Origin of the sequence: Streptomyces sp. NPDC051183 (assembly GCF_040682455.1) — a bacterium.
Lineage (GTDB): Bacteria > Actinomycetota > Actinomycetes > Streptomycetales > Streptomycetaceae > Streptomyces.
In genome coordinates this window covers 166601-279034 of record NZ_JBFBBA010000001.1, presented here as the reverse complement: position 1 = coordinate 279034, position 112434 = coordinate 166601, and the positions used below count along the sequence as shown (strand labels likewise).

At 73.4% G+C, this 112434-nt stretch carries 100 protein-coding genes and 3 pseudogenes (2 of these 103 only partly in view); 65 read left to right on the top strand and 38 right to left on the bottom strand.

The genetic code is table 11. The features are described 5' to 3' along the window. The 4 genes in view from AB0M99_RS01300 to AB0M99_RS01285 are tightly spaced (at most 49 nt apart) and all read left to right on the top strand, a layout consistent with a single transcriptional unit that may run on beyond the window. Positions 1-212: the 3' end of a sugar ABC transporter permease gene (locus AB0M99_RS01300; RefSeq protein WP_365916524.1), read on the top strand. Its footprint begins 604 nt before the window's first position; only the last 212 of its 816 coding nucleotides appear in the window; its start codon lies beyond the left edge, outside the window; the stop codon is at positions 210-212. Continuing rightward, positions 209-1069, top strand: a complete 861-nt coding sequence (locus AB0M99_RS01295; RefSeq protein WP_365916247.1) for a carbohydrate ABC transporter permease — start codon at positions 209-211, stop codon at positions 1067-1069. Before AB0M99_RS01300 ends, AB0M99_RS01295 begins: the two co-directional genes overlap by 4 nt. A 49-nt stretch (positions 1070-1118) precedes the next feature. Next, positions 1119-2000, top strand: a complete 882-nt coding sequence (locus tag AB0M99_RS01290; RefSeq protein WP_365916245.1) for an alkaline phosphatase family protein — start codon at positions 1119-1121, stop codon at positions 1998-2000. Position 2001: 1 nt separating this feature from the next. After that, positions 2002-2649 carry an HAD family phosphatase gene (locus AB0M99_RS01285; RefSeq protein ID WP_365916243.1) on the top strand — a complete coding sequence of 216 codons (648 nt, stop codon included), beginning with the start codon at positions 2002-2004 and terminating at the stop codon, positions 2647-2649. Between the two features lie 15 nt (positions 2650-2664). Here AB0M99_RS01285 and AB0M99_RS01280 read toward each other — a convergent pair whose 3' ends face one another. Together AB0M99_RS01280 and AB0M99_RS01275 are read right to left on the bottom strand one after the other, a co-directional pair. Continuing rightward, complete coding sequence (locus tag AB0M99_RS01280) at positions 2665-5061, bottom strand: polysaccharide lyase 8 family protein (protein ID WP_365916241.1); 2397 nt, start codon at positions 5059-5061, stop codon at positions 2665-2667. A gap of 115 nt (positions 5062-5176) precedes the next feature. Next, complete coding sequence (locus AB0M99_RS01275) at positions 5177-6427, bottom strand: Gfo/Idh/MocA family oxidoreductase (protein WP_365916239.1); 1251 nt, start codon at positions 6425-6427, stop codon at positions 5177-5179. A 240-nt stretch (positions 6428-6667) separates the two neighbouring features. Here AB0M99_RS01275 and AB0M99_RS01270 point away from each other — a divergent pair, with 240 nt between their 5' ends. The 3 genes and pseudogenes from AB0M99_RS01270 to AB0M99_RS01260 all read left to right on the top strand — a co-directional run bounded on the left by AB0M99_RS01270 (position 6668) and on the right by AB0M99_RS01260 (position 8570). Beyond that, the gene (locus AB0M99_RS01270) at positions 6668-7120 is read left to right on the top strand and encodes a DUF1801 domain-containing protein (RefSeq protein WP_365916237.1); all 453 of its coding nucleotides are present in this window, start codon (positions 6668-6670) and stop codon (positions 7118-7120) included. Positions 7121-7328: 208 nt separating this feature from the next. Next, positions 7329-7559 (top strand): annotated as a pseudogene (locus tag AB0M99_RS01265) (FAD-dependent monooxygenase); the annotation flags it as partial. 378 nt (positions 7560-7937) lie between these two features. Then, a complete protein-coding gene (locus AB0M99_RS01260; RefSeq protein ID WP_365916235.1) occupies positions 7938-8570 on the top strand; it encodes an alpha-ketoglutarate-dependent dioxygenase AlkB in 633 nt (210 codons plus the stop codon). A 25-nt stretch (positions 8571-8595) separates the two neighbouring features. Here the strand turns inward: AB0M99_RS01260 and AB0M99_RS01255 are convergent, their stop codons facing one another. After that, positions 8596-8880, bottom strand: a complete 285-nt coding sequence (locus tag AB0M99_RS01255) for a YkvA family protein (protein WP_365916233.1) — start codon at positions 8878-8880, stop codon at positions 8596-8598. Between the two features lie 35 nt (positions 8881-8915). Beyond that, on the bottom strand, positions 8916-9380 hold the full coding sequence (locus AB0M99_RS01250) for a MarR family transcriptional regulator (RefSeq protein WP_365916231.1): 465 nt from the start codon (positions 9378-9380) through the stop codon (positions 8916-8918). Positions 9381-9498: 118 nt separating this feature from the next. Here AB0M99_RS01250 and AB0M99_RS01245 point away from each other — a divergent pair, with 118 nt between their 5' ends. Then, positions 9499-10065: a DoxX family protein gene (locus tag AB0M99_RS01245; protein ID WP_365916229.1), complete on the top strand. Its 567-nt coding sequence runs from the start codon at positions 9499-9501 to the stop codon at positions 10063-10065. Between the two features lie 101 nt (positions 10066-10166). After that, positions 10167-11951 carry a glycoside hydrolase family 15 protein gene (locus AB0M99_RS01240; protein WP_365916227.1) on the top strand — a complete coding sequence of 595 codons (1785 nt, stop codon included), beginning with the start codon at positions 10167-10169 and terminating at the stop codon, positions 11949-11951. A gap of 67 nt (positions 11952-12018) precedes the next feature. Here AB0M99_RS01240 and AB0M99_RS01235 read toward each other — a convergent pair whose 3' ends face one another. Next, the gene (locus AB0M99_RS01235) at positions 12019-13470 is read right to left on the bottom strand and encodes an APC family permease (protein WP_365916225.1); all 1452 of its coding nucleotides are present in this window, start codon (positions 13468-13470) and stop codon (positions 12019-12021) included. A 499-nt stretch (positions 13471-13969) separates the two neighbouring features. On the opposite strand from AB0M99_RS01235, the gene AB0M99_RS01230 reads away from it, so the two are divergent. Further along, positions 13970-15331, top strand: a complete 1362-nt coding sequence (locus AB0M99_RS01230) for a serine hydrolase domain-containing protein (RefSeq protein ID WP_365916223.1) — start codon at positions 13970-13972, stop codon at positions 15329-15331. Here the strand turns inward: AB0M99_RS01230 and AB0M99_RS01225 are convergent. The 3 genes and pseudogenes from AB0M99_RS01225 to dhaK form a co-directional block, all read right to left on the bottom strand. Then, positions 15316-15705, bottom strand: a complete 390-nt coding sequence (locus tag AB0M99_RS01225) for a PTS fructose transporter subunit IIA (protein WP_365916522.1) — start codon at positions 15703-15705, stop codon at positions 15316-15318. The two genes, AB0M99_RS01230 and AB0M99_RS01225, sit on opposite strands and share 16 nt — an antisense overlap. A gap of 111 nt (positions 15706-15816) precedes the next feature. Next, positions 15817-16425, bottom strand: a pseudogene (gene dhaL, locus AB0M99_RS01220) (dihydroxyacetone kinase subunit DhaL); the annotation flags it as partial. A gap of 103 nt (positions 16426-16528) precedes the next feature. Further along, positions 16529-17527, bottom strand: a complete 999-nt coding sequence (dhaK, locus tag AB0M99_RS01215) for a dihydroxyacetone kinase subunit DhaK (protein ID WP_365916221.1) — start codon at positions 17525-17527, stop codon at positions 16529-16531. Positions 17528-17810: 283 nt separating this feature from the next. Between dhaK and AB0M99_RS01210 the strand changes: the two genes are divergently transcribed. Next, positions 17811-18938, top strand: a complete 1128-nt coding sequence (locus tag AB0M99_RS01210) for a glycerol dehydrogenase (RefSeq protein ID WP_365916219.1) — start codon at positions 17811-17813, stop codon at positions 18936-18938. Between the two features lie 50 nt (positions 18939-18988). Then, complete coding sequence (locus AB0M99_RS01205) at positions 18989-19492, top strand: GNAT family N-acetyltransferase (protein ID WP_365916217.1); 504 nt, start codon at positions 18989-18991, stop codon at positions 19490-19492. Between the two features lie 7 nt (positions 19493-19499). Here the strand turns inward: AB0M99_RS01205 and AB0M99_RS01200 are convergent, their stop codons facing one another. Together AB0M99_RS01200 and AB0M99_RS01195 are read right to left on the bottom strand one after the other, a co-directional pair. Then, positions 19500-21608 (bottom strand): SpoIIE family protein phosphatase, encoded by a 2109-nt coding sequence (locus AB0M99_RS01200; protein WP_365916520.1) that lies wholly within the window; start codon positions 21606-21608, stop codon positions 19500-19502. Positions 21609-21654: 46 nt separating this feature from the next. After that, positions 21655-23082, bottom strand: coding sequence for an MFS transporter (locus AB0M99_RS01195; protein WP_365916518.1), 1428 nt, complete (start codon positions 23080-23082; stop codon positions 21655-21657). A gap of 185 nt (positions 23083-23267) precedes the next feature. Between AB0M99_RS01195 and AB0M99_RS01190 the strand changes: the two genes are divergently transcribed. From AB0M99_RS01190 to AB0M99_RS01170, 5 genes are all read left to right on the top strand, one after another. After that, positions 23268-24209 (top strand): LysR family transcriptional regulator, encoded by a 942-nt coding sequence (locus AB0M99_RS01190; RefSeq protein WP_365916215.1) that lies wholly within the window; start codon positions 23268-23270, stop codon positions 24207-24209. A gap of 191 nt (positions 24210-24400) precedes the next feature. After that, entirely contained in the window at positions 24401-24634 is a 234-nt protein-coding gene (locus AB0M99_RS01185) for a FeoA family protein (RefSeq protein WP_365916213.1), read from the top strand. Beyond that, positions 24631-26796 (top strand): ferrous iron transport protein B, encoded by a 2166-nt coding sequence (gene feoB, locus AB0M99_RS01180; protein WP_365916211.1) that lies wholly within the window; start codon positions 24631-24633, stop codon positions 26794-26796. The genes AB0M99_RS01185 and feoB overlap by 4 nt, the downstream gene beginning before the upstream one ends. Then, positions 26793-27131, top strand: coding sequence for a FeoC-like transcriptional regulator (locus tag AB0M99_RS01175; protein WP_365916209.1), 339 nt, complete (start codon positions 26793-26795; stop codon positions 27129-27131). The genes feoB and AB0M99_RS01175 overlap by 4 nt, the downstream gene beginning before the upstream one ends. A gap of 78 nt (positions 27132-27209) precedes the next feature. Beyond that, on the top strand, positions 27210-27926 hold the full coding sequence (locus AB0M99_RS01170; RefSeq protein ID WP_365916207.1) for a class I SAM-dependent methyltransferase: 717 nt from the start codon (positions 27210-27212) through the stop codon (positions 27924-27926). Between the two features lie 21 nt (positions 27927-27947). Here AB0M99_RS01170 and AB0M99_RS01165 read toward each other — a convergent pair whose 3' ends face one another. Beyond that, positions 27948-28697, bottom strand: a complete 750-nt coding sequence (locus AB0M99_RS01165; RefSeq protein WP_365916205.1) for an alpha/beta hydrolase — start codon at positions 28695-28697, stop codon at positions 27948-27950. Positions 28698-29065: 368 nt separating this feature from the next. Here AB0M99_RS01165 and tdh point away from each other — a divergent pair, with 368 nt between their 5' ends. From tdh to AB0M99_RS01150, 3 genes are all read left to right on the top strand, one after another. Continuing rightward, positions 29066-30094, top strand: a complete 1029-nt coding sequence (tdh, locus tag AB0M99_RS01160; protein WP_365916203.1) for an L-threonine 3-dehydrogenase — start codon at positions 29066-29068, stop codon at positions 30092-30094. Positions 30095-30631: 537 nt separating this feature from the next. After that, the gene (locus AB0M99_RS01155; RefSeq protein ID WP_365916201.1) at positions 30632-31840 is read left to right on the top strand and encodes a glycine C-acetyltransferase; all 1209 of its coding nucleotides are present in this window, start codon (positions 30632-30634) and stop codon (positions 31838-31840) included. Positions 31841-31852: 12 nt separating this feature from the next. Further along, positions 31853-32767, top strand: a complete 915-nt coding sequence (locus AB0M99_RS01150; protein ID WP_365916199.1) for a LysR substrate-binding domain-containing protein — start codon at positions 31853-31855, stop codon at positions 32765-32767. Positions 32768-32807: 40 nt separating this feature from the next. On the opposite strand, the gene AB0M99_RS01145 is transcribed toward AB0M99_RS01150, so the two are convergent. Next, complete coding sequence (locus AB0M99_RS01145; protein ID WP_365916196.1) at positions 32808-33587, bottom strand: DeoR/GlpR family DNA-binding transcription regulator; 780 nt, start codon at positions 33585-33587, stop codon at positions 32808-32810. A gap of 169 nt (positions 33588-33756) precedes the next feature. Between AB0M99_RS01145 and AB0M99_RS01140 the strand changes: the two genes are divergently transcribed. From AB0M99_RS01140 to AB0M99_RS01130, 3 genes are all read left to right on the top strand, one after another. After that, on the top strand, positions 33757-34659 hold the full coding sequence (locus tag AB0M99_RS01140; RefSeq protein WP_365916194.1) for an SIS domain-containing protein: 903 nt from the start codon (positions 33757-33759) through the stop codon (positions 34657-34659). After that, positions 34656-35492, top strand: coding sequence for a class II fructose-bisphosphate aldolase (locus AB0M99_RS01135; RefSeq protein ID WP_365916192.1), 837 nt, complete (start codon positions 34656-34658; stop codon positions 35490-35492). The genes AB0M99_RS01140 and AB0M99_RS01135 overlap by 4 nt, the downstream gene beginning before the upstream one ends. Before the next feature lie 245 nt (positions 35493-35737). Continuing rightward, on the top strand, positions 35738-36928 hold the full coding sequence (locus AB0M99_RS01130; RefSeq protein ID WP_365916190.1) for an acyl-CoA dehydrogenase family protein: 1191 nt from the start codon (positions 35738-35740) through the stop codon (positions 36926-36928). Positions 36929-36940: 12 nt separating this feature from the next. Here AB0M99_RS01130 and AB0M99_RS01125 read toward each other — a convergent pair whose 3' ends face one another. Beyond that, positions 36941-38134, bottom strand: coding sequence for an MFS transporter (locus AB0M99_RS01125; protein WP_365916188.1), 1194 nt, complete (start codon positions 38132-38134; stop codon positions 36941-36943). 104 nt (positions 38135-38238) lie between these two features. On the opposite strand from AB0M99_RS01125, the gene AB0M99_RS01120 reads away from it, so the two are divergent. Continuing rightward, complete coding sequence (locus AB0M99_RS01120) at positions 38239-39576, top strand: hypothetical protein (protein ID WP_365916186.1); 1338 nt, start codon at positions 38239-38241, stop codon at positions 39574-39576. A 15-nt stretch (positions 39577-39591) separates the two neighbouring features. Here the strand turns inward: AB0M99_RS01120 and sbnB are convergent, their stop codons facing one another. Then, positions 39592-40704, bottom strand: a complete 1113-nt coding sequence (sbnB, locus tag AB0M99_RS01115; RefSeq protein WP_365916184.1) for a 2,3-diaminopropionate biosynthesis protein SbnB — start codon at positions 40702-40704, stop codon at positions 39592-39594. A 21-nt stretch (positions 40705-40725) separates the two neighbouring features. Here sbnB and AB0M99_RS01110 point away from each other — a divergent pair, with 21 nt between their 5' ends. From AB0M99_RS01110 to AB0M99_RS01095, 4 genes are read left to right on the top strand one after another with little or no spacing between them, the layout of a single operon-like run. Continuing rightward, positions 40726-41280, top strand: a complete 555-nt coding sequence (locus tag AB0M99_RS01110; RefSeq protein WP_365916182.1) for a GNAT family protein — start codon at positions 40726-40728, stop codon at positions 41278-41280. Then, entirely contained in the window at positions 41277-42242 is a 966-nt protein-coding gene (locus tag AB0M99_RS01105; RefSeq protein ID WP_365916180.1) for an oxygenase MpaB family protein, read from the top strand. Before AB0M99_RS01110 ends, AB0M99_RS01105 begins: the two co-directional genes overlap by 4 nt. Before the next feature lie 27 nt (positions 42243-42269). Beyond that, positions 42270-44399 carry a serine/threonine-protein kinase gene (locus tag AB0M99_RS01100; RefSeq protein ID WP_365916179.1) on the top strand — a complete coding sequence of 710 codons (2130 nt, stop codon included), beginning with the start codon at positions 42270-42272 and terminating at the stop codon, positions 44397-44399. After that, positions 44396-45967 carry an NAD(P)/FAD-dependent oxidoreductase gene (locus tag AB0M99_RS01095; RefSeq protein WP_365916177.1) on the top strand — a complete coding sequence of 524 codons (1572 nt, stop codon included), beginning with the start codon at positions 44396-44398 and terminating at the stop codon, positions 45965-45967. Before AB0M99_RS01100 ends, AB0M99_RS01095 begins: the two co-directional genes overlap by 4 nt. A 29-nt stretch (positions 45968-45996) precedes the next feature. Here the strand turns inward: AB0M99_RS01095 and AB0M99_RS01090 are convergent, their stop codons facing one another. Both AB0M99_RS01090 and AB0M99_RS01085 read right to left on the bottom strand, forming a co-directional pair. Next, complete coding sequence (locus AB0M99_RS01090; protein ID WP_365916175.1) at positions 45997-46443, bottom strand: nitroreductase family deazaflavin-dependent oxidoreductase; 447 nt, start codon at positions 46441-46443, stop codon at positions 45997-45999. A gap of 92 nt (positions 46444-46535) precedes the next feature. After that, the gene (locus AB0M99_RS01085) at positions 46536-48518 is read right to left on the bottom strand and encodes a serine hydrolase (protein WP_365916173.1); all 1983 of its coding nucleotides are present in this window, start codon (positions 48516-48518) and stop codon (positions 46536-46538) included. Between the two features lie 251 nt (positions 48519-48769). Between AB0M99_RS01085 and AB0M99_RS01080 the strand changes: the two genes are divergently transcribed. The 3 genes from AB0M99_RS01080 (at position 48770) to AB0M99_RS01070 (ending at position 52723) form a co-directional block, all read left to right on the top strand. After that, positions 48770-49876 carry a nitronate monooxygenase family protein gene (locus tag AB0M99_RS01080; protein ID WP_365916171.1) on the top strand — a complete coding sequence of 369 codons (1107 nt, stop codon included), beginning with the start codon at positions 48770-48772 and terminating at the stop codon, positions 49874-49876. A 14-nt stretch (positions 49877-49890) separates the two neighbouring features. Next, entirely contained in the window at positions 49891-51441 is a 1551-nt protein-coding gene (locus tag AB0M99_RS01075) for an acyl-CoA synthetase (protein ID WP_365916169.1), read from the top strand. 142 nt (positions 51442-51583) lie between these two features. Continuing rightward, positions 51584-52723 (top strand): ionic transporter y4hA, encoded by a 1140-nt coding sequence (locus AB0M99_RS01070; protein WP_365916167.1) that lies wholly within the window; start codon positions 51584-51586, stop codon positions 52721-52723. Positions 52724-52789: 66 nt separating this feature from the next. Here the strand turns inward: AB0M99_RS01070 and AB0M99_RS01065 are convergent, their stop codons facing one another. The 3 genes from AB0M99_RS01065 to paaK form a co-directional block, all read right to left on the bottom strand. After that, entirely contained in the window at positions 52790-55219 is a 2430-nt protein-coding gene (locus tag AB0M99_RS01065) for a penicillin acylase family protein (protein WP_365916165.1), read from the bottom strand. A gap of 327 nt (positions 55220-55546) precedes the next feature. Beyond that, entirely contained in the window at positions 55547-56383 is an 837-nt protein-coding gene (locus AB0M99_RS01060) for a YhjD/YihY/BrkB family envelope integrity protein (protein ID WP_365916163.1), read from the bottom strand. Positions 56384-56454: 71 nt separating this feature from the next. Continuing rightward, positions 56455-57753 carry a phenylacetate--CoA ligase PaaK gene (paaK, locus tag AB0M99_RS01055; RefSeq protein ID WP_365916161.1) on the bottom strand — a complete coding sequence of 433 codons (1299 nt, stop codon included), beginning with the start codon at positions 57751-57753 and terminating at the stop codon, positions 56455-56457. A gap of 105 nt (positions 57754-57858) precedes the next feature. On the opposite strand from paaK, the pseudogene AB0M99_RS01050 reads away from it, so the two are divergent. Beyond that, a pseudogene (locus AB0M99_RS01050) lies at positions 57859-57957 on the top strand (alpha/beta hydrolase); the annotation flags it as partial. A gap of 96 nt (positions 57958-58053) precedes the next feature. Here the strand turns inward: AB0M99_RS01050 and AB0M99_RS01045 are convergent. Further along, positions 58054-59697, bottom strand: coding sequence for an acyl-CoA synthetase (locus AB0M99_RS01045; RefSeq protein WP_365916159.1), 1644 nt, complete (start codon positions 59695-59697; stop codon positions 58054-58056). Between the two features lie 187 nt (positions 59698-59884). Between AB0M99_RS01045 and AB0M99_RS01040 the strand changes: the two genes are divergently transcribed. The 10 genes from AB0M99_RS01040 (at position 59885) to AB0M99_RS00995 (ending at position 70010) form a co-directional block, all read left to right on the top strand. Further along, positions 59885-60685, top strand: a complete 801-nt coding sequence (locus tag AB0M99_RS01040; RefSeq protein WP_365916157.1) for a crotonase/enoyl-CoA hydratase family protein — start codon at positions 59885-59887, stop codon at positions 60683-60685. Between the two features lie 242 nt (positions 60686-60927). Beyond that, entirely contained in the window at positions 60928-61887 is a 960-nt protein-coding gene (locus tag AB0M99_RS01035; protein WP_365916155.1) for an OB-fold domain-containing protein, read from the top strand. Further along, positions 61887-62963, top strand: coding sequence for a thiolase domain-containing protein (locus AB0M99_RS01030; RefSeq protein WP_365916153.1), 1077 nt, complete (start codon positions 61887-61889; stop codon positions 62961-62963). Before AB0M99_RS01035 ends, AB0M99_RS01030 begins: the two co-directional genes overlap by 1 nt. Next, on the top strand, positions 62960-64135 hold the full coding sequence (locus AB0M99_RS01025) for a thiolase domain-containing protein (protein ID WP_365916151.1): 1176 nt from the start codon (positions 62960-62962) through the stop codon (positions 64133-64135). Before AB0M99_RS01030 ends, AB0M99_RS01025 begins: the two co-directional genes overlap by 4 nt. 121 nt (positions 64136-64256) lie before the next feature. Continuing rightward, positions 64257-64496 (top strand): DUF397 domain-containing protein, encoded by a 240-nt coding sequence (locus AB0M99_RS01020; protein ID WP_365916149.1) that lies wholly within the window; start codon positions 64257-64259, stop codon positions 64494-64496. A gap of 123 nt (positions 64497-64619) precedes the next feature. Beyond that, positions 64620-65153: a hypothetical protein gene (locus tag AB0M99_RS01015; protein ID WP_365916147.1), complete on the top strand. Its 534-nt coding sequence runs from the start codon at positions 64620-64622 to the stop codon at positions 65151-65153. Between the two features lie 9 nt (positions 65154-65162). Next, positions 65163-65579, top strand: coding sequence for an ACT domain-containing protein (locus AB0M99_RS01010; RefSeq protein WP_365916145.1), 417 nt, complete (start codon positions 65163-65165; stop codon positions 65577-65579). Positions 65580-65717: 138 nt separating this feature from the next. Then, the gene (locus AB0M99_RS01005; RefSeq protein ID WP_365916143.1) at positions 65718-68579 is read left to right on the top strand and encodes an AAA family ATPase; all 2862 of its coding nucleotides are present in this window, start codon (positions 65718-65720) and stop codon (positions 68577-68579) included. Positions 68580-68605: 26 nt separating this feature from the next. Further along, the gene (locus AB0M99_RS01000; RefSeq protein ID WP_365916141.1) at positions 68606-69439 is read left to right on the top strand and encodes a maleylpyruvate isomerase family mycothiol-dependent enzyme; all 834 of its coding nucleotides are present in this window, start codon (positions 68606-68608) and stop codon (positions 69437-69439) included. A gap of 70 nt (positions 69440-69509) precedes the next feature. Then, a complete protein-coding gene (locus AB0M99_RS00995; protein ID WP_150520950.1) occupies positions 69510-70010 on the top strand; it encodes a hypothetical protein in 501 nt (166 codons plus the stop codon). Between the two features lie 17 nt (positions 70011-70027). Here the strand turns inward: AB0M99_RS00995 and kstD are convergent, their stop codons facing one another. Together kstD and AB0M99_RS00985 are read right to left on the bottom strand one after the other, a co-directional pair. Continuing rightward, positions 70028-71863 (bottom strand): 3-oxosteroid 1-dehydrogenase, encoded by a 1836-nt coding sequence (gene kstD / locus AB0M99_RS00990; protein WP_365916138.1) that lies wholly within the window; start codon positions 71861-71863, stop codon positions 70028-70030. Between the two features lie 194 nt (positions 71864-72057). Next, positions 72058-73182: an aminoglycoside phosphotransferase family protein gene (locus tag AB0M99_RS00985; RefSeq protein ID WP_365916136.1), complete on the bottom strand. Its 1125-nt coding sequence runs from the start codon at positions 73180-73182 to the stop codon at positions 72058-72060. 231 nt (positions 73183-73413) lie between these two features. Between AB0M99_RS00985 and AB0M99_RS00980 the strand changes: the two genes are divergently transcribed. Continuing rightward, a complete protein-coding gene (locus AB0M99_RS00980) occupies positions 73414-74904 on the top strand; it encodes a hypothetical protein (protein ID WP_365916134.1) in 1491 nt (496 codons plus the stop codon). Positions 74905-75019: 115 nt separating this feature from the next. Here the strand turns inward: AB0M99_RS00980 and AB0M99_RS00975 are convergent, their stop codons facing one another. Beyond that, positions 75020-76444, bottom strand: a complete 1425-nt coding sequence (locus AB0M99_RS00975; protein WP_365916132.1) for a SpoIIE family protein phosphatase — start codon at positions 76442-76444, stop codon at positions 75020-75022. A gap of 524 nt (positions 76445-76968) precedes the next feature. Here AB0M99_RS00975 and AB0M99_RS00970 point away from each other — a divergent pair. The 4 genes from AB0M99_RS00970 to AB0M99_RS00955 all read left to right on the top strand — a co-directional run bounded on the left by AB0M99_RS00970 (position 76969) and on the right by AB0M99_RS00955 (position 83381). Next, on the top strand, positions 76969-79179 hold the full coding sequence (locus AB0M99_RS00970) for a molybdopterin cofactor-binding domain-containing protein (RefSeq protein ID WP_365916130.1): 2211 nt from the start codon (positions 76969-76971) through the stop codon (positions 79177-79179). A 15-nt stretch (positions 79180-79194) separates the two neighbouring features. Then, positions 79195-79650, top strand: a complete 456-nt coding sequence (locus AB0M99_RS00965; protein WP_365916128.1) for a (2Fe-2S)-binding protein — start codon at positions 79195-79197, stop codon at positions 79648-79650. Positions 79651-79820: 170 nt separating this feature from the next. Continuing rightward, on the top strand, positions 79821-81374 hold the full coding sequence (locus AB0M99_RS00960) for a helix-turn-helix domain-containing protein (protein WP_365916126.1): 1554 nt from the start codon (positions 79821-79823) through the stop codon (positions 81372-81374). A gap of 51 nt (positions 81375-81425) precedes the next feature. Further along, the gene (locus AB0M99_RS00955; protein WP_365916124.1) at positions 81426-83381 is read left to right on the top strand and encodes an APC family permease; all 1956 of its coding nucleotides are present in this window, start codon (positions 81426-81428) and stop codon (positions 83379-83381) included. Here AB0M99_RS00955 and AB0M99_RS00950 read toward each other — a convergent pair. Next, a complete protein-coding gene (locus tag AB0M99_RS00950) occupies positions 83284-84555 on the bottom strand; it encodes a helix-turn-helix domain-containing protein (protein ID WP_365916122.1) in 1272 nt (423 codons plus the stop codon). The genes AB0M99_RS00955 and AB0M99_RS00950 overlap by 98 nt on opposite strands. Positions 84556-84685: 130 nt before the next feature. Between AB0M99_RS00950 and AB0M99_RS00945 the strand changes: the two genes are divergently transcribed. The 9 genes from AB0M99_RS00945 to AB0M99_RS00905 all read left to right on the top strand — a co-directional run bounded on the left by AB0M99_RS00945 (position 84686) and on the right by AB0M99_RS00905 (position 93003). Continuing rightward, positions 84686-85249 carry a TetR family transcriptional regulator gene (locus AB0M99_RS00945; RefSeq protein WP_365916120.1) on the top strand — a complete coding sequence of 188 codons (564 nt, stop codon included), beginning with the start codon at positions 84686-84688 and terminating at the stop codon, positions 85247-85249. A gap of 5 nt (positions 85250-85254) precedes the next feature. Further along, on the top strand, positions 85255-85917 hold the full coding sequence (locus tag AB0M99_RS00940) for a DUF6461 domain-containing protein (RefSeq protein ID WP_365916118.1): 663 nt from the start codon (positions 85255-85257) through the stop codon (positions 85915-85917). Positions 85918-86033: 116 nt separating this feature from the next. Then, positions 86034-86294: a helix-turn-helix domain-containing protein gene (locus AB0M99_RS00935; protein ID WP_365916116.1), complete on the top strand. Its 261-nt coding sequence runs from the start codon at positions 86034-86036 to the stop codon at positions 86292-86294. 160 nt (positions 86295-86454) lie between these two features. Continuing rightward, positions 86455-86868 carry a hypothetical protein gene (locus AB0M99_RS00930; protein WP_365916114.1) on the top strand — a complete coding sequence of 138 codons (414 nt, stop codon included), beginning with the start codon at positions 86455-86457 and terminating at the stop codon, positions 86866-86868. Beyond that, on the top strand, positions 86865-87665 hold the full coding sequence (locus AB0M99_RS00925) for a transcriptional regulator (protein ID WP_365916112.1): 801 nt from the start codon (positions 86865-86867) through the stop codon (positions 87663-87665). The genes AB0M99_RS00930 and AB0M99_RS00925 overlap by 4 nt, the downstream gene beginning before the upstream one ends. 71 nt (positions 87666-87736) lie before the next feature. Then, positions 87737-88156, top strand: coding sequence for a roadblock/LC7 domain-containing protein (locus AB0M99_RS00920; RefSeq protein ID WP_365916110.1), 420 nt, complete (start codon positions 87737-87739; stop codon positions 88154-88156). 78 nt (positions 88157-88234) lie between these two features. Next, positions 88235-88609 carry a hypothetical protein gene (locus AB0M99_RS00915; protein ID WP_365916108.1) on the top strand — a complete coding sequence of 125 codons (375 nt, stop codon included), beginning with the start codon at positions 88235-88237 and terminating at the stop codon, positions 88607-88609. A 218-nt stretch (positions 88610-88827) separates the two neighbouring features. Continuing rightward, positions 88828-92403 (top strand): bifunctional glycosyltransferase family 2 protein/CDP-glycerol:glycerophosphate glycerophosphotransferase, encoded by a 3576-nt coding sequence (locus AB0M99_RS00910; protein ID WP_365916106.1) that lies wholly within the window; start codon positions 88828-88830, stop codon positions 92401-92403. Between the two features lie 117 nt (positions 92404-92520). After that, the gene (locus AB0M99_RS00905) at positions 92521-93003 is read left to right on the top strand and encodes a VOC family protein (protein WP_365916104.1); all 483 of its coding nucleotides are present in this window, start codon (positions 92521-92523) and stop codon (positions 93001-93003) included. A 165-nt stretch (positions 93004-93168) separates the two neighbouring features. On the opposite strand, the gene AB0M99_RS00900 is transcribed toward AB0M99_RS00905, so the two are convergent. Continuing rightward, positions 93169-93915 (bottom strand): Sir2 family NAD-dependent protein deacetylase, encoded by a 747-nt coding sequence (locus AB0M99_RS00900; RefSeq protein WP_365916102.1) that lies wholly within the window; start codon positions 93913-93915, stop codon positions 93169-93171. Between the two features lie 198 nt (positions 93916-94113). Here AB0M99_RS00900 and AB0M99_RS00895 point away from each other — a divergent pair, with 198 nt between their 5' ends. Then, the gene (locus AB0M99_RS00895; RefSeq protein WP_365916100.1) at positions 94114-94533 is read left to right on the top strand and encodes a hypothetical protein; all 420 of its coding nucleotides are present in this window, start codon (positions 94114-94116) and stop codon (positions 94531-94533) included. A gap of 80 nt (positions 94534-94613) precedes the next feature. Continuing rightward, positions 94614-95486: a GNAT family N-acetyltransferase gene (locus tag AB0M99_RS00890; RefSeq protein ID WP_365916098.1), complete on the top strand. Its 873-nt coding sequence runs from the start codon at positions 94614-94616 to the stop codon at positions 95484-95486. Positions 95487-95568: 82 nt separating this feature from the next. On the opposite strand, the gene AB0M99_RS00885 is transcribed toward AB0M99_RS00890, so the two are convergent. From AB0M99_RS00885 to AB0M99_RS00865, 5 genes are all read right to left on the bottom strand, one after another. Beyond that, positions 95569-96012 carry a subtilase-type protease inhibitor gene (locus AB0M99_RS00885; protein ID WP_365916096.1) on the bottom strand — a complete coding sequence of 148 codons (444 nt, stop codon included), beginning with the start codon at positions 96010-96012 and terminating at the stop codon, positions 95569-95571. A 211-nt stretch (positions 96013-96223) separates the two neighbouring features. Further along, positions 96224-96622, bottom strand: a complete 399-nt coding sequence (locus AB0M99_RS00880) for a cyclic nucleotide-binding domain-containing protein (protein WP_365916094.1) — start codon at positions 96620-96622, stop codon at positions 96224-96226. A gap of 146 nt (positions 96623-96768) precedes the next feature. Beyond that, entirely contained in the window at positions 96769-97071 is a 303-nt protein-coding gene (locus AB0M99_RS00875) for a hypothetical protein (RefSeq protein WP_365916092.1), read from the bottom strand. A 162-nt stretch (positions 97072-97233) separates the two neighbouring features. After that, the gene (locus AB0M99_RS00870) at positions 97234-97632 is read right to left on the bottom strand and encodes a hypothetical protein (RefSeq protein ID WP_365916090.1); all 399 of its coding nucleotides are present in this window, start codon (positions 97630-97632) and stop codon (positions 97234-97236) included. After that, complete coding sequence (locus AB0M99_RS00865; protein ID WP_365916088.1) at positions 97629-98054, bottom strand: hypothetical protein; 426 nt, start codon at positions 98052-98054, stop codon at positions 97629-97631. The genes AB0M99_RS00870 and AB0M99_RS00865 overlap by 4 nt, the downstream gene beginning before the upstream one ends. 254 nt (positions 98055-98308) lie before the next feature. Here AB0M99_RS00865 and AB0M99_RS00860 point away from each other — a divergent pair, with 254 nt between their 5' ends. After that, on the top strand, positions 98309-101047 hold the full coding sequence (locus AB0M99_RS00860) for a DNRLRE domain-containing protein (protein WP_365916086.1): 2739 nt from the start codon (positions 98309-98311) through the stop codon (positions 101045-101047). A gap of 88 nt (positions 101048-101135) precedes the next feature. On the opposite strand, the gene AB0M99_RS00855 is transcribed toward AB0M99_RS00860, so the two are convergent. Further along, on the bottom strand, positions 101136-101462 hold the full coding sequence (locus AB0M99_RS00855; RefSeq protein ID WP_365916084.1) for a metalloregulator ArsR/SmtB family transcription factor: 327 nt from the start codon (positions 101460-101462) through the stop codon (positions 101136-101138). 73 nt (positions 101463-101535) lie between these two features. Between AB0M99_RS00855 and AB0M99_RS00850 the strand changes: the two genes are divergently transcribed. Continuing rightward, positions 101536-103506 carry a heavy metal translocating P-type ATPase gene (locus tag AB0M99_RS00850; protein ID WP_365916081.1) on the top strand — a complete coding sequence of 657 codons (1971 nt, stop codon included), beginning with the start codon at positions 101536-101538 and terminating at the stop codon, positions 103504-103506. A 10-nt stretch (positions 103507-103516) separates the two neighbouring features. Here the strand turns inward: AB0M99_RS00850 and AB0M99_RS00845 are convergent, their stop codons facing one another. After that, positions 103517-103930, bottom strand: a complete 414-nt coding sequence (locus tag AB0M99_RS00845; protein ID WP_365916079.1) for a DUF3224 domain-containing protein — start codon at positions 103928-103930, stop codon at positions 103517-103519. A 114-nt stretch (positions 103931-104044) separates the two neighbouring features. On the opposite strand from AB0M99_RS00845, the gene AB0M99_RS00840 reads away from it, so the two are divergent. Then, positions 104045-105028 carry a transcriptional regulator gene (locus tag AB0M99_RS00840; protein WP_365916077.1) on the top strand — a complete coding sequence of 328 codons (984 nt, stop codon included), beginning with the start codon at positions 104045-104047 and terminating at the stop codon, positions 105026-105028. On the opposite strand, the gene AB0M99_RS00835 is transcribed toward AB0M99_RS00840, so the two are convergent. Then, a complete protein-coding gene (locus AB0M99_RS00835; RefSeq protein ID WP_365916075.1) occupies positions 105025-105390 on the bottom strand; it encodes a S26 family signal peptidase in 366 nt (121 codons plus the stop codon). The genes AB0M99_RS00840 and AB0M99_RS00835 overlap by 4 nt on opposite strands. Positions 105391-105461: 71 nt before the next feature. Beyond that, the gene (locus AB0M99_RS00830) at positions 105462-105920 is read right to left on the bottom strand and encodes a hypothetical protein (protein WP_365916073.1); all 459 of its coding nucleotides are present in this window, start codon (positions 105918-105920) and stop codon (positions 105462-105464) included. Positions 105921-106050: 130 nt separating this feature from the next. On the opposite strand from AB0M99_RS00830, the gene AB0M99_RS00825 reads away from it, so the two are divergent. After that, positions 106051-106359 carry a hypothetical protein gene (locus AB0M99_RS00825; RefSeq protein ID WP_365916071.1) on the top strand — a complete coding sequence of 103 codons (309 nt, stop codon included), beginning with the start codon at positions 106051-106053 and terminating at the stop codon, positions 106357-106359. On the opposite strand, the gene AB0M99_RS00820 is transcribed toward AB0M99_RS00825, so the two are convergent. The 3 genes from AB0M99_RS00820 to AB0M99_RS00810 form a co-directional block, all read right to left on the bottom strand. Further along, positions 106326-106871 (bottom strand): adenylate kinase, encoded by a 546-nt coding sequence (locus tag AB0M99_RS00820; protein ID WP_365916069.1) that lies wholly within the window; start codon positions 106869-106871, stop codon positions 106326-106328. The genes AB0M99_RS00825 and AB0M99_RS00820 overlap by 34 nt on opposite strands. A gap of 56 nt (positions 106872-106927) precedes the next feature. Beyond that, on the bottom strand, positions 106928-107761 hold the full coding sequence (locus tag AB0M99_RS00815; RefSeq protein ID WP_365916067.1) for a MerR family transcriptional regulator: 834 nt from the start codon (positions 107759-107761) through the stop codon (positions 106928-106930). A gap of 74 nt (positions 107762-107835) precedes the next feature. Then, positions 107836-108273 carry a hypothetical protein gene (locus tag AB0M99_RS00810; protein WP_365916065.1) on the bottom strand — a complete coding sequence of 146 codons (438 nt, stop codon included), beginning with the start codon at positions 108271-108273 and terminating at the stop codon, positions 107836-107838. 357 nt (positions 108274-108630) lie between these two features. Between AB0M99_RS00810 and AB0M99_RS00805 the strand changes: the two genes are divergently transcribed. From AB0M99_RS00805 to AB0M99_RS00795, 3 genes are all read left to right on the top strand, one after another. Then, complete coding sequence (locus AB0M99_RS00805; protein WP_365916063.1) at positions 108631-109866, top strand: MFS transporter; 1236 nt, start codon at positions 108631-108633, stop codon at positions 109864-109866. 155 nt (positions 109867-110021) lie between these two features. Further along, positions 110022-111335: a choice-of-anchor A family protein gene (locus AB0M99_RS00800; protein ID WP_365916061.1), complete on the top strand. Its 1314-nt coding sequence runs from the start codon at positions 110022-110024 to the stop codon at positions 111333-111335. 63 nt (positions 111336-111398) lie between these two features. Beyond that, complete coding sequence (locus AB0M99_RS00795) at positions 111399-112196, top strand: peptidoglycan-binding protein (protein ID WP_365916059.1); 798 nt, start codon at positions 111399-111401, stop codon at positions 112194-112196. 60 nt (positions 112197-112256) lie between these two features. On the opposite strand, the gene AB0M99_RS00790 is transcribed toward AB0M99_RS00795, so the two are convergent. Further along, positions 112257-112434: the 3' portion of an SDR family oxidoreductase gene (locus AB0M99_RS00790; RefSeq protein WP_365916057.1), read on the bottom strand. Its footprint extends 566 nt past the window's final position; only the last 178 of its 744 coding nucleotides appear in the window; its start codon lies off the right edge, out of view — the gene reads right to left on this strand; it ends in the stop codon at positions 112257-112259.

The following is a 112434-nucleotide window of genomic DNA, read 5'->3' as shown; positions in this document are numbered from 1 at the left end:
GAGCGGTCCAGCTCTTCACCGAGCCCCGGCTGCTGTCCGACAAGGCGCAGGCCCTCGGAAACGACTGGTCGCCCACGATGTACATCGTCAGCAAGGCGTTCGTCGACCAGGACTACGCGAGCGCGGCCGCCGCGTCGCTGCTGCTGGCCCTCGTGGCCGGGGCGCTGTCCTTCGTCGTCACCCGGATCGGGAAGCGGTGGCAGGCAGCATGAGCACACGGACCGTCACCCGCCCGCGCGCCTGGGCCTCCAAGGCCGCCGTCAACTCCGTACTGGTCATGCTCGCGCTCTACACGCTGATGCCGATCAGCTGGCTCCTGGTCGCGGCCACCAAGAACCGCCGCGACCTCTTCGCCACCGACGGATTCAGCTTCGGGGAGTTCAACCTCTTCTCCAACATCCACGACGTCTTCACCCACAACGACGGCATCTACGGACGCTGGCTGCTCAATACGGTCCTGTACGCGGTGGTCGGCTCGGCCCTCTCCTCCCTCATCTCGGTGGCGGCGGGATACGCCTTCGACAAGTACGGCTTCACGGGCAAGGAGAAGCTCTTCGGGGTGGTCCTCGCGGGCGTGCTCGTACCCGGAGCGGTCCTCACCCTGCCGATGTACCTGCTCGCCTCCAAGGCCGGGATCACCAACACCTACTGGGCGCTGCTGATCCCCTCCCTGGTCAACCCGTTCGGCGTGTACCTCGCCCGGGTCTTCTCCGAGGGCTACGTCCCGTACGAGGTCATCGAGGCCGCCAGGATGGACGGCGCGGGCGAGGTGCGAACCTTCCGCACCATTGCGCTGCCGATGCTCGCCCCGGGGTTCATGACGCTGTTCCTCTTCTCCTTCACCGCGAGCTGGAACAACTTCTACGGCGCCCTCGTCATGCTCAACGACAAGGACCTCTACCCCGTCAACCTCGGCCTCCACATGTGGAACGTCTCCACCACGGAGAGCCCCGAGATGTACTCGCTGGCCATCACCGGCTCGCTCATCGCCGTGATCCCGCTGGTCGTCGCCTTCCTCTGCCTGCAGCGTTTCTGGCGCTCCGGACTGACCGCGGGGGCGGTGAAGTAGTTCCGCGCCCGACTCGCCGCCACCACCCACCGAAGACGGGATCCGACCGTTGCCCACCCCATCCGGCACCCGCCGCCGCGTCCTGGTCGTCGGCATCGACGGCGTCCGCCTCGACCTGCTCCGGACCGTGCCGACACCCCATCTGGACGCCGTCGCCGCCGCCGGGTTCCTCGGCCCGATCGAGATCGACGAAGCCACGCCCACCATGTCGGGCCCCTGCTGGGCCACGATCGCCACCGGGGTCGGGGTCGCCAAGCACGGCGTGTACGGCAACCACTTCGCGGGCCACCGCCTGGACGTCTTCCCCGACTTCGCCACCCGCCTCGCACGGCAGGACGGACGCAGGACCTTCGTGGCCGGCGGCTGGGAGCCGCTGCTACTGGCCCGCGACGGCGGACCGCTGTTCGCCGCGCCCGCCCGGCTGTCGTACATCGCGCCGGGCGCGGACACCTGTGAGGCCTGGGAAGCCTGCGACGACCAGGTCACCGCGGAAGCCGTCCACGTCCTGGAGGCCGACGACCCCGAGGTCTCCTTCGTCTACCTCGGCGCGGTGGACGAGACGGGCCACCTGCGCGGCTGCGGCGACGCCTACCTGCGGGCGATCGGGAGCGCCGACGCACGCCTCGGCCGCCTGCTCGGCGCCGTCCGCGCGCGGCCCGCCTACGAGGACGAGTCCTGGACGGTGATCGTGGTCACCGACCACGGCCACCGCGACGACGGCGGGCACGGCGGCCGCACCGTGCCGGAACGTACCGCCTGGGTGGCCTGCTGCGGCCCGGACATCGGCGCCGGACCGCCCGCCCGGAGGCTGCGCTTCGAGGACGTCGCCGCCCAGGTGTACGCGGCCCTCGGCCGCCGGGCCGACTCGCACTGGACGCTCGACGGCCTCCCCTTCTCCGCCCCCTGCGGTCCCGTCCCGGCGGGAGCCTGAGGTGCGGGCGGTCTTCTTCGACATGGACGGAACGCTGGTCGACTCCGAGCCGTTGTGGTGGCAGGCGACCGAAGCCGTGGCCGCGTCCCTCGGATGCGCCCTGACCGAGGCCGACGTACCCGCGGTGGTCGGACGCTCCATCGCCGACACGGCCGGGCACCTGCACGCGACCGCCGGCGCCGGGGCGGGCACGGTCCGGGACATCGCCCGCGAGCTGCTCGCGGGGTTCCAGGAGCTGGTCGCCCGCGGACCGCGGCCGCTGCCGGGTGCGCTGGAGCTGCTCGACGCGCTGGCCGCGGCCGGTGTCCCGCTCGGGCTCGTCTCCGCGTCGCCCCGCCCGATCGTGGACCTGGTCCTCGCGGGACTCGGCGCGGACCGCTTCGCCGTCACCGTGGCGGACGGCGAGACCCCGAGGACCAAGCCGCACCCCGACCCGTACCTCGCCGCGGCCAGGGCCCTGGGCGTCGATCCGCGGTCCTGCGTGGCCGTGGAGGACAGCCCGGCCGGCACGGCCTCCGCCGGGGCGGCGGGCTGCTTCGTACTGGCCGTTCCCTCCACGGTGCCGATACCGCCGGCGCACGGGCGGCTGGTCCTGAACCGCTTGACCGAGGCGGATCCGGAGCTGCTCCGCTCCCTGGTGGCGGGCTGACCGCCCCGGGGGCGGTCAGCCCAGCGCCACCCTGATCCGCTGGGTGGCGCCGGCCTGTCCGGTGAGGTCGCCGAAGGCGAGCGTGAGCGCGGATCCGGTGGCGGCCGAGGTGACGGTGCCCGGCTTCGAGAGCACGGCGGCGACGGGCCGGTGCCACGTCACGGTGAGGCCGGTCTGCATGCGCATCGGGTCCGAGACGCACAGCGTGGCCGTGCCGTCGCCGTGCTCCCGTACCAGGACGCAGGCCGGCTTGTCGGCGGTGAGGGCGCCGACCGTGCCCGCGAACCAGAAGTTGACGGCGGTCACCCCGAGGGAGGGGACCACGATGCCCTGTCGGCTGTTGTCGTTGGCCAGGACGGTGAGCCAGCCGGTGGCGGCGGCCCGGGCGGCGGTCGCGGCGGTGGTGGCGCCGGGCATCAGGATGTAGGAGCAGGCGGCGTCGACGGGGTCCACGCCGTGGTCGAACCAGAGGGTCAGATAGCGGCGGGTGATCGGGTCGCTGGTGCCACCGGTGTTGATGTCGCGCCAGGAGCCCGTCCGCGCCTCGCGCAGCGCCTTGACGGTGGCCCCGCCGGGGAACACGTACCCGCCGTGGCCCGCGATCTGCGCCCAGTTCGCCCCGGTGAGGGTGGCGGACCAGCCGAGGGCGGTGGACCGGGGGACGCCGTTGACGGTGAGGGCGTGGGTGCCGGCGGCGCCGAGGTTGCGGTTCTCGACCACGGTTTCGACGGCGGTGCCGTCGGCGCCCCGGATGGAGCCCGCCAGGCAGACGACGGAGTCGGCCAGGCAGAACCAGGACTTCTTCGCGTAGAGCGTGCTGGACAGCCCTCGGACGTACTGGCCGATGGCGGCGTACTCCCCGTCCGTGGCGCCGCCGACCCAGTTGACGTCCGGCCTCGGCAGGCCCCAGGCGCCGCCCTCCGCATCGGCGAGGGGCTTCTTGGAGACGGTGATCCCCGGGAGCCGGTACGGGTCGACGGTGGGCCAGAACGCGTCGGTGTACTGGCCGTTGCCGTGGGTGGCACCCCACCACTGGAGCATGCCGGCCCCGGTGTGCCAGCCGCGGAGGTTCTCCCCGTTGCCCGTCTCGTAGAGGCCCATCCGCTTGGAGGCCATGCTGATCGAGGCCGCCCAGCCGGGCCTGCGGTGAACGGCCCGGTCCATGCTCGGGAACAGCCGGTGCCCGGTCGGCTCGGCGGCCGGGGTGACGGCGCCGTCGTCCTGTACGGCCTTGAGCCGGGCCAGTGCCGCGACGCTCAGGTCGGTGTCGGTGAGGACGGGGCTGTAGTAGTCGCGCTGCATCGAGCCCTTGACCAGGGCGCGCCAGCGCTGGTTCTCCGGGCTGCTCGCGGCGGTGCCGAGCAGGGCGATGGCGGCGAGGGTGGCGTGGCCCCGGCCGTGGTCGCCGCCCTGGAAGCCGTACGAGTTGGTCCGCGGGTTGCCCCGGCTGGTGGAGCGGCCGGAGACGGCGTCCATCATCAGGCCGTTGTAGAGGAACGGGGCGAAGGACCCCTGCACCGAGTCGAGGATGATCTGCCGGTTGGGGTCGGTGACCGCCCAGGTGGAACCGGCCAGCAGGGAGAAGAGGCCGGCCAGGCCGCCGAGCAGAACGAGGCCGTAGGAGCCGGTGTAGGGCAGGTAGGTGTGCTGGACGAAGGAACCGTCGGCGTAGAAGCCGTCCCCGCTGGTGACGAAGGGGAAGACGGGGGAGAGGGCGTCGCGGGCGAGGGCGATCTTGGCCGGGTTCTTGCCGAGTACGCCGCGCAGGGCGAGCGAGCGGCAGAGGTCCACCCGGTTGGCGCCGGTGCTGGTGCCGGTGTAGTTGCCGACCGAGGAGTCGGGGACGAACCGGTCGACGGCCGCGAGGTGGTTGGCGAGCTGGCCCGCGGAGAGCTGGTCGTAGAGGATCGTGCAGCTGTCCAGAAGGGCCTGCGGAGAGCCGATCTGGAAGTCCCACCAGTTGCCGAACTGGCTCTTCGCCGGGTTGTAGACCTGGTCGTGGAGGTGGTCGAGCCCGGCCTTGGTCTCGGCGGCGAGGGTGGCTTCGCCGGTGAGGCCGGTACCGGGCTGGGCGTACGCCTGGGCCATGGTGGCAAGGCGCGTGTAGCTGGCGGTGATCGAGCTGGAGAGCGTCAGGGGCAGGTCCGGCCAGAGCGACCCGCCGGCGGCGGCCATCGTCGAGCGGTGCTCGGCGGCCTGGGTGCCCAGCAGCGCCAGCTTCTCGGCGAACGGCGCGGCCGCGGGGTCGAAGCCGCTGCCCAGCAGCACCGTGCGCCACTTGGCGCGCAGGGTGTCGTACTCGTCGCCGGCGGCGAACGCGGAGGTCGACGGGAGCATGGCGGACCCTCCGGCGAACAGGGCGGCGCTGCCGGAGAATTGGAGGAAGGAGCGGCGGGACCATGGCGTGGACATGGAGCCTCCAGAGCTGGGGCCGCGGGGGAGGGGGGTGTCCCCGCTGAGCGTTTCTAGCACGCGCTCGAAACCACGCTCAAGAGGCGCGTATGGATCGATCGAAACGCTCAAGTCGTCATATGATCACGACCGTGTTGTCGCGCCGGGCTCGCTCCGCGGCCAGCACCGTCAGGTGGCTGATGAGGGATTCGTGCGGGCCGGATTTCACCAGGCCGGGGTCTCCGGTGGCGACGGCGCCGACGAACGCGTCCATCAGGCCCGCGTCGCCGCCCCCGTGACCCCCGGCGGCGTCCATCGCGCCCTCCGCACCGATGCCGAGGACCTCCTCGGTGCGGGTCAGGAAGTCGTAGACCCGCAACTCCATTCCGTCGCCCCTCAGTTCGCCGCGGGTGCCGAAGATGCGGGTCTGGCGGTCCGCCTGCTCGGTGAAGGCGGTCATGGTGAAGGTGGCGGTGGCCCCCGAGTCGAACTCCATGGCCACCACCTGGTGGTCGACCACGTCGTTGTCGCAGGCGTACACGCAGCGTCCGTACGGACCCTCCCGCAGCGCCGTCTCCAGGGCCCGTGGCGTGAACTCGTCGACCAGCACGCTGAGCGGCCAGCCGTGCCGGCCCTCGGCGAGCCGGTCGCCGTAGTCGCGCTTGGCGGAGTAGGGGCACGCGGTCTCCACCGTGCAGTCCAGACAGCGGTCCGCGGCGCCCGCGGGCCTGTTCTCGGGCCGGAAGTGCGAGAGGCGCCCGAAGCTGGAGACGCGTACCGGCGGCCGGCCGAGCACGTACTGGAGCCAGTCCAGGTCGTGGCAGGACTTCGCCATCAGCATGGACGTCGCCTCGTCCTCGCGGCGCCAGTTGCCGCGTACGAAGGAGTGGGCCTGGTGCCAGAAGCCGACCGGTTCCAGGTGCTGGACGCTGACGACGTCCCCGATCCTGCCGGAGTCCAGGACGCGCTTGAGGGCCTGCGTGTAGGGGGTGTAGCGCAGGACGTGACCGACGGAGAGGATCACGCCCGCCTCCTCCACCGCGGCCACGATGCGCCGGCACTCCTCCTCGGTCAGAGCCATCGGCTTCTCCAGCATGATGTGGTAGCCGAGCGCCGCGAACGCCAGTACCGGCTCCAGGTGTTCGCGGTCCAGCGTGCAGATCAGCACCGCGTCCGCGATGCGGCCCCGGGCCGCCAGCTCCCGCCAGTCGTCCACCACGGACCCGGCGTCCAGGCCGTGAGCGGTCGCGAGCCGGTCCCGCCTGACCTTCCGCGGCTCGGCCACCGCGACGACCGTGGCCCGGTCCGGGTGGGCGAGCGCCCAGCGGGCGTGACCGGTCCCGCGGTCCCCGGCGCCGACGACGGCAAGAGTGATTCCGGAAGGCATCGGTCCCGCTTCCTGTAGCACCGTGAACGCGCAACGCGCGGGGAAGGCGCTCCCCGGCGTGAGGCTAGCGATCTCCGGTATGCGGTACAACCGGTTCGCCCGATGCCGCCCGATGCCGCCCGTTCCGTATGCCGGACACTCCCGGCGCGTCAACTGCCGTTGAGGGCACGGGTGTCGGTGGTCCGGGTTATGGTCCCTCTCAGGGTCCGGAGTTCGACTTCGTCAAGGGGGAAATCCGCCATGAGCAACACCGACAGCGCCAAGCACGAGGGATTCACGGCCGAGGAGCGGGCCGCGATGAAGGACCACGCCAAGGAACTGAAGGCGGCCGCGCGCCGCAGCTCGCACGCCGACAAGGCGGCGGAGGCGGAGCGGGACGTGCTGGCGAAGATCGCCGAAATGCAGGACTCGGACCGGATCATGGCCGAGCGCGTCCACGCCGTCATCACCGCCAACGCCCCGGGCCTCGCGCCGAAGCTCTGGTACGGGATGCCCTCCTACGCGCTGGACGGGAAGGTCGTCTGCTTCTTCCAGAGCGCGGAGAAGTTCAAGGCGCGCTACGCGACGCTCGGATTCAGCGACCTGGCCAAGCTGGACGAGGGCACGATGTGGGCGGCCGGTTTCGCCCTCACCGAGGTGACGGCCGAGGTGGAGGCGCGCATCGCCGCGCTCGTGAAGCAGGCGGTCAGCTGAGCGGTGGCGGGCCGCGCCGCCCCGGGCCGCGCCGCCCCGACGTCGCGCAGGGCCGGTTCCACCGCCACCGGGAAATGAGAAAGGCAAGGAGGTCGGAGCGCTCCTTGCCACTCTCAACTTGTAGCGCACCGGGGGGCTTGCGGCAAGGCCCCGGTCGTCCCGCAGAATCGCTGGCCGAAGGCGAAACCTGCGGAAACGGCGGTTGTGAATGATTGACGTGATCGTGGTCGGCGGCGGACCGACCGGCCTGATGCTGGCCGGCGAATTGCGGCTGCACGGCGTGCATGTGGTCGTGCTGGAGAAGCTGGCCGAGGCGACCGAGCAGTCCCGCGGACAGGGCCTGCACACCCGCAGCGTCGAGTTGATGGATCAGCGCGGGCTGCTGGACCGGTTCCTCGCGGTCAGCGAGAAGTTCCAGGCCGGCGGTCTCTTCGGCGGCAGCTCGGCGTTCGCCTTGGCGCACACCTCCCGCTTGATCTCTTTGCACCTGGTCAGGATCTCGTTAGTGAAGACACCCGCCGGTACTTCGGGACGAAGACCAGATGTGCGTGCAAGGTGTAGACGCCGCACCGGCCCCTGCGGATATCAGGGTTTGATTCCCACCTCGGTGACATAGACACGACGCTACGGTGATCCGCATGAAGGTCGTCGTCCAGGTCAAGCTGCCGAAGTGGTTCGGTGCCGCCACCGGCTGAGTGAGTCCGTGTCCAGCCGCCCGCGGACGGCTGGACCGGCTGCTCGCCCTCCCGGGCGCCGACTCCCTGGTGCAGCGGCACTAAATCGAGCAGGTGTTCGGGTCGCGAGGTACGCTGGCGGCATGCACGCACTCCAGGGGTCCCTCTTCGACCAGACCGACGAGATCCGGCTCGGGCCGCTCTCCGGCCTGCGGCGTACGGAACTGGGGTTCGGGGCCGGGGCCTGGGTCGACCACCTGCCCGGCTGGCTGTCCGGGGCGGACGCGCTGTTCGAGCGGCTGGCCGCGGAGGTCCCGTGGCGGGCCGAGCGGCGGCAGATGTACGAGCGCGAGGTCGACGTGCCCCGGCTGCTCGCCTTCTACGCGGAGGGCGAGCGGCTTCCGCACCCCGTGCTCACCGAGGCGCGGGAGGCCCTGACCCGGCACTACGCCGCCGAGCTGGGCGAACCCTTCGCCACCGCGGGGCTCTGCCTCTACCGCGACGGCCGGGACAGCGTCGCCTGGCACGGCGACCGGACCGGCCGCTCCTCGACCGAGGACACGATGGTCGCGATCGTCTCCGTCGGGGACCCGCGCGACCTGGCCTTCCGTCCCCGCGACGGCGGCCCCACCCTGCTCCGGCTGCCCCTGGGCCACGGCGACCTCGTGGTGATGGGGGGCTCCTGCCAGCGCACGATGGAGCATGCGGTCCCCAAATCCGCGCGCGCCGTCGGCCCCCGCGTCAGCATCCAGTTCCGCCCGCGCGGTGTGCTGTGAGGCGCGTCCGCCCGGAGGCCGTGGATCAGGGCGCGTCCGCCGGCCGGGCCGCCGCCGCGGCCGCGTGGAGCGAGCGCAGCGCCAGCAGCAGGACCCCGATGTCGTCGAGGTACACGGGGTCCGGGATCAGGTCCACCGGCGAAACGGTGTAGGCGACGGCGACCCAGAACAGCGCCTTGTCCCGCAGCGGGACCCCCGCGTCGAGCAGCAGCCGCCGCGCCCTGAAGACCCGTACGAGCAGCACGGCGGCGGCCGCGGCCAGCCCGAGGGCGACGACCGCGGCGACGGTCAGCCAGAACGTTCCGTCCATGCCACCTCTATACCCCCTCCGCGCGCCCGGCCCCGTCAGGCGCCCTGGGCGCGCAGCCGGCGGCTCACCTCGCCGAGCCCGTCGGCGAGCGCGTCGAGCTGCTCGGGGGTGAGTACGTCGACGAGGACCTCGCGCACCGTGGCCACATGGCCGGGGGCGGCCTCCTCCAGGCGGGCGCGGCCGGTTTCGGTGAGGACCGCGAAGACCCCGCGGACGTCGGAGGGGCAGCTGCGGCGCCGGACCAGTCCGGCCTTCTCCATCTGGGTGACCTGGTAGGTCAGCCCGCTCTTGGAATTGATCAGGCCATTGGCGAGTTCCGTCATCCGCAGCTCGCCGTCCGGGGCCGCGGCGAGCCGCACGAGGATCTCGTACTGCGGGTGCGAGAGACCGGAGTCGTCCTTGAGCTGCTGGTCGAGATGGCGGTTCACCAGGGCGGACGCGGCCAGGAAGCCGCTCCAGGCCCGCATCTCGCGATCGTTGAGCCATCTCGTTTCAGCCATGCCTTCACCCTACACGGGTTGTTCCAATTTGAATCAGTGGTTAAGGTCGACAATGACGGTTCGAATTTGAACGACCCATCCCCTCGGACCGAACCGTCCGACCGGAAGGATTCCCCCCATGACCAGCCCCTCCGTCACCTCGACGAAGCCGCAGGCCGCCGCACCGGCCGTACCCAGCGCCACCGCCCTCGCCCTCTCGACCCCCGGCCACGACGTCGGCCTCCTGCTCCTGCGCCTTGTCCTCGGTCTGACCATGGCCGCCCACGGCAGCCAGAAGCTCTTCGGCTGGTTCGGCGGCGGCGGCATCAGCGGCACCGGCCAGTTCTTCACCGCCAGCGGCTACCCCGCCGGTGACGCCATGGCCGTCCTCGCCGGCCTGACCGAGACCCTCGGCGGCCTCGGCCTCGCCGTCGGGCTGCTCACCCCGCTCGCCGGAGCCGCCGTCGTCGGCACCATGATCAATGCCATCGCCGTGCACGGCGCCGGATCGTTCTTCGCCCCCACGGGCATCGAGTACGAGCTGCTGCTGACCGTCGGCGCGGCCGCCCTCGCGCTCACCGGCCCCGGCCGGTACGCCGCCGACCGCTTCCTGCCCGTCCTGCGCTCCCACCGCCTGGCCCACGGCGCCCTCGCGCTCGTCCTCGCCGTGGTCCTCGCGGGCGGCCTGCTCCTCGTACGCAACTAGTGCCGCGACGGGCGAACGTTGCCCGACGCGGCACTAGCGCGCCCGGGGGTGTCCGGGGCCGGAGTTGATTGGCCCCGGGCATTCGGGGGAAGAGCGCACAAATGACACAACCCATCGAAGACTACGCACTCATCGGCGACCTGATGACGAGCGCACTGGTCGGCCGCGACGGGTCCATCGACTGGCTGTGCCTGCCCCGCTTCGACTCGGCGGCCTGTTTCGCCAAACTCCTCGGCGACGAGGAGAACGGCCACTGGCGCATCGCGCCCGTCGACGCCGCCGTCGGCGAGCCGTGCACCCGCCGCGCCTACATCGACGGCTCGCTCGTCCTGGAGTCGTACTGGGTGACCGACACCGGCACCGTCAGGGTCATCGACTTCATGCCGCAGCGCGACGTCGCCCCCGACGTGGTCCGCATCGTCGAGGGCGTCAGCGGCACCGTGCGGATGCACAGCACCCTGCGCCTGCGCTTCGACTACGGCCACGTCGTGCCCTGGGTCCGCCGCATCGAGGACGACCGGGTCGCCGTAGCCGGGCCCGACGCCGCCTGGTTCCGCAGCGAACCCCCGGTCCGCACCTGGGGAGAGGCCAACAGCACCCGCTCCCAGTTCCCGGTCACCCCCGGCCGCCGCGTCGCCTTCGTACTCACCTGGCACCCCTCGCACGAGCCGCGCCCCGACCCCACCGACCCCTTCGAAGCTCTGGAACAGGGCCTCGCCGACTGGCGCGAGTGGACCGCGCAGTGCCGCTACGACGGCCCCTACCGGGAAGCGGTCACCCGCTCCCTGATCACCCTCAAGGCCCTCACCTACGCACCCACCGGCGGCATCGTCGCCGCCGCCACGACCTCCCTCCCCGAGGAGCTCGGCGGCGTCCGGAACTGGGACTACCGGTACTGCTGGCTGCGCGACTCCACCCTCACCCTCGACTCGCTCCTCGCCACCGGCTTCCTCGACGAGGCCCGCGCCTGGCGGGCCTGGCTGCTGCGGGCCGTCGCGGGCGACCCCGCCGACCTCCAGATCATGTACGGCATCGCGGGCGAGCGGCGGATCCCCGAAACCGGCCTGCCCTGGCTGCGCGGCTACGCCGCCTCCGCCCCCGTCCGCGTCGGCAACGCGGCCGTGGACCAGCTCCAGCTCGACGTGTACGGCGAGGTCATCGACTCCCTGCACCTGGCCCGGACCTCGGGGCTGCCCTCGGAGATGCACGCCTGGAAGATCCAGCTCGCGCTGCTCGACTTCCTGGAACGCAACTGGCACCGGCCCGACGAGGGGCTCTGGGAAGTACGCGGCCCGCGCCGCCACTTCACCCACTCCAAGGTGATGGCCTGGGTCGCCGCCGACCGGGCCGTACGCACCCTGGAGCGCGACCCCTCGATGCCCGGAGAGGTGGAGCGCTGGCGGGCCATGCGGGACGAGGTGCACCGCGACGTGTGCGAGAAGGGCTACGACCCGCAACGCAACACCTTCACCCAGTACTACGGCTCCAGCGAGCTCGACGCGGCGACCCTGCTCATCCCGCGGGTCGGCTTCCTGCCGCCCGAGGACCCCCGGGTGGTCGGCACGGTCGACGCAGTCCGCGCCGAACTCGGCAGCAGCGGCCTGGTCCGCCGCTACAGCACCGAGGGCCCGTCGGTGGACGGCCTGCCCGGCGACGAAGGGGCCTTCCTGGCCTGCTCGTTCTGGCTGGCCGACGCCCTGCACATGACGGGCCGGGAGAAGGAGGCCCGCGCCCTCTTCGAGCGTCTGCTGGCGGTGCGCAACGACGTGGGGCTGCTCGCCGAGGAGTACGACCCCGTCGCCGGACGCCAACTGGGGAACTTCCCGCAGGCGTTCAGCCACGTCGGGCTGGTCAACACCGCCCTCACCCTCGGCGGCTCCGGCTGACCGGGAGCCCTCCGGGCCGCCGACGCCCGGGAGCACCACCCGGGGGCCGACGGCCCGCGATCGTCCGCTATGCCGCGGCGTTCCCGGCCTTCTCGCCCTTCTCGGCGTCCTCGCCGCCCTCGCCGTCCTCGCTGTCCTCCGGAATGCTGACCAGCCAGCGGGTGTCCCTGCGCGGCCGCAGGTACAGCGCCCAGTACAGCGTGGCGACGGCGGTGATGCCGCCCGTCCACAGCAGGTACTGGGTCTCCTGCTGGGTCAGGATGTACGCCAGTACGACGATCAGCACCACCGGCACCGCGGGCCACAGCGGCATCCGCCAGGCGCTCGTCCCGCGGTGCGCCCCGCTGCGGCTGAACAGCGTGGCCACGGCGACGAGCAGGTACATGCCGGTCACCGAGACGCCGGTGACCCCGTACAGGGTGTCGAGGTTGACGAAGCACATCGCCGCACCCGGAACGCCGACCAGCAGCGTGGCCACCCACGGGGAGCCGAAGCGGCCGAGCTTGGACAGCGCCCGGTTGACCGGCGCGGGCCAGGCCTTGTCGCGGGCGGAGGCGAACAGCACCCGGGAGTTCTGGATGACCATGACGATGCCCGCGTTGACGATGGCGAGGGCGACGCAGAGGCTCACGAAGGTGCCGACGGCCGAGTTGGACCAGGCGGTGACCATGCCGCCGAGGTTGCCCGCGGTCAGCGCGTCCAGGTCGGGGGCGCCCATGGTGATGGCGATGACGGGGACCAGGATGACGGCGGTGGAGATGGCGAGGGTGGCGAGCACGGTCCGCGGGACGTTGCGCCGCGGCTTCTCCAGCTCCTCGGAGAGGTAGACGGCGGTCGAGAACCCCTGGGTGATGAACAGGGCGATGGCGAGCCCGGAGACGACCATCATCGCGGTGACGGTGGAGGTGCCGCCGCCCTCGACGGCCACGGAGCCCTGTACCAGGGCGCCCGCGCCCCGCTCGCCGTGGGCGAAGCCGAGTACGGCGACGAGCGCGGCGGCCACCACCTCCAGGACGAGGAAGACGCCGGTGATCCACGCGTTGGCCCGCAGGTCGAGGAGACCGGCGAGGGTGGCGAGCAGCATCACGGCGCCGCCGGCCACCGGGGCCGGTATGTCGACCACGGGGGAGAGGTAGTCGGCGGTGCCCATGGCGATCACGGGCGGCACGATCATCACGACCAGCAGGGACAGCACGAACACCAGCCACCCGGCGAGCCGTCCGGCCAGGGTGGACACCATCGCGTACTCACCGCCGGCGCTGGGGATGAGGGTGCCCAGCTCCGAGTAGCAGAACGCGACGCCGACGCAGAGCAGCGACCCGATGGCGATGGTGAGGGCGGTCCACGTGCCGAGGCTGGAGAACAGGTCGGGCACGACGACGAAGAGCGTCGAGGCGGGCGTCACGCAGGAGAGCGTCAGCAGGGTTCCGCCGACGACGCCGATGGAGCGCTTGAGCTTCTGCGGGATGGGCCCCGTCGCGGGGGCGAGGGCCTGAGGGGCGCTGATCGTGTCAGTCATCGTGCGGGGTTCCGATCGACAGATGCGGTGAATGAGCGCGGGAGCGGTATCGCCTCCGAGGCGGTGGTGAGCAAGTTGTGCCGTGACTCCCGGGCCGTCATGGAAGCCCCACCGGATCCGCAGGTCAAGAGCTGCTGACGTGCGGATTCCATCGTCTGCCACCCACTACGGGGCCGTCCGGAGCGTTAAGGCCGCGTAAATGCTGCGGAATCCGTGGGTGCGGTAACCGCAGGTAGCGGCCCGCGAATTTCCTTCCGCTTTGCCGACGCCGAGGGCGGACGGGCCGTATCGCCGCACACGCCTCGTTACTGCAGGTAAGCGAGAGCGGCCCGGTGCCGAGCGACCCCTATGGGGGAGACGGGCCTGCAACCAATGGCCGACACCGCGCGCGCCGGGATCGTCCCCGGGGGCGATGGGAGCGCCCCCGGCCCTCGGAAGAATCGTGGGCAGACAAGATCGCCGACGGCCCCACGGGCCACGCACACACGAGGAGACTCCGGTGCAGCACACACGCGTTGACCGACGACGCCGGGTCCGGAACACGGCGGCCGCGGCCGCCGTCGTACTGGCCCTCTTAGCCGCGGCCGCCCCGGCCGCCACCGCCGCCGCGACCCCTGACCGGCAGGGCGCCGAGGCGTCGGCCGCGGCACCCGCCTCGGACCTCGACCGCAAGGCCCTCGCCCAGCGGCTGGACGCCGTGCGCGACGCGGGCATGTACGGCGCCTACGGCTCCGTCCGCGACGGCCGCGCACGCTGGAGCGGCGCCACCGGCGTGGCCGACACCGACACCGGCCGGCCCACCCGCCCCGACATGCTCCACCGGGTCGGCAGCATCACCAAGTCCTTCACCTCCGTCGCGGTGCTGCAGCAGAGCGCCCGCGGCCGGATCGACCTCGACGCGCCGGTCGGCGACTACCTCCCCGAACTCCTGCCGGGCGAGCGAGGCCGCAAGGTCACCGTGCGCATGCTGATGAACCACACCAGCGGCATCGCCGACTACATCGCCGAGGCCTTCCCCTCCCTGAAGGAGAACTCCCCCAGGAGCCTGGACGACTTCCGCCACCGCACGCTGCGCCCCGCGCAGCTCATCGGGTACGGGGTGAGCCGCCCGCAGCTCTTCGAACCCGGCACGGACTGGTCGTACTCGAACACCAACTACCTGCTGCTCGGCGAACTGCTGCGCAAGGCCACCGGCGAGGACCCCGAACGGGTCATCACCAGGAACGTGATCCGCAGGGCCGGGCTGAAGGACACCTACTTCCCCGGCACCGACCCGCGGATCAAGGGCCCCCACTCCAAGATGTACGAGAACCTCGGCGGGCTGATCGACCCGCCGCGGGACTACTCCGAGTACGACATGACCATGGCCGGTACGGCCGGGGCGCTGGTCTCGACCGCGCAGGACCTGAACGCCTTCTACCGGGCCCTGTTCCAGGGCGACCTGCTGCCCGCCGACCTGCTCGGCGAGATGCGCACCACGGTCCCCGTCAAGGACGGGAACGGGACCGTGGTGATCCGCTACGGACTCGGCATCTACACCATGGACACGCCGTGCGGCCCGGTCTGGGGCCACGACGGCGCGGTCTGGGGCGCGGGCACCCACGCGATGTCCAGCGCGGACGGCCGGCGGCAGTTCGCCGTCGGGTTCAACCTGATGGGCTACCAGCGCCAGGACGCCAACGGCCGCCCGGTGCCGCATCCCGTCGACGCGGCCCTCGGGGCCCTGCGCGACCAGGCGCTCTGCGGCAGCGCCGCCCCGGCGGGCCGCTCTGCCGCCGCCCCGCAGGCGCTCCCGGAACCGCTGGACTCCCTGCCGCTCAAGGGCGCCCGGCCGGCCGCCTCCGGTCAGCGCTTGCGGTAGCCGCGCGCGTCCTCGGCGGCGGCCAGTACGGCATCGAGGTCGCCGCCGATCGCCGAGGTCAGCGTGATGGCCACGGCGCCCTCCAGGAACGGCGCGTCCACGATCCGGGTACCGGCGGGCAGTTCGGAGGGCTCCTCGCCCAGTAGGGCCTTCACCGTCAGTACGGCACTGCCCATGTCGCACAGCACCGCCACGCCCTGGCCCTCGTCCACCGTCCGCGCGGCGGCCGTGATCAGCTCCGCGCTGGTGCCGATCCCGCCGTCCGGGGTGCCGCCCGCCACCGCCACCGGGGCGGGCTCGACCGAGCCGAGCAGGGCGCGCGAGAGGCCGGCCACGGATTCCGCCACCGCCCTGCTGTGCGAGACCAGGACCACGCCGACGCGGCCGGTACGGGTCTTCGGCGCGGGCCGTTCCGCCGCCTCGGGGGCGACGGCGGGCCCGACGGGGGCCGGTGCCACCGAGTCGGGGGCGTCCACCGCGGTACGCAGGGCCTCCACCAGCAGCGCCACGGAGTTGGCCCCGGCGTCCTGGTGGCCGACGCTGCGCCCGCCGAGGTAGCTGGCCCGGCCCTTGCGGGCTTCGAGCCCCTCGGTGGCGTCGGCCCCGGCGCGGGCCGCGCGGCCCGCCTCCGCCAGGGCCTCGCGCAGCGGCAGCTCTGCCTCGGCGGCGGCGGTCAGCGCCGCCACCGCCGGGGCGAGCGCGTCCACGAGCGTGGCGTCGCCGACCTCGGCCCCGCCCAGCTTCTGCACGGAGCGCAGCCCCCCGTCCAGCGCGGCGCCCAGCTCGGCCGCGGTCGGCGCGGGGGTGTCGCCCAGCAGCTTGCCCGTGCGGCGCAGGGCGGTGCCGAACAGCGGTCCGGAGGCCCCGCCGACGGTGTTGGTGAGCGTGGTGCCGGCCAGGGTCAGCAGCGCGCCCGGGGTGGCGGGCCGCGCCTCCTCGACGGCCGCGCCGACGGCGCCGAAGCCCCGTACCAGATTGGCCCCGTGGTCCCCGTCGCCGATGACCGCGTCCAGCTCGGTGAGGCGCTCGCTGTCGCGGTTCACGAGACGGCTGCTCTCGGCGAGCCAGCGGCGGAAGTAGGCGGTGTCGAGCACCGGGACGGTCTCGGGCTGCGTGGTCGTCATGGGTGGTGGCTCCTCAGGCGGGTCGAGCGGTCGAGCGGGTCGGGGTGGTCGGGTGGCCGGGGTGACGGGCGGTTCAGCAGCCCCAGCGCAGGGACGGTGTGTGCACCGGCGCGTCCCACAGCCGCAGCAGCTCGTCGTCGGCGCGGCACAGAGTGAGGGTGCAGCCGGCCATGTCCAGGCTCGTGACGTAGTTGCCGACGAGCGAGCGGGCGACCGTGATCCCGCGCCCGACGAGCACCCGCTCGACTTCCGCGCGCATGACGTACAGCTCGATCGGCGGGGTCCCGCCGAGGCCGTTGACGAGCAGGATCACCGGGGCTCCGGCGGCCTCCGGGAGGTCCGCGAGGATCGCGTCGAGCATCGCCTCGGCGGTCCGGGCGGCGGTCATGAGGGTGCGGCGCTCCCGGCCGGGCTCGCCGTGGATGCCGATGCCGAGCTCGATCTCGTTCTCGCCGAGCGTGAAGTTGGGGCTGCCCTTGGCGGGGGTGGTGCAGGAGGACAGCGCCACGCCGTAGCTGCGGGAGTTCGCGTTGACCTTGCGGGCCACGGCCGCGACCTCGGCCAGCGGTGCACCCTCCTCGGCGAGCGCGCCCGCGATCTTCTCCACGAACAGGGTCGCGCCCGTGCCGCGGCGGCCCGGCCCGGCGGCGTCTCTGGCCACGGCTACGTCGTCGTCCACGACGACCTGCTCGACCTCGACGCCCTCGTCCTCGCAGTCCTCGGCGGCCATCGTGAAGTTGAGGATGTCTCCGGTGTAGTTCTTCACGACGTGCAGGACGCCCGCGCCCGCGTCGACGGCGCACGTGGCGCGCGCGATGTTGTCGGGCACCGGAGAGGTGAACACGGGCCCGGCCACGGCGGCCGACAGCATGCCGCGTCCCACGAACCCGGCGTGCAGCGGCTCGTGCCCGCTGCCGCCCCCGGACAGCAGCGCGACCTTCCCGGCCGCCGGGGCGCCGGTCCGTGTGACGATGCCCCGCTCCGCCTCCACGGAGAGCTCCGGGTGCGCGGCCGCCATTCCGTGCAGGGCGTCGGTGACGACACTCTCCGGGGAATTGATGAGCTTCTTCACGAGGGCCTCTCTCCTGAAATACGAAACGTGGTCCGGAAAGCGAAAAGTGGAATGGGGGGACGGTATTAACCTGCCGCCGCCGCCCGGTCCACCCTCGCTCCCGGGGCGCCTACCGGGAACGTTACCCCTGGTCGCATCGAGTGTCGTACGGGTCGTTGGTCCCTGATGGGACCGCGGAAAGGCCCGTCCGCGAGGAGTCTGTGAATTGTGCGGACGCCCCCGGGATCCGTGATAGAGATGAATGAGCAAAGCGGAAATGAATTCGCATTCAGGAGGATTCGCTGTGAAGACCGTCGGTACGCGCATGATGATCAGCCCGCCGAAGTACGTCCAGGGCGCCGGGGCGATGCACGAGCTGGGCGAGCACACCGCGCGGCTCGGGGAGAACGCCGTCGTACTCGCCGACAAGGGGGTCTGGGGCTTCGTCGACACGGCGGTCACCCAGTCCCTCGCCGCCGCCGGGGTCAAGCTGACCAAGGAGGTCTTCGGCGGGCTGTGCACCCAGAAGGAGATCGACCGGGTCGCGGCCGTCGCCGAGGCGGCCGGCGCCGACGTGGTCATAGGCATCGGCGGCGGCACCGCCATCGACACCGCCAAGGCCGTCGGCCACGCACGCGGAGACATCGCCGTCGTCAGCGCCCCCACTGTCGCCTCCACGGACGCGCCGACCAGCGCGCTGGCCGTCATCTACACCGAGGACGGCGCCTTCGAGCGCTACTCGTTCTTCCAGCGCAACCCGAACCTCGTCCTCGTCGACACCGCGCTCGTCGCGGGCGCGCCCAGCCGCTTCATCGTGTCCGGCATGGGCGACGCGCTCGCCACCTGGTACGAGGCCCGCGTCTGCGTCGCCGCCCACCGCACCGCCATGGCCGGCGGCCTCGCCACCGAGGCCTCGCTCAGCCTCGCCCGGCTGTGCTGGGAGACCCTGATGGGGTACGGACAGCAGGCCCGGCTCGCCGCCGAGCAGCACGTGGTCACCCCGGCCCTGGAGAAGGTCACCGAGGCCAACACGCTGCTCTCCGGGCTCGGTTTCGAGTCCTGCGGCCTCGCCGCCGCCCACGGCATCCACAACGGCCTGACCGTCTCACACCGCACGCACGGCATGATGCACGGCGAGAAGGTCAACATCGGCACCCTGGCCCAACTGGTCCTGGAGGGCGCCCCCACCGACGAACTGGACACCTGCCTGAGGTTCAGCCGGTCCGTGGGCCTCCCGACCACCCTCGCCGAAGTGGGCCTCGGCGACCCCGGCCGCGAGGAGCTCCTCGCCATCGGCCGCGCGGCCACCGCAGAGGGCGAGACCACGCACAACATGCCCTTCCCGGTGACCCCCGACATGGTTGCCGACGCGCTGCTCGCCGGTGACGCGTACGCCCGCGCGACCGCCGGCAAGGCCTGCAAGAACTGCTGACGCGGGGTGCAGGTCGTGGCGCGTGATGACCGGTGGGGCAGAGTGGGCGCATGTCGACCTACGAGACGATGTCGTACCACCTCGAAACCGAGCGGCTGATACTGCGCCCCTGGGCGGAGTCGGACGCCGCCGAGTTCTGCACCCTCCTCTCCGAACGCGGCAAGGGGACGCCCCCGGTCGAGCGCATCCGCAAGGCCATCGCGGAAATGCTGGCCGCGACGGAGGAGACGGGGTTCGCCCTGCTGCCCGTCCAGCGCCGCGACGAAGGCGACTTCATCGGCTACTGCGGGCTGATCGTCGGCCGCGCCAGCGTGGAGGAGCCCGAGATCGCGTACGAGCTGTTCCAGCACGCGCACGGGCGCGGCTACGCCACCGAGGCGGCCGCCGCGGTGCTCGATGCCGCCATCGCGACCGGGCGCAAACGGCTCTGGTCGACCGTCGGCACGTGGAACACCCCGTCGCTCCGCGTCCTTGAAAAGCTCGGGTTCGAGCGGGATCACCTCTCCATGGAGGAGAACGGCGAAGTGGTGTGGCTCACGCGCACGTTGCCGTGACGCGGGTTCACGCCCCGGCCTCCCCGCGCGGGCCGTCCGTGAGGGCGGCCAGCAGCAGCGCGATGTCGTCCGGCCGGTCGGCGGCGTGCCCCGCCTCGCTCACCAGCCGGTCGGCGGTCTCCGTCAGCGGGGCCGGGCTGGCTTCGGCCAGCACGGCCCGCAGCCGTTCCACACCCTCGTCGATGTCCACCCCCGGGGCCTCCACCAGCCCGTCGGTGTACAGGGCGAGCACCGCCCCGCGCGCCAGGTGCAACTCCGTCACGGGGTAGGTGGCTTCGGGATCGATGCCGAGCACCACCCCGCCCGACAGGTCCAGGACCTCGGTCCGGCCGTCGGGATGGCGCAGCAGCGGCTGGGGGTGCCCGGCCCGCACGGCTCGCGCCAGGCCCGTCTCCGGGTCGAGCAACACGTAGCAGCAACTGGCGAACTGTCCCGGGTCCAGGTCGATCAGCAGCCGGTTGGTGCCCCGCACCACCTCTTCCGGGTCGTGCCCGCTGAACACGAAGGCCCGTACGGCGCTGCGCAGTTGACCCATGGTCGCGGCGGCCGCCACCCCGTGGCCCTGTACGTCCCCGATGACCAGGGCGAGGCGCCCGCCGCCCGCGTCGAGCACGTCGTACCAGTCGCCGCCCACGTCCATGCCCGCAGTGCCCGGCAGGTACCGGCCGACCGTCACCACGTGGTCGAGCACGGGCAGCCGGTGCGGCAGCAGCGCGGCCTGCAGTCCACGGGCCAGCGCCGCCTCGTTGTCGTAGCGCTGCGCCCGCTCCAGGGCCTGCGCGATCAGGCCGGCCAGGGCGGTCAGGACCGTACGCTCCTCCGGGCTGAACCCGCGCGGGGTGTCGAAGCCGAGAATGCACGAGCCCACCGGCCGACCGGAGGCGATCAGCGGCAGGAAGGCGCGGGCCCCGACGTGGGCGTCCAGCGAGATCCCCGGATAGGCCGCGGCCAGGTGCTCCATCGACTCGAAGAACATCGGCCGGCCCGAAGTGAGGGTCTCCACGCCGGGCAGCCGCACGTCGAGCGCCACCCCGTCGAAGCGGCTCAGGAAGCCCTGGGGGAATCCGGTCTCCCAAGCCAGGTGCAAGTGACGCTCGTTGAGCAGGTAGATGGCCAACTGGCGGCCGCCGAAAGCGGGCAGTAGCTCCTCGGTGACCACGGCCGATACCTGACGTGCCGTCACTGCCTCGGTCAGCGCGATGGCGAGGGCCACCGGGCGGTACAGCGCCGAGGCGCGGTCGGCGGGCGATCCGAGTCCGGCTCCCGGCCGGACCACCGACTCGGGGGCGTACGCGGGCTGTTCGGCCGGGCCGACGGTGACGGTCACCCCGTCCGGCCCGGGGTACAGCCCCACCGACAGCCAGTCCCCGGACGCCGGCCCGCCGCGCCGCGCCGGGAAGTGCACCGGCTCCGGAGCCAGGAACACGGCCCGGAAGTGGTCCTCGTACGCCGGATGGCCGAGCCAGGGCAGTGCCTCCCACAGAACCCGCCCGCGCAGCTCGGCGGCTTCCGCTCCGAGCAACTGCCGGGCGGGGGCGCTGACGAAGCCGATCCGGCCTTCCCGGTCCACGGACAGTACGGCCTGCGCCAGCCGGTCCACCGCCTGACGGGCACCCCGGGCCGTGGCGGGCGCGGGCGCGCTCACCGGGTCGCCGTCCCAGAACACCGGGATCCCGTCCGCGTCCAGTGCGGCCAGGGCCCTGGCCAGGTGGTGCGCCGCCGCGCGCATCCGCTCCCGGTCGGCGGCCGCCACCGGCACCCCGGAGGCCGCCTCGCGCAGTACGAGCAGTACCCCGAACCGTTCCGGCCCGGCGGTCACCGGCTCGTACAGCGACCCGAAGGGGAACGGCAGCCCGGCCATCAGCTGGGGGAACCGCTGCATGGCCGTCTCGGCGTCGGGCAGGTGCACGGACTGCCCGGAGCGGTAGGCCTCGGCGACCGGGTACGGGCGGTTCACGTGCATCCGCCACCACGGCCGGAACAGCGGTCCGGGCAGCCCGGTCAGCGCCGCCATGCGCAGCAGCCCGGCGGTGCCGGAGCGCAGGTAGACCCCGCCCGCGTACCCGCCGACGGCCTGCACCGCATCGACGGTGGCCCGCGCGAGGACCCGGGCCATGGCGTCCGCGGCGGGGCCGCCGCTGTCCGGTCTCGCCGTCACTCCCTCAGGATGCCTCCCGGGTCGCCCGCCCGCACACCCCATCCCCGGATTTCCGCCCGCGGTACCCCGCCACCACCGCGACCGAGGCGAGCAGCAGCAGCCCGGCCACCGTGCGCAGCGCCGACCCCATGGCGTCGGTGAAGGCTGCGGTCTCCGCCGGGCCCCGCGGGATCCCGTGGAAGCGGGAGGCCAGCACCGTGCCGACCACCGCGACCCCGAGGGCCGCGCCGATCTCGCGGGCGGCGGTGTTCAGCCCGGAGCCCAGCCCGGCCTGGTGCGCGGGCAGCTCGGCGACCACGGTCAGGGTGAGCGGGGGCGCGCACAGCCCGGCCCCGGCCGACAGTACGAGCAGGTATCCGGCGTACAGGGGGTAGGGAGTGCCCGCGTCCGCGGTGGACACCAGCAGCAGCCCCAGCCCGATCAGACCCAGCCCGCCGCCCACGGGCAGCCGGGCCCCGGTCCGCTCCTGGAGCCGGGCGCCGAAGCGGGGCAGCAGGGCCATCCCGACGGTGAGCGGGACGATCGCGAAGCCGGTCAGGGCGGGGGAGAAGCCCTTCGCGTACTGGAGGTACTGGGCGTTGACGAAGAACAGCGAGAACAGTCCGAAGAAGGCGGCGCCGATCCCGAGGGCCCCGGCCCGCAGCTTCCGCGAGGCGAAGATCCGCGGATCCAGGAGCGGCCGGGCGGCGCGCAGCGCGTATCCGGTGAAGGCCGCCAGCAGCACCGCGCCCGCGCCGAAGGAGCACAGCACGCGCGCCGAGCCCCAGCCGTACGGGGGCCCCTCGATGACGGCGCGGACCACCGCGAGCAGCGCCGCGGCGAGAAGCGCCGCCCCGAGCGGGTCGACGGAGGCGTCGGGCCGGGCGGGCGTGCGGGGCACGGTGCGGGCGACGGCGAGCACGAGCAGGGCGCCGAGCGGCACCACTGCCCAGAACAGCGCCCGCCAGCCCAGGTACTCGGCGGCCAGCCCGCCCCCGACGTTGCCCGCCAGGCCCCCGAGGCCCACGGCCAGCGTCCAGGTGGCCAGCGCCCGGCCGCGCTGCTCCGGAGGCGACAGGTGGACCAGGACGGACATGGTGGCGGGCATGATCAGGGCGGCTCCGGCCCCGCACACCCCGCGCCCGGCGATCAGCACGGCCGGGTCCCCCGCGAGCGCGCTCAGCGCCCCGCCGGCGGCGAACAGCCCGAGCCCGGCGAGCAGGGCACCCTTGCGGCCGTAGCGGTCGCCGAGCGCCCCGGCCGGGATCAGCAGCGCGGCGAAGACGACGACGTACGCGTCGACCGCCCACAGCAGCTGGCCCGGGCTCGGGTGCAGGGAGGACGCGGCGAGCTGCGGGATCAGCAGGTTGACGGCGGCGACCATCCCCTGGGCGACGAGGACGCAGGCGCACAGGGCGAGCAGGGCGGGCCGGGACAGCGCGGGTGCCGGCAGGGCCGAAGCCTCTGCGGAGCCTTCCGAATCTGCGGATCCGGCTGGTTTCCGGGCGTGGTGGAGCACGGCTCCTCCTGGGAGTCGGCGGTGGAAGGGGGGAGGGGAGGCGCGGCGCGCGCCGTCCCCGGTTTCCCACCGTAGGGTTGGCCCGACCTGCTTTCCAGTGCAAGTTGTGCATGGGGTGAATGCGTGTGACGCAATCCGGAACGCCCTCGGGCTCCGGCCTGGACCTGAACCTGCTGCTGGCCCTCGACGTCCTCCTGGAGGAGTCCAGCGTGTCCCGGGCGGCGGCCCGCCTGCACCTGTCCGAACCCGCCATGAGCCGGACCCTGGGCCGCATCCGCAAGGCCCTCGGCGACCCCGTCCTGGTGCGGGCCGGCCGGCACATGGTGCCCACTCCGCACGCCCTCGCCGTGCAGGGCGAGGTACGGGCCGTCGTGGAGCGGGCCCGTGCGCTCTTCCTCGCCGGCGGCCGGGTCGACCTGCCCACGCTGACCCGTACCTTCACCGTGCTGGCCAACGAGTCGTTCACCGCCGTCCACGGGGCCGCGCTGTTCGGCCGGGTCGCTGCCGAGGCGCCGGGCGTACGGCTGCGCTTCCTGGCGGAGAGCCACGTGGACGTCCCGGCGCTGCGCGAGGGCGTGGCCGATCTGGAGCTCGGTGTCATCGACACCCGCTCGCCCGAGGTGCGGGTCGAACACCTCGCCGACGAGATGATGCTGGCCGTCGCCCGCTCCGGCCATCCGCTGCTGCGCGGCGGCGACGGGCCCACCGCGCGCCGGTTCGCCTCCGCCGAGCACCTCATCGTCTCGCGGCGCGGCCGCCTGGAGGGTCCGGTGGATGCGGCCCTCGCCGAACAGGGCCTGACCCGGCGGGTGGTGGGCAGCGTCGGCACCTTCCCCGCCTCCCTCTTCGTACTGCGCGACACCGACCTCGTGGGCCTGATCACCAGTCAGGCCGCGTCGCTCGCCACCGCCCTGGGGCTGCGGACCTTCGAGATCCCGCTCGAACTGCCCTCCCTGCCCTTCGGCATGGCCTGGCACCCCCGCCACGACGCCGACCCGGCGCACGCCTGGCTGCGCCGCTGCGCCCGCGGACTGCTGCGGCCGGAGCGGGCCCCGGGCTGACGGTCCCCGGGCCGGCGTCGCCCCTGCGCCGGCTTCGCCGCTCGCGCCGGACTCGGCCGAACGGCCGACGCGGGGTCGGGACCGTAGGGCTGAAAGGCCGTTCCGGTCAGGGACTTTGAGCGCCTCCCGGGCACCCCGGCGGCTGCTTAGCCTTGCCTAAGTAGATCCGCCTCGCCGAAGAAGGTGTGCTCGTGCCGTCGCTCAACGACAGCCGTCCCGGGACGACCGTACGCATCACCGGGATCGCCCCCGGTGCCGGCCCGGGCGGGGGCGGCCGCAGACGGCTGCTCGAATTCGGCTTCGTTCCGGGCGCCGACGTCACCGTGATCGCCCGCGGCGCCACCGGCGGGCTGCTCGTCGGCCTCGGCGAGACCCGGGTGGCGCTGGACTCCCGAACCGCCGGCCGGCTCAGGTGCGCCCGATGAGCTGTCACGCCCCCGACGGCGGCGGCACGACGACGGCGGTGCGGGAGGCGGGCACCCCGCTCATCGCCCTCACCGGGAACCCCAATGTCGGCAAGTCGACCCTCTTCAACGCCCTCACCGGAGCCCACCAGCGCGTCGGCAACTGGCCCGGCAAGACGGTCTCCGTGGCCCGCGGCGAGTGGCGCACCCTCGGCGGGGCCCGGCTGCGCCTCGCCGACCTGCCCGGCTCCTACAGCCTGCTGCCCGACTCCCCGGACGAGGAACTGGTGCGCGACGTGCTCACCGCACCGGCCGGGGAGCGGCCCGACGCGGTGGTCTTCGCCCTCGACGCGGCCAACCCGGCGCGCAACCTCTACCTGCTCTCGCAGATCCTCGACACCGGCATCCCGGTCGTCGCCGCCCTGACCATGACCGACGTCGCCGCCCGGCGCGGTGCGGCCCTCGACCCCGGCGCGCTGGCCCGGGAACTCGGGCTGCCCGTCGTACCGGTGGAGGGTCGCACCGGGACCGGGCTCGACCTGCTCGCCGACACTGTGGCCGACGCGCTGCCCGGGCCCCCGCCGCACCGGGCAGCCTCGTACGCGGCGGCCTCGTCGCCCGCCTCGTACCCGCCCGGCGCCCGCGCGCCCGGGGCCTGGTCGGCCGGCTCGCCCGTCGACGCCGAGCTCGACGCCCTCGTACGGGAGGCCGCGCACGCCCCGCACCCGTACCCGCCGTGCTGGCTGGCGGTGAGCCTGCTCTGCGGCGAGGAGCCGGCCGCCGCCGTGCCCGCCGGGCTCGTCGACCGCGCACGCCTCGCCGCCGCCCGGCTCGCGGCCACCGCCGAGTACGCCGACGCGGAAGTCCTCGTCGCCGAAGCCCGCTACGCCTGGGCCCACGCCGTCATCGAGCGCGCCGCACCCCGCCCCGCGCAGGCCCGGCCCACCCTCACCGACCGCGTGGACCGGCTGCTGCTCTCCCGCTCCTTCGGCATCCCGTTCTTCCTAGCCGTCATGTGGGGCGTGTTCCAGGCCACCACCACCCTCGCCAAACCCCTCCAGGACGGCCTCGGCGCCTTCGTCTCCGGACCGGTCAGCGGCGGCGCCGAGCGGCTGCTGGAGGCCGTGCACGCCCCCGGCCGGCTCACCGGACTGCTGGTGGAGGGCCTGATCAGCGGGGTGGGCCAGCTGCTCACCTTCGTCCCGCTGATGATCATCATGTTCGCGCTGCTGGCCCTGCTGGAGGACTCCGGGTACTTCGCCCGCGCCGCCTTCGTCGCCGACCGCCTGATGCGCACCCTGCGGCTGCCCGGCCGCGCCTTCCTCCCGCTCGTCGTCGGCTTCGGCTGCAACGTCCCCGCCTTCGCGAGCACCCGGATCCTCAGCCGCCGCTCGCACCGGCTCCTGGTCGGCATGCTCATCCCGTACATGAGCTGCACCGCCCGCCTCGCCGTCTACGTGATGATCGCGGGCATCTTCTTCGGCTCGAACTCCGGCACCGTCGTCTTCCTCCTGTACGTCGCCTCCGTGCTGCTGGTGGTCTCCATGGGCCTGCTCCTGCGCCCCCTGCTCTTCAAGGACATGGAGGAGGAGCCTCTCGTCCTGGAACTGCCGCCCTACCGGCTGCCCACCTTGCGCGTCACCGGCGCCCAGGTCCTGCAGAAGCTCGGCGCCTTCCTGCGCACCGCGGGCGGGATCATCGTGGCCACCGCGGCGGCGGTCTGGCTGCTGATGGCCGTCCCCGCCGGAGCGGGCGCGGGCGGCTTCGGCAAGCCGGAGGTCGAGCAGAGCGTCTTCGGCACCGTCACCCGCGCCGTCGCCCCGGTGATGGCACCGGCCGGCTTCGGCGACTTGCACGCGACGGCGGCGCTCGGCACCGGACTCATCGCCAAGGAGGGCGTCATCTCCACCCTCGCCCAGACCTACTCGGCCGAGGAGGACGGCGGCCCCGAACTCGGCGACCGCCTGCACGCCACCTTCGCGGAGTCCTCCGGCGGACACCCCGAGGCCGCGGCCCTCGCCTTCCTCGTCTTCGTCCTGGCCTACACGCCGTGCATGGCCACCGTCGCCGCCCAACGCGCCGAGATCGGCACCCGGCTGACCCTCATCGGGCTCGGACTGCAACTGGCCGCGGCCTGGCTGCTGGCCACCGGCGTCTTCCAGATCGCGCGGGTGCTGTGGTGAGCGCCGCACAGGGGCCCGGGATGCTGCGCAGGCTGCTGCGCGAGTTCGAGGAGGCCGCGCCGGGCGAGGGGCTGGGGCAGATCGCGGCCCGGCTGGGCATCAGCCGGGCCGAAGCCGCCGACCTCGCCGACTACTGGGTGCGCAAGGGCCGCCTCAGGCGGGAGGAGCTCGGCGCCCCGGACTGCGCCGGGTGCTTCTTCGCCTCGCGCGCCTGCCCGGCCTCCGGACCCGCCGCGCCCGCCGCGGGCTCCTCGGCCCCGGCCTGCCACAGCGGGCCCGCGCGGCCGGCGCTCGTCGCGCTGAGCCCCGTACGCCCCGCACGCCGTACGGACTGACCCGAACGCCTCCCCCGTCCGGGGGACGGTCGGGCGCCGGGGACCCTCTGGCGGCCGCGTGCGGGCAGGCTTGCGAACATGCGACAGCAGTACGACACGTCAGCGCCCCCGGTGGCCTTCTCGATGGCCGACGCCTTCATGCTCCGTACGGCCCTGGACGCCCTCGGCGGGGTCCGCGGTCTCGACACCCTCGACCTGGCCTGCGGACACGGCTCCACCGCACGGCTGCTGGCGAGCGGCGGTGCCCGCCGGACCGTGGGCGTCGACAGCTGCCCCGAACGCATCAGCCGGGCCCGGGCGCACGGGGCGGGGGAGCCCGGCACCGTCGTCGAGTACCACGTCGCCGACGCGGCCGGCCTGCCCCAGCTCGGGCCGTTCGACCTGGCCACCGCCGTGTACCTGTTCAACCAGGCGCACGACCGGGCCGCCCTGCACGCGATGTTCCGGGCCGTCCGCGCCAACCTCCGCCCGGGGGCACGACTGCTGGCGATCGTGCCGAACCCGGGCGCCTTCCCGCACGTGGACTGGTCCCCGTACGGGATCCGCATCGTCGAGCGCACCCCGGGCGGCGACGCCCCGCTGCTCCGGGCGCGGCTGGAGACCGACCCGCCGGTCGCGTTCGAGTGCCGCGAGTGGGCGCACGCCGACTTCGCCGAGGCCGCCGTCGACGCGGGCTTCGCCACGGTCGCCTGGCAGCCCACCCGTACCCCGCCGGCCTGCGAGGTCCGCGACGAGACGTACTGGGCCCGCTACCGCAGTGCGCCGGTCAGCTCGCTGATGAACTGCGTGGCCTGACGCGAACGCCCGTCGGGCCCGTCAGGCTTCCGCCGCCGCCCGGACCAGCGCCACGATGCGCTCGCGTGCCGCCCGTCCCTCCGGCACCGGCAGCAGCGGGTACACATGCGGAAGCCCCGGCTCCTCGTGGAAATCCACCTCGGCCCCGGCCGCGCGGGCCCGACGCAGCAGCTCCCGGCTGTCGGTGACCAGGACGTCCCGGCTGCCCGCGAACACCGTCAGCGGGGCCAGGCCCGCGAAGGACCCGTGCAACGGGCTCACCTGCGGGTCGTCGGCCGCCAGGTTCCCCGCGTACAGCCGGCCGGCCTCGCGCAGCCCGGGCCGGGCCAGCACCGGGTCGACCGGTTCGATCGCCGCCTGGTCGGGATGGCTCATGGTCACGTCCAGCCACGGCGAGATCAGGACGATCCGGGTGGGCTGCGCCCCTGTACGGTCGCGCAGCCGCTGCGCCGCGGCCAGGGCCAGTCCGGCTCCGGCGGAGTCCCCGATGAGCACCGTGCCGCCCGCGCCGCCGCTCGCGATCAGGCCGCTGAGCAGGTCGGCGGCGACCGGGACCGTACGGTCGGCGGTACCGCGCGGGGCGAGTATGTACGCCGGTACGACGACCCGGGCGCGGGCCTCGGACACCAGGGTCCGGATCATCGACCAGTGCGGCCGGACGAGTTCGTTGATGTACCCGCCGCCGTGCACGTACAGCACCTGGGCCGTCGGCTCGGCGCCGCGCGGCGAGGCGTCGTACACGGGCCAGGCGCCGACGAAGGTCCGCGACACCTCCGCCACCCGTCCCAGCGAGCGCGGAGGCAGATGGGACGCCGGCCGGCGGGACGATTCGGCCACTCGGGTCCTTACCGCCTCGGCGCTCGCGAGCCGTCTTCGTCGGCCCGCCGCGATCAGCGCGACCGAAAACGCCCTGCTGCGCAGACTCGGCACGCCCCTCACCTCCCCAGTTCCGGCCCTGGCCCCTGCCCCGGCCACCTGCCCGTCACCTGAGGAGCATAGGCGTGAAGCTGGCCTGTGGACCCGCTTAAGAAATCCTCGATGGACTGATCACCCGCAGGTGGGCAGATTGGTGCTTGTCCGCACGTCACCGCGGCAGTCGTGCCCGCGGTGCTCCCTTCCGCATGCCTGGAGCCACCCCCATGAAGGCACTCGTCAAGCACAAGGCAGAGCCCGGCCTGTGGCTCATGGACGTTCCGGAGCCCGAGTACGGCGCCGGCGACGTGCTGATCAAGGTGCTGCGCACCGGAATCTGCGGAACGGACCTGCACATCCGTGCCTGGGACGGCTGGGCGCAGGGTGCGGTCAAGACCCCGCTCGTGCTCGGCCACGAGTTCGTCGGCGAGGTCGCGGCGCTCGGCGCGGACGTCCGCGGCATCGAGGTCGGCGCGCTGGTCAGCGGTGAGGGCCACCTGGTGTGCGGGACCTGCCGCAACTGCCTGGCCGGCCGCCGCCACCTGTGCCGCAGCACGGTCGGGCTCGGCGTCGGGCGCGACGGTGCGTTCGCCGAGTACGTCGTCCTGCCCGCGCAGAACGTCTGGGTGCACCGAACCGCGGTCGACCTGGACGTCGCGGCGATCTTCGACCCGTTCGGCAACGCCGTGCACACCGCGCTGTCGTTCCCGCTCGTCAACGAGGACGTGCTGATCACCGGCGCGGGCCCGATCGGCATCATGGCGGCGGCCGTGGCCAGGCACGCGGGTGCGCGCAACGTCGTCATCACCGACGTCAGCCCGGAGCGGCTGGAGATCGCCCGCAAGGCGGGCGCGACCCTCGCGGTGAACGTCGCCGAGTCCTCCATCGCCGAGGCGCAGGCGAAGCTGGGCCTGCGCGAGGGCTTCGACATCGGCCTGGAGATGTCCGGCCGCGCCGAGGCCATGCGCGACATGATCGACAACATGACGCACGGCGGCCGGATCGCGATGCTTGGCCTGCCGGCCCAGGAGTTCCCGGTCGACTGGGCGAAGGTCGTCACCTCGATGATCACCATCAAGGGCATCTACGGCCGCGAGATGTTCGAGACCTGGTACGCGATGACGGTCCTGCTGGAGGGCGGGCTCGACCTCAGCCCGGTCATCACCGGCCGCTACTCGCACCGCGACTTCGAGGCCGCCTTCGACGAGGCCGCGACCGCCCGCAGCGGCAAGATCATCCTGGACTGGACGACCTGACCCGAGCCGGCCCCTCCCGCCCGCGCGGCGGCCCTGCCCGTCGTGCCCGGGCCTCCGGCGGCCGGGGTTCCTGGCCTCCGGCTGGGGTTCCTGGCCTCCGGGCACAGGGCTCCTGGCTTCCGCCGGGGGCGTGCGGCTCCGCCGAGGGTTTCCGACCTCCGGCCGGGGCTTGCGGCTCCGCCGAGGGTTTCCGACCTCCGGCCGGGGCGTGCGACTCCGCCGAGGGTCTCCGACCTCCGGCCGGGGCGTGCGACTCCGCCGAGGGTCTCCGACCACTGGCCGGGGCTTGCGGCTCCGCCAAGAGTTTCCGACCTCCGCCCGGGGCTCGCGCCCCGCGGCACACAGACCATCTCCCTACGGCCGGGCCCCGCTCACCCTCCCCCCTCCGCGGGGCCCGGCCCCCTTACCGACCACCCTGCTCCGCCGGACGGCACTCCGCGGGGCACGGCACCCGTACCGACCAGCCCGCTCCGCCGGACGGCACCCGGCAGGGCACGGCATCCTTCGTTCGTCTTCCTCCGCCGCACTAGGAGAACCATGTTCGAGACCGTCCGCGAGGACCTCCGCACCACCCTCGACGAGATCCGCGCCGCAGGCCTGCACAAGCCCGAGCGCGTCATCGGCACCCCGCAGAACGCCGCCGTCGCCGTCACCGCGGGCGGCGCCCCCGGCGAGGTCCTCAACTTCTGCGCGAACAACTACCTCGGGCTCGCCGACCACCCCGAGGTCGTCGCGGCCGCCAAGGACGCCCTGGACCGCTGGGGCTACGGCATGGCCTCGGTCCGCTTCATCTGCGGCACCCAGGAGGTGCACAAGGAGCTGGAGGCGCGCCTGTCGGCCTTCCTCGGCCAGGAGGACACGATCCTCTACTCCTCCTGCTTCGACGCCAACGGCGGAGTCTTCGAGACCCTGCTCGGCGCCGAGGACGCGGTGATCTCCGACGCCCTCAACCACGCCTCGATCATCGACGGCATCCGCCTCTCCAAGGCTCGCCGCTTCCGCTACGCCAACCGCGACATGGCCGAGCTGGAGGCGCGCCTGAAGGAGGCCACCGAGGGCGGTGCCCGCCGCAAGCTGATCGTCACCGACGGCGTCTTCTCCATGGACGGCTACGTGGCCCCGCTCGCCGAGATCTGCGACCTGGCCGAGCGCTACGACGCCATGGTCATGGTCGACGACTCGCACGCCGTCGGCTTCGTCGGCCCCGGCGGCCGCGGCACCCCCGAGCTGCACGGGGTCATGGACCGGGTCGACATCATCACCGGCACCCTCGGCAAGGCCCTGGGCGGCGCCTCCGGCGGCTACGTCGCGGCGCGCACCGAGATCGTGGAACTGCTGCGCCAGCGCTCGCGCCCGTACCTCTTCTCGAACTCCCTCGCCCCGGTGATCGCCGCCGCCTCACTGAAGGTCCTCGACCTGCTGGAGTCGGCCGGTGACCTGCGCGAGCAGCTCGCCGCCAACACCTCGCTCTTCCGTACGAAGATGACCGAGGCCGGCTTCGAGATCCTGCCCGGCGACCACGCCATCGCCCCCGTGATGATCGGCGACGCGGCCGAAGCGGCCAGGATGGCCGAGCTGCTCCTGGAACGCGGGGTCTACGTGATCGGCTTCTCCTACCCGGTGGTGCCGATGGGCGCGGCCCGGATCCGCGTACAGCTCTCCGCGGCGCACTCGACGGCGGACGTCGAGCGCGCGGTGGCCGCCTTCGTGGACGCCCGCGCGGCTCTCGTCGCTGCTCAGGGCTGACATCATGGGGGTGTGATCGACCCCCGCCGGCTGCGCATCCTGCGGGCCGTGGCGGACCACCGTACGGTGACCGCCGCGGCCGCAGCCCTGTACCTGACCCCCTCCGCCGTCTCCCAGCAGCTCGCGGCGCTGGAACAGGAGACGGGGCACGCGCTCTTGACCCGCAGCGGCCGCGGCGTACGGCTCACGGCGGCCGGGGAGATCCTCCTCGGCCACGCCCACGAGGTGCTGGCCCAGCTGGAGCGCGCCGAGGCGGAGCTCGCCGCCTACGCGGGCGGTACGGCGGGCGAGGTGACGGTGGCGGCCTTCGCCACCGGCATCGCGGAGGTGCTGGCGCCGGCCATCGCCCGGCTCGCCCACGACCACCCCGGGATCCGGCTGCGCGTACGGGACGCGGAGGGCGACCAGAGCCTGCCGCTGCTGCTGGACGGGGAGGCGGACCTCGCGCTGGCGGTGGAGTACCGGGGCGCGCCGGGCGCGGACGACGGACGGCTGTCGGTGCTCCCGCTGTACGCGGAGCCCTTCGACGCGGTGCTGCCCGTGAACCACCCGTTGGCGAGCCTGCCCGCCATCGAGCTGGCGGACCTCGCGGACGCCGAATGGGTGGGGCAGTACCCCGGGAACCCGTGCCACGACGTGATGCTGCTGGCCTGCGAACTGGCAGGGTTCCAGCCCCGGTTGGTGCACTCCTCCGATGACTTCCGGGCGGTCGTGGCGCTGGTCGGCGCGGGCGCCGGAGTCGCGCTCGTGCCCCGCTCGGCGCTGCGCGGCATGGACCTCAAGGAGGCCCTGGCCAGGCCGGTGACCGGCCCGGCGGCGACCCGGAGGGTCTTCGCGGCGACCCGCCGCGGCGCCGAATCGCACCCGCTGATCGCCCCGGTCCTGGCGGCGCTGGCCCGCGAGGCGGACCGCCTCCCGACGTACTGACGCCGCGGGCCCGGTCGGACGGGCCGGTCGGACGGCCCGGTCACACCCGCAGGACCTCCACGCCGGACTTTTCGAAGGCTTCGGCGACCTCCGCCGACAGGCCGGTGTCGGTCACCAGCACGTCCACCGCCGAGGTGTCGCAGATCCGGGCGAAGGCGCGTACGCCGAGCTTGCTGGAGTCGGCCGCGATCACCACGCGGCGGGCCCGCTCGCACAGCAGGCGGTTCATCGCCGCCTCGTCCTCGTGGCGGGTGGCCGCCCCGTCGACCGGGTCGAAGGCGTCCACACCGACGATCGACGTGTCCACCGTGAGCTGGCCGAGCACCCCCTGGGCCAGCGGGCCGGTCAGTTCGTAGGACTGGGGCCGGGCCACACCGCCGGTCAGCACGATCTTGAACTGCGGTCTGATCACCAGCTCGCCCGCGATGTTGAGCGCGTTCGTCACCACCGTCAGGGCGGGCGAACCCGTACTGAGGTCCGCCCGGGCGGCGAGGGCGCGGGCCACCTCGGTGGTCGTCGTGCCGCCGGTCAGGCCGATCACCTCGCCCGGTGTCACCAGGGCGGCCACCGCCTCGCTGATGCGCCGCTTCTCGGCCGCCCGCCGGGAGGTGCGGTAGCGCAGGGGGAGTTCGTACGAGACCCCGTGCAGCACCGCCCCGCCGCGGGTGCGGACCAGCAGCTGCTGTTCGGCGAGCTGGTCGAGGTCGCGGCGGATCGTCGCCGCGGACACCCCGAGTGCCTCCGCGGCCGGCTCCACCTCCAGCTCGCCCCGCTCCACCAGCAGGTCCAGCAGTGTCTGCCAGCGCTCCTTGCGGGTCATCGGGCCGCCCCCTCCGGTCTTCCGCCGCTCTTCCGAGTGTTCGGTTCCGCCTGTCCTCCGAAGAGATTAACTCAGGCGATCAACCCGTGGATGCTTGAAGTTGCGTGAAACTGCCCGCTATCTTGCAGGAAAACGCACACAGAACTCACGCACCGCGCTAGGAGCCGCCATGAGCCACGTCGCGTACGAGTTGGGCACGCAGCCCGAATGCTGGGAGCGGGCCGCCGAACTGGCCCCGGCCCGGCGGGCGGTGCTCCCGCAGCCGGGGGAGCGTACCGCGATCGTCGGGTGCGGGACCTCGTACTACATGGCCCAGGCGGCCGCCGTGTTGCGGGAGGAGGCCGGACAGGGCGACACCGACGCCTTCCCCGCCTCGGAGTTCCCCCGGCACCGGCGCTACGACCGGGTCGTCGCCCTGACCCGGTCCGGCACGACCACCGAGGTGCTGGACCTGCTCGCCGCCCTGCGCGACGCGGGCGTGCCCACCACCGCCGTCATCGGCGACCCCGCGACCCCGGTGATGACCCTGGCGGACGAGCTCGTCGTACTGGACTTCGCCGACGAGCAGTCCGTCGTCCAGACCCGCTTCGCGACCACCGCCCTGACCCTGCTGCGCGCGCACGTCGGCCTGCACGGTGCGGGGGTCGTCGCCGACGCACGGACCGCGCTGGCCGAGCCGCTGCCCGAAGGGCTGGAGAGCCGCGGTCAGTTCACCTTCCTCGGGCGGGGCTGGAGCGTCGGGCTCGCGAACGAGGCCGCGCTGAAGATGCGCGAGGCCTCCCTCTCCTGGGCCGAGTCGTACCCAGCCATGGAGTACCGGCACGGGCCGATCAGCGTCTCCGCCCCCGGAACGGCGACGTGGTCGCTCGGCGAGGCCCCCGAGGGGCTGGCCGAGCAGGTGCGGGGCACCGGGGCCCAGTGGGTGGCCGGGCGGCTCGACCCCCTCGCGGAGCTGGTACGGGTGCACCGGCTGGCCGTCGCCGTCGCCGCCCACCAGGGGCTGGACCCGGACGCGCCGCGCAACCTCACCCGCTCGGTGATCCTCACCGCCGGTGAGGAGGCGGTCCGATGAGCCTCGTCGGCGCGGGCGCGCTCGTCCTGGAGGCCGCCACCGCGGGCCGGGCCGTCGCCGCCTTCAACATCATCACCCTGGAGCACGCCGAAGCGGTCATCGCGGGCGCCGAGTCGGTCGGCCTGCCGGTGATCCTCCAACTCAGCGAGAACGCGGTGAAGTTCAGGGACGGGCGACTGCTGCCCATCTCCCGGGCCGCCGTCGCCTGCGCCGAAGCCGCGGCGGTGCCGGTCGGCCTGCACCTCGACCACGTCAAGAGCCCCGAACTCCTGAGGCAGGCCGTGGACGCGGGGTTCGGCTCGGTGATGTACGACGCCGCGCACCTCCCGTACGCCGAGAACCTGGAGGCCACGCGTTCCGCCGCCGACTGGGCCCACATCAACGGGCTGTGGATCGAGGCCGAGTTGGGGGAGGTGGGCGGCAAGAACGGCGCGGCCCCGCTCGACCCGCACGCGCCCGGCGCCCGTACCGACCCGGACGAGGCGCGGCGGTTCGTCGCCGACTCGGGGGTCGACGCCCTCGCCGTGGCGATCGGCAGCAGCCACGCCATGACCAGCCGGACCGCCGCCCTGGACCACGTGCTGCTCGCCCGGCTCGCCAAGACGGTGGACGTACCGCTCGTCCTGCACGGCTCCTCGGGCCTGCCGGACGCCGAGCTCGCGGCGGCCGTCGCGGGCGGCATCCGCAAGGTCAACATCGGCACCGCGCTGAACGTGGCCATGACCGGGGCCATCCGCGAGCACCTCACCCCGGCGGATCCGAGGCCCTACCTGACGGCCGCCCGTACGGCGATGGCGGCCACGGCCGCGGCTATGATCAGCGCCTTGAACTGACGGCACCGGCGGCGATCGTGGACATGCGGCGGGGGCGTACGAACCGGCGGCGGTTCCTGCTGACCGCCGGACTCCCGCTGCTGGCCGTGGGCGGCGGTTTCACGTACCTCCTGTGACCGGAGCCTCCTCTCCACCTGAAACCACCCCCTTGAACGCCGCCGACCCTTCCAGATTCTTGTAACAGGTTCTACTCTGCCCTCCGCAACCACAGTCACCGGCTGGACCGCGAGACTCCCGGAGGGGCCGTGCACCTCGAATACACGCCTGAGCAGCAGCAGTTGCGCACCGAGCTGCGCGCCTACTTCGCCGAGCTGGTGCCCGCGGACGTCTACGCCCGGTACGAGGACCCGGCCGCGCAGAAGCGCTTCTACCGGGAGACCATCCGCCGGCTCGGCGCCGACGGCTGGCTCGGGGTCGGCTGGCCGAAGGAGTACGGCGGGCGCGGTATGTCGCCCATGGACCAGTTCATCTTCTTCGACGAGGCTGCGCAGGCCGTCGTACCGCTTCCGCTGATGGCGCTCAACACCGTCGGGCCGACCATCATGCAGTTCGGCACCGACGAGCAGAAGGCCTACTTCCTCCCCAAGATCCTCGCCGGGGAGATCGACTTCGCCATCGGGTACAGCGAGCCCGACGCGGGCACCGACCTCGCCGCCCTCAAGTGCAAGGCGGTGCGCGAGGGCGACGAGGAGAGCGGCACCTACGTCGTCAACGGACAGAAGATCTGGACGACCAACGGCGACACCGCCGACTGGGTCTGGCTCGCCGTCCGCACCGACCCGGACGCGCCCGCGCACAAGGGCATCACCATGCTCCTCGTGCCGACCAGCGACCCCGGCTACTCCTGCACCCTCATCAACACCCTCGCCTCGCACGACACGACGGCCAGCTACTACGAGAACATCCGAGTCCCCGCGAGCCGCCGCGTCGGCCAGGAGAACAAGGGCTGGCGCCTGATCACCAACCAGCTCAACCACGAGCGCGTCACCCTCGCGGCCCACGGCACCATGGCCATCCGCGCCCTGCACGACGTCCAGCGCTGGGCCGCCGAGACCAAGCTCGCCGACGGCCGGCGCGTCATCGACCTCTCCTGGGTCCGCGCCCGCCTCGCACGCACGCACGCCCGGCTCGACGCCATGAAGCTGCTCAACTGGCAGATGGTCAACGCCGTCCAGGACGGCACCCTCACCCCGCAGGACGCCTCCGCGGTCAAGGTCTACGGCTCCGAGGCGCGCCGGGACGCGTACGCCTGGCTGATGGAGGTGGTCGGCGCGGCCGGCTCCCTCAAGGACGGCTCCGCCGGCGCGGTCCTGCACGGCGAGCTGGAGCGCGGCTACCGCAGCGCGGTCATCTTCACCTTCGGCGGCGGCAACAACGAGATCCAGCGGGAGATCATCTCCTGGATCGGCCTGGGCATGCCCCGCGTCCGCCGCTGAACCGCCGCGCCTTCAGGATGCGGGCCGTACGGTCCGCATCTTGGCGTAGGCGTACACGCATCCGGCGAGCGCGAGGTCCGACAGCAGCATGAAGCCGATCGAGTACGAGTCCTTCGCGCTGTAGATCGCACCCATCACCAGCGGGGGCACGAAGCCGCCGAGGCCGCCCATCGCTCCGACGATGCCCGTCACACTGCCCACCTGCGGCTGTGGCGTCACCTGCGAGACCAGGGCGAAGACGCTGCCGCTGGCGGTGCCGAGCCCGGCCGCCATCAGCAGCAGGGCGAGCGTGCCGACCGGGTTCATCGCCGGATCGAATGCCTGCACGATCGCGAGGAGGGCCACCAGGCCCAGTGCCCCGGCCGTGACCAGCGCCGGGTGGATCCGGTCCGACAGCCAGCCGCCGACCGGCCGGAAGACCACCGTGACCAGGGCGAAGCCCGCCGCCTTGGTACCGGCGTCGGTCGCCGACAGGCCGTACCAGGTCTTCAGGTACGTCGGCAGGTACACCCCGAACGCGACGATCCCGCCGAAGCCGATCGCGTACAGCGCGGCCAGCTCCCACGTCACCCGCAGGCGCCCCGCCCCGCGCAGCCGCGAGGCGAGCGAGGCCGTCGGCACGGGCCTGTCGGGCCGGTCCCTGAGCAGCAGGGCCGCCAGGACGGCGTACCCGGCGAGCGCCAGCGCCACCACGAGGAAGGGCAGGTCGGGGTCGTGCTCGGCGATGCGCGGCGTGACGTACCCGGACAGGGCGACACCGCCCATGCCCATGCCGAAGACACCGAGCGCGAATCCCCGCCGGTCGGGCGGGAACCAGGAGTTGACCAGCGGGATCCCGATCGCGAACGTCGTGCCGCCCAGGCCCAGCAGGAAGCCGACCGCGAGCGTCAGACCGTAGCTGTCGCGCGCGGGGATCAGCAGCAGCACGGGCACGACGGTGAGCGCGGACACCACCGGGAACATCAGCCTCGCCCCGTAGCGGTCCGTCAGCGCACCCACCGGGATCCGCCCCAGCGACCCGACCAGCACCGGCACCGCGACGAGCAGCGACTGCTGGAACGAGCTGAGGCGCAGCCGGTCCTTGTAGTCACCGGCGAGCGGCGCGATCAGGTCCCACGCCCAGAAGGTCAGCGTGAACCCGAGCGTCGCCAGGAGCAGATTGCGGTACGCGGCGGATGGGGGCCGTGACGTAGACGTGGCGTCCATCCCGCCAGTCAAGACGCCCCCGGCCGTCCGGTCGCGCAGGGCTGCGCCGAATGGAGGGCGGGCGGAGTTCTTCGAGTGCTGCCTGTTGTGAGTACGGTCTGCTCATGCAGAACATTGGGCTGGAGCAGCAGCGCGGGCACGTGCTCCTCATAGCGGGGGACGCCGCCGTGCGGCGCCGCACGGTGCAGGTGGCGCCGAGCGCCAACTTGGCGGCGCTGGGGGTGGTGCCGGTCCCGGCGCTCCTGAACTGCGAGATCCCGTGCGACACGACGTACCTCGACGGCGCGCGGGACCCGAACCTCGTGCTGATGCGGCTGCGTACCGCCGCCGCCACGCCGGGTCCGCTGCTCGTGTACCTGTCGGGCCGGCTCACGGTGGACCGCCGCAACGGCAAGCTCCACCTCGCGCTGGCCGGGACGACGGCCGGCTCGGTCCGCTACACCGCGCTCCCGTGGGAGTGGCTCGGTACCGAACTGCGCGGAAGGCCCGCGGGGCTGACCACCGTGCTGCTCGACCTGGCCGCGGACAAGGCGGCGTGGCCGCTGCTGCAGGAGTACGGCAGCCTGCCCGCTTCTCCCTCCGCCGAGGTCTACGGAGTGGTCTGCCCGCCCGGCTTCGAAGGCAGCGGCAACGTCGTCAGCAGGTACACCCGCCACTGGATCGACCAGCTCCGCAGCAGCCCCGCCCGGCCGGCCAACCTCCAGCTGCACGCCCTGGCGGCGGGAGCCGCGTCGCTGCCGCCGGGCACTCTCGTCCTGCCGACGGCACGCGAACTCGGGGCCCCGGCCGCTCCGTGGCAGGCCGCGCCGCCCGTACCCGGTCGGGCGGGCCCGCAGGACGACGGCTACCGCCTGCCGCCGCCCGCACCCGCGGACCCGGCCCGCCCGCGCGAACCCGTACGAGGGGCCCACCCGGTCCCGGCGGTTCCCGCGGCCGTGGCCGGGCCCGTGGCCGGGCCCGCGATCCCGTCGGCCCGGCCGGACGCCGGCGCCGTCCCCGCCGCGCGGGACCCGCGTCCCCACATCCACGGCCTGGCCAGCTCCGGCCGGCACGCCGAGGCCGCCGACCTCGCCGAGGCGTGGGAGCAGTACGTGCTGCAGACCCACGGGTACGCCTCGCCGGAAGCGGTGGACTGGCTGGAGATCCGCGCCGACCTCGCCCGGATGGCGGGCGACTTCCGGCTCGCGACCCAGCTGTGGACCCGCGTCGGCCAGATCAGGCTGGCCGACCGGTCGCCGGACGCCGCGGACACGCCCGAGGTGCGCGCGGCGGCGGCGGGCGCCCTCTACTGCTGGACCCAGCTCAAGGAACCCACCGCGGCCATCGAGGCCGGACCCGTACTCATCGGGCTCCTGCGGGAGCTCCCGTCGCTTGAGCCCGGGCACCTCCAACTGGCCGAGCACCGGCTGGAACTCCTGCACGGCACGTCGAGCCGCCACTGACGGGGCGACGGGGGCCTACCAGCGCGTGGTCTCCCCGATGAAGTCGGGGATGTCGACGGCGGTGCCGCGGTGGCGGGCCTCGGCCAGGATGTGGTGGCCCACGGCCAGGTCGAGGATGCCGAGTCCGAAGGGGGAGAAGACGGTCGCCCGGGCCGGGTCCAGGGCGACCTCGCCCTGGAGGAGGGCGCCCAGCGTCCCGTTGATGAAGTCACGTCCACCGGTGAGCTGTTCGGTCAGGTGGGGCGAGGTCTGGGCCTTGAGGCAGTGGTCGATGTCGTCCACCACGTTGTTCGTCTTCAGGAGCAGTTCGGGGGCCAGGTCCCGCAGCGAGACGTTCAGGATCACCTGCCCGGCGCGCAGCGGGGTGTCGCCGCTCACGTAGGGCGTGGCGGCCGTCGTGGCGAAGACGACCAGGTCCCGGGTGAGCGCCTCGTCCAGGCTTCCCGAGGTGACCGGAACGCCGAGGCGCCCGGTGGCGTGCGCGCCGAGGTGGCCCGCGCTGACGGCGTCCAGGTCGTGGACCAGGACCTCGGCGATCCGGATGCCGTGGGCGGCGAGGTAGTCGAGGATGGTCCGGGCGATCACGCCGGCGCCGATGAAGGAGACCCGTACGGGCTCCTCGGAGCCGAGCAGTTCGGCGGCCGCGACGGCCGCGGAGGCCGCCGTACGGGCGGCGCTGATGCTCGCGGCCTCCAGGCAGGCCAGCGGGTAGCCGGTGGCGTAGTCGTTCAGGAGCAGGGTGGCGGAGGCGCGCGGCAGGCCGTGGCGGATGTTGTCGGGGAAGCTGGCGATCCACTTCATGCCGATGGTGTCGACGTTGCCCCCGAGGTAGGAGGGCAGCGCGATGACCCGCGCGTTGGGCTTGTCGGGGAAGCGCAGGAAGTAGCTGTCGGGGTTCACCGACTGCCCCTGCTCGTGGGCCACATAGGTCTCGGCAATGATGCGGAGCACGTCCTTGTGCGAGTCGCTGAGGATCTCGGACACCGCCGCGCCGGGAACGACGCTGAAGTTCGCCATGGTTGTGGTTCCTGATTCCTGTTCGAGGGTGACGGAGACGTGCGGGGCTCCGGTGCAACGGCCGTCGCCCCACGAGCCGGAGTAGATCCGGCCGATGTATGCGGCTCCCATATCCGGGGATACTCCAGCCCTATGGAAGACCTCGTCACCGCCCGGCTCGTGCTCCACCCGATGAGCGCCCGCGAAGCGGCGGCCCTGACGCGGGGCACGCCGGGCGCGAACCCAGGCTGGGCCCCGGGATACCCCACGCGGGCCGACACCACCGGGGCGCTGCGCCATCTGGAGACCTGCGAGGCCCACGGCGACCCGGCGCCGTTCGGGGCGTACGAGATCCGCCGCCGCGAGGACGGCCGGGCCATCGGCGGCCTGGGCTTCCACGGCCCCCCGGACCAGGACGGCACGCTCACCGTCGGGTACGGGCTGGTCCCGGAGGTGCGGGGCCTCGGGTACGCCACGGAAGCGCTGCGCGCCCTGCTGTTCCTCGCCCGCGCGTACGGGGTCACCCGGGTCGAGGGGGACACGGACCACGGCAACACCGCCTCGCAGCGCGTGATGACGGCGGCCGGGATGAGACTGGTGGGAGAGGACGAGCGCCTGAAGTACTACGCGGTGGACTGGCCGGACCAGGCCGTCGACGCAGGGGAAGCAGAAGACGCTGGGGAAGCAAGGGAAGCAGGGGGATCATGAGCGCGACAGAGCCGAGGACGAAGCCCGACAGCGATCCCGACGGCCCGGACGGGCCCGGCGGCCCCGACGCGCCCGACCCCGGGCTCTACGGCCCCGCCTCCGTCACCTGGCAGTGCCACGGGGACCCGATGATGTGGATCGCCGGAGTCCGTGCGCTCTACCTCCAGGCCCTGCACCCCCGCGCCGTCCGCGGAGTCATGGAGAACTCCACTGCTTTCGAAAAAAAGAGTGGCCGCAGCGACGCCTGGGGCCGGCTGCTGCGGACCGCCGACTTCGTCGGCACCATCACCTACGGCACCACCGAGGCCGCCGAACGCGCCGGAGCCCGGGTCCGCAAGATCCACCGGATGCTGTCTGCGACCGACCCCGCGACCGGTGAGCGCTTCCCCGTGGACGACCCCGAACTGCTGCTCTGGATCCACTGCGCCCAGATCGACAGCTTCCTGCACGTCCTGCGCCGCTCCGGCGTCCGCCTCACCCCCGCCCAGGCCGACCGCTACGTCGCCGAGAACCGGACCAACGCGCGCCTCGTCGGACTCGACCCCTCCGGGGTGCCCGCCGACACCGCGCAGCTCGCCGCGTACTTCGCCGAGGTGCGGCCCCTGCTCGCCGCCGGCGCCGATGCCCGGGCCGTGGACGACTTCCTGCGCAGCCCGCCCACCCACGCCCTGCTCGTCCCTGGCCGAAACCTGCTGTGGCGTCCCCTCGCCGACCTCGCGTACGGATCACTCCCGGCGTACGCGCACCAGCTGTACGGGCGACCCGCACCGGCCCCGCGCAGCGTCACGCGGCGCCTGCGTCTCACCGGACACCTGTTGCGCGCCATTCCCGCAGGTCTGCGCTGGCAGCTGCCTCCAGGTCACATCTTGAAAGCGATGCGTCGCATGGGCCCCGCCAGCCGCCCCTCGCCGTACACACTGCGTACATCAGCGGCCATACTGGACGGGCCGGGGAGGGCTTAGGGCGACACACGGGGGCGACTTCAAGACATGGCGGAGTCCAGACTGATCCAGGGCCGGTACCGGTCCCTCGATCTGATCGGTCGCGGCGGCATGGGCGAGGTGTGGCGGGCCCGGGACGAGTCGCTGGGCCGGCAGGTCGCGGTCAAATGCCTCAAGCCCGTCGGGCACGATCAGGACGCCCACTTCACCCAGGTGCTGCGCGAACGCTTCCGCCGCGAGGCCCGCGTCGCGGCCTCCCTCCAGCACCGCGGTGTCACCGTCGTCCACGACTTCGGCGACGACAGCGCCTCCGGAGGACCCCTCTACCTCGTCATGGAGCTCCTGGAGGGCCGCAACCTCAGCCAGCTCCTGGAGGACAACGAAACGCGCCCGCTCCCCGTGGACGTGGTCGTCGACATCGCCGAGCAGATGGCCGCCGCCCTCGGCTACACGCACGACCAGGGCGTGGTCCACCGTGACCTGAAACCGGCCAACATCATGCGGCTCACCGACGGCACGGTGAAGATCTGCGACTTCGGCATCGCCCGCCTCGCCCACGACATCGGCTTCACCGCCAAGCTCACCGGCGGCGGCATGGCCATGGGCACCCCGCACTACATGTCGCCGGAGCAGATCGCGGGCGGCGAGGTCGACCACCGCAGCGACCTCTACTCTCTCGGCTGCGTGCTGTACGAGATCGCCACCGGCGCCCCGCCCTTCGACCTCGGGGACTCCTGGTCGGTGCTCGTCGGCCACCGGGACACCGCGCCCGTGCCGCCGCGCGAGCACCGCTCGGAGCTGCCCGGCTACTTCGACGAGATGGTCCTGGAACTGCTCGCCAAGCGCCCCGAGGACCGCCCCGGCGACGCCCGCCACCTGCACCGGAGGCTCGTCGAGGCCAGGCTCGGCCCGGGCGGGATGCCCGGCGCCCAGGCCCCGCTGCCCGAGTGGGCCCGCGGAATGACCGCGGGGCGCAAGGCCGGCATCGACGCCCGCCCCGCGAGCGGGGAGTGGGCCGTGCTCACCGGCTCCTGGACCGCGGCCCGGCCCGGCGGGGCGCAGCGCGTCGCGCAGCCGGCCCCCGCCGAGGACCCGCGCCTGACCACCGCGTACGGGGTCCCGCGCGGGTCGGGCGCAGGGGCGCCCGCCGCCGCGTCCGGTGCGGGTGCGCCCGCCGCGTCCGGTGCGGGCGGGTCCGGCGCCGATCCGACCGGCCCCGCCGCCGCGCTCGCCGCCGGCCACACGCAGGCCTTCGCCCTCAGCCGCGCCGGCCGCCCCGAGGAGGCGCTGGCCGCGTACACGGCCGTGGCCGAGGGACGCGCCCGGGTGCTCGGCCCGGACCACGCCGACACCCTGGCCGCGCGCCAGGAGGCGGCGTACGAGACGGCCAGGCTCGGCCGCCACCAGGAGGCGTACCAGACCTACCGCGCGGTGCTCGCAGCCCGGGAGCGCACCGCGGGCCCGCGCCACCCCGACACACTGCGCTGCCGCCACAACGTGGCTTGCGCGCTCGGCGCCCTCGGCCGGTTCGGCGAGGCGCACCGCACCGCCGCCGAGGTCGCCGCCGACCGGGCGGCCGTCCTGGGCGGGGAGCACCCGGACACCCTGCTGACCCGGTACGAAGTGGCGTACGCCCTCGGCCGGTTGGAGCGCTGGGAGGAGGCCCTCGACGGCTTCCGGGACGTCGCCGCCATCCGCGAGCGGGTGCTCGGCCGCGACCACCCGGACACCCTGGCCGCGCGGTACGAGGTCGGCATCGCCCTCGGCCGCACCGGGCGCAGCGCGCAGGCCCTCGACCTGTTCCGGGCCCTGGTCCGCGACCGCACCCGGGCCTACGGGGCCGCCGACCCGGAGACGCTGCGCGCCCGGCACGTCCTCGGCGTCAACCTGGGCCGGCTGGAGCGCTGGGAGGAAGCGGTCGCCGAAGCCCGGGAGGTCGGCGCGGCGCGCGCCGAGGTGCTCGGCGCCGAACACGCCGACACGCTGGCCAGCCGCCGCGAACTCGCCGTCGGACTCGGCCGGCTGGGGCGCTGGGAGGAGGCGCTGCGGGTCTACCGGGAGCTCTCCGGCATCCGCGAGAGGGCCCTCGGCGACGAGCACCCCGACACGGCGCTGGCCCACGCCGACGAGGCGTACTGTCTGGAACGGCTGGGGCAGGTGTGTTACCAAGAGCCATGACGACCTCGCGGGGCTTCGGACGGGACGTGTACGACGACGTGATCGTGGGGGGCGGACACAACGGCCTGGTCGCCGCCGCCTACCTGGCCCGGGCGGGCCGCTCGGTCCTGGTCCTCGAACGGCTCGGGCACACCGGCGGGGCCGCGGTCTCCACCCGCCCCTTCGCGGGCGTCGACGCCCGGCTCTCGCGCTACTCCTACCTCGTCTCGCTGCTCCCGGCGAAGATCGTGCGCGACCTCGGGCTCGAATTCGCCGTGCGGGCCCGCACGGTCTCCTCGTACACCCCCGTGGAACGCGGCGGCCGGGCCGGCGGACTGCTCGTCGGCGGGGGCGAGGCGCGCACCAGGGAGTCCTTCGCCCGGCTCACCGGCTCGGACCGGGAGTACGCGAGCTGGCGCGCCTTCTACGGGACGACCGGCCGGGTCGCGCGCAACGTCTTCCCCACCCTGACCGAGCCGCTGCCCACCCGGGAGGAGCTACGGGCCCGGGTCGACGACGAGGCGGCGTGGCGGATGCTCTTCGAGGAGCCGCTGGGGCAGGCGGTGGAGCGGACCTTCGCCGACGACCTGGTCCGGGGCGTCGTCCTCACCGACGGGCTGATCGGCACCTTCGCCGACGCGCACGATCCCGGACTCGCACAGAACCGGTGCTTCCTCTACCACGTCATCGGCGGCGGGACCGGGGACTGGAACGTCCCGGTCGGCGGCATGGGCGCGCTGACGGACGCCCTGGCGGCCGCCGCGCGGGCCGCCGGGGCGGAGATCGCCACCGGGCACGAGGCGCTGCGGATCGACACGGACGGCACCACCCCGGCCGAGGTGACCTTCCGTACGGCGACGGGGGAGGGGCGGGTGGTCGGGCGTACGGTGCTGGTCAACGCCTCGCCGCGGGCGCTGGCCGAACTCCTCGGGGAGGAGGCGGCGAAGTCCCCGGCCGAAGGGGCCCAGCTGAAGGTCAACATGCTGCTGCGGCGGCTGCCCCGGCTGCGGGACTCGGCGGTGGACCCGCGCGAGGCCTTCGGCGGCACCTTCCACATCGCGGAGGGCTACGAGCAGCTCGCGCGGGCCTACGCGGAGGCCGCCACCGGCGAACTCCCCTCCGTACCGCCCTCGGAGATCTACTGCCACTCGCTGACCGACCCCACGATCCTCGGCCCCGAACTGGCGGAGCAGGGCTACCAGACGCTCACGCTCTTCGGACTGCACACGCCGGCCCGGCTGTTCGCGCACGACAACCAGGGGGCGAGGGAGGTGCTGCTGACCGCCACCCTCGCCCAGCTCGACGCGCACCTGGCCGAGCCGATCACCGACTGCCTGGCCTTCGACGCGGACGGCCGCCCCTGCATCGAGGCGAAGACCCCGCTCGACCTGGAGCGCGAGCTGCGCCTGCCCGGCGGGCACATCTTCCACCGGGACCTGTCCTGGCCCTACGGGGACCAGGACACGGGCCGGTGGGGCGTGGAGACCGCGCACCGCAACGTTCTGCTGTGCGGAGCGGGCGCGGTGCGCGGCGGCGGCGTCAGCGGGGTCCCCGGGCACAACGCGGCGATGGCGGTGCTGGGGCACTGACCGCCGATCTGTTCGTCCGCCGGTCCCGGCTACGCGTGGGGCTCGATGACCACGATCGGGATCTCGCGGTCGGTCTTGGTCTGGTACTCGTCGTACGCGGGCCAGTGGCCGACCATCAGCGGCCAGTACTCGGCGCGTTCGGCGGACGTCGCCGTGCGGGCCGTGGCCCGGAGGATCTCGGGGCCGACCTGGATGCGGACCTCGGGGTGCGCGCTCAGGTTGCGGTACCAGAGCGGGTCCTCGGGGGCGCCGCCCTTGGAGGCGACGATGAAGTAGCGCCCCTTGTCCTCACCGTAGATGAGCGGGGTCCGGACGGGCTTTCCGGAGACGCGCCCCAGGGTGGTCAGGAGCAGGGTCTGGGTGTCCCGCCAGAACTGCCCTTCGGTACCGCCCGAGTTGACGTAGAGCTCGACGTGGTCGAGAGTCCAGCCCGGCTTCGGGTCGATCGGGTTGTCCCAGTCGATTTCGGTGGTCATGTGGCCGTACCCGCCTTCGGTGTGTTGAACGGTAAACGAACCTCAACAACGATCGACAACATCCCGGGACACGCTTTTATGCCGCCGCCGCACTAGTCGGCCGAGCGGGTCCAGCCCGTGGCCTCGATGCGGGCGGCGTCGGCCGGACGGTCCTCGGCGAACAGGAGGCGGGCCGGTTCCGCGACGCGTACGACGTCGACGTAGCTTCCCCGCCCCACGTAGCGGCCCTGCGAGGAGTGGCGGAAGCGGAGGCGGACCTCGCGGCCGGCCCAGCCGGCGAGCGGGGCCTCCAGGCGGTGCCAGATGCGGCCGGACCAGCCGGAGACGGAGCCGAGCGGCCACTGCTCCGCGGCGCCGCCGGTGGTGCGCACGGTGCTGAACGGCAGCGGCTGCCAGGTCTCCCCGTCGGGGGACGCCTCCAGGTGGAGTGCGCCCTCGCCGGGCACCGTGTCCCACCACACCGCGCAGCGCAGCCGGGCGGCGGGCCCGGCCGGGGTCAGCGGGGGCAGGGTGAGGGTGCCGCTGCCGCCGGGCTCCATGCCGGAGTACCAGGCGGGGCCGCCGTGCTTCGTACGGACCGGGACGGCCCGGGCGAAGCGGTTGCCGACGGCGACGCGGGGGGCGCTGCCGGCGCGCCAGGTCCGTACGGGGTGGACGGAGTTCCCGAGCAGGATCAGGAAGGAGTCGGTGGAGGGGTCCAGCACGAGCGAGGTGCCGGTGAAGCCGGTGTGGCCGGCGGAGTGCGGGGTGGCCATCGCGCCCATGTACCAGTGCTGGTAGAGCTCGAAGCCGAGGCCGTGGTCGTCGCCGGGGAACGCGGTGTTGTAGTCGGTGAAGAGCAGTTCCACGGAGGCGGGGCGCAGGATGCGCTTGCCGGCGTAGACGCCGCCGTCGAGGAGGGCGCGGGCGAGGACGGCCAGGTCCCAGGCGGTGCCGAAGACGCCGGCGTGGCCGGCGACCCCGCCGAGGGCGTAGGCGTTCTCGTCGTGGACCTCGCCCCAGACCAGTCCGCGGTCCAGGCCGGACCAGGGCGGTCGCTGTACCTCGGTGGCGGCGGTGACGCGGCGCCACGAGAGCGGTGGGTTGTAACGAGTGCGGTGCATCCCGAGCGGAGCGGTGATCTCGTCGTGGAGCAGGACATCCAAAGTGCGGCCGGTGATCCGTTCCAGGAGCAGCTGGAGCGCGATGAGGTTGAGGTCGGAGTACCGGTACACGGTCCCGGGAACCTCCTGAGGTTTCACCGACCACAGCAGCCTCAACCGGCCCTCGCGGGTGGGCTCCTGGTAGAAGGGCGCCCAGGAGCGCAGTCCCGAGGTGTGCGTGAGCAGCTGCCGGACCGTGACGGCCTCCTTGCCGCCTCCGACGAACTCCGGCAGGTAGCGGCACACCGGAGCCTCCAGCTCCAGCCGGCCCCGCTCCATCTGCTGCACCGCCAGCAGGGAGGTGAACAGCTTGGTCAGCGAGGCCAGGTCGAAGACCGTGTCCTCGGCCATCGCGATCCGCTCCGCCGACGGGAACTCCCGGACCCGGTCGGTCCGCCCGTCGTAGTCCGCGTACCGCACGGCTTCGCCCATGGCGCGGTGCAGGGCGACCGTCCGGCCCCGCCCGGCGAGGACCACGGCGCCCGCGTAGTAGGGGTGTTCGGGGGAGGGGCCGAGGAACCGCCGGGCCTCGTCCGCCACGCCCTCCAGGTGCTTCTCCAGCAGCCCGGCCCGGCGCGCGGACCCGTACCGCAGGCGCAGCCCCTGGAGCGCGCGCCGTTCGGCCGGGTTGCCCGCCGCCCCGGCGCTGCCGGGCAGCGCGGTGTGCAGCACGAGCACGCCGCCGAGCGCGAGCAGCCGCGCGCCGAGCCGCCGCCTGCTCAGCCCGCCGGTCGCCCGCGCGCCCGCACGCTGGTCAGCCCGCGCGTCCGTACTCGCGCCCGCGTCCGTACTCGGGCCCGTACTTGCGTCTGCGCTCGCACCCGGGTCCGCACCTTCGCCCTCGCCCGGGTCCGTACCCGCGCCCGCACCGGTACCCACCCTCGCGTCAGCGCCCGCACCCGCCGATCCTTCGGCCCCCGTACCTGCTTCCATCTCCGGCCCTCCTGTCCGAGTCGGCCCGCGGCGCCACTTCCCGGTGCTCCGCCCTGACGCCGTTCCTCACGTACCGGCGGGGCCGGCATGCGCCCGGGCGCCGGCATGCGCCCGGGCGTCGACTGCGCCGCACGTCAGTGGGTATCTGCCCGCCCGGGAGGCGGGCCCCGCACCGACCGGCCCGTAAAGAATCTGACACTGCATCAGAAAATCTCTTCCCTCGAATGCCGGGCTGCGGCATCCTGCCGCCCATGGAGACGGAGCTGAGCAAGAAACTGGGAGTCGAGCACGCCATCTTCGGCTTCACGCCCTTCCCGGCGGTCGCCGCTGCCATCACCCGCGCGGGCGGTTTCGGCGTACTGGGCGCGGTGCGCTACACCGCCCCCGACGACCTCAAGCGTGACCTCGACTGGATGCAGGAGCACACCGACGGCAAGCCCTACGGCCTCGACGTCGTCATGCCCGCCAAGAAGGCCGTCGACGGCATCAGCGAGGCCGACATCGAGGCGATGATCCCGGCCGCGCACCGCGAATTCGTCCGCGACACCCTCGCCAAGCACCACGTGCCCGAGCTCGCCGAGGGCGAGGCCTCCGGCTGGCGGATCACCGGCTGGATGGAGCAGGTCGCCCGCAACCAGCTCGACGTCGCCTTCGACTACCCCATCAAACTCCTGGCGAACGCCCTCGGTTCCCCGCCCGCCGACGTCATCGCGCGCGCCCACGACCACGGCGTCCTCGTCGCCGCCCTCGCCGGCAGCGCCAAGCACGCCCGCCGCCACGCCGAGGCGGGCATCGACATCGTCGTCGCCCAGGGCTACGAGGCCGGCGGCCACACCGGCGACATCGCCACCATGGTCCTGGTCCCCGAGATCGCCGAGGCCGTCGCCCCGCTCCCCGTCCTCGCTGCCGGCGGCATCGGCAGCGGCGAGCAGATCGCCGCCGGACTCGCCCTCGGAGCCCAGGGCGCCTGGCTCGGATCCCTCTGGCTCACCACCGCCGAGGCCGACCTCCACTCCCGCGCCCTCACCGAGAAGCTCCTCGCCGCCGGCTCCGGCGACACCGTCCGCTCCCGCGCCCTCACCGGCAAGCCCGCCCGCCAACTGCGCACCGAGTGGACCGACGCCTGGGACGACGCGGAGGGGCCCGGCGCCCTCCCCATGCCCCTGCAGGGCCTGCTCGTCGCCGAGGCCGTCTCCCGGATCCAGAAGTACGAGGTCCAGCCGCTGCTCGGCACGCCCGTCGGCCAGATCGTCGGCCGGATGAACACCGAACGCAGCGTCCAGGCCGTCTTCGACGACCTCACCAGCGGCTTCGAGCGAGCCATCGACCGCATCACCCGTATCGCCGGCCGGGCCTGAGAGGCGTGAACACGATGACCGAACGACCCAACGGATTCTGGGCGCAGGCCGCCGCCGACCCCGGGCGCACCGTCATGGTCACACCCGAGGGCGAGGAGTGGAGCGCGGGCCGCCTCCACGCCGACGTCAACCGCCTCGTCCACGGCCTGCGCGCCGCCGGACTGGAGCGGGGCGACGTCTTCGCCGTCGTCCTCCCCAACGGCGTCGAGTTCTTCACGGCCTACCTCGCCGCCGCGCAGGCGGGCTTCTACCTCGTCCCCGTCAACCACCACCTCGTCGGCCCAGAGATCGCCTGGATCGTCTCCGACTCCGGAGCCAAGGTCCTCATCGCCCACGAGCGGTTCGGCGACGCGGCCGCCGCCGCGGCCGACGAGGCCGGCCTGCCCGCGAGCCACCGCTACGCCGTCGGCGCCGTCGCGGGCTTCCGCGCGTACGGCGAACTCCTCGACGGGCAGCCCGGGACGCCCCCCGAGGGGCGCACCCTCGGCTGGGTCATGAACTACACCTCCGGCACCACCGGCCGGCCGCGCGGCATCCGCCGCCCGCTGCCCGGCAAGCTCCCGGAGGAGACGTACCTCGGCGGCTTCCTCGGCATCTTCGGCATCCGCCCCTTCGACGACAACGTCCACCTGGTCTGCTCGCCGCTGTACCACACGGCCGTCCTGCAGTTCGCGGGCGCCGCCCTGCACATCGGCCACCCGCTGGTGCTGATGGACAAGTGGACCCCGCAGGAGATGCTGCGCCTGATCGACCATCACGCGTGCACCCACACCCACATGGTGCCGACGCAGTTCCACCGGCTGCTCGCCCTCCCGCAGGAGACCAAGGACGCGTACGACGTCTCCTCCATGCGGCACGCCATCCACGGCGCCGCGCCCTGCCCCGACCACGTCAAGCGGGCGATGATCGACTGGTGGGGCGGCTGCGTGGAGGAGTACTACGCGGCGAGCGAGGGCGGCGGTGCCTTCGCGACGGCCGAGGACTGGCTGAAGAAGCCGGGAACCGTCGGCAAGGCCTGGCCGATCAGCGAGCTGGCCGTCTTCGACGACGACGGCACCCGGCTGCCGCCAGGTGAACTCGGCACCGTCTACATCAAGATGAACACCGGCGGCTTCAGCTACCACAAGGACGAGGGCAAGACGAAGAAGAACCGCATCGGCGACTTCTTCACCGTCGGCGACCTCGGACTGATGGACGAGGACGGGTACCTCTTCCTGCGCGACCGCAAGATCGACATGATCATCTCGGGTGGGGTCAACATCTACCCGGCCGAGATCGAGTCGGCCCTGCTCAGCCATCCGGCCGTCGCCGACGCCGCCGCCTTCGGCATCCCGCACCCCTCCTGGGGCGAGGAGGTCAAGGCGGTCATCGAGCCCGCGGAGGGCTTCGAGGCGGGTGACGCGCTCGCCGCGGAGATCCTCCACCACTGCGAGCGGCAGCTGGCCGGCTACAAGCGGCCCAAGACGGTGGACTTCATCGAGACGATGCCGCGCGATCCCAACGGCAAGCTGTACAAGCGCAGGCTCCGCGACCCGTACTGGGAGGGCCACGAGCGCGCCATGTGACGTACGGGCGGACGTACGGACGTACGGGGCATCGCCGCGGCGTCCCCGCCACGCCCGGGGGAATCGTGAGAAGCGCCACGTCAGAGCCACGGAAGCGCGCCGTATGCCGCACATACGGAACAGTTCTGGCAAGTTGGCTGATATGAGTACGGCAACGAGCAGATCACCCCTGACTGACTGGACCCTGGTGGTCCCCGTGGTGGCGCTCGCCGCGCTCGCCTTCAGCTGGGGACGCGATCTGCCCTCGTTCGCGGTCGGCCTGGTGGCCCTCTGTCTGGCGGGGGCGGTCCTGGCCGCCGTCCATCACGCCGAGGTCGTCGCGCACCGGGTCGGGGAACCCTTCGGCTCCCTCGTGCTCGCCGTCGCCGTCACCGTCATCGAAGTGGCCCTCATCGTCACTCTGATGGCCGACGGCGGCGACAAGACCTCCTCCCTGGCCCGCGACACCGTCTTCGCCGCCGTGATGATCACCTGCAACGGCATCGTGGGCCTGTCACTGCTCGTCGGGGCCCTGCGCAACCGCGTCGCCGTCTTCAACGCCGAGGGCTCCGGGGCGGCCCTCGCCACCGTCGCGACCCTCGCCGTACTCAGCCTGGTGCTGCCCACGTTCACCACGACGAAGCCCGGCCCCGAGTTCTCCACCGCCCAGCTCGCCTTCGCGGCGACCGCCTCGCTCGCCCTCTACGGGCTGTTCATCGCCGTGCAGACCGTGCGCCACCGGGACTACTTCCTGCCCGTGGACACCTCGCGGCGCCGCGAGGAGGCCGCCAGGGCCGCCGCTGCCGCCGCCGCGGGCGAGGAGGACGAACACGCCGCACCGCCCACCGCCCGGGCCGCACTCGTCAGCCTCGGACTGCTGCTCGTCGCGCTGGTGGCGGTCGTCGGCAACGCCAAGGCCGTCTCCCCGACCATCGAGCGGGGCGTCGCCAACGCGGGCCTGCCCAACGCCGTCGTCGGTGTGATCATCGCCCTGCTCGTGCTGGCCCCCGAGACCCTCGCCGCCGTCCGGGCCGCCCGCCGCGACCGCGTCCAGACCAGCCTCAACCTGGCCTACGGCTCCGCCATCGCGAGCATCGGCCTGACCATTCCGGCCATCGCGCTGGCCTCGGTCTGGCTCTCCGGCCCGCTGCTCCTCGGTCTCGGCCCGATCCACATGGTGCTGCTCGCCCTGACCGTGGTCGTCAGCGCCCTCACCATCGTCCCGGGCCGCGCCACGCTGCTCCAGGGCGGCGTGCACATCGTCCTGCTGGCCGCGTACCTCTTCCTGGCGGTGAGCCCCTGAGAGGCACGGGGCCTCCGAGGCCCCGGGCCCCCGCCGCGGCTCATGGCGGGGGCCCGGGGGACCGGGTCAGCGCCGCTCGCGCGGCCAGACCACCTTCAGCTGCGGCGAGGTGAGGATGTCCCGCTCGCAGAACCGCGCCGTGACCCAGCGCTCCTGCGAGAACAGCCGGGTCTGGTCGGCGTAGTGGGGCGAGTTCGGGTTCGAGGACTGGCTGTACGTCAGCAGCGTGCGCGCCACCGGACAGCGGCCGCCGTCCCAGCCGACCGCCTGGACGTGGCTGGAGCCGTGCACGACCTCCGGGTAGCCGCCGGCCGCCGCGTTCCACGGCGCCTCGATCTTGTTCCAGACGCCCAGCGCCTCCGTCCCGCCGCCCACCGGCAGCCGCTGCCCGCCGCGCACCACGAACTGGTGCTCGCCGAGCGGGGCGTCCAGCGCGATCCCGGCCGCCCTGAGTTCCAGGACCGCGTCCGCGAGGGCCCGGCCGATACCCGGGGCCGCCTGGTTGAGCGTACGGGGAGTGCGTACCGGATCGGCCGCCGAGAACGGCACCAGCCACAGGTCCTTGGCCGCCGTGCCGGAGGTCAGCCTGCGCCAGAACCGGTCGAAGAGCAGCGCGCCGCGGCTGGCGCTGTCCGTCGTACGGTCCCAGCCCGCCAGCACTCCGCAGGCCGCGGAGACGTCCACCGTGCTCGCGTCGCTCGCCGTCGCCGTGCCGCCCGGCAGGGCCGCACAGGCCCGGGCCGCGTCGGCCGCCGCCAGGTCACCGGCCGGGGCGCGGTTCGCGAACTGCTGCTTCTGCAGGTCCGCCACGGTCAGCCGGCCCTTCGCGGCCATCGCCGACACGTCTTCGAGCGCTCCCCTGGTCCGCAGCGAGCGCGGGGCGCCGGCATTGCCCCAGATCCGCTCGTAGCCCGTCAGCGGCCGGTCGGCATTGGCCAGCCAGGCACTGTCGTTGGAGTTCTCGGCGTACGGGGCGTCCCGCAGGGTCGGAGCCTTCCCCGGGCCGAACACGCCCGGCTGTACGGCATCCGGGTCCGAGCCCGGCGCGCAGTCCCCGCGCGAACCGTCGAGGACCGCGAGTCCCGAGGACGGGTACGTCGCCCTGCCGACCGGGGTCGAGCAGCGGGCGACGAGCTCGTCGGTGATCCGGGGGAGCACCTGGGACTGGGTGAAGAGGGTGCCGCCGGCCGAGTCCGCGGCGACCGTGTTGACCCAGGGCAGCCCCTGCGTGCGCTTGAGGGCGTCCTGGATCCCCGCGACCGACCGGGCCTTGCCCATGGCGAGCGCGGTGTCGGAGCCGCGCAGGTTCAGCGCGTTGGGGTCGTTCAGCGCGTACGCCGTGTTCGCCGTCCAGGGCAGCGGCAGGCTCGGACCGAGGCCCGTGATGACGGGCCCGAAGCGGGTCCACCACTGGCTGCGGATGACGGGGGCGCCGCCCGCCACCTGGACGCTGACCTTCCGTTCGGTCATCCGTTCGGCCTTGCCGTCCACCAGGTAGGCCGTCGGATCGGCCGGGTCGAGGGTCAGCTGGTGCAGGTTGACGGGGGTGCCGGTGGCGACCGTGTGGCTCCAGGCGACCTTGTCGTTGAAGCCGATGTTGACCACGGTCGTGCCCAGCAGGGAGCCGCCCGAGACGTTCAGCTCGCCTGGGATGGTCTGCTGGGACTGCCAGAACCGGCGCCCGCCCTGCCAGGGGTAGTGCGGGTTGCCGAGCAGCAGCCCGCTGCCGCTCGCGGTCGTGGAGCCGCCGAAGGCGACCGCGTTGGACCCCATGTCGTAGCGGGTGGTGTCGAAGAACTCCCTGGCCGCCTCGGCCGCCGCGGCGGGGTCGACGTCCTTGCCGCCCGGGGCGAGGGCCGCCGTGCCGGGCGGCTGCGCCGCGGTGATGCCGTCGATGCCGCGGCCCTGGCCGCCGAGCACCGAGACGGCGAACCCGCGGGCCGCCACGTCGGTGGCGGTGACCGGACGGACCCACTTGGCGCCCTTGCAGGCCGGGTCGGTGATCTTGTTCTGGGCGAGCCAGGCGTTGTAGCCGGCGGCCCAGCCGCGCATCAGCTCCTTGAGGTCCCCGCTCGGGCCGGCCGGTGCGGGCGTGGCGAGGAGGCTCTCGACGGCTCCGGACTCGCGGACGCCCTTGAAGTACAGGTCGCTGGAGAGGTTCCGGGCGGCGGAGGAGAGCGAACCGTCGGGCGCCGCGTCGGGCCCGAACCAGCGTGAGCGCTCCCCGGAGACGGTCACGAACCCGTCGGCGAGCACGCAGACCTGATCGGCGGCCTGGGCCCAGCCGGTGCCGAAGCCGAGCCGGGCGTAGTCCCGGGCCAGGATGTGGGGGATGCCGTTCTCGGTGTAGCGGATGACGGCGGACAGTCCGCCGCCGGACGGGCCGCGGTCCCCGTCTGAAGCGGCCTCGGCCTGGGGTATCGCCGCGGTGGCGGCGAGCAGCACGGCCCCGGTGAGGGCGGCGCGACGGAGGGCCGGGCGGGTGCGGAAATGCAACGTGCCTCCCAAGTGGCCTGCGGGCAGGGCTGGTTGCCCGTGAGGCAGGCGGTTCGACCATGCCCCCACACTCACGCAGGCCATCGGAGGATCTGTCAACATCCCGTTAGGTATCCACGGCATCCGGTCGGCCGGCCGCCTGCCCACGCTGCCCATCTGCACCACGGCGCGGGTGAGGGCGGCCGGATCGTCAGCAGGGCAGGGCAGGGCAGGGCAGGGCACGGCAGGGCGGCGCGCCGCCGCGGCTACGGCGTCGGCGTCCGCCCGAAGCCGGACGAGGCGCCGGCGGTCAGCCGGCCCGGCCCGGGCCGGTCGACCCGGCCCGGATCACGAGAGCCGGCCTTCGGCGGGCAGGAGGCCGTCCCGGTGGAGGCGGCGCAGGGTGAGGTGCTCGTGCACCAGACGGCCGACCAGCGCCCCGCCGTAGACCACGAAGCCGACTCCGACCAGCCAGGACTGGACGACCAGGAGAGTGCCGAAGGGGCCGTAGGTCACCGCGTTGGAGGCGATCAGCGGGGAGAACACCAGCTGCGAGAAGATCCGCAGGCCCAGGAGGCCGAGGCTCGTCGCCGCCGCCCCCGGGAGCAGGGCGCGCCAGCGTACCCGGCCGCCGAGGAGCAGGCGCTGGGAGCCCCAGAAGAACAGGCACGTGCCGATGATGTCGCCGGTGGTGCCGAGGACCGTGCCGATCGCATCGTTCGAGGGGGCGGGGATGACGACGAGCAGCGCGAGGTAGCAGACGAGCAGGGCGAGCCAGACGACGTGGCGCCACATGGTGTGCCAGCGGGCCGTCGGGAGGTCCCAGACCTTCTCGTACCCCGTCTGCACCGCGGAACCGAAGGTCAGGCCGAAGACGGCCAGCGCGGCCAGTCCGAAGGCCGTGGTCCGTTCGAGCGCGAGATCGGCGGCGCCGAACAGCATCTCGACGCGCTCCCGGGAGGCCTGCGTCACCCCGAGCGCCTGGCCGAGCCACCGGCCGAAGCCGGAACCGCTGCCGGGCGCGGCGGCCGCCACGACCACGAGCAGGGGCACCAGGGTGAGGAAGCCGAGGGCCGCGAAGCCCATCGCCCGGTGCATCAGTTCCATCTCCCGGCCACGGCTCCAGGCCAGCCCGGCCGGGGAGGCCTGGAGCCGGTCGTGGGCGCGCCGGAAGATCGAGGTCACGCCACATCACCTACCCGGACGCGCCCGCCGGCTCCCGGGAGGCACCCCGAAGTGGGCCCGAAGGGGTGGTTTCAGCTCGTCCGGAGGTCAACCAGCCGCTTGATCTTGCCCACCGAGCGCTCCAGCGTCTCCGGGTCCACCACCTCCACCCGGACGGACACCCCGATCCCCTCCTTGACGGCCCGGACCACGGCTGCCGCCGCGGTCTCCCGCCGGGCCGCCTTGCACTCCCGGCGCGCCTCCACCCGGACCGTCAGGGCGTCCATCCGGCCTTCCCTGGTCAGCCGCAGCTGGAAGTGGGGGGCAAGCCCGGGGGTCCGCAGGAGCACTTCCTCGATCTGGGTGGGGTAGACGTTCACCCCTCGCAGGATGATCATGTCGTCGCTACGGCCGGTGATCTTCTCCATCCGGCGGAAGGCCGGCCGGGCAGTACCGGGCAGCAGCCGGGTCAGGTCCCGGGTGCGGTAGCGGATGACGGGCATGGCCTCCTTGGTCAGCGAGGTGAACACCAGCTCCCCGGGCTCGCCCTCCGGCAGCACCGCGCCGGTCAGCGGGTCCACCACCTCGGGCAGGAAATGGTCCTCCCAGATGTGCAGCCCGTCCTTGGTCGCGGCGAATTCCTGCGCCACGCCGGGTCCGATGACCTCGGACAGGCCGTATATGTCCACCGCGTCGATGCCGAGCCGCTCCTCGATCTCCCGGCGCATCTCCTCGGTCCACGGCTCCGCGCCGAAGATCCCCGTGCGCAGCGAGGTGGAACGGGGGTCGATGCCCTGGCGCTCCATCTCGTCCAGCAGGGTCAGCATGTAGGAGGGGGTCACCATGATCACCTCCGGCCGGAAGTCCTGGATCAGCCGGACCTGGCGGTCGGTCATCCCGCCCGAGGCGGGCACGACCGTGCAGCCGAGGCGCTCCGCGCCGTAGTGCGCGCCCAGGCCGCCGGTGAACAGGCCGTACCCGTAGGCGATGTGTACGATCTGGCCGGGTCTGCCGCCGGCCGCGCGGATCGACCGGGCGACGACATCGGCCCACATGGCCAGGTCGGCCTCGGAGTACCCGACGACGGTGGGTCTGCCGGTGGTGCCGCTGGAGGCGTGGATCCGGCGCACCTCGGAGCGGGGGACGGCGAACATCCCGAAGGGGTACTGGTCGCGCAGGTCGGCCTTGGTCGTGAAGGGGAACAGGGCGAGATCGGCGAGGGAGCGGCAGTCGTCGGGATGCAGGCCGGCCTTGTCGAACGCCTGCCGGTAGAAGGGCACCCGGTCGTACGCGCGGTGCAGGGTGGCGCGCAGCCGCGTCAGCTGGAGCGCCGCGAGCTCGTCGGCGCTCAGCCGCTCGCCCTCGTCGTGGAGATCCGCGTAGCCCGTCATGCCGTCACCTCACCATGAGCAACCCGACCGATCATTCGGTAGATTGCCCCACCCCGGCGGCTAAATCAATGACTCGAACGAGTGATCGCCTGATGTGCTGGCCCGATGCCGATCTTCGGCGCACCCGACGGGACCGAACTCGCCTACCGCGTCCTCGGGGAGGGCGAGCCGCCGCTCTGCGTCCCGGGCGGTGCCATGCGCGCCGGTCCGAACCCCGGCGCGGGCCGACCCTGCGGACGGACGCACACAGCAGCCGCGGCCGGAGGCACCTCCGGCCGCGGCTGCTCCTGTCCGTCGGCGTCAGTGGCCCGCGTCCGCGTCCGCGTCGGCCTCCGCCGCCACGTCCTTCGCCCAGCGGTAGTCCGCCTTGCCGCTCGGGGAGCGCTGGATGGCGGGGGTGATGACCAGCTGACGCGGGATCTTGTAGCCCGCGAGCTTGGTACGGCAGTGGGTCTGGATCTCGTCCAGGGTCGGTTCCGGGGCGCCCGCGCGGATCTGGACCACCGCGGCCACGTGATTGCCCCAGGTGGCGTCGGGCACACCGGCGACCAGGGCGTCGTACACGTCCGGGTGGGACTTCAGCGCCTGCTCGACCTCCTCCGGATAGACCTTCTCGCCGCCCGTGTTGATGCACTGCGATCCGCGCCCCAGCACCGTCACGATGCCCTGTTCGTCGACGGTGGCCATGTCGCCGAGCAGGACCCAGCGCTCCGTGCCCTTCTGGAAGAAGGTCTCGGCGGTCTTGGCCGGGTCGTTGTAGTAGCCGAGCGGGACGTGGCCGCGCTGCGCGAGCCGTCCCGGTTCGCCCACCGGCACCGGCTCGTGCGTCACCGGGTCGACCACCTGCGTACGGTCGTTGACCTCCAGCCGGAAGCCCTTCTCCGGCCCGGAATCGTTGGTCGCCCTGCCGTTGGACCCGGATTCGGAGGATCCGAAGTTGTTCAGGAGCATCACGTTCGGCACGAGCCGCTGGAACTCGGCCCGCACCGTCTCCGACATGATCGCCCCGGACGAGGAGACGCTGAACAGGGACGACAGGTCCGTCCCCTTGAGCGGGCCGTTCAGGGCGTCGATGAGCGGGCGCAGCATCGCGTCGCCGACCAGCGACACGCTGGAGACCTTCTCCTTCTCGATCGTGCGGAGCACCTCTTCGGGCGCGTACTTGCGGTGGATGACCACGCGCTGCCCGTAGTTGAAGGCGATGAACGAGGTCAGCGTGGACGTGCCGTGCATCAGCGGGGGAGCGGGGAAGAAGGTGAGCCCGGCGCCGCGCGCGGCGACCCGCTCCGCCAGCTCCTCGGGCCGTTTCACCGGCTCGCCCGACGGTTCGCCGCCGAAGAGCCCCGCGAAGAAGAGGTCCTCGGCGCGCCACATCACGCCCTTGGGCATGCCGGTGGTGCCGCCGGTGTAGATGATGAACAGATCGTCGGGAGACCGGGGCGGGAAGCCCCGCTCCGGAGATCCGGACGCCTCCGCGTCCGTGTACGCGACCGGCGCGATCGACGGCTCCGGGGCGCCCTCGGGGGCGGCCCCGACCCGGATCAGGTGCCGCAGCCGGCTCGTCTGGGGCAGCGCGGCGGCCACCCGCTCCGTGAACTCCCCCTCGAAGACCAGCGCCGCGAGGTCGGCGTCGTTGTAGAGGTAGACCAGCTCCTCCTCCACGTACCGGTAGTTCACGTTCACCGGCACCAGGCGGGCCTTCAGGCAGGCCAGCACCGTCTGCAGGTACTCGACGCCGTTGTAGAGGTGCAGGCCCAGGTGCTCGCCGGCCTTCAGGCCGCTGTCCAGCAGGTGGTGCGCGATGCGGTTCGCCGCCGCGTCCAGCTCCGCGTAGGTGAGCCGGCTCTCGGCGCCCGTCCCGGGGTGGTCCACGTACACGAGGGCCTCACGGTCCGGAACCACGTCCACGACCGACTCGAACAGGTCGGCAAGGTTGTACTCCACCGGTCCTCCTGACCCTGGAAGCTCCCATGGCTGGGCCCATGGCTGGTCTGCTCGGCGGTCATTAGAGCGCCGCCGATCCCAAGTGGGAAGGGCTCCGTCCAATAAATCTGACTGGGTGTCAGAAAGCTATTGAACTGCACCCGCACCTACTGCAACCTGTTCTAGGTCTTGAGACGGGAGGACGGCAATGGGTGGGACGGAACACCTGACCGTGGAACGCCACGGCGCCACGCTGGTGCTGACCATGAACAGGCCCGAGGCGAAGAACGCGCTCTCGCTGCCGCTGCTGGTGGGTCTGTACGACGGATGGCTGGAGGCGGACGCCGACGACGCGATCCGCTCGGTGATCCTGACCGGCGCGGGCGGGGACTTCTGCGCCGGAATGGACCTGAAGGCGCTGGCCGGCAAGGGCATGGCGGGCGACCAGTACCGGGACCGGCTCAAGGCCGACCCCGACCTGCACTGGAAGGCCATGCTCCGCCACCACCGGCCGCGCAAGCCGGTGATCGCGGCGGTCGAGGGCTACTGCGTGGCCGGCGGGACGGAGATCCTCCAGGGCACGGACATCCGGGTGGCGGGGGAGGGAGCCACCTTCGGGCTGTTCGAGGTCAAGCGGGGCCTGTTCCCCATCGGCGGCTCCACGGTGCGCCTCCCGCGGCAGATCCCGCGCACGCACGCGCTGGAGATGCTGCTGACCGGGCGCCCGTACTCGGCCGAGGAGGCGGCGCGGATCGGCCTCGTGGGGCGGGTGGTGCCCAAGGGCACCGCCCTGGAGGCCGCGCTGGAGATCGCCGAGCAGATCAACGCGTGCGGGCCGCTGGCCGTGGAGGCCGTCAAGGCCTCGGTGTACGAGGCCGCGGAGCTGACGGAGACCGAGGGGCTGGCGGCGGAACTGCTGCGGGGCTGGCCGGTCTTCGACACGGCCGACGCCAAGGAAGGCGCGCGCGCCTTCGCGGAGAAGCGGCCCCCGCTGTACCGCCGGGAGTAGCCGCCGCCGTCGCTCCGCCGGTGCTCCGCCGTGAGCCCCACCGCCCCGAACGCCGGCGGGGCCGAACCTCGGGGCTCCGCCCCGGACCCAGCGCCTCGAACGCCGGCGGGGCTGGATTTTCGGCTGATCCCGCCTTCCGGGCCAGCGCCTCGAACCTCGGCGGGGCTGGATTTCGGCTGAGCCCGCCTTCCGCGCCTCGCACACCCGCCCGTTCCCGGAACCGAATGCATCGGAGAGCCACCATGACAGCCGCCTCCCCACCGGAGCTGCTCCGCGCGCCCCTCGTCGTGGAGTTTCCCTTCACCCGGTCGCTCGGACCGGTCCAGTCCGCCTTCCTCACCGGCCTGCGCGAAGGCGTCGTACTCGGCGTGAGGACCAGCGACGGCAAGGTGATGGTGCCTCCCGTCGAGTACGACCCCGTCACCGCCGAGGAGATCCGAGAGCTCGTCGAGGTCGCAGCCGCCGGCACCGTCACCACCTGGGCCTGGAACGACACCCCGCGCCCCAACCAGCCCCTCGCCGGGCCCTTCGCCTGGGTCCTCGTCCGCCTCGACGGCGCCGACACCGCGATCCTGCACGCCCTCGACGCCCCCGGCCCCGACGCCGTGCGCACCGGCATGCGCGTACGGATCCGCTGGGCCGCCGACCGCACCGGCGCGATCACCGACATCGCCTGCTTCGAGCCGCACGAGGAACCGGCCGCCGCCGGGCCGGCCCCGCACGACGGCGCCTTCGCCGACCCCGTCACCGGCATCGTCGCCGAGGCCCGCCTCGACTACACGTACAGCCCCGGCCGCGCCCAGACCGCGTACATCAACGCCCTCTCCGAGCAGAAGACCGTCGGCGAGCGCTGCCCCACCTGCCGCAAGGTGTACGTCCCCCCGCGCGGCGCGTGCCCCACCTGCGGGGTCGCCACCACCGACCAGGTCGAGGTCGGCCCGGCCGGCACCGTCACCACCTTCTGCATCGTCAACATCAAGGCCCGCAACCTCGACATCGAGGTGCCGTACGTCTACGCCCACATCGCCCTCGACGGCGCCGGCCTCGCCCTCCACGGCCGGATCGGCGGCATCCCGTACGACCAGGTCCGCATGGGCCTGCGCGTCGAGCCCGTGTGGAGCGAAGGCGGCCGCTACCCCGACCACTACCGCCCCACCGGCGAACCGGACGCGGACTACGACGCGTACAAGGAGCTCATCTGATGCCCAGGACGAGCAGGCACGCACGCGAGGTGGCCGTCGTCGCGTTCGCGCAGAGCGACCACCTGCGCCGCACCGACGAGCTCAGCGAAGTCGAGATGGTCATGCCGGTCCTGCACCAGGTGCTGGCGCAGACCGGCCTGAAGGCCACGGAGATCGGCTTCACCTGCTCCGGCTCCAGCGACTACCTGGCCGGCCGGGCCTTCTCCTTCACCATGACCCTCGACGGGGTCGGCGCCTGGCCGCCCATCTCCGAGTCCCACGTCGAGATGGACGGCGCCTGGGCCCTCTACGAGGCCTGGGTCAAGATCCAGACCGGCGAGGCCGACACCGCGCTCGTCTACTCCTACGGGAAGTCCTCCCCGGGCTCCGTACGGGACGTCCTGACCCGGCAGCTCGACCCCTACTACGTGGCTCCGCTGTGGCCCGACTCGGTCGCCCTGGCCGCCCTCCAGGCGCAGGCGCTCATCGACGCGGGGGAGACCGACGAGCCCGCCCTGGCCGCCATCGGCGCGCGCAGCCGGGCCGCCGCCGCGGCCAACGCGCACGCCCAGCTCAGCGGGGAGGTCCCGCAGGGCGGCTACCAGGTCCGGCCGCTGCGCACCGGCGACTGCCCGCCCGTCGGCGACGGCGTGGCCGCCGTGATCCTCGCCGCCGGTGACGTGGCGCGGCGGCTGTGCGAGCGGCCCGCCTGGATCACCGGGATCGACCACCGCATCGAGGCGCACAGCCTGGGCCTGCGCGACCTCACCGACTCCCCGTCCACCCGGCTCGCCGCCGAGCAGGCCGGGGTGTTCGAAGAGACCGGGCGGCCCATCGACACGGCCGAACTGCACGCGCCGTTCTCCTCCCAGGAGGTCGTGCTCCGCAAGGCCCTCGGGCTCGGAGACGGCGTGAGCGTCAACCCCTCCGGCGGGGCCCTCGCCGCCAATCCGGTCATGGCCGCCGGCCTGATCCGGATCGGCGAGGCGGCCGCCCGGATCCACCGCGGCGAGTCCGACCGGGCCGTCGCGCACGCCACCTCCGGCCCCTGCCTCCAGCAGAACCTGGTCGCCGTCCTGGAAGGGGACCCCGCATGAGCACGTCGGGCAAGGAGCCGGTCGCGATCGTCGGGATCGGCCAGACCAAGCACGTCGCCGCCCGCCACGACGTCTCCATCGCCGGACTGGTCCGCGAGGCCGCGGCGCGCGCCCTCGCGGACGCCGAGCTGACCTGGGCGGACATCGACGCGGTCGTCATCGGGAAGGCCCCCGACTTCTTCGAGGGCGTGATGATGCCGGAGCTGTACCTGGCGGACGCGCTCGGGGCGGTCGGCAAGCCCATGCTCCGCGTCCACACGGCCGGTTCGGTGGGCGGCTCCACCGCGCTGGTCGCCTCCAACCTGGTCGCGGCGCGCGTCCACCGCACGGTCCTCACCCTCGCCTTCGAGAAGCAGTCCGAGTCCAACGCCATGTGGGGCCTGTCCCTGCCCGTCCCCTTCCAGCAGCCGCTGCTGGCGGGCGCGGGCGGCTTCTTCGCCCCGCACGTGCGCGCGTACATGCGGCGCACCGGCGCGCCCGACGCGGTCGGCTCGCTCGTGGCCTACAAGGACCGCCGCAACGCGCTGAAGAACCCGTACGCGCACCTGCACGAGCACGACATCACCTTGGAGAAGGTCCAGGCCTCGCCGATGCTGTGGGACCCGATCAGGTACTCCGAGACCTGTCCGTCCTCCGACGGCGCGTGCGCGATGATCCTCACCGACCGGGCGGGCGCGGCCCGTTCGCCGCGGCCGCCGGCCTGGGTGCACGGCGGGGCGATGCGCAGCGAGCCGACGCTGTTCGCGGGCAAGGACTTCGTGTCCCCGCAGGCCGGAAAGGACTGCGCGGCCGACGTCTACCGGCAGGCGGGCATCACCGATCCGCGCCGGGAGATCGACGCGGTCGAGATGTACGTCCCGTTCTCCTGGTACGAGCCGATGTGGCTGGAGAACCTCGGCTTCGCGGCGGAGGGCGAGGGCTGGAAGCTCACCGAGGCCGGGGTCACCGAACTCGACGGGGACCTCCCCGTGAACCCCTCGGGAGGCGTCCTGTCCACCAACCCGATCGGCGCCTCCGGCATGATCCGCTTCGCGGAGGCGGCGCTCCAGGTCCGGGGCCAGGCGGGCGAGCACCAGGTCCCGGACGCCCGCCGGGCGATGGGACACGCGTACGGCGGAGGCGCGCAGTTCTTCGCCATGTGGCTCGTGGGCGCCCAGGAGCCGACCACCTGAGGGCGGGCGGGCCCGTGCGCAAGGGTGCCGGATCGACCACAAGTGACTCACCGTGGCCTGTGCGGCACCCCCCGCGATGGTTAATCTTGCCCGGGGACGACGTACCGGGAGGAGCACGCACGTGGCCGAGAGCACGACTTCGCAGGCCCTGGCCGGCTGGGGCAAGCCGGACCTCGATCTCAGCGGGGCGGACTGGCAGTCCAGCAGCCGGGGCGGGGGCGACGTACAGATCGCCTTCGTCGAGGGGTTCATCGCGATGCGCAACAGCGAACGCCCCGAAAGCCCTTCGCTGATCTTCGCGCCGGACGAGTGGCGCAAGTTCGTCCTGAGCGCGCGGGGCGGGGAGTTCGACCTGACGTAGCCGTACGCGCGGCGCCACCGGGGCACGGAGCCGCCGCCCCGGTGGGCCGACCGCGCAATCCCCTTGTCCCGGGCCGGGCGCCCGGGCAGGATGGGCCCATGACGATCATCCGCCGAAAGGGCGATGCCGCGTAGACGGCCCGGCGCGCTGCGCGCCGAACGAGGAACGTACGAGGACCGGCGGCCACCCGCCTGGGCGTGGGGCCAGCCGCTCGTGGACCGGCTGTCGCCCGCCGCCGCCGCGGAGGTCTACTGGGCCCTGGCCGGCCGGGCCGACGAGGTCGCCGAACTGCTGACGAGGTACCGGGCCTTCCTGCGCCGTCCCGGCGTCCGACTGCTCCTGGTCCCCTCCCCGTGTCCGGGGTGCCCGGGCTGCTGTCGCGAGGACGTCGCGGTCGTACGGGACGAACTGGCCGAACTCCACCGCGCCTTGCCGCCCGCCGCCCGGACCGAGCTGGGCCGCGTACTGCAGGGCCTGGACACGGAATTCCTCCGACGCACCGTCGAGGACCCGGATCCGCCCGCCGACCGCTGGACCGACTGGCTCGGCCGCCCGCTCTCCTGGTGGCACCGCCGGATCTACGAGGACGACTGTGTGGGGTGTCCGAGCCGGGCGCCACCGGGGGCGCGGAAACGGTCAAATCGGGACGATGGGTAGAGTGGCCGCATGAGTGGAGAGAGCGACCTGCGGAAACTGCTGAGCGGCATGCGCCCCGAACTGAACGACGGGCTGTACGTGTTCTGCACCGTCCCCGGCACCGCCGTGCCCGCCGGACTCGACGGGATCACCTCCGTCGCGACCGTCCTGGAACCCGAGGGGCTCACCCTCGTCCTGCGCCAGGAGGACGCCGACGCCGCCGGGCTCGCGTACGAGTACACCGCCGGCTGGATCACCCTGCGGATCCACTCCGCCCTGGACGCCGTCGGCCTCACCGCCGCCTTCGCCACCGAACTCGGCGCACACGGGCTGAGCTGCAACGTCATCGCCGGCTACCACCACGACCACCTGTTCGTCGCCGCCGACCGGGCCGCGGAGGCCGTGGCCGTCCTGGAAGCCCTCGCGGCCCGCTCCGGGCAGGGCTGACCCGGCGCCCGCGCGGCTCCCCGTACCGGCGCCGCGCCACCCGCGAAAAGAAGATCGGATTCTTTCCCCACAGCGGGCTCCGGGGCACGGTGCGCGGGCGTACGCTGATCCCCCGAACAGGTCTGGGGGGTACCAGCCATGACGGAACGCCGGACCCGCATACGGCGCACGATGTTCGAACGCGAGACGGAACTCGCCACCGTCGACGAGGCCCTGGAGCAGCTCACCGGACCCGGGCCCGACGCCGACGGAGCCCTGCTGGCCTTCTCCGGGCCGGCCGGACTCGGCAAGACCACCCTCCTCGCCGAAGTCCGCCGCCGCTCCCACGCCAAGGCCTGCACCGTCCTCGCCGCCCGAGGCGGCGAACAGGAGCAGAGCCAGCCCTTCCACGTCGCCCGCCAGCTCATCCAGCCACAACTGGCCGGCACCTCCGAAGAGGAACTGCGCGCCGCACTCGGCAGCTGGTACGCCATCGTCGGCCCCGCCCTCGGCCTGTGCGCACCCGAGCAGGGCGCCCCGCCCGACCCCCAGGGCCTGCGCGACGGACTCGACTGGGTCCTCACCCACCTCATCGTGCAGCGCGCCCCCGTCACCCTCGTCCTCGACGACGCCCACTGGGCCGACCCCGAATCTCTCGGCTGGCTCGCCGCCTTCGCCCCGCGCGCCGAACACCTGCCGCTGCTCCTCGTCGTCGCGTACCGCCCCGACGAACTGCCCGCGCACGCCGAGGCCTTCCGTACGCTGCCCGGCCGCGCGGGACACCGGCCGCTGACCCTGGCCCCGCTCACCGAGGACGCCGTCTCCACCCTGGTCCGCGAAGCCGTCGGCGAACACGCCGACGACGCCTTCTGCCGTGAGGCCTGGGCCGTCACCACCGGCAACCCCTTCGAGGCCGTCGAGCTCACCGCGAAGGTACGGGACAAGGGGCTGGAGCCCGTGGAAGCCAGCGCCCCGCTGCTGCGCGACCTCGTCGCCGCCCAGCGCGGCAGCGGGCTCGTCGCCCGCCTGCACAGCCTCGGCCCCTCCACCGTCCGCTTCGCCTGGGCCTGCGCCGTCCTCGGCACCGCCATCCCGCAGGACCTCGCCGCCCGCGTCGCCGGACTCGGCGCCGAGGAAGCCGTCGACGCCACCGCACGGCTGCGCGACGCCCGCATCCTGTCCGGGGCCGGGGCCGCCTCTGGACCGGCGGCCGGGTCCGGGTCCGGTGAACGCGACGACAACGCCACCGGGCTGGAGTTCGTCCACCCCCTCATTGCCACCGCCATCTACCGGGCCATCCCCGACGCCCTGCGCGTCGCCCTGCACGGCAAGGCCGCCGCGGCCGTCGTCGACGCCGGACTCGGCCCCTCCGCGGCCGCCCGGCACCTATTGGAGACCCACCCCGAAAGCGACCCGTGGGTGGTGCGCACCCTGCGCGAGGCCGCCGGGGAGAACCTCCGCGCCGGCGCCCCCGAAGCCGCCCGCCGCCAGCTCGCCCGCGCCCTGCGCGAACCCCCGGACTTCGACGAACGCGCGGCCGTGCTGTACGAGCTCGGCTGCGCCTCGCTGCTCACCGAGCCCGCCAACACCGTGAACCACCTGCGGGCCGCGCTCGCCGAACCCTCCGACGACCCCGCCCTGCGCCAGGGCATCGTGATCCGCCTCGCGCAAGTGCTCGCGCACAGCGACCGCCTCGCCGACGCCTCCGAAGCCCTCGCCCGGGAGATCCCCCACACCCAGGACGTACGCGCCCGGCTGCGGCTCCAGTCCGAGCAGTTCATGTGGGACGCCTTCAACGCCGCCGAGCCCGACTCCCCGGCCCGCTCGCGGCGCCTGGCCCGGCTCGCCGACCGGCTCACCGGGCGCGATCTCACCGAGCGGTACGTCATCGGGCTCCGCGCCTGGGACGCCTGCCTGCGCGGGGAGCCGGTGGACGTGGTCCTGCACCACGCGAGCCGGGCGCTCAGCACCGGCTTCAGCTGGGCGTACGAGGACCGGGGCTTCGAAGTCCCGGTGCTCGCAGCGATGGTGCACATGTACGCCGACCGGCCGGGCCGCGCCGAGGAGCTGTTCGAGGCGGGCACCGCCGAGTTCGAGCGCCAGGGCTGGCACGGGGCGCACCTGTCCTTCGCGTACAGCCTGCGCGCGTACATCCGCTACCGGCGCGGGCGGCTGGCGGAGGCCGAGGAGCTGGCGCGGGCCGGGCTGCGGCTGGCCGAGCGCGTCGGCCGGCGCACGCCCGTGCACTGGTACGCCATCGCGATCCTGGTCACCACCCTGCTGGCGCGGGGCCGGGTGGACGAGGCGTGGGAACTGGCGCGGGAGCACGAGTACGGGGAACCCTTCCCGGCCGCGGTCGTCTTCCCCGACTCCCAGACGGTGTACGCCGAACTGCTCCTGGCGCGCGGCCAGGTGAAGGCCGCGGTCGCCGAACTTGAGGCGGTGGAGCGGCGGTTGACGCCCCGCGGGATCCAGAACCCGTCCTGGTGCCCGTGGCAGCTGCACCTGGCGCGGGCGGTGGCGTCCGAGGACCCGGCGCGGGCCCGGGCCCTGGCCGCCGACGCGGTCCGGCGGGCCCGGGCCTTCGGCGCCCCGTCGGGCATCGGCCAGGCGCTGCGGGTCGCGGCGGAGGTCGCGCCGCCGCAGGAGCGGGTTGCGCTCCTGACGGAGGCGGTGTCCCTGCTGGCCGCGTCACCCGCGGGGTACGAGCTGGCGGTCGCCCTGAACGCGCTGGGCACGGAACTGGGCGACCAGGACCTGCTGACCTGGGCGATGGTGGCGGCCCGCGAATGCGGGGCGGACGCTCTGGCGGCCTCCCTGCTCACGCGCGTCAACTCGATCGTGTGCGGGCTCACCTGGCAGGACGGCCTCACGGAAGAGGAGGTCCTGCTGGCACGGCGGACGGTCGACGGCGATCCGACGGTGCCCGCCGAGGACCTCTCCTGGATCTACCGCAAACTCGGCACAGACCGGCCCGGGCTGCGCGACGCGCTGGAGGCGTTCGCCCGTAGCTCAAGGTGATACAGCGGGCCGCGCCGGGGGCAGGCATGACCGGCATGGACCACATCGCGCGGCTCGCCCGCTTCCGGACGGAGACGGCGGCGTTCGAGAAGGCCGTCCAGCGGGCCGTGGACCAAGCCGCCGGGGGGCCGGCGCCGCTGGTCCCGCCCTGCCCGGGGTGGACGGTCTCCGACCTCGTCGCGCACCTGGGCGGCGTACACCGGTACCTGTCACACATCCTGCGGGGGCGGCTGACCGAGGCACCCGACGCCACGGACCCCGCCCTCTACGGGCTCCCCGCCGACCCCGCGGAACGGGCCGCCTGGCCGATGCCGGACCGCGCGCCGAACCACGGGCCGGTGCCGCAGACGCTGACCGACTGGTTCGCGGAGGGCGCCCGGGACCTGGCAGGGCTGCTGGGCGAGCTCGGCCCGGACACGCCGGTGTGGACCTGGTCGGCGGAACAGACCTCCGGCTTCTGGATGCGGATGCAGCTGATCGAACTGGCGGTGCACCGCTGGGACGCCGAGTCGGTGACCGGCGGCCCGCAACCCCTCGACCCGGCGCTCGCCTCCGACGCGGTGCCGCAGACCTTCGAGGTCATGGCACCGGCGCGGCGGGCCTGGACCTCGGCCCCGCCCGGCTCGGGGGAGCGCTACCGTTTCCGCCGTACGGACGGCCCCGGGAGCTGGACCGTGGAGTTCACCCCGGACGCGGTGCTCCTGGACCCGGACCCGGCCTCCCCGGTGCCCGTCGAGCTCTCGGGCACCGCCTCGGACCTGCTGCTCTTCCTCTGGCACCGGATCCCGCCGGCAGCCCTCACCGTCCGGGGCGACGCATCGCTCCTGCCCCGCTGGTTCACCCTGGTGCCGCCCGTCTAGCCGGGCAGCACACGAGCGGCGGTGAGGGGTCCGGGGCCGGGAACGGTGGGGGGACACGTACCATGGCGGCATGTCCTTCCTCCGCCGCCACCGCGCCGCCACACCCGCCGGCCCGGACTTCGACGTCCTGGCCATGGACCCGGGGGACTGGCCGGGCAATCTCGGGGCCGGGCTGCTGCCCGCGCCCGACGGCAGCTGCCAGGGTGTCTTCCTCCGCTACGACCTGTTCGGCGGACGCGGCCCCGCGATGATCATCGGCAACCTCCCCGAGGGCTCCCCGGCCCGAGACCTCTCCGAGGGCCAGGTGCCCTTCGAGGTGGCCCAGCTCCTCGACGCCCTCGAGAACGACGAGGACGTCGAGGTCACCGGTGCCGAGGACTGCCCCGTCATGCAGGGCGACAACCTCCTCATCGTCCGGAAGATCAAGCTGTCGGAGTCCCGGATCTCCTGCGTCCAGTTCGACCGCAGCGACAACGTGCTGGTCACCATCGCCAGCTGGGACCGCCCGATCACCGATGATCTGTACGCGCTGCTGAAGCCGCTGCCCGCCGAGCTCTTCCAGCAGGGCTGAGCCTCACTCCCCAGACGTCACGCGTCCGCGATGTCGTTCGCCGCCACGTAGCCGAACGTCATCGCGGGGCCGATCGTGGATCCGGCCCCCGCGTAGCTGTGGCCCATCACCGCCGCGCTCGCGTTGCCCGCCGCCCACAGGCCGCGGATCACCGAGCCGTCGGCCCGCAGCGCCCGCGCCCGCGCGTCCGTCACGATGCCGCCCTTGGTGCCCAGGTCACCCGGCACGATCTTGAACGCGTAGAACGGCGGCGCCCAGATCGGTGCCAGGCACGAGTTCGGCGTCACCCCCGGGTCCGTGTAGTAGTGGTCGTACGCGGTGTCGCCCCGGTGGAAGTCGGAGTCGGTGCCCTTCCACGCCTGCGCGTTGAAGCGGCCCAGTGTCGCGCGCAGGGCGCCGGCCGGCACCCCGATCTGGCCCGCCAGCGCGTCCCACGTCCAGGCCTTCTTCGCCGCACCCGCCTCGTACCACGAGTCCGGGAAGACGATCGTCGGCAGGATGTCCTTGAACAGGTACTTGTTGCGGTAGTTCTGATCCACGATCAGCCACGCCGGGATGTGCGAGCCGGTCGCGCCCCGGTCCTTCTCGTACATCACGTGCACCACGTCGCTGTACGGGGCGGCCTCGTTGACGAACCGCGCGCCCGCCCCGTTGACGATCAGACCGCCCGGCAGGGTCCGCTCGGCCAGGCAGAAGTACGGCTCGCCGGGCAGCGGGATCGACGGGCCCCACCACGCGTCGTCCATCAACGCCAGGGCCGCCCCCGCCCGTTGCCCCGCCCGGATGCCGTCGCCCGTGTTCTCCTTGGCGCCCACCGACCACTGGGTGCCGATCGGCTGCTGCTGGTACTGGGCGCGCATCTCCGCGTTGTGCTCGAAGCCGCCCGAGCCGACGACGACACCCTTGCGGGCCCGTACGACGCCCCGTACGCCCTCCTTCTCCACCACGACGCCCGTGACCGCGCCGCCCTCCTGGACCAGGTCCACGAGCGGGCTGTTCAGCCACACCGGAACCCCGGCCTGCATCAGCCCGGCGCGCAGCCCGGTCGCCAGGGCCTGGCCCATCGTCAGCGGCTTCTGCCCGCACAGCGCGGCCTTCGTGCCGCGCGCCAGGCACTCGGTGGACACCGCGAGCCCCTTGGCGTTGACGGCCGCGAGGTTGAGCCACTTGTAGTCCTGGCTGAACACCACCATTCCGGCGGGCACCGGCATGTACGCCGGGTTCAGACGGGCGAGTTCGTCGCCGAGGATGTGGCCGTCGATCTGGTCGGGCTCGATGGACCGGCCACCGGGCAGCCCGCCCGGCAGGTTCGGGTAGTAGTCGCTGTAACCGTCCATGAACCGGAAGCGCAGCGGGCTGTTGGCCATCACGAAGTCCAGCATCCGCGGCCCGTTGGCGAGGAAGGCCGCCTGCCGGTCCGCCGGTACGCCGGGACCCACGACGGCCGAGAGGTACGTCGCCGCCTTCGCGGGGGTGTCGGGCACCCCCGCGGCCAGGATCACGGAGTTGTTCGGCAGCCAGATCCCGGCGCCCGAGCGGGCGGCCGACCCGCCGAAGGTGGGGGCCTTCTCGACCACCAGCACACTGAGGCCCCGCTTGGCGGCGGTGAGCGCGGCGGTCATCCCGGCCGCCCCGGAGCCCACCACGACGACGTCGTACTCGCCGAGGGGCGCGGCCGCACCGGCGGCCCGCGCCACGGCGGTCGGCAGCACGGTCGCGGCCAGCACACCGGCCCCCGCCCCGGCGAGGACCGTCCGGCGGGAAGGCAGGACGCCGCGGCCGTCGTCGTCGCCGCGGTCGACGCGGTCGGGCAGCGGAGCGGATCTGGCGGTGGAGGCGGGGCTCGCGGTCATGGGCAGGCTCCAGCGGAGTGGGAGGAAGGGGATGGCGCCGACGTTCTGATGCCGAGTCAGAAAAGGTGTTCGGGGGATCATGTGAAGTCAAGGCATACGCACCGGTTGGGAAAGCGCCCGTCCGCGGCCCCCGACGCAAGAAATCCCGTGGTCCACGCACCGAGTGCGGGAACCACGGGATTCGCCTGCCGGAGTCAGCGCGTGCCCACCGCCGCGCGGACCGCCCTGCGAGCCATGCCCACGTCGTCGTGCAGGCGGCGCAGCAGCAGCCGCTGCTCCTCGCCGGAGGACAGTGCGCCCGCCGGCAGCGGCTGGGTCGGGGCGGTCGCCAGCATCGAGCGCTGCACCGCCGTCTCGGACATCCGGATCTCCCGGGTCAGCACCAGCATCAGGTTGACCAGGAAGGCGTCCCGCGCGGCCGGCCCGTCCGCCTGGGCCAGGCGGCTGATGTGCGCACGGGCGGCCGGGGCGTCGCCCAGGACCGTCCACAGGGTGGCGAGGTCGTAGCCCGGCAGGTACCACCCGGCGTGCTCCCAGTCGAGCAGCACCGGACCCGCCGGGGACAGCAGCAGGTTCGACAGCAGCGCGTCACCGTGGTTGAACTGCCACGGGGTACCGGACAGTTTCACGCCGTGCAGCAGCTTCTGCAGGTCGCCGAGATCCCGGTCGGTCAGCAGTCCAAGCTCGTAGTCGCGGGCGATCCGCCGCCCGTAGTTCAGCGGATGCCCGAACAGCTCCTCGGCCGGCTGCCAGCCGTTCACCTGGCGCACCGCGCCCAGTGCCGCCCGCAGATCGGCCCGCGGCGGGGCCTCCACCGGGTGCCTCTGCAGTGCCGCGACCCGGCCCGCCATCCGCTCGACCACCAGCGTGCAGTTCTCGGGATCGGCGGCGATGAGCCGCGGCACCCGGACCGGCGGGCGGTGACGGACGAACGCCCGGTACGTCGCTATTTCGTGCCGGTACCGCTCGCGCCACTCGGGCGAGTGGTCCAGTAAAACCTTCGCCACGGCGGTCATCCGGCCGGTCGTCCCCACCAGCAGGACCGAGCGGCCGCTGCGCCGCAGGACCTGGACGGGCGCGAACTCCGGGCAGATCCGCTGCACCGAGGCGAGCGCGGTGCGCAACTGCGCGCCCTGCGGCCCCGACAGGTCGATTCTTCCGCTGGGCGTCTGCGATCCGGCACCCTGCATCCGCCGCGCCCGTACGGCGCCCGGCGCCGCCGCCGCGGAGCGGCCGGGTTCGAGGTAGGGGCCGCCGCCCGCCTGGAGCGTGCGGTGCGGCCGGACCGGGGCGGACACGGAGGTCGTTGCTGCGTACATGGCGTTACGGATCCCTTCGTGCGCCGACGAGTTGCGTACGCCGCCCCGCCGGATCCCGTGCTTCACCCTGGGGAGTTCCGCACGGTGACCGGGTCGGGGAGGCGCATTCCTACCTGACACCCGGCCGTGGGTGGCGGACCATCGAGCGGACCCTGGCGAACCCTGGCGAATAGTCGCTCGGCATCTGACGGGGGGCTACTGTCAACTCAGCCGAGAACCTGGGGGCTTGACGTGAGCAAAGGACCAAACACCCGTCTGAACGACTTGTTCGGCCTGGCCGGCTGGTCGAAGGGCGAACTGGCGAGGATGGTCAACCGGCAGGCGGCCGCCATGGGCCACCACCAGCTGGCCACCGACACCTCGCGGGTGCGGCGCTGGATCGACATGGGGGAGACCCCGCGCGAACCGGTGCCCACGGTACTGGCAGCACTGTTCACCGAGCGGCTCGGTCGTGTCGTGACCATCGAGGACCTCGGGTTCGTACGGCAGCGGCGCACCTCGAAACGGCAGTCGGACGGGGCGAAGGAGAACCCCGACGGAATGCCCTGGGCGCCCGAACGCACAGCCGCGGTCCTCACCGAATTCACGGGAATGGACCTCATGCTCAACCGTCGCGGTCTGATGGGCGCGGGTGCCGCGCTCACCGCCGGCTCAGCCCTCAGCAACGCCATGTACGACTGGCTCCACACCGACCCCACCCCCACCTCCGCCGTGGAACCCCAACGCTTCGGCGACTCCTTCCAGGCCGAGCCCGCGGGCTACGACCGCTACGAGGCGGCGCCGATCGGCTCCCAGGAGATCGAGGCCCTGGAGCACTCCGTGGAGGTCTTCCGCGCCTGGGACGCCTCCAGAGGGGGCGGGCTCCAGCGCAAGGCCGTGGTCGGGCAGCTCAACGAGGTGGGCGGCATGCTCGCGTACCACCACCCCGACCACCTCCAGCGGCGCCTGTGGGGGGTGGCGGCCAACCTGGCGGTACTGGCCGGCTGGATGTCCCACGACGTCGGCCTGGAGCCGACGGCGCAGAAGTACTTCGTCATCGCCGCGCACGCCGCCCGAGAGGGCGGCGACCGGCCGCGCGCCGGGGAGGCACTGTCCCGGGCCGCCCGTCAGATGGTCCACCTGGGCAAGCCGCACGAGGCCCTGGACCTGATGAAGCTGGCGAAGTCCGGCTCCGGCGAACAGACCCTGCCCCGCACCCGGGCCATGCTGCACACCATCGAGGCTTGGGCGCAGGCCGCGCTGGGCAAGGGCCAGGCCATGCGCCGCACGCTGGGCGAGGCCGAGGACCTGTTCGTCTCCGACAAGGGAGACGTGCCGCCGCCGTCCTGGATGCAGAACTTCGACGAGGCCGACCTGCACGGAATGCAGGCGCTGGCCTTCCGCACCCTCGCCGACCACGACCCCTCGGCCGCGCCGATCGCCCAGCGGCACGCCAAGGAGGCCCTGCGGCTGCGCGCCCAGGGACACCAGCGCTCGCAGATCTTCGACTACATCTCCATGGCCTCGGCCTGCTTCATCGCCGACGATCCGGAACAGGCCGACCGCTACGCCCGTCTCGCGCTGGTGTCGATGAACGAGACCTCCTCGCACCGCACATGGGACCGGCTGCGCGAGATGTACCGGCTCACCGGCCAGTACGCGGGCTACGCGCGCATCGAAGCGCTGCGCGAAGAGATCAAAGTGGCCCTGCCGACCAGCCCGGCGGCCCCGCGCCCCGTCTAGGAGCCCGACGGGTCCGACCCCCGAACCGGCCATGCGCACCCGCACGGAGACGAACAAGGCCGCGCCTTCCGGCGCGGCCCCGAAGTACGAAGAGCCGTACGGCGACTGCCGGCGGCTAGGAGCCGATCCGCGCCACCAGTACGCAGGCGTCGTCCTCGCGCTCGCCCTCGCCGAACTCCCCGATCACCAGGCGTACGCACTCCTGCGCCGACCGGGCCGCGGCGAACCGCGGTGCGAGCGCCAGTAGCCGCTCGGTCCCGTCCGCCCGGCTGAACTCGATGCTGCGCGGGGTCAGTCCGTCCGTGTGGAGCACGAGTACGTCGCCGACCTCCAGCCGCTCCTCGGCCTGCCCGTACGCGGCCCCGGAGGTCGCCCCCAGCAGCACGCCCTCCGGCGGCAGCAGCGACCTGCCCGCACCGCGGCGGAAGAGGAGCGGGGCCGGATGGCCGGCCTGCGCCCAGGACAGGACCCGGTGCACCGGGTCGTAGCGACAGCAAACCGCCGAGCCCAGAGCCGGCTGTACGGAGGTCTCCAGCAACTGGTTGAGCCAGCCCATCAGCGGACCCGGCTCGATGCCGGCCATGGCCATTCCGCGCAGTGCGCCGAGCATCATCGCCATCCCGGAGGTGGCGGTCACCCCGTGGCCGGTCAGGTCACCGACCGTCAGCAGTGAGCGGCCGTCGGGGAGTTGCAGTGCGTCGTACCAGTCCCCGCCGATCAGCGCGCTGGTCGCGGAGGGCAGATAGTGCGCGGCCACGTCCAGCGAGCCGCTGTTGTCGTGCGGGAACCGCAGGGAGCCGCGCCACGGGGGGAGCACGGCTTCCTGCAGCTCGACCGCAAGCCGGCGCTCGGTCTGCGCGATCTCCCGCCGGCGCTGCAGCGAGTCCCGTGACTCGCGCACCGCCCGCTGGCTCCGGCGCAGCTCACTCACATCACGCAGTACGGCCCACATGGAGGCCGTGCAGCCGTCGGAGTCGAGTACCGGCTCGCCCCTCATGTGCAGCGTCCGGACCCGGCCGTCGGCCCGGACGATGCGGAACTCGCCGTCTATCGGCTTGCCGTCCACCAGACATGCGGTGACCATCGCGGTCAGCAGCGGCTGGTCCTCGGAGAACAGGGTCGAACCCAGTTCGTCGAGGGGCAGCGCGCCGGCCTCCGGGGAGCGCCCGAAGATCTGGAAGAGCTCCTCGGACCAGCTCACCTCGTCGGTCAGCAGGTTCCATTCGGCGCTGCCGACCCGGGTCTGCTGGGACTCGGCGCCGGACTCGGGCGCGGCCTGCGGGAGTTCGACCACCTCGGGTGCGGGCGGCAGGCCCTCCTTGAGCTGGCCGAGGTGCTCGCCCAGGTCGTCGAGGTGGTGGACGGCGAGATCGCACAGCGCGCGCTGCCAGCGGCCCTGGGCGTCGTCGTCGTCCACGACCGTGTCGCGGCGGACCGCGTCCACGTCTCCCCGCAGCCGCCGGGTCTGAGAGATCAGCGCGTCCACCGACCCCGGCTCGGGCGGCTGCGCGGGACGGTCCGCGAACAGGTGGGACGGCATGAGAACTCCGATACAGGCGCGGCACGGCCAAGTCTGAAGGAAGGACCGGTAACGACTGTGGCACAGGCAGCGACGGCCTGTAAGGCGTTTGGCAACATCCGCAACGTTCTTGCTTGAGGCATATGCCTAAGGCCTCCCGGACCTCCCCGGGCGTACGAATCATTCCGGCCAGGCCTGTCGACACGCCCGCAGGACCCTTGTCGCGTCCGGGTCGTGGCGCGCCCACCGGCTACCGGGGGAGTTCTCGCCACCCCGTGCGCCACCCCCCTCGCGCCGGTGCCGCACCCCCGGCCGGAAACCGGCCCTCCGTCCGGGGTCGGTCGATCGTACGGCCGAGGTGTACGAGACGTATGTCCCCCTCCGTTCGTGCGAGACCCGGATCAACACGGTGGCGCCCGGACCCCCCGAACGAAGGACTCCGCTCCCGGCTTCCCAGTCCCCGTGCCGATCGCTACCCTACGTGTCGGTAACGAGTCGGGGGAGGTCCGCGCCAGCGGGCCCGGGCAGGGTGGGGACACGCAGACATGACCGGGCAGAGCCGCCGTTCCTTCCTCACGTACCTCGTCGCGGCGCCGACCCTCGCCCTCGTCACCCGGGCCGGGGCAGACGCCCTCGCCCCGCAGTCCGCCCGCGCCGCCATCCCGACCCTGCCGGCCATCGCCGACCTGGTGGACCTGGGAGACCTGTTCATCCTGGCGGGCGCGCCCACCTCCGCGCTGCTGGCGCTCGCCGTCGAGGCCGACGGCACCATCCGCTTCCGGCTGCCCCGCGAGGAGGTCGGCCAGGGCCTCACCACGGCGGTCGCGATGCTCGTCGCGGAGGAGATGGACGCACCCCTCGACCGCGTACGGGTGGAACTGGACGACGCCCGGCCCGAGTTGCTGTTCAACCAGCTCACCGGCTCCTCCAACTCCATACGCTCCCTCTACGGACCCGTCCGGCAGAACGCCGCCACGGCCCGGGCCCGCCTGGTCGCGGCCGCCGCCCGCCGCTGGGGCCTCTCGGCAGCCACCCTCACCACCGCCGGGGGATCCGTCCGCGCACCCGACGGCCGCACCGCGGACTACGGCTCCCTCGCCGCGGCCGCCGCCGACCCGACGCTGGTCGTGCTCGGCGCCACCCCCAAGGCACCGGCGAAGCACGCCCTCGTCGGCCGGCCGACCAGCCGGATCGACGCCCGCGCCATGGTCACCGGCGCCCAGCGGTACACCCTCGACCTCGACGTCCCCGGCGCCAAGCCCTGCGTGGTGCGCCGCCCGCCCTCCCTCGGCGGCACCGTCCGCTCGGTCGACAACCTCGCCGCCGTCCGCGCCATGCCGGGCGTCCTGCACGTGGTCACCATCCCGACCGGGGTCGCCGTCGTCGCCGAGACCTTCGGCCAGGCCCTCGACGCCAAGGCCGCCCTCCAGGTCACCTGGGGCCCCGGCCCCGCCGACCGGCTCTCCGACGCGGAGATCCGTACGAAGCTGCGCGCCGCGTCCCCGCCGCTGCTGGTGCCGCCGCTGCTCACCCCGTACGTGGACGCCGAGTTCGACTTCGCCTTCGTCAGCCACGCCCCGATGGAGACCAACTCGGCGGTGGCCGACGTCCGGGACGACCGCGCCGAGATCTGGTCCGGGCTCAAGTCCCCGATCGTGGCCCGGGAGACCATCGCCGCCGAACTCGGGCTGCCGCTCGACAAGGTCACCGTGCATGTGGTGCAGGCCGGCGGCTCCTTCGGGCGGCGGCTCTTCTTCGACGCCGCCCTGGAGGCCGCCCGGGTCTCCAAGGCCTGCCGCCGCCCGGTCCGGCTGATGTGGACCCGCGTGGACGACACCCGGCACGGCCGGATGCGCCCCGCCACCCACCACAAGATCCGCGCCACCTACGCACTCGGCGAGGTGCTGAGCTTCGAACACCGGGTCGCCGCCGCCGAGACCGACTTCCGGCACGGGCTCGGCGAGATCATCACCGCCACCGCAGCGAGCCTGCCGCTCGGCATCGGCAACGCCACCCTCGCCCAGACCCTGTTCCTCACCACCATCAAGTCCCCGTACAACTTCGGACTCACCACCCAACTGCTCTCGGAGGTGCCGACCGGCATCCCCACCGGCTCCTGGCGCTCGGTGTACTCCGCCAACACCCGGGGCGCCGAGGAGATCGTGGTCGACGAGCTCGCCGCGCGGACCGGCAGGGACCCGTACGCCTTCCGGCGGGCCTTCCTGAAGACCGCCGCCCAGCGCGCCGTGCTCGACAAGGCGGCGACGGAGGGGGAGTGGGGGCGCAGCCTGCCGGCCGGCTGCGCGCAGGGCATCGCCTTCCACGAGGAGTACAAGTCCCGCACCGCCTGCCTGGTCGAGATCGACACCCGTGACCCGGAGCACGTCCGCGTCACCAAGGCCGTCATCGCCGTGGACGTCGGCCTGCCGGTCAACCCGCGCGGTCTGGAGGCCCAGATGATCGGCGGCCTCACCGACGCCATCTCCACCACCCTGCGGGCCGGGCTGCACCTCGACAAGGGGCTGCCCCTGGAGGGCAGTTACAGCCAGTTCCACTGGGCACAGCAGCGGGACACCCCGCTCGACGTCCGGGTCTTCGTGCTTCCGGCGACCGGCACGGAGCCGGGCGGCGCGGGCGAGCTCGGGGTCCCCGCCGCCGTGGGCGCCATCGCCAACGCATGGGCCCGGGCCACCGGATCCAAGCCGCGCAGCTTCCCCCTCGACTTCGACGTCGACTTCACCCCCTACCCGCGCTAACCGCTGGAGTACGCCGTGCCCTCGCACACCTTCACCGTCAACGGGCAGAGCGTCACCGTGGACGCGCCCGACAACCTGCCCCTGCTGTGGGTGCTCCGCGACATGCTGGGCGTCACCGGCCCCAAGTACGGCTGCGGGGTGGACGTCTGCAAGGCCTGCACCAGCCACCTCGACGGCACGGACATCCGCCCGTGCGTCGTGCCCGTCTCCGCCTGCGCCGGGAAGTCCGTCACCACCATCGAGGGGCTGGCGAACGGTGACGACCTGCACCCCGTCCAGGAGGCCTGGCTCGAACAGGACGTCGCCCAGTGCGGCTTCTGCCAGCCCGGCCAGATCATGGCCGCCGTCGCCCTGCTCCAGCGCACCAGCGAGCCCACCGACGCGGACATCGACGCCATCGCCAACATCTGCCGCTGCGGCACCTACTTCCGCATCCGCGAGGCCATCCGCAGCGCCGCCGCCAAGATGTGAGCGCACGGCGGTCCGGGCAAGGCGGCCGGGCCCCGGTGCTTCCCCCGTGCGCCGTCGGAACGGCCGGCGCCGGGGCCCCGCCGCTGAGGTCGAAGCTAGTGCGCCGACCGGCCGTTCGCAGGATTCGCCCTGCCCAGTGAGCGGGCGAGACGGGTATCACAGTGCACAGTGTGCGTCGGGTGGTTGAATGCGGCGCCGCCCCGCGCCGAAGGGAGCGCCCCATCTCGCACCGCCCCGCCCAGCCGACCGCGCCCTGGTCCAGGTCCGAGGACATCCTCAGGCTGCACCGCCTCGCCCACACCGGGGGTTCGGCCGCGCTGCTGGAATGGCTCGCCGCCCGGACCGGCGGCTGGACCGGCGTGGTGGACACCGGGAACCCGCACGGCCCGGAGCTCGCGGTGCGCGCGGCCGCCGAACTGTCGGCCCGCGGCGTACGGTCGGCCGTGCTGCAGGACGCCGGTTCGGCCGCGCTGCTGTTCGCGCTGGACGAGCGGCGCGCACTGGCCGCCGTACTGGAACTGCCGCACCACGCGGGGGTGCCCGCGCTGCTCGCCGACGCGGCCGTACCGCTGGCCCTGGTACTGGGTGCGGAAGAGGCCGGGCGGCGCGAGGAACGGGCGGGGCTCGCCGAGTCGAAGGCCCGCGAGGCCGTGCTGCACCTGATGATGAACGGCCGGCTCTCCACCGCCCGGCAGATCGCCGAGACGCTCGGGCCGTCGCTGCCGGACCCGATGCGCATGTACGTCGTGGAGTGCCGGACCGGGCAGCGGGCCGCGGTCACCCGGCTGTTCGAGGAGCTGACGGGCGGGCGCGCCTGGATCGTGCGGTGCCCGGTCTACGTCCGCCACCTCATCGCGCTGGTGCCGACGGACCTCGCCGCGACCTCGGCCGATCACGACCCGCTGGCCGGGGCGCTGGTGGGCGTGGCCCGCGACTGCGTGGTCGGGGTCAGCGCGGAGAGCTGCCTGCGCGAGGCCCCGGGGGCCTACGCCCAGGCCTTCCACGCGCTGGCCGTCGCGCGCGGCCGTGACCGCCGCCATGCCCGCTTCGGGCCGGGCCCCGAACTGGAGCTGGCCGCGCACCGGGCCGGGGCCGGCTGGGCCGGGGCGCTGCTCGCGCCGCTGGACGCGCATGAGCCCCGGCGCCCCCAGGACCCCGGCCCGCAGGAGTTGCGGGCCACCGCCCAGGCCTGGCTCGGCTTCGCCTCGCACGCCACCCGGCTGTTGAAGATCCACCGCAACACCCTGGCCACCCGGCTCCGCCTGGTCGAAGCGGTCCTCGGCCTCGACCTCGGCCGCCTCGCCGACCAGGCCGCACTCTCGCTCGCGCTGCGCCTGACCCCGGGCGGGCCGCCCGCCGCCGGGCCGACTTCCGCCGGGCCGACTTCCGGCGGCGCGTCGGCCGGGGCCGCGCTGGACGACGTACTGCGCGATCCCGCGCTCGCGGCGTGGGCCCGCGCCCATCTGGCGCCGCTGGCCGGGCCGGACGCGCCACCGGGTGCGCGCGAGACCGTACGGGTCTGGCTGGAGCACGACGCGCACCTGATCCCGACGGCGGCCGCCCTCGGCATCTCGGTGCCCGGCACCCGCAAGCGGCTGAGCCGGATCGAGGTCCTGCTGGAGCGCTCGCTCCTGCAGTCGCCGAGCGCCCGCTACGACCTGTGGCTGGCCCACCGGGCCGAGGAACTCGGCGGGTTCGCCGGGCCGGACCAGTTCGGGCCGTGACACAGGCCCCATAGGTCCCGAATCGGGAGCAATATGGACGATCATGCCTGAATGAGGCGTATCAATCTGAAACGGGTGCTGGTCGGTGAACCGCTCGACACCGCCCGGCTGGGCGAGACCCTGTTGCCCAAACGGCTCGCGCTCCCGATCTTCTGCAGCGACCCGCTCTCCTCCGTGGCCTACGCCACCGAGGAGATCCTGCTGATCCTGGCCCTCGGCGGCGTCGCCCTCCTCCACCTGGCCTGGTACGCGGCCGCCGCCATCGTCTTCCTGCTGGTGGTGGTCGTCGCCTCGTACCGGCAGACCTGCCACGCCTATCCCGGCGGCGGCGGCGCGTACATCGTCAGCTCCAAGAACCTCGGCGAGACCGCGGCCCTGACCGCCGCGAGCGCCCTGCTCGTCGACTACGTCATGACCGTCGCCGTCTCCGTGGTCTCCGGCGTCGCCGCCATCACCTCGGCCATCCCCTCCCTCACCGACCACGAAGTCGCCCTGTCGGTGGCCTTCGTGGTGCTGCTCACCCTGGTGAACCTGCGCGGCGTACGGGAGTCGGGCCGGGTCTTCGCCATCCCGACCTACGGCTTCGTCCTCGTCATCTACCTGATGTTCGCCATCGCCGCCGTCCGGATCGCCACCGGCGACACCATCCGCGCCGAGTCCGCCGACCTGCCGATCACCGAGGCCGGTACCTACACCGGATTTGCGCTGGTGCTCCTCGCCCTGCGCGCCTTCGCCTCCGGCTGTACGGCGCTGACGGGCGTCGAGGCCATCAGCAACGGCGTCCCCGCCTTCCAGAAGCCCAAGAGCAAGAACGCGGCGACCACGCTGGCCGTGATGGGCGCCCTGGCGGTCACCATGTTCAGCGGGATCACCATCCTCGCCATGGTGTACGAGGTCCACGTGGCCGCGAGCCCCACCGAACTGGGCCTGGCCCCCGGTACGCCGACCTCCACCGCCCTCGCGCAGATCGGCCGCGCCACCTTCGGCAGCTGGCACTTCCTCTTCTACCTGCTCCAGGCCGTCACCGCGAGCGTGCTGGTCCTCGCCGCGAATACCGCCTTCAACGGCTTCCCGATGCTCGCCTCGATCCTCGCCAAGGACCGGTACGCGCCCCGCCAGCTCTTCAACCGCGGCGACCGGCTCGTCTACTCCAACGGCGTCGTCCTGCTGGCCCTGGCCGCCATCGCCCTCATCGTCGCCTTCGACGCCGAGCTGACCCGCCTCATCCAGCTCTACATCATCGGCGTCTTCGTCTCCTTCACCCTCTCCCAGGCCGGCATGGTCCGGCACTGGAAGCAGGAACTAGCCTCGCCCGCCACCCCGGCCGCCGAGCGGATCCACATCCACCGCAGGCGCGCCATCAACGCCGTCGGCGCGGTCATGACCTCCGTGGTCCTGGTCATCGTCCTGATCACCAAGTTCACGCACGGCGCCTGGCTGGTCGTCATCGCGATGCCGCTGCTGTTCCTCGGCATGAAGGGCGTCCGCCGGCACTACGACACCGTTGCCGTGCAAGTGGCCGTCGCACCCGGCGTCAAGCCGCGCAAACCCTCCCGCCACCACGTCGTCGTGCTCGTCGCCTCCGTCCACGCGCCGACGCTCAAGGCCCTCGGCTACGCGCAGGGGCTGCGGCCCGACACGCTGACCGCGCTGTCGGTCGCTGCCGACGAGGAGGACGCCGAGCGGCTGCGCGGGGCCTGGGCGGAGCACGACCCGGGGGTCGCGCTGAAGGTGCTGCACTCCCCGTACCGCGAGGTGGTCGGGCCGGTGCTCGCGTACGTCGAGGAGCAGGCGGCCGCGGAGGGGACGGACATGCTGTCGGTGGTCATCCCGGAGTACGTGGTGGGCCACTGGTGGGAGCAGCCCCTGCACAACCAGAACGCGCTGCGGCTGAAGGCGAGGCTGCTGTTCACCCCGGGAGTCGCGGTGATCGACGTGCCGTACCTGCTGGAGTCGGCGAAGCCGGGGGAGTCCGCGGAGCCTGCGGGGACGGCTGCGGAGCGGTAGCCCGCTGCTGGACGACGGCGGTGTGGGCCAGCGCCAGCTCCACCACGTGCGCGGGATCGGACAGGGTGCGGCCGGTGAGCTGCTCCAGGCGGCGCAGCCGGTTGGAGACGGTGTTGCGGTGGCAGTACAGCCGCTGGGCGGCGTGGGTCGTCGAGCCGTGGCAGGTCAGCCAGGTGCCCAGGGTGGTCAGCAGCACCAGGCGGTCCTCGGCGGGCAGCGCCAGCACCGGGCCCAGCACCACCTGGCACAGCCGGTCCGCGAGTTCGGCCTCGGCGGCGACCAGGGCGGCCGGCAGCCGCTCGTCCAGCAGGGCGGTACGCGGCCCCCCGTGCGCGGGGGCGCTGCGCAGGGCGAGCGCCGCCAGCCGGTGCGCCCCGGCCAGCTCGGCCGGCGTCCGCACCACGGGGCTCACCCCGGCGCGTACGCCGAGGGGCGCGAGGAGCGCGCGTACGGATTCCAGGGGATGGTGGCCCAGCTCCACGAGGCCGGCCTCCCCGTCGGCGCGGATCCGCCACAGCACGCGCGGGGCCGAGGGCGCGGGCAGCCCCCCGGGGTCCGCGCGGGCCGGGCCCCGGTCGTCCCGGGCGAGGACCACGACCGCGAAGCGGCCCCGCTCCGGCAGCCCGAGCCGGACCGCCGCCGTCGCCGCGTCCGCAGCCTCCGACGCCCCCGCGCCGCCGCCGAGCAGCGTGTCGAGCAGGGCCGCGCGGCGCTCCCGCTCGGCGTCCCCGCGCACGTCCGCCACCCGGCGGTACGCCTCGGCCGCGGCGTCCGTCACCTGGTCCAGTACGTCCCACAGTGCGGCCGCGGCCGGCAGCAGCAGGGGCAGCGCGGCCCGGTCGTGCGCGGCGACGGCCTCGGTCAGGGTCTGCCAGAGCAGCCGTCCGCCCAGCCGGTAGGCCCGCAGCAGGGAGGCGAGCGGCAGCCGCTGCTCCGCGCGGAGCGAGCCGGTGGCGCGGGCCCCGGCGAGCTCCACCGGCAGCCCGCGCTCGCTGCGGACCAGGGCCTCGACGGCCTGCCGCAGCGCGTGGTGGATCCGCTCGTGCAGCTCGGCCCGGCCCAGCAGGGCGGCGTAGGCGGGATCCTCGGCCAGCGTCCGGTCGGTGAGCCGGTCCGCCGTCACGGCGATCCGGCGGGACAGGTCCTCGCGTATCTCCTCGATGATCCGCTCCATGACGGGCAGGGTGGCACGGGGGAGGGCGCGGTGGGGAGGGCCGGGACGTTCCGCTTCCGCTAGCGTGTGCGAAGCACTGCATGTGCAGTGCTCACGATGCCGTGCCGCCCAGATCCTCAGGGACCCACCCATGCGCCAGAACCCGGAGCGCCGCGCCGCGCTGCTCGACGCCGCCATCGAAGTGCTGGCACGCGAGGGCTCGCGGGGGCTGACCCTGCGCGCGGTGGACGCCGAGGCGGGGGTGCCGACCGGCACCGCCTCCAACTACTTCGCCAACCGCGCCCAACTGCTTGTGCAGATCCTGCACCGCACCCGCGAACGGCTGGTCCCCGACCCGGAGGACCTGGCCGGCCCGCTGGACACCAAGGTGCTGCTCGGCCAGCTCGTGCAGCGGATGCGGCGCGAGCGGAGCGTGCACATCGCCATGCTGGAGCTGCGGCTGGAAGCCACTCGCAGGCCCGAACTCCAGGCGGAGCTGGCCGGGTTCCAGGGCGCCGAGCTGGAGGCGAACGTCACCTGGCACCTGGAGAACGGGCTGCCCGGGGACCGGCAGGGCGTGGTGCTGCTCTACCTGGCGATGCTGGGCCTGATCGTGGACGACCTCACTGCGCCCGCTCTGCTGGAGCCCTATCCGGTGGAGGGGCTCATTGGAGCGATGGTCGAGCGCCTCCTCCCGGAGAGCCCCGCCGACTGACTATCGTGCCGGAGGGGGGGGAGTACCGGCACGACGCGCGGGAGGGGACCGTGGAGATGGCGGACATCGCCGGGGGCGGCATCCAATGGCTGGCGGACTGGGACGGCTGGTACGTCAGCCTGACCTTCGCCCGGGGCATCGGCCCCGACGAACTCGCCGCGCGGCTCGGCGCGGTACCCGGCATCCACCCCGGGCCGCTGGGCGCGGTGGACGCGTGGAGCATGGTCACCGAGACGGTCGACGGGGACGGCGTGGCCCGGGTCGGCAGTTGGGGCGGCTGGTCCTTCGCCGTCGAGCACGGCATGCCGGCCGGGGCGGAGCGGCTGGCGGAGGTCTCCCGGTCGGGCGTCGAGGCCGTCCACCTCGACCCGCAGCCGGACCATCCGCCCAAGCAGTTCGCGTACGCCCGGGACGGCGAGCTCGTCTGCTGCTTCGGCCTGGGCGAGGAGTGCTGGCGCGGCGGCCACCAGCCGGACTTCCTGCTGCCGGAGCTGGTCGCGGCGCGGATCCTCACCCCCGACGGCGCCCACACCCGCCCCGACGGCGAACCGGACGGGGACCGCGACCGCCTCACCCTGGGTGTGCTCGAAAACCGCTTCGGCCTGTCCCTGCCGCGCCACCTCATCGAGGAGACCCCGCTCCCGGCGTTCGTGACCTGTACCCAGTAGCAAGGGCGGCATGCGGTGATCTTATGCTCAGGTTTACGCGAGTCAGCTTGGTTTTGCGGCCAGTGAGCGACTTTGATGGCTATGCCAGGCTTCGTACTTGAGCAGGGGGACCACTCATGGGCAGCGACCACAGTCAGGACCAGGACCACGGTCAGAAGGACAGCAACCCCACACTGATCGGCTCCGTGCAGCGGGCGCTGCGCCTCGTGGAGGCGATGTACGCGGAGGGCGGAGCGACGGCCAAGCGGCTCGCGCGGATCACCGGCATCCCGCTGCCGACCGTCTACCACCTGCTCCGCACCCTCAGCCACGAGGGCTATGTCCAGCGCGAGGGCGGGGCGTTCCGGCTCGCGGACGATCTCCCGCTCGCTTCGTGATCAAATTCCGTCGGGTTCCGGCCAAGCTGTCACGTGCTACCGCGCATGTTCCAGCGGAAAATGCCAGAACGCCCTTTCGCACTGTGGAACTTGAGTAAGTTCCCTCCTGTCGCGCCGTACGACTGTGCACCAAGCACGTCCGGCCGGGAGGGGAGCCCGCGTGCCCGGGATCGACGAATGCCTGCTCGAAGCCATGGCCCTGCCAGGGGCGCGGGGGGCCGCGCTGGTCGACTGGAGCAGCGGTCTGGCCCTCGGCACCGCCGGGGACTCGCCGGTGGGAGACCACGAGACCACCGCCGCCGAGACCGCCGAGTTGGCCCGGGCGGCCGCCGAGTACGAGTCGTTCGCCCCCGCGGAGGCCGGCCCGGCGAGCGGTGACCGCGCGTCGGGAGCCGAGCTGCCCGTCGAGGACCTGATCGTCACCACCCGCACCGGGTACCACGTGCTCCGCTTCGTCGAGACGAGCTTCGACAGCAGCGTCTTCCTCCACCTGTGGCTCGACCGCGCGGACGGCAACCTCGCCCTGGCCCGGCACAGACTCCGGACCCTCGCCGAAGGGCTGGTGCTCAGATGACCGGCGCCGGCGCCGGTGCCGGCCCCGGCCCGGGTGCCGTCGCCGTTTCGCCGCTCCTCACCCGGCTCGCCGCGGAGCGCGCCACCGGCGCCCTGCTCCGCGACCGCGGCACCCTCTTCCTGGAGAACGGCCGCGTCGTGCATGCGGAGAGCCCGGCCACCCCGGGCCTCGACGTCCTGCTGACCACCGGCGGCGCCCTCGCCCCCGAGCGCTGGAGGGACGCCGTCAACCAGGCCGGCGCCCGGCGCCAGGTCGCCCGCTTCCTTGTCGACAGCGGCGGCATGGCCGGCGGTGAACTGGAGATCTGCCATCTCGGCGCGATCTTCGACGCCGCCTTCTTCGCTCTCTCCCCGGGCAGCGGCCCCTCCCGGTTCCGCCGCGGTGCCACCCACTGGATCGGCTCCGTCCGCTCGGTCCCGGCGGCCGCCGTCGAGCGGGAGACCCGGCGCCGCCGGGAACTGCTCGACGCCGTCTGGCCGTACCCGCTGCTGGACACCGCTCCCGTGGTGCCCCGGGCCGCGGCCCCGGGCCAGACGGTGACCGCCCGGCAGCGCATCCTGCTCGCCCGGGCCGACGGCATACGCACCCCCGCGGACCTCGCCTGGGTGCTGGGCCGTCCGGCCTTCCACACCCTGCTCGACGTACGGCGCCTCGCGGCGGCGGGACTCGTCGAGACCCCGCACGCGCCTGCCGCGGCGCCTGCCGAAACACCCCTGCCCGACTGGATGACCCAGGCCCAATCCCCGGACGTGGCGCTGCTCCGCCGGTTACGCGACGCACTGGAGGCAAGCCTGTGAGGCTCCCGCTGCGACCGGCCCTGCGCGCCGACCGCTCCGAGCGGAGGCAGCCCGAAAGGAGAAAGCCCGACATGAGTACGGTGCCCGCCGAAGCGGAAGCCGAGATACTCGCGGAGCTCCGGCGGCTGCGGGCCCGAGTCCCCCAGCTGACGGGCGCCCTCGCGGCGAGCGCCGACGGGCTGGTGCTCGCCCAGGACAGCGCCGCCGCCGAGGCCGAGTCCGTAGCCGCCCTGACCGCGGCCGCCCTCGGGGTGGCGCAGCGGCTCAGCGACAGCACCGGCCAGGGCGGGTTCCGCGAACTGCTGGTGCGCGGCGAGCTCGGCTACGTCGCCACCTACGCGGCGGGCGAGGCGGCCGTCCTGACGCTGATGGCGGAGCCGCGCGTCAACGTCGGCCGCCTCCACCTGGAGGCCCGCCGCTCCAGCCTGCGGATATCCGAGCTCATCGATCACAGCCTCGGGCGCCGGAGCGCCGCGGCCCCGCAGGGCTGAAGGCGCGCCGGGCTGGGCCCGTAGACCACCGACCGAACCGAAAACACAGGACAGCAGAACCGGAAAGAGGAGTCACTCATGGCCAACGTGGAGACCGCGCTCAAGGAAGCCACCACCACCATCGACGGCGCGCTCGGCGCCGCCCTGGTCGACTACGGCAGCGGCATGGCCCTCGGCACCATCGGCGGCGGCAAGGACCTCGACCTCGCGGTCGCCGCCGCGGGCAACACCGACGTGGTGCGCGCCAAGGTCCGCACGATGGAGATGCTCGGCCTCAACGACGAGATCGAGGACATCCTGATCACCCTCGGCAGCCAGTACCACCTGATCCGGCTGCTGAAGGGCCGTGGGGCCACGGGCTTCTTCCTCTACCTCGCGCTCGACAAGAAGCGGGCCAACCTGGCGATGGCGCGGCACCAGCTGAAGAAGATCGAGAACGAACTGGAGGTCTGACCCGGGGTCCGGCCGGGCGGTTCACCGGCGGGCGCGGCCGGCGGGCCCGCGCCGGCTTTCAACGGCTGGGTGGCGGGCGGTTGAATTCTTTGCCGTCCGCCCCGGCAGCCGTTGGTGAGATGTCCGAGATGGCCGGAATTTATCATGCTGTTACAGAGTAGGATGCTGTAATCGGCTGATCATCGACAAAGCAAAAAACGCTGGAGAACCCGCCACCCATGCCCCCGCGCCTGAGCATCGTCGTCCCCGTCTACAACGTCGAGCTCTACCTCGATGAGTGCCTGGAATCCATCGCCGCGCAGACCTTCGACGATTTCGAGGTCGTGATCGTCGACGACGGGTCGACGGACAGCAGCGCGGTGATAGCCAAGGCGTTCGCCGCGCGGGACAGCCGCTTCCGAGTGGTCCTGCAGGAGAACGCCGGACTGGGCGCCGCCCGCAACGTGGGTGTCCGGCACATCTGCGAGGGCAGCGAGTTCCTGGCCTTCGTCGACAGCGACGACACGATGCCGCCGGACGCGTACGCCAAGCTGGTCGCCACGCTCGACGAGACCGGCTCGGACTTCTCCGCCGGAAACGTCAAGCGCTTCCGCTCCGTCGGCATGCAGCAGTCCTGGGGCCACCGCATCGCCTTCGCCCGGACCCAGCTGAAGACCCACATCTCCAAGTTCCCGGCGCTGGTCACGGACCGCACCGCGTGGAACAAGGTCTACCGGCGCACCTTCTGGGAAGAGCACGGCTTCCAGTACCCGGAGGGCATCCTCTACGAGGACGCCCCGGTCAGCATCCCGGCGCACTACTTCGCCACCAGCGTCGACGTCATCGGCGACGTCGTCTACCACTGGCGCGTCCGCGAGACCGGCGAGCGCTCCATCACCCAGCGCGCCACCGACCCGGTCTCCCTCACCGACCGCGTGGAGTCCGTACGCCTGGTGCGCGCGGCCCTCCAGGGCAAGCCGGGCGAGAAGTACGCCCGCTACCTGCGCGAGTACGACCGCAACGTGCTGAGCGAGGAACTCCCGCTCATCTACAAGTACGTGCCCGAGGCCGGACCGGAGTTCCGCGCCGCCTTCGTCAAGGAGGCCGGCCAGCTCATCCGGGAGATCGGCACCGACCCCTGGTCCGACCTCACCGTCGCCGACCGCCTCAAGGCGTACCTCGCCCGGGAAGGCCGCGTCGAGGAGTTCATCGCCCTCCAGAAGCACCAGAAGGACTTCACCTACAGCGTGCCGGTCAAGGGACTGGCCCGCCCCCAGGCCGACTACCCCTTCCTGCACGGCCGCCCGCCGGTCCCGGCGAAGGTCCTCACCCTCGGACCGCGCGAGCGCCGCGTCGTCAGCCGCCTCGAACAGGCCGTCTGGAGCGACGGCAAGCTGCTGCTGCGCGGCTACGCCCTGCCCGGACACATGGGCGCCGAGAGCCGCCTGGGCTCCCGCAAGATGCTGATCTTCCGGGAGAACGGCAAGCGCCGCCGTACCGTCGTCAGCACCCGCACGGTCGCCTCTCCCATGGCCACCGTGGAAGCCCCGCACCTCGCGCTGCGGCACGCCGACTGGGCCGGCTTCACCGCGGTCGTGGACCCCTCGATCTTCCAGTCGGGCGGCAAGTGGCGCGAGGGCGTATGGACGACCTCCATCGCCGTCACCGGCGCCGGCGGCCTGCACCGGGCCCGCCTCAAGGGCGGCGAACACGACAGCGGCCTGACCCCGCACCCGCACTGGGTGGCCCCCGACGTGCGCATCCTGCCCACCGCCGTGGGCGCGCTCACCGTACAGGTGGAGATCGTCCGTGCCCGGGCCCTGGACGTACGGGCCGTCGGCGGGGACATCGTCGAGCTGGTGGGCGAGCTCGCCGCCGAGGTCGGCGAGGGCGCCTCCCTGCGCGCGGAGCATGCCGGCTCCGGCGCCGTCATCACCGTCCCCCTGGCCGCCGGGCCCGCCAGCCCCGGCGGCCCCGGCGGCCGGATCCCCTTCACCGTGCGGCTCCCCCTCGACGAGCTGGGCGCCGTACCGGACACCGACGACCAAGCCGGCGAGTGGAGCCCCGAGCCCTGGAACCTCAGCGTGGTCCGGGCCGACGGCAAGCGCCACCCCCTCGCGCACGACGAGCGCGGCGGCTTCACCGGCCTGGTCCTGCCGGTCCCCGGTGACGGCGCCGGCCGTACGGTCTTCGCCAAGCGCGGCCCCGGCGGCCACCTGGTCCTCTCCGTGCAGGCCTCGCCCCCGCTGGTCGACGAGATCTCCACGCAGGACGGCACCCTGACCCTGCGGGGCCGCTTCACCGCGCCCGCCGACGAGCCGTACGAGCTGGTCCTGCACAACATGTACGGGATGGAGTTCGGCTACCCCGTCACCCGCGACGGCGACCGCTTCGAAGCCTCCTTCGAGCCCGTGCTCCCCGAGCCCTACGCCGGCCGCACCACCCTCCCGCACGGCCGCTGGTGGGCCACGCTGCGCCCCACCGCCCAGGGCGGGACCACCGCCGGGCTGCTCGGTGTGGGCCGGGGCGCGCCCGTCCAGCTCGTGGCCCCCGTACTCACCTCCGGCCCCCACGCCTTCACCGCGCAGGGCCGCCGCATGCGCGTCGAGGCCAGGCTGCACGACCGGATGGCGCTCGTCGCCGACCCGCTGCTCAGCCCGCACGACCGCTCGCGCTACGCACAGCGCGTCGCCCGCGACGTGACCTACCCGGCGCAGCGGGCCCTGCCGGTCAAGGACATGGTCGTCTACGACGCCTTCAAGGGGAACGGCGCCGGCGACTCGCCCCGCGCCATCCACGAGGAGCTGGTGCGCCGAGGCGTGCAGCTGGACCACGTCTGGCTGGTCCGCGACGGCCGCGCCGAGGTCCCGGCGACCGCCCGCGCCGTGCAGTACGGCAGCCTGGAGGCCTGGGACGTGCTGGCCCGCGCCCGGTACTACGTGGTCAACGACAGCGTGCCGATGCCCTTCCTGCGCCGGCCCGGCCAGATCGTCGTACAGACCTGGCACGGCACCCCGCTGAAGCAGATCGGCCACGACTTCAACCACACCTACTACACGAGCCCCGAGGTGCTGGCCGGGCTGGAGCACGACAGCGCCCAGTGGTCGCTGCTCGCCTCGCCCAGCTCGTACGCCACGCCGGTCCTCAAGCGCGCGCTGGGCTACGACGGCGAGGTCATCGAGGCCGGCAGCCCGCGCACGGACGCGCTCGTACGGCCCGACGCGCAGCGGATCGCGGAGGTCCGGCGCCGGCTCGGCCTGCCCGAGGGCAAGAAGGTCGTCCTGTACCTGCCCACCTGGCGGGAGAACCGGCTGGCTTGGCTCGGCGGCGCCTACAAGCTCGACCTGCGGATCGACCTGGACGAGGCCCGGCGCGAGCTCGGCGAGGACCACGTCCTGCTGATCCGCGGCCACCACAAGGTGAACGAGCAGGTCCGCGACGGGGTCCGGGACGGTTTCGTCGTGGACGTGTCGCGTTGGCCCGACACCACGGACCTGCTGCTGGTCGCGGACGTACTGATCTCGGACTACTCCTCCGCGATCTTCGACTTCGCGCTCACCGACCGGCCGATCCTGCTCTACACGTACGACCTGAAGCACTACCGCGACACGCTGCGCGGCTTCACCTTCGACCTGGAGGCGAAGGCCCCCGGCCCGCTGCTGTCCGACTCGGCCGCCCTGATCGCGGCCGTGCGGAACGCGGACGCGGTGGGAGCGGAGTACGCGCAGGCGCGGGCGGCGTTCCGCGAGGAGTTCTGCGACCTGGACGACGGCCGCGCGGCGGAGCGGGTCGTCGACCGCATGCTCGAAATGTAGCCCCGACGGGTGCATTCCAGGACGGACACGGACCGGCCCCGGCCCCACCGATGAATTTCGGTGCCGGGGCCGGTCTGTATGTGCGAGACGGTTTCGACGCACACCCTGGAGACAGCCATGACCAGCAAGCCCTTCACCACCTGCCTGTGGTTCGACGGCAACGCGGAAGCCGCCGCGGACTTCTACCTCTCCGTCTTCAAGGACGGCAAGCTCGGCCGGATCGGCCGCTACGGCGAGGCGGGCCCCGGCCGGGCCGGTGAGGTGATGGTCGTCGAGTTCGAGGTCAACGGACAGAACTTCATCGGCCTCAACGGCGGCCCGCAGTTCCCCTTCACCGAAGCGGTCTCCTTCCAGATCCACTGCGCCGACCAGGCGGAGGCGGACCACTACTGGGAGGTGCTGACCAAGGACGGCGGCCAGGAGTCCGCCTGCGGCTGGCTCAAGGACAAGTTCGGCCTGTCCTGGCAGGTCGTCCCCACCGAGGCCATCGACCTGATCTCGGACCCCGACCCGGGGAGGGCCGCCCGCGCGACCGCCGCCATGATGGAGATGAAGAAGCTGGACGTGGCGGCGATGCGACGGGCGGCCGACGGCTCGTAGGGCTAGGGGGTGTCTGGCGGATCAGGCTCGGGTAGCCCGGGTCGTCTGGTGCCGTGGATTGCAAGGCGGAGGAGGGAGCCACTGCGGAGCATTGGCGACTGACGACAACGCGGCAAGCCGCGGTGCCAGGCGGGCCGGGCCCGGCCATGATCCGCCAGACACCCCCTAGAGGTGCTGTCGGGGGCCGCCGTTGGTGATCCGGGCCAGCAGGGCCGGGAGCGCCGTCCCGATCGGCTCGCGGATCAGCTCGTCCGCGAGGGAGTCGTACGGGGTCTCCTCGGCGTTCACGATGATCAGGCGTGCCCCGGCCTCCGCGGCCATCCCGGCCAGCGAGGCCGCCGGCTGCACCTGGAGCGTCGACCCGACGGCGATGAAGACGTCGCAGCCCTTCGCCACGGCCACGGCCTGCGCCAGCACCTGCGCGTCGAGCCGCTCGCCGAACATCACCGTCGCCGCCTTGAGGATCCCGCCGCACACCCGGCAGGCGGGATCCGGCTCCCCGGCGGCGACCCGGGCCAGTGCCTCGCCCATCTCCGACCGGGCGTGGCAGTGCGTGCAGACCACGGCCCGGGCGGTGCCGTGCAGCTCGAACACCTTGCGCGCGGGCATCCCGGCGAGCTGGTGCAGCCCGTCCACGTTCTGCGTGATCACCCGAACCGGGGTCCCGGCCGCCTCCAGCGCGGCGACGGCCCGGTGCGCGGCGTTCGGCTGCGCCCCGAGCGCGCCGATCTCCGCCCGCATCAGCCAGGAGCGGCGGCGGATCTCGGGATCGGCCATGTAGTACTCGTACGTCACGAGCTTCTCGGCGTCCGGCTCCCGCCGCCACAGCCCCTGCGGCCCGCGGTAGTCCGGAATCCCGGAATCGGTGGACATCCCGGCCCCACTGAACACTGCGACAAGCGGCTTTCCCATGCGGAGAGCCTATGGAACGGGTGTGCGCGCCCGCGACCGCATTACGCGGTCCCATGTGGTGCGGCCGCCGAACGGCGAGGTCCGGGCCGGGACTCCTGCGCGGCGGAGGGTCGTTTCTGCGGTGAATGCCGCCCCCCACAGGAGTGATCTCCGTGCCGCACCTCCCCCGAGAGCCGGGCGGGCGGGTACAAACCGGACATGAAGCTCATGCCCTACAGTCTTGGCGTCCTCGTGCCGACCCTGGTCGCGCTGCTGGCCCCGACGCCCGCCACCGCTCTCGCCCACCCCGTTCCGGCCCAGCACACCGCCCCGCAGATCAGCCGGTTCCTCACCGCCTTCTACGGCCAGCACGGCCCCTCCCGCCACAACCGCGAGCGCCACGTCTCCTCGCAGCTCAGAGAGAAGCAGGAGCGCACCCCGGAGTACGACGTGCTGCTCTGCGCCCAGAACGAGCCGCAGCGCGTCGGCATCGGCCCGATCACCGTCCAGGAGTACGCGGGTGTCGGGTCGGCCACCGTCACCACCCACTGGGGCTCGGGCGACACCCGGACCTTCACGGCGTACGTGCGCCTCGACTCGAACCCCATCGCGGTCGACGACGTGATCTGCGCACCCTGAAAACCGGCTGTGCGGCGTCCTGTTGACGGCTGATCAGGCACCGCTGCGCGGGTCCCGGCGCATCTGGTACAACACCGGACATGACGGGATTCGAGATCACCGGCGCGAGCGCCGCCGACATGGGACTGTTCCGCGCCTGGGCCGACGAGGAGGGCTGGAATCCGGGCGATTCCGACCGGTTCGCGTTCATGGTGGCCGACCCGGCCGGCTTCCTCGTCGGCCGGGTCGACGGCGAGCCGGTGGCCTGCATCTCCGCGGTGCGGTACGGGGCCGGTTTCGGCTTCATCGGGTTCTACATCGCCCGCCCGGCCGTCCGCGGCCAGGGCTACGGGATCCGGCTGTGGAACGCGGGCATGGAACGGCTCGACGGCCGGCTCGTGGGACTGGACGGAGTGGTCGAGCAGCAGGCCAACTACCGCAAGTCCGGATTCCGTCCGGCCTGGAACAGCGTCCGGTACGAGGGAGCCCCCGGCGACGAGCACGGGGACGGGGACGGGGACGGGGACGGACGTGGTGGCGGCGTCGGGATCGTGGACGCCGCCTCGCTGCCCTTCGGGCAACTCGCCGCCTACGACCGGCGGTTCTTCCCCGAGGCACGCGACGCGTTCCTGTCCGCCTGGGTCGGCCTGCCCGGGCGGACCGCCCTGGCCGCCGTGCGGGACGGGCGGATCGAGGGCCTCGGCGTCATCCGGCCGTGCAGCGGCGCCTTCCGGATCGGCCCGCTCTACGCCGCCACCCCCGAGGTCGCGGCCGCCCTGCTGCGGGGGCTCGCGCGGCACGCGCCGGGCGGGGTGGTCGCTGTCGACGTACCCGACGCTCATCCGCGGGCCGCGGCCCTCTTCACCGGCCTGGGGCTGGTCCCGACCTTCGAGGCCGCCCGGATGTACACCGGCCCGGCCCCGGAGCTGGACCTGGCGGGCTTGTACGGGGTCACCAGCCTGGAGCTGGGCTGACGGCCGCCCCCTCGCGGGGGCGGGAGGGCCGGACGGCGGTCGCACGGCGCCGCCCGGCCGGTTCGGCGGCTCAGCCGGCGGTTCAGATCCCGAAGAGTACGCCGCTGCTGTTCCGCAGGCCGCACGGGTTGGCGAAGGTGTACGTGTAGTTCAGCCGACGGCCCTGCCACACCCCGTCGGCCGCCACGGTGACCGGGTCCCACTCCCTGGTACACGCCGCGTCGGAGCGCGGCTGCGCCAGGGCGTCCAAGTCGGGCCCGTGCGCCCGTAATTCGGCGCACGCGGCGGCCGGGGACGGGTGCGTGCCGCCGGGCCGGGGCGCGCAGACCAGGGTGACGGCGCGCCGCACCGTGCCGTTGTCGGCGTCCGCCCCGTCCGTGAGGCTGAGCACGAGCACGGACGGCGCGTACAGGGACTCCGTGCCGGACGGCGCGGCGTCGGCCGCCCCGGAACCGACGAGGGCGGTGAGGGCGGCGAGCCCCATGGCGGCGGAAGTGAGTCCCAGACTCCTGGCGATGGACCGCATTTCGAACACTCCTTGCGTGGTCGTTTCGGATAACGGACGCGAGTCTTGCCCATGCGGAACCGGAACGCCCGTTCGTACCCCCATTTCTCGTCACCGATCGTGAGTGAATGACCGCAGACCGCAGCCGTGCGGGAGCGCTGACCAGTGGGGGAGCGGCCCGCCGAATCGGCTGAACACACCCCCGGGAAAGGGGCTCGGCGCGCCCTCGGCGCTAGCCCGCCGCGGCGGCCCGGGGGGCGTAGAGGTCGATGAGACGGGTGCGGGTCTGCTGGAGCCGCGTCGCGAGGACCCGCCCGACCCAGTGGCCGATGGCGGACCCGAAGGCGGGGTCGGCGTCCATGAGCATCCGCACGGTCGAGCCGTCGAACTCGTACGCGCGGACCGGCGTCATCGCCTCGGCCCCCAACTGCCACACGTACGGGGGGAACAGCCAGGACCAGCCGACCAGCTCGCCGGGGCCCAGGCTCTCGATGGGAGCCGGCCGGCGGCCGGCCACGGGGATCTCCAGGGTCACCGTGCCCGAGCGGACGATCCAGAAGGAATCCGCCCGGGTGCCTTCGTCGAAGATCCGCGCGCCCTCGCGGAAATTGACCTCTCGGGCCTGCGACATAAGGCGTCCACGGTGCTCGGTGGACAGGACGGCTGCGATCCGGATGGGGGAAGGTGTGCTCACGACGGCCTCCGCTCAGGACCCCCCGCTACCCCCAGTGTCGCCGACGCCGGTGCGAACCAGCGCGCGGCGGACCGCGCCCGGTGTCAATCCTCGGCGCCTGCCTCCAGACAGGCCAGCTCCATGGCGTCCAGGACGGCCTCGTGGCTGCGCCGGCTCAGCTCGGCGACGTTCTCGATCTGGGCCGTGGTCCAGGCCGCCAGGGTCATCACCAGCACGCGCAGTCCGTCGGTGCCGTGCTCGGCGAGGATCTCGTCGGCCACGATCATCGCGTCCTCGGGCACCTGCTCAGGGGGCTCCAGGCCGGCGAGGCCCCGCAGCATGACGAGGGTGCGGCGGGAGATCTCCGGTGTCATCCGCGCCAGCCGCAGGTCTTCGTCTTCGTCCATCGCCCCGCCCTCCGATACCGTGCCCGTCCCACAGGCACGGTAGGGGGGCGCGCCCCCCTACGGGGCGGTTTCCGAAGGGTGGCCCCGGGCAACCGGGCGAACCGCGCCCCGCAGGGACCGGCGGGCCCCGCTCCGCCGGTCCCTGCCGGGCAGTCGGCGCGGCTACTCGTCCCACGCCCCCGGCGGGCTCGGCTCGGCATCCGGGAACCACCGTCGGACCGCGTCCAGCACCAGCGGCTCCGCGGTCCGCAGGTCCCAGCTCGTGCCGTCGAACTCCTGTAGTTCCAGCACGAGTCGGCCGTCGGCGTCGTACCCGTCGTAGTCCCCGTCGACCAGCTGCCGGGCGGGGGCGACCAGGGCGAGGAGCTCCAGCGTCCCGATGCGGCCCAGGGCCGCCGCCCGCTCCAGCTCCGGGTGGACCCCCTCTTCGTAGACCTCGACCGTCCAGGTCAGCTCCAGAGCGAACTCGCCCATCCGGAGCAGTAGTTCCGCGAGGGTCACATACCGCTTGGGCGGGCCGTCGCGCCATGCCGAGAAGGTCAGCGGCACAGGCGCCGTCATTCGGGCTGGGCCAGGACCAGGCCCCAGCGTATGCCGGGGTCCGAGGCGGCCACCTGGACCCCGAACGACCCGGACAGGCCGGACCCGAGCTGCACGGTGCGCTCGGCCGGGGTGCCGGCCGGGCAGTCGAGCGCGAAGGTGACCGGCGTGTACTCCGGGAGGTTGGGGGCCTCGAAGGTCACCTCGATGCTTCCGCCGCCCTCGCAGGCGACGGTGAGCCCGGTGTCCAGGTGCCGGTTCAGCCCCGAGCCCACCACGCCCCCGGATCCGGTCCGCTCGGGCAGCCAGACCACCCCGTCGGGCCCGGGGTGCGGCAGCAGATTCCCGCCGTCCGACGCCTGTGCGACGCCCCCGCCCCCGGCCAGCGCCGCGGTCATGGCCACGGTCGCGGCCGCCAGCGCGGCCACGCGTACGAGCTTCATGTCTCCCCCTGTAAATCCGTCGTGTGGATCATTCACCCACGACGCTAACAACCACCACTGACAACGCCCCGGGGCCGCGCCACCTCGGAAACCGGCCAGTCGGCAGCTCCACGGCGCAATTTGGCATCCGATAGGTCAAGTGTGATGAACGGGCTGGAGATTCGGCCTAGGGTGCGCCAGTACACCCGGGGCCGCGGACAGTCGTACGCCTGTTTTCGGCCACACCGCGTAGCGCACACCGAACTGGGGGGTTCATGCGTAGATCCAGAGGGCTGGCGGCCGCTCTCGCCCTGTCCTTGGCCGGAACCGGCACCGTCATCGGCCTCGGCCTCGTCCCGCAGGCGGCGGCCGTCACCCCGCCCGTGGCCTTCACCGCCGACGCGCTGTCGACCTGGCAGCCCAACGGCGTGGTCTGGGCCCTCGCCGAGGCCGGCGGCCAGGTCTTCGTGGGCGGCACCTTCTCCGTCGTACGTCCTCCCGAGGGCGGTGGCGGCAGCGAGCGTTCGGCGGTGAACTTCGTGGCCCTCGACGCCGCGACCGGTGCCCCGACCTCCTGCCAGCTGTCCTTCACGGTCGGCGGCGGAACCGCCACCGTCCGCGCGCTCACCCTCTCGCCGGACAAGAAGACCCTGTACGCGGGAGGCTACTTCGGCGCCGTCAACGGCACCCCGGTCTCCAGCCTCGCCGCCGTCGACGTGGCCACCTGCACCGTGAAACAGGGATTCCGCCCCGCCTTCGCCGCCACGGTGCGGGCCCTCGCCGTCACCGGTGACACCGTCTACGCCGGCGGCGACTTCCTCAGCGTCGCAGGCCAGCAGCGCGAGCGGTTCGCCGCGGTCGACGCCACAGACGGGGCGCTCAAGCCCTTCGTGGCCAATGCCGACGAGCCGGGTCGCGCCGTCGAGGTCACCCCCGACGGCGGCAACGTCGTGCTCGGCGGCGACTTCTTCACCGTCAACGGTACGAACACCCACGCCCTGGCCGTCGTGAACGCGACGAGCGGCGCGCTCACCAAGGCGTACCCGGGATTCATCGAGACCAACTCGGTGGTCAAGGACATCGCGACCGACGCGACGGGCTTCTACACCGCCAACGAGGGCACGGGCGGCGGCGTCTTCGACGGCCGGATCGCCCTCAACCTCAGCGACCTGAACCAGCGGTGGCGCGACACCTGCCTCGGCGCCACCCAGGCCGTGCTCCCGTACCAGAGCGTGCTCTACAGCGCCTCGCACGCGCACGACTGCTCCAGCATCGGAGAGTTCCCGGACGGCCAGCGCCACCACCTGCTCGCCCAGCCGACGACGGCTACCGGCAAGCTCGGTTGGGCCCCCGACACCAACGACGGCATCGGCGAGGGCATCGGCCCGCGCGTGATGGCCGTCGGATCCAAGGGCGGCGTCCAGTACCTGTGGGTCGGCGGCGAGTTCACCACCGTCAACGGGGCGGCGCAGCAGAGCCTGACGCGGTTCGCGTCCACCGGCGACACGGGTGCACCGACCGTGCCGGTCGCGAGCGCCGTCAGCTTCAAGCCGGGCGAGGTGCAGGTGCGCTGGCGCACCAGCCTCGACCTGGACGACAGCGCCCTGACGTACAGGATCTACCGCAACGGCTCGGCCACGCCGATCGGCACGGTCACCGCGGACTCGCTGTTCTTCCGGCGCCCGCAGGCCTCCTGGACCGACACCACCGTCTCGCCCGGCCAGTCGTACACGTACCGCGTGACGGCGACGGACGGGGCCGGCAACACGAGCGCCCTGTCCGGTACGGCGAGCGTGACCGTGCCGAACTCGGCGGACGCGTACCCGAACGCGGTCCGCACGGACGGCGCCCAGCTCTTCTGGCGCTACGACGAGTCGGCCCTGCCCTTCGTCGCGGACTCCTCGGGCGCCGGCAACGAGAGCGGCGTGCACCTGAACGCCCCCGCCCTGCGCCGGACGCCCGCCGCGGTCTCCGGCGCGAGCACGGCGATCGGCTTCAACGGCACGGACACCCGGATCTACGCGGACAAGCGGCAGAGCGTGGGCAGCACCTACAGCATCGAGACCTGGTTCAAGACGAACACCACCCGCGGCGGAAAGCTCTTCGGCTTCGGGAACTTCCAGGCCCGCAACAGCAGTCAGTTCGACAAGCACATCTACATGACCAACGACGGCCGGCTGGTCTACGGCGTCTACACGGGCGCCCCCCGCACCATCACCACCGGCGGCACCGCCCGCTACAACGACAACAAATGGCACCACGTCGTCGCGACCCAGGGCCCCGGCGGCATGACCCTGTACGTGGACGGAGCCCAGAAGGGCACCCTGAACGTCGCCGCGCACGAGAACTTCGCCGGGTTCTGGCACGCCGGCGGCGACAGCCTCGGCGGCTGGCCGGACCGCCCGACCAGCGAGTTCTGGGCGGGCCAGCTCGACGAGACCGCCGTCTACCCGACCGTCCTGAGCGCGGGCCAGGTGCAGAACCACCACGCCCTGGCCTCCGCCCCGGCCGACGCGGTCGTCCAGGTGACCGCCGCGGAGGACACGTACGCCAACGCGGGCGCCCCCGACGGCAACTACGGGACCTCCAGCTCGCTGGCGGTCCGCGGCACCGCGCTGTACGCGAGCTACCTGCGCTTCGACCTGCCCGCCGCGCCTGCCGGCACGGTGCTGAAGTCGGCCGCGCTCAGCGTGAAGACCAGCACGATGAGCGGCGCCGGTACGGCGGACACGGTCTCGGTGGTCCCGATCACCGGATCGTGGACGGAGGCCGGCACGACGTACAACAACCGCCCGGGGCTGGGCGGCCCGGCCCTCGGCAGCTTCGCCGGGATCCCCGACGGCTCGGCGGTCCACACCGCCGGGCTGAACACGGGCACGGTCGCGGCGGCGCTCGGCGGGAGCTACGGCCTGGCGCTGAGCAGCGCCGGTACGGACGCCCTGTGGCTGTGGTCCTCGGAGGTCCAGGCGGGTGAGGGGACGCCGAAGCTGACCCTGACCTTCGGGGCGCCGTAAGGGCCGAAGGGTCACGAGGGCCTGAGGGTCCGAGAACCGGAGGGCCCGAGAACCGGAGGGGCGCGGACCGCAATGGTCCGCGCCCCTGCTACGTCTGGTCCGGCCCGTGGCCGACGTGCGCCAGCACCTGCCGCAGCAGCGCGGTGACGTGCGCGTCGTGCAGTTCGTAGACCACGCTGCGCCCGTCACGGCGGCCGATCACGAGGTCGAGGTGGCGCAGCAGCCGCAGGTGGTTGGAGACCGTGGGCTGGCCCAGGCCGAGGGCCTCGGCCAGCTCGCCGACCGAACAGGGGCCGTGCAGCAGACGCGCCAGGATGCGGATCCGGACGGGCGAGGCGAGGCCCTGCATGACCTCCGCGACGGCGGTGGCCTCGGTTTCGCCGAGCAGGGGCGGCTGGGTGGCCTGGGAATCCATGGTCACCACCATAGATCAGCAGATCAGGACGTGTACAGGTTCACATATTTCAAAGTGCTGATATGTTGATGTCATGACTACGGAGAAGGGCCGCGAAGGCGGCCGCCACAGCGGAATCCTCGGCGAGCGCGCGGAGCTGGTCAGCGCCCTGCTCGCCCTCACCGTCTACCTCACGGGTCTGACCCTCCAGCTGACCGGCCGCGGCGGCGGGCCCGTCCCACAGGCCCTCTTCATCGCGGCGTACGCCTTCGGCGGGTTCTTCACCCTCCGCGAGGCCGTCGCCACCGTGCGCCGGGGACGCTTCCAGGTCGACTTCCTGATGCTCGTCGCCGCGGCCGGCGCCGCCGCGATCGGCCGCTGGGAGGAGGGCGCCGTACTCCTCGTCCTGTTCAGTCTCGGCCATGCCCTGGAGGGGTACGCGATGGGCCGCGCCCGGCGCTCCATCGAGGCCCTCGCCGAGCTGGCCCCGCGCACCGCACTCGTACGGCGCGGCTCCGCGGCCCCGGCCGAGGTGCCCGTGGAGGAGCTGACCGTGGGCGACACCGTGCTGGTCCGCCCGCACGCCCGCGTCCCGGCCGACGGATTCGTCAGCGACGGCAGCAGCAGCGTGGACCAGGCGCCCATCACCGGCGAGAGCGTGCCCGCCGACAAGACGCCGGTCGCGGACCCGGCCGCCGCCCTCGCGGACCCGGCGGGCGTGGACCCGGACAGCCGGGTCTACGCCGGCACCGTCAACGGCGCCGGCGCCCTCGACGTGGTCGTCACCCGGCTCGCCGGGGACAACACGCTGGCCAGGGTGGTCCGGATGGTCCAGGACGCCGAGGAGCGCACCTCGCCGACCCAGCGGTTCACCGACCGCTTCCAGAAGTTCTTCGTACCGGGTGTGCTCGCGCTCGCCGCCGCCCTGCTCACCTTCGGCGCGCTCACCGGCGAGCCCTTCACCGACACCTTCTACCGCGCCATGGCCGTCCTCGTGGCCGCCAGCCCGTGCGCCCTCGCCATCGCCACCCCGGCCGCCGTGCTCAGCGCGGTGGGCCGCGCCGCCCGCGGGGGAGTGCTCGTCAAGGGCGGGGCGCCGCTCGAGGAGTTCGGCCGGCTGCGGACCATCGCATTCGACAAGACGGGCACCCTGACCGAAGGGCGCCCGCGCCTCACCGAGATCGAGCCGGCCGACGGCAGCGGACGCGAGGAGCTGCTGAGCACCGCCGTCGCCGCCCAGCGGCTCAGCGACCACCCGCTCGCGCAGGCCGTGGTCCGCGACGGGGCCGGGCTCCTGGCGGGCGCCCCGGCGCCGGAAGCCGGGAACCTGCGGGCCGTCATCGGCCGCGGGGTCCTCGCCGAAGTCGACGGGGAGGCCGTCCACATCGGCAGCCTTGCCTACGCCGACTCCCTCGCGGGACCGCCCGTCCCGGCCGCACTGCGCGACCGTACGGAAGAACTCGCGCGCACCGGCCGCACCACCATGCTCGTGCGCCGCGGCGACCGCTGGCTCGGCACCCTGGGCCTGATGGACGCGCCGCGCCCGGAGGCCGCGGACACCGTGGCGGCCCTGCGCCGGCTCGGCGTGGCCCGGACCGTGATGCTGTCCGGCGACGACCAGCGCGTCGCCGACGCGGTCGGCCGTGCGGTCGGCATGGACGAGGTCCGCGGCGGCCTCATGCCGCAGGACAAGGTCGCCGAGGTGACCCGGCTGCGCCGCACCGCCCGTACGGCCATGATCGGCGACGGGGTCAACGACGCCCCGGCCATGGCCGGCGCCACCGTCGGCGTGGCGATGGGCGCGGCCGGCTCGGCGGTGGCCCTGGAGACGGCGGACATCGCCCTGATGTCCGACGACCTGCGCCGCCTCCCCTTCATCACCGGCCTCAGCCGCCGCGCGAGCCGGGTGATCCGCCAGAACCTCTGGCTGAGCCTCGGCATCGTCGCCGTCCTCGTCCCGGCGACCCTCCTCGGCCTGGGCATCGGCCCGGCGGTCCTGGTCCACGAGGGCTCGACCCTCCTGGTCGTCGCCAACGCCCTGCGGCTGCTGCGCCACCCGGACTGAGCCGGGGCACTCAGCGCAGTTCGTAGGTGAAGGCGTACTCGACGGAGGATTCGCCGTGACGGGCCCTGAAGGAACCGGATCCCGAGAGGCCCGTCAGGTCGCCGGTACCGGAACCGGGCACCACCTCGAAGCGGCAGTCGGTGCCGGAGGCGTCGAAGGTCCCGCGCTCCTCCAGTACGAAGGTGCCCTTGCGGCCGTCGACGCTGCCGGACAGCAGCTCCATCCCGGCGAAGGACCCGACGCTTTCCGCGCAGTAGCTGATCGTGTAGTTGCAGGTCGTCGCCGAGGCCGTGACGACCCCGGTGAAGGCGTTCGTGACCGTGGCGTGGGCCAGGCGCGGGAAGCCCTCGGCGGGGCCGACCGGCTTCTCCTCCCAGTCGCTGTACGTGAAACGGCCGGCGGCGGGGTTCGCGGGACTGGACATCGTGGGCCTCCTGGTTCGCGGCGGGGTGACTGTCCGCCCCGCACGGGAACACCCTGTCCGGCATACCTGACACCTGCTGTCAGGTACCGGCGGTCAACCCCGCACAATGGCGCCATGCGCGCCGACCGGCTCCTCTCCCTGCTCCTGCTGCTCCAGAACCGCGGCCGGATGACCGCCCCCGAGCTCGCCGCCGAGCTGGAGGTGTCCGTCCGCACCGTCTACCGGGACGTCGAAGCCCTCGGCGCCTCCGGGGTCCCGGTCCACGCCGACCGCGGACCGGCCGGCGGGTACCGGCTGATGGACGGCTACCGCACCCGCCTCACCGGCCTCACCGACGCCCAGGCCGGCTCCCTCTTCCTCGCCGGCGCCCCGGGACCCGCCGCGGACCTCGGCCTCGGCGGCGACCTGGCCGCCGCCCAGCTCAAGCTCCAGGCCGCGCTGCCCGCGGAACTCGCCGGCCGGGCCCGGCAGCTCCAGGACCGCTTCCACCTGGACGCCACCGCCTGGTTCCGGGAGGCCGACCCCGTTCCGCACCTCGCACAAGTGGCCCGGGCCGTCTGGGACCAGCGCAAGCTCCGCACCCACTACCGCCGGTGGAACGGCGAGGTGCACCGCGAGCTGTGCCCGCTCGGCCTCGTCCTCAAGGGCGGCATCTGGTACCTCGTGGCCCGGCCCGCCGCGCAGGAGGCGGTCCGTACGTACCGGGTGGCGCGGTTCCTGGGCGTCGAACCGCTCGCGGAGGGCTTCGAACGGCCCGACGGGTTCTCGCTCGCCGCGTACTGGGAGGAGTCCGCCCGGCGGCTGGAGGCGGCGCGCCACCACCAGACGGCCGTCGTACGCCTCTCCCCGCGCGCCCTGCGCCTGCTGCCGATGCAGTTCGGGGCGGTGGGCGTTCGGGCCCTGGCGAGCGCCGGGCCGCCGGACGCGGAGGGCTGGGTACGGGTGGAACTGTCCGTGGAGTCCCAGGCCGTCGCGGTCTGCGACCTGCTCCGCCTGGGCACGGAGGCGGAGGTCCTCGGCCCTCCGGAGCTGCGCGCGGCCCTCGCGGAGGCGGTGGAGGTGCTCGCGGAGCGCTACCGCGCCCCGGACACCCCCTAGGCCTCCGCCGAAGCCGGCCGGCCGGCGGGGCGGAGCTTGGCGGCTGCGCCCGGGCGCGGGGCGTCGTCCACCGCCAGGCAGATGCCGAAGACGCGGTCGTGACCGGTCCAGCCGTTGACGTGGCCCCGGTTGTTGCTGATCTGCACGCGTCGGCGCGGGACGTCCACCGCCGAGACCAGGTGCAGGTACACCGTCCCGGCGACCCGGGCCAGGTCGATGTCCCCGGGTTCGAGGAGGGCCGGGTCGGCCGGTGCGACCCGGATCCGCCGGCGGCTGCGGATCAGCGGAACCATCGAGGTGCCGGTCGGCCGGAACTCCACGGTCTCGCCCCGGCCCAGCCGGTCCGCCTGTGTGTCGAGCATGCCCATCCGGCGCGTGTGCCGGGGGGCCGTGGGCCGCGCCCACCGGTTTTCCGTCCGGCCCGGCCCGGGCGTCAGCGGGGTGGTTCCACCTCCAGGAAGCGGCGGCGGCGGGGGCCGCGGTACAGCAGGCAGACCCAGCCCAGCGGTTCGAGCGCCGCCGCGCATGCCCTCAGGCGGTCCTGCTCCTCCTCGGCCGCGCCGCCGCCCGGCGGGCCGAGCCAGGTGACCTCGACCCGGCCGTCCCCCGACGGGCTCGCGGCCACCCGGTAGCCCGTCCGCGTCCGGTGGCCCTCCGCGTCCACCGCCGACGGGGGCAGGCCCGCCGCCTCCAGTACGAGCGCCACCGCACGCGGCATCCGCAGCAGCTCCCACGGCGCGGGAACCCGGGTGTCCGCCCCGGCGTTGACCAGGCGCCGGATCTGCAACAGCCCCTCGTAGGCCGTGCGCAGCTCCGCCGCCCGCCCCGACCCCGGCGGCTCCGGGCCGTCACCGGTCGCCGGTCCGAAACCCTGCCCGGGTACCGTCGCCATCCGCTGCCACCTCGCCCTCGTCCTCGCCGATCCGCGGCCGATCCTCCGGTCCGCGTCTGAGTACTCCACGACCAACGGCCTGAGTATCCGCCCCGATTCCCCGCCGCGCCGCCGCTGGTCGAATGGGGACATGACTTCCGACGCCGTGCGCACCGCACCCGCACCTCGCCCGCGCATGCAGCACGTGACCACCGCCGGCTCGGCGCTGGCCGTGGCCCTGGTCCCGCTCGTGGTCGGCGTCCTGCTCGCCAAGACGATGGCCGCGGACCCGTACGCGCCCGTCAACGCCCTGATCACCGGGGGCGGCCAGCGCGCCGGGCTGCCCCGCGCCGAGTGGCGCCGACGCGGCCACGCCACCGTGCGCCGGCTGCGCACGGCCCGCCGCGGTACGGCCCAGCGCTGCGCCTACGTGTGCGGCCGCCGCGCCGACGGCTCCTGAGAGCGGAGCCAGGCATCGGCCGCCCCCGGGGAACGCAGGCGGACCACCGTCAAAGGAGCGAACCGCGCGTCCCCGGCCCGCCGCGCGATCTCCGCGCGCCGGGACCCGTACCGCGTCCAGGCCCACCACACGGGGTGGTCGGCGCGCAGCCACTCCCGCCAGGACTCCCGGTTCCCGCCGAACAGCCGCTCCCGCGTCAGGCTCCGGCGCAGCGAGCGGAGCAGCACCCGGCGCATGACGACGCGCCTCGGGTGGTCCAGCCAGACCACCGTGTCCGCGCGCTCCCACAGCAGGTCGCGGACGACCGGGGCCCCGAAGGAGTCGAGGATCCACCGGTCGGTCCCGGCGATCCGCGCCGCGTCCTCGGCGTAGGTCGGGCTGACGGCCCACCCCGGCCCGGTGAAATGGAGGGCGTCCATCTCGTGGTACGGCAGCCGGAGCCGCCGTCCCAACGCCCGGGCCAGGGTGGACTTCCCGGCTCCGCTGATCCCGACCACCAGTACCCGCTGCATCCGCGGATCCTACGAGGCCTGCCGGCGCCGCGGAACTCGGCGGAACGCGGCGGAACTCAGGGGACGAGCGGCTCCTGGAGCTCCGTCACCCACTGGTCCCGGTCCTCCGGGCAGGCCAGGGCCAGCTCGCGGGCGTACCCGGCCGAGCGCTCCCCGTTCGCGTCGATCCAGCGCCCGAGGGCCTGGGCCGTCGGCAGTACGGAGTCCATCGAGCCCCGGTGCACGACGGTCGCGGCCCGCTCGACCGCGGGCAGCTCGACGATCCGTACCCCGCCGCCCAGCGACTCGGCCCGTACGGCGTCCGCGACCGGCAGCCCGGCGTGCACGAGGACCGACCCCGGCTCGGCCCCCGCCGCTTCCTCGTAGTACGCGACGCTCGGTCCGGTCGGGGCCACCCCGGCGGCCTCGATGCGGCGGCACAGCTCGTCGTACAGAGGCCCGATGACCGGGCCGATGTCCTGCGGCTGGTAACTCCCGGCGATCCCGGTCAGCTCGGCGAGCCGGACGGGGGGAAGGGTCTTCACGACGATGTCCTCAGCAGGCATGGTGCCCTCGCTCTCGATGATCCGGAGCCTCGTCTCGACCTGGGTCAGCCGGGCCGCCGCGGCGGCCATGGCCGACTCCAGTTCCGCCTGCCGCAGCCGCAGCATGCCGCGCAGCTCCTCCGCGCCCACCCGCTCGTCGAGTATCGACCCCACCTGGTCCAGGCTGAAGCCGAGTTCCTTGAGCGCGATGACACGGTTGAGGCGGGCGAGTTGCTCGGCCTCGTAGTAGCGGTAGCCGCTGGCGGGGTCGACACGGGCAGGGCGCAGCAGTCCGAGCGCGTCGTAGTGACGCAGCATGCGGACCGATACCCGGCCGTGCTTGGCGAAGTCTCCGATGATGAACATGACGTCCTCCAGTGCAGGCCCTGACACAGTGTGAGAGTCAAGCCCCCGTCAGCCTATGGGGCCTTTCCCGCAGGTCAGCGCCCGAACTGGCGGATGCACAGGTCCACGATCGACGGCGGTACGGCGCCCTCCGCCGCCGCGCAGAGCTCGTCCCCGCGCGGCGGCGGTGCCGGCGGGCGGCCGGGGCGGGCCGGCGGGGCCTCGGGCGGGTGCGCCCGCCGGGGCGCGGCCGGCTTCGCGGGACGTCCGGCACGCGGCCGGGGAGCCCTGGCGGCGGGCGCGTCGGCCTCCGGCTCCGCCCCCGACTCCGCCGCGGCGGGGGCCGCGGGCAGTCTGCCGAGGGGCAGCGCCGCCGGTGCGTCCTCGCGGGCGGGTGCCTCGGCGGACCCGGATCGCGGTACGGGACCGCGCGCGGGGGCGGCGGGAGACTGCGACTGCGGGCCGACGGAAACGCAGCCGGCGCTCGCGAGGAGCGCAACGAGGGAGAGGGGCACGGCCCGGCGCAACTGCATCCGACCACCATGCCGTACGGGCGGACCGGCCGGGTCCCGGCCTCACGCGTCCGGGTGAGGCCGGGTGAGGCCGAGGAGGGCCCGGTGAGCGCAGTGGGCCCGGTGGATGCGGGGCACCGGGGCGGCAGCCGCCGGCCCGATCCGGTGGGGCGGTCGCGTCCGGCGCCGCTGAACCGCGCGGTCCGCCGGACCGGAGGTGCGCGCGGGGGTGGACCCGACGGTGTTTTCCGGACAGGGTGCGGGATGGGAACGGCCGTACGGACGCCGGGGGAGGCGCGACCTCCGGCGCTCCGCGCGGCCGCACGTCCCCGTCCCGCATGCCGTCCCGCATGCCCTGCCCGTACGGAGTGCCGAACCATGACCGCAGATGCCGCGCCCGCGCCCGACGCGACCACACCAGCAGTTCCCGCCCCCGCCGCCCCTGTCTCCGCCCCCGCCTCCGCGCCCTGGAAGGGCTGGGCCGCCGTGTGCGCCGTCGCGCTCGGCATCTTCTGCCTGATCACCTCCGAACTGCTCCCCGTGGGCCTGCTCACCCCGGTCGGCGCCGATCTCGGCGTGTCCGACGGCACCGCCGGCCTGATGGTCACCGTGCCGGGGCTGGTCGCCGGAATCTGCGCCCCGCTCGTCACCGTCGGCACCGGCCGGCTCGACCGGCGGCACGTGCTGTGCGCGCTGATCGCCCTGATGGCCGCCGCCAACCTCGTCGCCGCCCTGGCCCCCTCCTTCGCGGTGCTCCTCGCGGCCCGGCTGCTCGTCGGGGTCGGCGTGGGCGGTTTCTGGGCGATGGCCGGGGGCCTCGCCGTACGACTGGTCCCCGAGCGCCACGTCGGCCGCGCGACCGCCCTGGTCTTCGGCGGCGTTCCCACCGCCTCGGTGCTCGGTGTCCCCGCCGGCACCCTGCTCGGCGAACTCGGCAGCTGGCGCACCGCCTTCGCGGCCGTCGGGGGCCTCGGCCTCGCCACGCTGGCCGCCCTGCTCCTGCTGCTCCCCCCGCTGCCGCCGGCCCGGCAGATCTCCATGCGCCAACTGCCCGCGCTGCTGCGGGGCAACCGCGGGGTCCGGGCCGGGGTGGCCGTCACCTTCCTGGTGGTGACCGGCCAGTTCGCCGCTTACACGTTCGTGCGGCCGATCCTCCAGGACGTCTCGGGCATCGACGCCGGGTTCGTCAGCACGCTGCTGCTCGGGTACGGCGTCGCGGGGGTCGCCGGCAACTTCCTGACGGGGACCCGCGATGCGCCCCGTACGCTCCTCGTGGTCAGCACCTGCCTGACCGTGGTCCTGGGGCTGATCGCCGTCGTGCCCGGAGCGGTCGCCGGAACGGTCCTGCTGATGGTCTGGGGGCTCGTCTACGGCGGGGTCTCGGTGAGTCTGCAGACCTGGATGAACAGGGCAGCCCCGGACGCCGCCGAGGCAGCCTCCTCCCTGATGGTGGCCATGTTCAACCTGGCCATCGCCGCGGGCGCGTTGGCCGGGGGCCTCGCGGTCGACGGGCTCTCGGCGCCGGCCGCGCCGCTCACCGGAGCCTGCCTGATGTGCCTGGCGGCCGTCACGATCCGGGTCACCTCGCGGGCGGGGGCCGCCGCCGGGCGCTGAGCCGCCGTAGGGGTGCGGGAGGCGGCGCCGTACGAACAGCTCGGACGGATGGGGCGCATCGGACATCCGGCTTGACTCGGGCCATCCCGGGGGGAAAGAGTGCGCCGGTCGAGCACACTGCACCGCGTACGAGCTGCACTCCGGAGATGCCCAACATGTCCATATCCGTCCGCTCTTCGCTCGCCTCAGCGGCCGCGATCGGCGGTTCCCTCGCAGTCGGCACGGTCGGCGCCGTCACGATCGCCGTCGCCGTCGCGCCCACGGCCTCCGCCATCCCGGAGCCGCAGTCCACCACCTGCGCGGGCGCACTCGGCATCGCGGGCCGCTACGGCGAGTTCATCGAGGGGGACGACCAGCACACCCCGGACGCCGAAGGTGCGGTGGCCGTCGGCGGCAACGCGGACTTCCGGGGCGGATTCAGCGTCGGCCAGGAGCTGAGCACCGCCCAGGCCGACGCCCTCCCGGGCGGCAACGCCCTGGTCGTGGCGGGCAACATCACCGGTGACGTACGGGTGATCAACGGGAACGGCATCTACGGCGGCACTCTCACCGGGCTCGCCGAGGCCCACAACGGCAAGGTGGCCAAGGGCCCCTCACCCATCGACTTCCCCGCCGAGTTCCGCGCACTGCGCAAGACCTCCGCCGCGCTCGCCGCCGCCCAGTCGCCCTCCGCGCAGTGGCGCCTGGACGACTCCACCCTCCAGCTCACCGGCACCGACCCGCGGTTCAACGGCTTCGTCCTGCCCGCCACCGAGTTGGAGAAGGCCAAGGAGATCCGGATCAAGGTCCCGGTCGGCGCGGTCACCGTGGTCAACGTCAAGGGCGCCGCGTACGACCAGAACAAGGCGGGAACCACCGGCTTCTTCCTCTGGGACGAGGCGGGCAGGCGCGAGATGCTCGACGACAAGCTCAGCAGCGCGGCCGACGGAGACGTCCGCGCCAAGCTGATGTGGAACTTCCCCGATGCCACGAAGGTCACCAAGAAGAGCGGCAACGCCTGGCCGGGCACCATCCTCGCGCCCGACGCCGCACTCGACCTCGGCGACGGCGGCCCGGTCAACGGCTCCGTCATCGCCAAGTCGCTGACCGGCAAGGGAGGCGCCGAGACGCACCACTACCCCTTCACCGGCTGCCTCCCGACCGCCCCGGTCCCCGCGGCGAACACCCCCTCGACCGGCGCCCCGGCCCCGGCGGGCGAGACCCCGCCCGCTGCCCCGGTGCCCGGACGGCCCGGCACCCCCGGGATTCCGGGCAGGCCCACCGCGTCGGAGCCGGGCACGCCCGGCGGCTCCGCGACCCCCGGCCCGTCCCGCGGCACCCCGGCCGCGGCCGCCGGCGGCAGCGGCGGCAAGGGCGGGGATCTGGCCCGGACCGGCGCCGGCGTGGCCGTGCCGCTGGCCATCGGCGGCGGCCTCGTGCTGGCCGTCGGTACGGGCATGGTCCTGGTCGCGCGGCGGCGCAGGGCCTGACCGGCCGGACGGGGGCCGGCACCGCACCGCCGCGCCGGCTCCCGTCCCCGCCGGGAGACGAACATGTCCCCAGAACCAGACGAGAGCGGGATCTTCCCCGACGACGCCCTGCTCGTACGCCCTTACGTCGCCCCCTCGGGCCGCCCGCCCGGGCCGCCCCGGCCGACACCACCCACCTGGCCGCAGAGCGGGCCGGCCGCCGTGCCGGTACGGCCGCCCGTTCCGGAGTCCGCGCGGATGCGGGCTCCTTCGGCGATCCCGGGTCCTTCGGCGACCCCGAGTCCTTCGGCGACCCCGGGTCCCGCGGCCGTCCCGAAGGACCGGGACCGGAGCACCCGGCTGCCGCTGGCGGTCCTCGCCCTGCTCGCGCTGGCCGCCGCGGGCGTCCTCGTACTGCTGCTGCGCACCCCGGAGCCGGAGCCCCCGCGGGCCGGCGCGGCGCCCGGGCTGTCCGTGCCCGTGCTTCCGGCGCGGAGCCCCGGCTCCGACGCCGAGCCCTCGCCGGACGGGCCCGACGGATCCTCCGGGCCCAGGCCGCCGGGGCCGACCGCACCCGGCCCGTCGGGGACCGCGTCCGCGAGCCACGGCGCGCAGCCGCAGCAGCCGCCGCCGAGCGCCTCCTCGGCGGGGCCCTCGGCGACCGGCTCCGGGACGCTGAGCCCGGGCGACCAGGGACCCGAGGTGCGCACCTTGCAGCAGCGGCTCCACGGGCAGGGGTTCACGTACGTCTCCGTCACCGGGACGTACGACGAGCAGACCCGGCGCGGTGTCCTGCAGCTCCAGCAGAACAGGAGCATCAAGGGCGACCCGCCCGGCGTCTACGGCCCGGCCACGCGGGCCGCGTTCGGGCTCGGGGGCTGAGGGGCCGGCGCCGGGGGCCGGGGCTGCGGCCGGTGCTGCGGACGCGGCCCCGGCAGGGCTTCAGCGGCCGCCGGAGACGCGCAGGACGGTCCCCGTCGTGTACGAGGCGTCCGGGGACAGCAGCCACGCGATGGCCCCGGCGACCTCCTCGGGCTGTCCGGGCCGCCCGAGCGGGATCCCCGCGGCCGCGCGGGCCGGCCGGTCGGGGTCGCCCATGGCGGCGTGCATGTCGGTCTCG

Excerpts from the sequence above, each read along its gene's own strand:
- AB0M99_RS01295 (WP_365916247.1), top strand. The coding sequence starts at position 209 with ATGAGCACACGGACCGTCACCCGCCCGCGCGCCTGGGCCTCCAAGGCC.
- AB0M99_RS01280 (WP_365916241.1), bottom strand. The coding sequence starts at position 5,061 with ATGTCCACGCCATGGTCCCGCCGCTCCTTCCTCCAATTCTCCGGCAGC.
- AB0M99_RS01275 (WP_365916239.1), bottom strand. The coding sequence starts at position 6,427 with ATGCCTTCCGGAATCACTCTTGCCGTCGTCGGCGCCGGGGACCGCGGG.
- AB0M99_RS01270 (WP_365916237.1), top strand. The coding sequence starts at position 6,668 with ATGAGCAACACCGACAGCGCCAAGCACGAGGGATTCACGGCCGAGGAG.
- AB0M99_RS01260 (WP_365916235.1), top strand. The coding sequence starts at position 7,938 with ATGCACGCACTCCAGGGGTCCCTCTTCGACCAGACCGACGAGATCCGG.
- AB0M99_RS01255 (WP_365916233.1), bottom strand. The coding sequence starts at position 8,880 with ATGGACGGAACGTTCTGGCTGACCGTCGCCGCGGTCGTCGCCCTCGGG.
- AB0M99_RS01250 (WP_365916231.1), bottom strand. The coding sequence starts at position 9,380 with ATGGCTGAAACGAGATGGCTCAACGATCGCGAGATGCGGGCCTGGAGC.
- AB0M99_RS01245 (WP_365916229.1), top strand. The coding sequence starts at position 9,499 with ATGACCAGCCCCTCCGTCACCTCGACGAAGCCGCAGGCCGCCGCACCG.
- AB0M99_RS01240 (WP_365916227.1), top strand. The coding sequence starts at position 10,167 with ATGACACAACCCATCGAAGACTACGCACTCATCGGCGACCTGATGACG.
- AB0M99_RS01235 (WP_365916225.1), bottom strand. The coding sequence starts at position 13,470 with ATGACTGACACGATCAGCGCCCCTCAGGCCCTCGCCCCCGCGACGGGG.
- AB0M99_RS01205 (WP_365916217.1), top strand. The coding sequence starts at position 18,989 with ATGTCGACCTACGAGACGATGTCGTACCACCTCGAAACCGAGCGGCTG.
- AB0M99_RS01200 (WP_365916520.1), bottom strand. The coding sequence starts at position 21,608 with ATGGCCCGGGTCCTCGCGCGGGCCACCGTCGATGCGGTGCAGGCCGTC.
- AB0M99_RS01190 (WP_365916215.1), top strand. The coding sequence starts at position 23,268 with ATGCGTGTGACGCAATCCGGAACGCCCTCGGGCTCCGGCCTGGACCTG.
- feoB (WP_365916211.1), top strand. The coding sequence starts at position 24,631 with ATGAGCTGTCACGCCCCCGACGGCGGCGGCACGACGACGGCGGTGCGG.
- AB0M99_RS01170 (WP_365916207.1), top strand. The coding sequence starts at position 27,210 with ATGCGACAGCAGTACGACACGTCAGCGCCCCCGGTGGCCTTCTCGATG.
- tdh (WP_365916203.1), top strand. The coding sequence starts at position 29,066 with ATGAAGGCACTCGTCAAGCACAAGGCAGAGCCCGGCCTGTGGCTCATG.
- AB0M99_RS01155 (WP_365916201.1), top strand. The coding sequence starts at position 30,632 with ATGTTCGAGACCGTCCGCGAGGACCTCCGCACCACCCTCGACGAGATC.
- AB0M99_RS01145 (WP_365916196.1), bottom strand. The coding sequence starts at position 33,587 with ATGACCCGCAAGGAGCGCTGGCAGACACTGCTGGACCTGCTGGTGGAG.
- AB0M99_RS01140 (WP_365916194.1), top strand. The coding sequence starts at position 33,757 with ATGAGCCACGTCGCGTACGAGTTGGGCACGCAGCCCGAATGCTGGGAG.
- AB0M99_RS01135 (WP_365916192.1), top strand. The coding sequence starts at position 34,656 with ATGAGCCTCGTCGGCGCGGGCGCGCTCGTCCTGGAGGCCGCCACCGCG.
- AB0M99_RS01125 (WP_365916188.1), bottom strand. The coding sequence starts at position 38,134 with ATGGACGCCACGTCTACGTCACGGCCCCCATCCGCCGCGTACCGCAAT.
- AB0M99_RS01120 (WP_365916186.1), top strand. The coding sequence starts at position 38,239 with ATGCAGAACATTGGGCTGGAGCAGCAGCGCGGGCACGTGCTCCTCATA.
- sbnB (WP_365916184.1), bottom strand. The coding sequence starts at position 40,704 with ATGGGAGCCGCATACATCGGCCGGATCTACTCCGGCTCGTGGGGCGAC.
- AB0M99_RS01110 (WP_365916182.1), top strand. The coding sequence starts at position 40,726 with ATGGAAGACCTCGTCACCGCCCGGCTCGTGCTCCACCCGATGAGCGCC.
- AB0M99_RS01105 (WP_365916180.1), top strand. The coding sequence starts at position 41,277 with ATGAGCGCGACAGAGCCGAGGACGAAGCCCGACAGCGATCCCGACGGC.
- AB0M99_RS01100 (WP_365916179.1), top strand. The coding sequence starts at position 42,270 with ATGGCGGAGTCCAGACTGATCCAGGGCCGGTACCGGTCCCTCGATCTG.
- AB0M99_RS01095 (WP_365916177.1), top strand. The coding sequence starts at position 44,396 with ATGACGACCTCGCGGGGCTTCGGACGGGACGTGTACGACGACGTGATC.
- AB0M99_RS01090 (WP_365916175.1), bottom strand. The coding sequence starts at position 46,443 with ATGACCACCGAAATCGACTGGGACAACCCGATCGACCCGAAGCCGGGC.
- AB0M99_RS01085 (WP_365916173.1), bottom strand. The coding sequence starts at position 48,518 with ATGGAAGCAGGTACGGGGGCCGAAGGATCGGCGGGTGCGGGCGCTGAC.
- AB0M99_RS01080 (WP_365916171.1), top strand. The coding sequence starts at position 48,770 with ATGGAGACGGAGCTGAGCAAGAAACTGGGAGTCGAGCACGCCATCTTC.
- AB0M99_RS01075 (WP_365916169.1), top strand. The coding sequence starts at position 49,891 with ATGACCGAACGACCCAACGGATTCTGGGCGCAGGCCGCCGCCGACCCC.
- AB0M99_RS01070 (WP_365916167.1), top strand. The coding sequence starts at position 51,584 with ATGAGTACGGCAACGAGCAGATCACCCCTGACTGACTGGACCCTGGTG.
- paaK (WP_365916161.1), bottom strand. The coding sequence starts at position 57,753 with ATGACGGGCTACGCGGATCTCCACGACGAGGGCGAGCGGCTGAGCGCC.
- AB0M99_RS01040 (WP_365916157.1), top strand. The coding sequence starts at position 59,885 with ATGGGTGGGACGGAACACCTGACCGTGGAACGCCACGGCGCCACGCTG.
- AB0M99_RS01035 (WP_365916155.1), top strand. The coding sequence starts at position 60,928 with ATGACAGCCGCCTCCCCACCGGAGCTGCTCCGCGCGCCCCTCGTCGTG.
- AB0M99_RS01030 (WP_365916153.1), top strand. The coding sequence starts at position 61,887 with ATGCCCAGGACGAGCAGGCACGCACGCGAGGTGGCCGTCGTCGCGTTC.
- AB0M99_RS01025 (WP_365916151.1), top strand. The coding sequence starts at position 62,960 with ATGAGCACGTCGGGCAAGGAGCCGGTCGCGATCGTCGGGATCGGCCAG.
- AB0M99_RS01015 (WP_365916147.1), top strand. The coding sequence starts at position 64,620 with ATGCCGCGTAGACGGCCCGGCGCGCTGCGCGCCGAACGAGGAACGTAC.
- AB0M99_RS01010 (WP_365916145.1), top strand. The coding sequence starts at position 65,163 with ATGAGTGGAGAGAGCGACCTGCGGAAACTGCTGAGCGGCATGCGCCCC.
- AB0M99_RS01005 (WP_365916143.1), top strand. The coding sequence starts at position 65,718 with ATGACGGAACGCCGGACCCGCATACGGCGCACGATGTTCGAACGCGAG.
- AB0M99_RS01000 (WP_365916141.1), top strand. The coding sequence starts at position 68,606 with ATGACCGGCATGGACCACATCGCGCGGCTCGCCCGCTTCCGGACGGAG.
- AB0M99_RS00995 (WP_150520950.1), top strand. The coding sequence starts at position 69,510 with ATGTCCTTCCTCCGCCGCCACCGCGCCGCCACACCCGCCGGCCCGGAC.
- kstD (WP_365916138.1), bottom strand. The coding sequence starts at position 71,863 with ATGACCGCGAGCCCCGCCTCCACCGCCAGATCCGCTCCGCTGCCCGAC.
- AB0M99_RS00985 (WP_365916136.1), bottom strand. The coding sequence starts at position 73,182 with ATGTACGCAGCAACGACCTCCGTGTCCGCCCCGGTCCGGCCGCACCGC.
- AB0M99_RS00975 (WP_365916132.1), bottom strand. The coding sequence starts at position 76,444 with ATGCCGTCCCACCTGTTCGCGGACCGTCCCGCGCAGCCGCCCGAGCCG.
- AB0M99_RS00970 (WP_365916130.1), top strand. The coding sequence starts at position 76,969 with ATGACCGGGCAGAGCCGCCGTTCCTTCCTCACGTACCTCGTCGCGGCG.
- AB0M99_RS00955 (WP_365916124.1), top strand. The coding sequence starts at position 81,426 with ATGAGGCGTATCAATCTGAAACGGGTGCTGGTCGGTGAACCGCTCGAC.
- AB0M99_RS00950 (WP_365916122.1), bottom strand. The coding sequence starts at position 84,555 with ATGGAGCGGATCATCGAGGAGATACGCGAGGACCTGTCCCGCCGGATC.
- AB0M99_RS00945 (WP_365916120.1), top strand. The coding sequence starts at position 84,686 with ATGCGCCAGAACCCGGAGCGCCGCGCCGCGCTGCTCGACGCCGCCATC.
- AB0M99_RS00935 (WP_365916116.1), top strand. The coding sequence starts at position 86,034 with ATGGGCAGCGACCACAGTCAGGACCAGGACCACGGTCAGAAGGACAGC.
- AB0M99_RS00925 (WP_365916112.1), top strand. The coding sequence starts at position 86,865 with ATGACCGGCGCCGGCGCCGGTGCCGGCCCCGGCCCGGGTGCCGTCGCC.
- AB0M99_RS00920 (WP_365916110.1), top strand. The coding sequence starts at position 87,737 with ATGAGTACGGTGCCCGCCGAAGCGGAAGCCGAGATACTCGCGGAGCTC.
- AB0M99_RS00915 (WP_365916108.1), top strand. The coding sequence starts at position 88,235 with ATGGCCAACGTGGAGACCGCGCTCAAGGAAGCCACCACCACCATCGAC.
- AB0M99_RS00910 (WP_365916106.1), top strand. The coding sequence starts at position 88,828 with ATGCCCCCGCGCCTGAGCATCGTCGTCCCCGTCTACAACGTCGAGCTC.
- AB0M99_RS00905 (WP_365916104.1), top strand. The coding sequence starts at position 92,521 with ATGACCAGCAAGCCCTTCACCACCTGCCTGTGGTTCGACGGCAACGCG.
- AB0M99_RS00900 (WP_365916102.1), bottom strand. The coding sequence starts at position 93,915 with ATGGGAAAGCCGCTTGTCGCAGTGTTCAGTGGGGCCGGGATGTCCACC.
- AB0M99_RS00895 (WP_365916100.1), top strand. The coding sequence starts at position 94,114 with ATGAAGCTCATGCCCTACAGTCTTGGCGTCCTCGTGCCGACCCTGGTC.
- AB0M99_RS00890 (WP_365916098.1), top strand. The coding sequence starts at position 94,614 with ATGACGGGATTCGAGATCACCGGCGCGAGCGCCGCCGACATGGGACTG.
- AB0M99_RS00885 (WP_365916096.1), bottom strand. The coding sequence starts at position 96,012 with ATGCGGTCCATCGCCAGGAGTCTGGGACTCACTTCCGCCGCCATGGGG.
- AB0M99_RS00880 (WP_365916094.1), bottom strand. The coding sequence starts at position 96,622 with ATGTCGCAGGCCCGAGAGGTCAATTTCCGCGAGGGCGCGCGGATCTTC.
- AB0M99_RS00875 (WP_365916092.1), bottom strand. The coding sequence starts at position 97,071 with ATGGACGAAGACGAAGACCTGCGGCTGGCGCGGATGACACCGGAGATC.
- AB0M99_RS00870 (WP_365916090.1), bottom strand. The coding sequence starts at position 97,632 with ATGACGGCGCCTGTGCCGCTGACCTTCTCGGCATGGCGCGACGGCCCG.
- AB0M99_RS00865 (WP_365916088.1), bottom strand. The coding sequence starts at position 98,054 with ATGAAGCTCGTACGCGTGGCCGCGCTGGCGGCCGCGACCGTGGCCATG.
- AB0M99_RS00860 (WP_365916086.1), top strand. The coding sequence starts at position 98,309 with ATGCGTAGATCCAGAGGGCTGGCGGCCGCTCTCGCCCTGTCCTTGGCC.
- AB0M99_RS00855 (WP_365916084.1), bottom strand. The coding sequence starts at position 101,462 with ATGGATTCCCAGGCCACCCAGCCGCCCCTGCTCGGCGAAACCGAGGCC.
- AB0M99_RS00850 (WP_365916081.1), top strand. The coding sequence starts at position 101,536 with ATGACTACGGAGAAGGGCCGCGAAGGCGGCCGCCACAGCGGAATCCTC.
- AB0M99_RS00845 (WP_365916079.1), bottom strand. The coding sequence starts at position 103,930 with ATGTCCAGTCCCGCGAACCCCGCCGCCGGCCGTTTCACGTACAGCGAC.
- AB0M99_RS00840 (WP_365916077.1), top strand. The coding sequence starts at position 104,045 with ATGCGCGCCGACCGGCTCCTCTCCCTGCTCCTGCTGCTCCAGAACCGC.
- AB0M99_RS00835 (WP_365916075.1), bottom strand. The coding sequence starts at position 105,390 with ATGCTCGACACACAGGCGGACCGGCTGGGCCGGGGCGAGACCGTGGAG.
- AB0M99_RS00830 (WP_365916073.1), bottom strand. The coding sequence starts at position 105,920 with ATGGCGACGGTACCCGGGCAGGGTTTCGGACCGGCGACCGGTGACGGC.
- AB0M99_RS00825 (WP_365916071.1), top strand. The coding sequence starts at position 106,051 with ATGACTTCCGACGCCGTGCGCACCGCACCCGCACCTCGCCCGCGCATG.
- AB0M99_RS00820 (WP_365916069.1), bottom strand. The coding sequence starts at position 106,871 with ATGCAGCGGGTACTGGTGGTCGGGATCAGCGGAGCCGGGAAGTCCACC.
- AB0M99_RS00815 (WP_365916067.1), bottom strand. The coding sequence starts at position 107,761 with ATGTTCATCATCGGAGACTTCGCCAAGCACGGCCGGGTATCGGTCCGC.
- AB0M99_RS00810 (WP_365916065.1), bottom strand. The coding sequence starts at position 108,273 with ATGCAGTTGCGCCGGGCCGTGCCCCTCTCCCTCGTTGCGCTCCTCGCG.
- AB0M99_RS00805 (WP_365916063.1), top strand. The coding sequence starts at position 108,631 with ATGACCGCAGATGCCGCGCCCGCGCCCGACGCGACCACACCAGCAGTT.
- AB0M99_RS00800 (WP_365916061.1), top strand. The coding sequence starts at position 110,022 with ATGTCCATATCCGTCCGCTCTTCGCTCGCCTCAGCGGCCGCGATCGGC.
- AB0M99_RS00795 (WP_365916059.1), top strand. The coding sequence starts at position 111,399 with ATGTCCCCAGAACCAGACGAGAGCGGGATCTTCCCCGACGACGCCCTG.